Source organism: Streptomyces sp. NPDC021225, assembly GCF_044332865.1.
Taxonomy (GTDB): Bacteria; Actinomycetota; Actinomycetes; order Streptomycetales; family Streptomycetaceae; genus Streptomyces.
In genome coordinates, this window is record NZ_JBIRPV010000009.1 from 57,672 (window position 1) to 173,014 (window position 115,343).

A 115,343-nucleotide genomic window follows, 5' to 3' on the forward strand; every position below is an offset into this window, starting at 1 on the left:
CAAGTGGCGACAGATGGCGCAGGGGTGAAGAGTCAACCAATGTGGAGTGCGGGGGAGTTGGGGTCGATCAGACGGCGGACCAGCCGTTGTCGACGGGCAGGACCACGCCGTTGACGTTGGCCGCGGCGTCGGAGGCGAGGAAGACGATGGCGGCGGCCTGCTCCTCGGCGGTGGCAATCCTGCCGATGTTGCCGGCGTAGGCGCCGATCACGGCCGGGCCGTGAGCCCCGGGCCGGGCGTCCACCCGGATGGCGGTCGCGGTGCCGCCCGGGGCGATGGCGTTGGTGCGGATCCCCTGGTCGCGGTACATCACGGCGAGCGACTTCACCAGGCCCACGACCCCGTGCTTGGAGACGGTGTACGCGGCACCGGCCGCACTGCCGCGCAGGCCCGCCTCGGAGGCGGTGAAGACGATCGAGCCACGGCCCGCGGACACCATGTGCGGCAGCGCGGCCCGGGTCAGCAGGAACGGCGCCGTCAGGTTCACCCGCATGACGCGGTCCCACTCGGCGTCGTCGGTGTCCGCGACGGCCGAGAGACGGTCCATGATGCCCGCGTTGTTGACCAGGACGTCCAGGCCGCCGAACGCCTCCACGGCCGTGCTTACGACCCGGTCCACCACCTGCTGGTCGGCGAGGTCGCCGACCACCGCGCGGGCGGTTCCCCCCTCGGCCGCGATCGTCTCGACGACCCCCTCGGCCCCTTCCTGGTCGAGGTCGGCGACCAGTACCTTCGCCCCCTCCCGGGCGAAGGCGAGCGCCGTGGCCCGGCCGATCCCCGATCCCGCTCCGGTGACGACGACGCTGCGCCTTTGAAGGCCGATGCTGCTCACAGGGGGCTCCCTTCCCTCGCCTACGGCTCCTCCGCATGCGGCACGGACGGGACGGGCTCTCCGTGGTGCGCCCGTCCCGCGGGTCACCCTAGAGGTTTTTGACACTGACTGCCATAGTGGCAGCAGGGGGCGAAAAGGTGCGTTGCCCGGAGGCCGGCGCCGACCGCCGCGGGGTCCGAAACCGCTGGTTAGACCGTCCGGCAGTAGGGAGCGCGGGTGAAGGAGCGGGTCGAGGGGCAAGCATGGGCGTGCCCTGTGAGGAGAGCGCGCGGCTCCCCCAGCTACCGCTGGGCGGTACCCCCTGCGTGCGACGAGCGGGGTGCGGCTGGGGGCACCTCCCAGCGTTAGCTGGGGGAGCCGCCCATCGGCACGCGACGCCGCGGGCCCTACTGTCGGACGGTCTTAGGGTGGGAACCCACCGGGCATCGCCCACGAACAGCGGAACGGGGAACCACTGTGAAACAGCCTGGAGCGCGGGCCGCCGCGGCGACCGGCACCCCCCGGCCGACCGGCCGTCCGCCGCTGACCGAGCGGCGCAAGGAGGCCACCCGTCTGGAGATCGCGCATGAGGCGGTGCGGCTGTTCGGCGAGCGCGGGGTGGCGGCGACCTCGGGCGAGGAGATCGCCCGCGCCGCCGGTATCTCCCCCCGCACGCTGTGGCGCTACTTCCCCTCCAAGGAAGAGTGTGTACGTCCGCTGCTGGCCGCCGGTCTCGAGGCCGTGGCCCGACGGCTGCGCGACTGGCCCGCGGACCGCCCCCTCTGCGACGGGATCCAGTGGGATCTGCCCTCGGCCGCCGAGCCGTCGGAGGTGCCCTCCGCGATGCGCCGGCTGATCGGGTTGCTTCCCGGGGAGCCGGGGCTGCGCGCCGTCTGGCTCCAGGTCCACCACGACGCCGAACCCGTCTTCACCGAGATCATCGCCGCCCGCACCGGAGCGGACCCCGCGGATCTGCTGCCCAGGCTCAAGGCGGTGATGCTCAACGGGGCCCTGCGGGTGGCCGCGGAGGAGTGGGCCGGGCGCTCCGCGGAGGCGGACGGGGCCGCCGACGCCGAGGTGTTCCGGCGGGCGGTGCTCAAGGCCACCGAGGGTCTGGCCATCTGAGGCCCTGCCCGGCGGGGTGCCTGCCCGGCAGGGCCCGCCGCGGGTCAGGAGCGGCCGGTGACCGGGGCCAGCCACAGGCCGACGATCGCGTCGATCAGGCCGGTGGCGGCGTCGTGCCAGGTGGCGCGGGGCGTGGGGGAGTTCTCGGCGAGCGCGCGTTCACGCTCGGCGCTGATGTGCAGGATGAGCTCGCGCGCCATGATGCCGCGCTCGGCGCTGACCTCCGCCGGCAGATCGGGCAGGCACCGGTTCAGCCCTTCGATGACCTGCGGCAGCGACGCGGAGGACAGCGACTCCTCGACGATGATCTCGTGCAGCGCCGGGTCGGTCATCACCTGGGCGCAGAACCGCGCGTACCACGTCGGGCTGCCCAGGTCCGCCAGATGCTCGGGGACCGGGCGCACCAGGCAGGCCACCCAGTCGCGTATGTCGTCGGAGTCGCCGATCTCGGCCAGCAGCCGGCCTCGGATCCGCTCGATCTCCCCGGCGTGTTTGCGCGCGATCGCGCGCACCAAGTCGGCCTTGGTGCCGAAGTGGTAGCCGACCGCGGCGTTGTTCCCCTGCCCCGCGGCCTCACTGACCTGGCGGTTGGACACCGCGTACACCCCGCGCTCGGCGAACAGCCGCTCCGCCGCGGTCAGGATGAGCTCCCGCGTCGCGCTGACCTGTTCCGCCCGTACCGTCCTGCCCGCCATGATCACCACCGCACCGGGACTTCGCGCCGCCCCGCGACGGCCAGTCCCTCGAGCCGCCGCGGGTCCTCCACCGCAACAGCGGGTTCCAGGGAGGAAAGCCTACGCAACCCCACCCACCCATTTTAGTCAAGCAGCTGACTTAAATTCCTGTGCGTTCCCCAGGTCCTCGGATCCTCAGGCCGCGCCGCGCTCCGGACAGGGCGGAACGTCGGCGATATCGGCGATGTCGGCGATCCGGGCGGCAACCAGCTCCCGGAGGGCGGCGGCCGGCGGCCGCTCCTGGCACAGGAAGACATGGCCTCCGGCGAACTCCCGCGGCTGCGGCGGGGACGGCGTGCTCAGCCGCCACCGCTCCGATTCCGCCGCCGACAGACTCCGGTCGCCGCGGCCGGACCACACGTGGTAGTCCGTCCGGCCACCCGGCGGCACGGCCGCCGGTTCGTGGTACGTGTCCATGAGGTGCAGATCCTGGCCGAGCATGGTGACCGCGAGGTCGAGCATGTGCGGATAGTCGAACAGCTCAGGGGGGCAGCCGCCGTGGCGCCGCAGCTCCGCGGTGAGCTCCTCCCGCGTCCTGGTCAGGAACGGGGCGCGCGGATGCGTCGCGACCCGTGCGGTGGTCACCGGGGACCGGGCCCCCGAGAGCACCACGTCCCTGAGGTGGTGGCGCTGCCCGTCGGGCAGCTCCGCGACCAGGGCGTGGGCGAGGAGGGCGCCCACGCCGTGCCCCACCACCACGGCGGGCCGGTCGACCCAGCTGCGGAACGCCGGGAAGAGCCGCTTCACCGCGTCGTCGAAGCCGCGTGCCGGGGGAGTGTCGGCCAACTCCCCCCGGCCGTCCAGCTCGAACGCGACCGCGGCGCACCCCGGCGGCAGTGCCCGGGCGAGCGGGAGCATGGAAAGCGCGGTCGCGCCCGCGTAGTGGAAGAGGAACACTCTCAGTGGCAGCCGGGGGTCACCGATCAGGAGGTGACCGTCGACAATCCTGATGCGCATGCCATTCCCCCTGTTTGTGGATGTATCGCAATTCCATGAATGACCGTGCGGCGGTCGGCGGGTAATACGGGCAAGCCGTACTCGGTATTCATCCGGGCAGCCGGTGAATTCGCTTGGCGCATACCGCGGGAGGTCTTGTCCGGCGTCATGGAAAATCCTTTACCGAAACATCACTCAGCTTGGTCAGGAGTCGTGATGGACTAAGACGATGCGCCGTGGATATCCGAGCGGTTTGGAAACCCCCCGCCCCGTCCCGGATCCGTGCGTCCGCCCTGGACGCACAGTGCCCGACTGTCCGGTGACGCCCCCCTGCCCCCGTCGGCTGGTCGGTTCCGGACCATGCGAGCGAGCCGATCCTGTAATACGCCCGCCGGTACTGTCAACTAAATCAGCAGACCAGGGCCGCATCTTCCCCATATGGGGCCATCCCGGGTCGATCGGTTCCAGTTTTCTGGAACCGGCGCCGATGAAACGGCCCCGGCCGTTGTGCGGTTCGCTTAGGATCCACGGGTATGTCGCCCCCGCAGCAGAACCCCGAAGAACGTTCGCGGATGTCAGGACGTCATGACGCGGCGGAGTGCTTCTCGCGACGCCTTCAGCGCCTCCAAGAGGTCATCTACCCCGCGGACTTGGGCCGGCCGTACACGGAGCGTGAGATCGCCGAAGCCGTCGGGATGTCGGTGAGCCAGATCAGCAACCTGCGCAACGGCCGCTCGGTGCCCCGGGCGGACCGGGCGGTCGCGCTGGCCACCTTGTTCGGGGTGCGCGTGGAGTACTTCTTCCTCCCCGGCGAGGACCGCTACACCCGCGACGTGGAGCGGCACTTGCGCGCCATCGAACAGGAGCGGCGCGGCGAGCCGGTCGGCCACCGCGACCGCGCCGCCGGCGGCTCGGCGGCCGCGGACACCGAGCTGTTCGACGACGACCAGGTCCGTCAGATCGCCGAGGGCGTCGCCGTGCTGCCCCACGACATGCGCGAGACCGTCCACGCCCTGGTGGACCAGCTGCGCCGCGCCGTAGGCCGCCCGCACAAGTCCCGTGAGAGAAAGCCGTGGTGAACCGGCCATCCTCCGAACCCTCCGTGGTGACCTCCTGACAGCGCGGCGAAGGAAAGGACGACAGCGTGGGCATGCGGTCAGAACGGCGCCGCGTCCGGTCCCTGTTGAGGGAGCTCGGACTGCCGCCGCATCCGACCCTCGCCGAACTGCACGCCGCCTACGAGGCCCGTACCCGGCGGACGCTGCGCCTGATCGAACAGGACGTGGCCCCCGGCGAACCGACGGGCAGGTTCGAGCAGTACCTGACGCAGGACCTCATCTACTACCCCAAGCACACCAGCCGAGCCCATCAACTGCTGGTTGTCTGCCATGAACTCGCGCACCTGCTGCTCGGCCACATCCCCCGGCCCGACGCCATCGACCCCGCCGTGGTGCGCCGCGTACTGGGGCGCTCCCACTACGACGACCCCACCGAACACGAGGCCGAGACCATCGGCACGCTGCTCTACCAGCAGCTCAACCTCGCCCCGGTGGACGGTCCGGCCGCGCGGCTCGCGCCGTCCCTGATCCACCGGGAGGGGCGCCATGTCTGACCCCGGCGACATCCACACCCTCGGCTACTTCGCCGTCGGCGCCGTCATTTACGGGCTGGCGGCCTACAAGGCACTGGCCTGGGCGGTCGAACGGATCCCCAGCCTCCTGCTGATGGCCGTGGGCGCTCTGTTCGCCGGCACCGGCTTTCTCGCCGCCGCCCCGACGGTCTACCGGCGGATCGGAGAGGCCAGCGGAGTCCCCCATCTGGCGACCCTCGTCGTCTACACCGGAATCACCGCGTGCTGCGGATGCATCCTCGTACTGGCGCTGTTGTGGTCACCTCGGCGACTCGCCGCCGGGGGAGGCGGCCAACCGCCCACGGGGACCGGCATGCGAGACGCCCTGCGCCGCGTCCTGCCCGGCTATGGCGCCGCCATCGCCGTCATGACGGCGTTGTTCCTCTCCGCCGACCTGCCGCCCGGCGAACGGCCCTTGACCTTCGACACCACCTTCGCGGACCGCCCGCCCGTGCTCGCGTTCCTGCTGGTGTATCAGGCGGCGTTCGGAGTGGCGCTGTGGTCGATGGTGAGCGTGTGCTGCCGACGCCTGAAGGACGTGCACGACCCGATCCTGCGCTCCAGTCTCCGACTCCTGGTGATCGGCTGCGTCTGCGTCGGAAGTTACGGCGTGTGCAAAGTCCTGGCCATTTTCGGCGCGGTGCTCGGATCCGACACGCTGGACACCCTGAGCACCGATGTGGGCCCCGCGCTGGCCTCCCTCGGCGGAGTGATCACGTCCGCGGGATGGACCCGTGCCGCAGTGCGGGCCCGGCGGCGGCGCCGGCGTGACTTCTACGCGCTGGAGACCCTGTGGACCACCGTGACCCAGGCCGACCCCGGTGTCATCCTCCACGGCCCACCCTCCGGATCCGCCTGGGAGTTCCACGCCCTGCGCCGAACCCACGAGATCCGCGACGGACAGCTCGCGCTGCGCCCCTGGACCTCGCAGCACATCGTGAACGCCACGCGGCGCCTCACCGAGAAACACGGCCTGGACGCACGGGACCGTGACGCACTGGCCGCGGCCGCGGGCATCAGGGGAGCGCTGGAGGCGCTGCGTTCCGGGCGGCCCCCGCGGCAGCCGTGCGAACGGCTGCCGGGAACGGACGTACCGCCGCAGGGCGAACGCGGACATCTGGTCGCCGTGGCCCGCCAACTCGACAGCCCCCTCATCGACCGGATTCTGGCCGAGGCGGAGAAGTGAACCAGGCGCCCGGCCCCGTATGGTGGGTCGGTCATACGCCGTTCAGCGTTTGCTCTTCCGACCCGTTCCCAGCGTGAGGTTCCGGTGTACACATGGCTCGCCCTCGGCATGCCCGATCGTGCCTCCTGGCTGATCCTCCTGGGCTTCCTCGCCGCATTCACCGTGCTGGTCTGGCTGAGCGCGCGGTTGATCAGATCCCAGGGCGGTGTACGCGGCGCCTGCCGCCGTATCGTCTGGGAAGTGCGCATGACGCGACGGGCGTTCGCCGAGCCCTTCCGCGTCTTCAGCCGTCACCGCCGCTGGGCCAGGATCCTCTCCGGCTATCTCGCCGACCCTGCCGCGCCCGGCCGGGCGCTGGCCGCCCTCGACCACGCCGACTCCACCGCCGATAACGGCTGTTACGCCCTGGCGGTGCAGCTGAACCCGGCCCGCGACCGGGTCCGGGTCATCCTCGCCGGGCGCGACCCGCTGGCCCCCGCCGGGCCCTGGGAGCGGACCGCCGCCGACCCGGGGGAGTGGACCTGGTCGGCCCAGGCCGCCTCGGTCGAGGCGCCCGAGGGCCCTGAGCGCCTGCTGCTCGCCCTCGGCGTCGACCGACGGCTGCCCGGCGCCGTGCTCGTGGACTGGCTGCGCGGCCCCGCCGCCCTCGCCGTCGAAGGCGATCCCCCCGCCGCGCGCGGGATGGTGCAGGCCCTGGCCGCCCAGATCGACCAGCTGCCGGACGGCCCGCCGGTCCTGGTCGCCCGCGGTGTGCACCCCCGCCACCACGGCTCGGAACTCGACGCCCTCCTCGACGAGTTGGAATCCGACCTGTCCGCCGAGGCCCCGGTGACCCCGGTCGTCGTGTGCTGGTCCCCGACCCCGGAGCAGTCCGCCCGGCTCTCCGAACTCACCGCGGCCGGACGCCTCCGGGCCCTGGTCGGCGGCCGCTTCCCCGGCGCCTGCTGGACGCTCCACCTCGAGCCCGGCGGCCGCCTGCTGGCCCCCGGTCTCCACCTCGACCTGGAGTCCGCCGCCCTGCCCCGGGCCATCGCCCGCTCCATCCGCCGTGGCCGTCGGCGCCCGCCCGCCGGGACCGTCCTGTCGGGCCCTGGCGCGGCGGTGCGGGACGCGGTGCCGGCCGCCGAGCCCCGGACGGATGCCGCGGTCCCGCGGGACGTGCCCGACGAGGGGGCGGCCCGGCCCCACGGGGCCTTGACCGAAGCCGACTTCGCGGCCGACTTCGCCGAGCCCGCCCCGGCTCCGGCGCGTCCGGCGGCGCAACCGGCCCCGGCTCCGACTCCCGTTCCGCGTCCGCGCGTCGAGCCGGACTTTGCCGAACCCGAACCCGAACCCGCCCCCGCCGAGCCGGACGAGCGCCCGGGACCGGCACGGGAACGGCCATCCCCGGCAGCCGACATCACCGAGAAGCCTGAGAGAACCGAGAAGGCCCAGCCTGCCGGGACGGCCGAGCCCGCCCCGGCCCCGGCCGAAGTCCCCGAGGACGACGGCGATCTCGCCGAGCCCGCCCCCGCCGCGCCGCCCACCCGGTCGGTCGGTGGCGTCTCCGCCGCATCAGGCACGACCGACGAACGGACCTCTTCGCAGCCGTGAGACTTTTTGTGAGCGTTGCCGACAGCGACGTCGTGCTCGACACCAGCGGAACCACCACCGCCCGGGCCGTCGCCGTCCGTCTGGCCGAGATGGGTTATGCCACGGGCCCCGAGGGCACCGAACTGTTCCTCGGGGACCGGCAGCTGCCCGCCGAACTGCCGCTGGCGGCGGCCGGCGTACGGGACGGGGCCCGGCTGGGGCTCGGGGCTCCGGCGCCGGGGGACGGGGGCGCGTACGGGCCGGCGCGCGAGGAACTGCCGCCGCCCTCGCGGTCCGCCGACGGTGAGCGGTTGCCGCGCGGCCCCCAGGTCGAGCTTCAGCTCGTGGGCGGGCGGGGCGCGGGGCGCGTATGGCTGCTCCGCCCCGGTACGTACACGGTGGGCCCGGAGCCCGGCAGCGCGGTGCGGCTGGAGGGCCGCGACGTGCCGTCCGCCGGGATCCGGGTGACGGTCCGCCCGGACGGCGGCGTGCTGCTGAACCCCGGTCAGGCGGGCGCCGCCGTGGCGCTGTCGGCGCCCGAGCCGCCGCCCGAGCGGCCGCGCGCCGACGCCGCCCCGCTGCCGCCCGCTCCGCCGCCCCCGCTGCCGGACCCGGACGCCGACCGGCATGAGCCGGTGCCGCGCGGCTGGAGGGAATGGCCGCTGGACAGCGAGCTGGTCTTCGGGGAGTACCTGCTGCGGGTCGCGGAGCCCACCGAGGCCGACGCGGCGGTGACGGCGTCGGCCGACGGCGCGTATCTGGACTTCAACCGGCCGCCGAGGATCATTCCGCCGCTGACGCCCGAGCGGTTCGTCCTCCCGGCACCGCCGACCCCGCCGTCGCGGCGGTCGATCCCGGTGCTGGTGGTGGTGGCGCCGATGTTCCTCGGCATCGCCATGGTGACGTTCCTCGGGTCGTACTTCTATCTGATGTTCGCGATCTTCAGCCCGTTCCTGGCCGTCGCGAACTATGTGACCACCCGCCGCAGTGGCCGGCGCGAGTATCTGGCCGGGGTGGCGAGTTACCGCGCGCGCCGCGCCTCGCTGGAGGCGGACGTCCTGGAGAAGGTCGGGCGCGAGCGGCGGCTGCGGGTCGCCGCCGGGCCCGATCCGGCCACCACCGGGCTGTGGGCCGTCGGGCCCGGCGCCAGGCTGTGGGAGCGGCGGCGCGGCCACCCGGACCACCTGGCGCTGCGGGTGGGGACGGTCGGCCAGTCCTCCCTGCTGACGATCGACGACAGCTCCCGGGAGGACAACCACCGGTCGGTGAACTGGCGGATCCCGGACATGCCGGTCCAGGTCGACCTGTGCGCCGACGGCGTGGTCGGCATCGCGGGGGAGCGGGACGCGGCCCGGGCGCTGGCCCGCTGGGCGGTGGCCCAGGCGGTGGTGTTGCACAGCCCCCGGGACGTACGGGTGACCGTGCTCACGGACATGGCGGGGGCGTCCGCGTGGGAGTGGGTGCGCTGGCTGCCGCACGCGCGCCCCGGGCGCGGCGGGGTGGCGGGGGCGCGCTCCGGCGGCCCGTCGGTGACGGTCGGCAACGACCCCGAGACCGTCGCCAACCGGGTCTCCGAGCTGGTTTCGGCCATCCGGTCGCGGATGCGCGCCCGGGACTCCGCGATGAGCGGAGCCCTGCTGAGCGAGCCGGACCTGGTGGTGGTGCTCGACGGGGCGCGGCGGCTGCGCGATGTGCCCGGCGTGGTCCAGGTGCTCAAGGAGGGCCCGGCGGTACGGGTGTTCCTGATCTGCCTGGACCAGGAGGAGCGGATGCTCCCCGAGGAGTGCGTCACCGTCTGCGCGGTGGGCGCGCGCGAGCTGACGGTGCGCCGCACCGGCAGCGCCGATGTGACCGGCATCCGCCCCGACCAGGTGGACACGGACTGGTGCGAGCGGATCGCCCGCTCACTGGCGCCCGTACGGGACGTCACACCGGACGGCTCGGACGGCCTGCCGGACCAGGTTCGGCTGCTCGGGCTGCTGGACCTGGAGCCGCCCACGGCCCCGGAGCTGGCCCGCCGCTGGGCCAAGCGGCCGGCGTCCACCGGGGCGCTGCTGGGCGTCGGCTACACCGGACCGGTCACCTTCGACCTGATCAAGGACGGCCCGCACGGGCTGATCGCGGGCACCACGGGCGCCGGCAAGTCGGAGCTGCTCCAGACGCTGGTGGCCTCGCTGGCAGCGGTCAACCGGCCGGACGAGATGACGTTCGTCCTGGTCGACTACAAGGGCGGCAGCGCCTTCCAGGACTGCGTACGGCTGCCGCATGTGCTCGGCATGGTCACCGACCTCGACAGCCATCTGGTGGAGCGGGCGCTGGCCTCGCTGACCGCCGAACTGGTCCGGCGCGAGCGGGTGCTGGCGGAGGCGGGGGCGAAGGACCACGGCGAGTACCGGGCCATGCGGCGGCGCGATCCGGCGATGGCCCCGCTGCCCCGGCTGCTGCTGGTCATCGACGAGTTCGCGACGCTCGCGCGCGACGTCCAGGAGTTCGTCCCCGGACTGGTCGGCATCGCCCAGCGCGGCCGCTCCCTCGGGCTGCATCTGCTGCTGGCAACCCAGCGGCCCGCCGGCGTGGTCACCGCCGACATCCGGGCCAACACCAATCTGCGGATCGCGCTGCGCGTCACCGACGCGATGGACAGCCAGGACGTGCTCGAGGTCAACGACGCGGTGACGATCTCCAGCGCCACCCCGGGCCGGGCGCTGGCCCGGATCGGCCACCGCTCGGTGCTGCCGTTCCAGACGGCCTTCGTGGGCGCACCGCGCCAAGACGACAACGCTGACGCCGCCGGGCCCGCCCAGGCCGAGGCGCCCGAGGCCATGGTCTGGGCCGCCGAGCTGACCTGGTCGCTGCTGGGCCGCACGGCGGCCGAGCCGGGCCCCGCGCACGAGGCCGAGGACGACCCGCTGCCGCTGGGCGCCGATGAGGTGCCCACCGATCTGACGGCGCTGGTGGAGGCCGTACGCGAGGCCTCGGCCTCGCTCGCCATCGCGCAGCAGCCCAGCCCGTGGCTGCCCGCGCTGCCGCAGTCGATCACCCTGGAGGAGCTTCCGGTCCGCCCCGACCGGCCGGGCGCCGGGCTCGCGTCGGTGCCGTGGGCGCTGGCCGACCTGCCGGGCGCCCAGCGCCAGGAGCCGCTGGAGCTGGACCTCTCCCGCTTCGGGCACCTCTACATCATCGGCACGCCGCGCTCGGGCCGCTCCCAGGCGCTGCGGACCATCGCGGGCGCCCTGGCCCGCCGTCACTCCTGCGCCGACGTCCACCTCTACGGCATCGACGCGGCGGGCGGCGCGCTGGCGGCGCTGAACGATCTGCCGCACTGCGGCGCGGTGGTGCCCCGGGCCGACCTGGAGCGGCTGAACCGGCTGCTGGCGCGGCTCATCGCCGAGATGGGGCGCCGGCAGGAGTTGCTCACCTCGCACGGCGCGGCGAATCTGGCCGAGCTGCGCTCGCTGCTGCCGCCCGCCGAGCGCCCCGCCCACACGGTGCTGCTCATCGACGGCTGGGACTCGCTGACCGCGCTGCTCGGCGACCATGACGGCGGGCGGCCGGTGCAGGAGCTGACGGCGCTGATCCGCGAGGGCGCCCCGATGGGCCTGCATGTGATCGCCACGTCCGAACGCGCCCTGCTGTCCGGCAAGGTGGCCTCGCTGAACGACGAGCGGCTGCTGCTCCGGCTGACCGACCGCAGCGAGTACATGCTGGCGCAGATCCCGGCCAAGCAGATCCCGGCCGTGGTGCCGCAGGGGCGCGGCTGGCGCGGCGGCAGCGCCACCGAGGTGCAGGTGGCCCTGTTGAGCGCGGCGGGCGCCGGGCGCGACCAGGCGGAGGCGCTGCGGCGGATCGGCGACGAGGCCGCCCGCCGGGACCGCGAGGTGCCCGCCGCGCGGCGCCCGGTGAAGGTGGCGAGCCTGCCGAAGCGGGTGACGTTCACCGACGCCTACGAGAAGGTGCCCACCGGGATGCGCCGCCCGCTGTGGGGGCTGCTCGGGGTGGGCGGCGACGACCTCGGCCCGGTCGGGGTGGACTTCGCGGCGGACGCCCCGTCGTTCATGGTCAGCGGGCCGCCCGGGGCGGGCCGCTCCACGGCGCTGGCGAGCCTCGCGGTGTCGCTGCTGGCGGGCGGGGCGCGGGTCGTGGCGCTCACCCCGCGCGAGTCGCCGCTGCGGGGCCTGGGCAGGCATCCGCGGGCGGTGGTCATCGAGTCGCCCGACCCGGGCGCGGACGAGGTGCGGCAGGCGCTGGAGGCCGAGGCGGGCCCCGTGGTGGTGCTGGTGGACGACGCCGACCTGCTGGCCCAGATGCCGTCCGCCGACTCGGTGCTGCGGGAGATCGCGTCGACCGGCCGGGACCGCGGCCAGGGGCTCGCGGTGGCGGCCACCGCCGAGACCCTCACCTCCGCGGGCATCGGCTGGCTCGGCCAGGTCCGCCGGGTCCGCAAGGGCCTGCTGCTGTCCCCGCAGTCGCCGGGGGAGGGCGATTTGCTGGGCGTACGGGTCCCGTACGACCTGCTGCGCGGGCGGCCGGTGCCGGGGCGCGGGCTGACCGTGGACCCGGTGACTGGGGCGCTGGTGTCGGTGCTGGTCCCGGAGACGGTGCTGCGGTCCGACGGCACCGGCTGACCCGGCCGGGCCGCCCTGGCCGGGACGACCCGGGCTCCCGCTCCTCGGCGAAGCGGGAGCCCGGCGGGCGCCGGGTCAGCCGTTGTTGGTGCTGGCGGCGATGTCCTTGTCCATCTGCTCGACGGACTCCTTGATCTTGGTGAACTGGGTGGCGAAGCTGTTGATGCTCTCCACCGCCTGCTGGAGCGAGGCAGTCAGCTTCTCGTAGGAGGCCTTCATCGCCGGGCTGCTCTGCTGCATGAACAGGCCGTTGTCCAGCAGCCCCTCCACCGAGGTCTTGGTGGACAGCAGATGCGGGTTGATGTCGTTGACGGCCTGGTTCATGACCCCGGAAACGCGCATGATCTCGGCGTAGTCGAGGTTGATGTTGCCTGCGGGCATGGTGTGGTTCCTGCCTTGTCTAGTCGTCTTCTTTCGGGACCCAGCCGGAGTTCTGGTCCGCGTGGTCGCTGGTCCACTCCTCCTTGCGGCCGTCCGTCTCCACCGTGCGGGTGCCGCTGCCGTCCTCGTGGACCTCGATCGTCTCGATCACCTCATGGCCGTTCACATCGAGCGAGGACGTGGTCGTGCCGTGCACGGTCTGTTCCTCGCCGTCGTCGTCGGGCCCCGTGGTGGTGTAGGTCGTGGTGGAGTCCCGGTGGCCGGTGGCGGAGTTGTAGTCCGAGGTCGTGGTCCCGGTGGTGGTGGACTGCTTGCCGTCCGGGGTCTTGGTGGTGCTGCTGAAGGTGTCCGTGGTGTTCTTGTGGTCCCCCGATTCGGTGGTCTGCGAGTTGCCGGTGGTGTTGGTGACGTTGCCGTAGACATCGGTGGCGGTCGAGTCGTACGTGCCGTCGGGGTGGTAGTTGGTGGTGTCGGTGGAGGTGAGCCCGCTGCTGGTGGTGATCGTGGTGGTGATCTTGGTGGGCTTGCCGTCCGGGCCGTACTCGTAGGTCGTGGTGGTGGTGTTGCCATGGCCGTCGGTGGTCGACCACTGGCTCTCGCGCTCGCCCGGCGGCTTCGGCGCGTGCGGGTCGTTCGGGTCGACGTACCCCTTGGCGACCGCCTCCTGCCAGTCGTCCCAGATCTCCTTCTGCGTGCGGTAGAGATCCGCGGCCAGCGACGCCTCCTGCTTGCTGGCCTCCCCGGCCAGCCGGAAGTCCCAGTCGGCCCAGCCCTTCGCGACGCCCTCGTACAGGTTGTGAAGCTTCTCCAGCTTCTCCTCGGAGCGCTTGAACGAGCCCTTCCAGACCTCGTAGTACGCCTGGATGGCGTAGGAGACGCCCCCGCCCACCTGCTCGGTGGTGTAGTTCTGATTGCCCTCCCGGGCCTGCTTGACTTGCTCCTTGAGGCTGTTGGCCTTCTGCGCGACCTGGTTGAGCAGCTCGTAATCGACGACGATGTCAGGCACGGTCCCCCCTGGGTCGGCTCGCTACGGTGCACACATTTCCACCGTGGCCGACGGCCCGAAAGCGTGGTCCCGTTCAGGAATCAACCAGCTCTGACGTACCGTTCATTCCAATGAACCGCTTTCGCCCGTCGGTGCGCTACGCCAGTGTAGGCGCCCACCGATGAGGCGCCGGAACCACAGCTGACCGTCAGGGGGAGGAGCAGCGTGCCGACCCGTCCCGGCGACTGGAGTGCGCTCGGCCTCGGCGGTGACCCGGTCCCGGGTGACCCTGCCATGCTGAACACCATCGCCGACACCATGCGCGACCTGGCGACCTCCGCCGGGGTCATCAACACCGGGCTGCGCGAGCTCCAGACCACCGCGGGCGACGGACAGCGGTTCATCGGCGTCACCGCCGACCGGCTGCGCGAGATGGTGGACAGCCATCTGTACAACTTCGTCGGGCATGTCGAGGAGTCCTTCCGCAAGGCCGAAAACGCCATCCGCGTCTACGCGACCGCCGTCGAGACCGCTCAGGGCGAGGCCGACCAGGCGCTCTCCACCGCCCAGGGGCTGGCCGAGGACGATCCGCAGCGGCAGCCGCTCACCCAGCGCGCCGAGGACGCCCGCACCGACGTGTCCAACGCCGCGGGCGAGCTGCGCCGGCAACTCCATGACGCGGGCGAGCTGATGGTCCAGCCGGTCAGCGACTGCGACCTGTTCTGGGAGGCGTTCCAGTGGCTGACGATCATCATCTCGGTGATCGCGGTCTTCACCGGCGGCATCCTCGGCATCATCGCCTGGGGCATGAACGCCGTCCTGCTCATCAAGACCATCGTGGACTTCAGCCAGGGCAAGGCCAGCGGGCTCGAACTCGGTCTGGCCTTCCTCGGCGTGCTCTTCCCCACCACCAAGGCCATCAACGTCGGCGCCATCATCAAGGGCCTCGGCAACGGCCTCAAGGGCGTGGTCGGCGGCCTGACCGGCGCGGGGCGCGGCCTTTTCGGCCAGATCAGCCACTTCTCCTCGCTCACCGGCCTGCCCAAGATCGTCGTGGCCCCGATGGTGATCGGCGCCCATCTCGCCCCGCTGGTCAAGATCGACGTCATCGCGCTGGGCAAGGGCTTCGGCAACGCCCTGAAGGGCGGCTGGAACAGCGCGCTCGGCGCGATCGGCAGCGACTGGGCGCGCGTCACCGCCTCCTCGATCGGCGCCTGGGCCAAGGCCGGTGCCTACTCGCTGGCCAATCTCCAGCGGCTCGCACGGGTCGGCGCCGCCACCATCCTCCCGCTGAACTTCACCGAGCTCAGCGTCCTCGGCATCGGCGGCGCCGCCCGGCTCGCCTTCGGCGAGCGCGTTCTCGGCATCGCCCAGCCCGAGTTGCACGCCCTGCTCGCCAACGCGGGACGTACGGACGCGGCCCTGCACGGCATTCCCCCGGTGCAGACCGGCCCCGGCGCCCTGGTGCCCACCGGGCTCATCCGGCCGCCCGGCGCGTTTCTGCCGGGGGGCGGCCTCCACCTCGGCGGCCTCGGTACGGGCACCCTGGGGGGCGTACCGCTGACCCCGCTGACCGAGTTGCCCACCGTCAACCTGGGCGCCCTGACGCCCCAGGGGCTCGGCGCGTCCCACGGCCTGACCACCGCGCCGCTGCCCCACGGGATGACCACCAGCCCGGGCGGCCTGGTCGTCCCGGCCGCCCACGCGGCGCCCGGCGGCCACGGCCTCCAGACGCTCCATCAGATGGACTTCGCCGCCGGCCACGTGCGGCTGGACAACAATCTCCTCCTGCCCGGCAACACCGCCATCGACCTGCTGCGCGACGCCCACACCCCGTCCTCGGTGTCCCACACCGGCCAGGAGTCCGTGCCCGGCCTGGTGTCGGCCGGGGGCGTGTCCGACGGGGTCACCATGGCACGCGGCGCCGTCGGCCACGCCGAGGCGCTGAACGATCTGACCTTCCCCGAGCTGAACGCCCTCGCGCATGGGGACGTCGCCGTCACCGCCATCCGGGGCGACGGCATCACCCTGCGGATCGGCGACGCGGCCCCCCGGACGGTGGACGCGCACACGGTCGCGGGCACCGCCCCGGTGCCCACCGGCGCGGCGGCACCCACGGCCCACGCGGGCGCTCTGGCCGCGACCCCGCCGCCGGGGGTCGTCGGGGGCCACGCGCCGGGCGCCGCGCACACGGTCGTGGGCAGTGGCCCGGTGGCCGCCGGGGTCGTCGGTGCGACGCCCCCCGCGGGCGTTGCCGGGAGCCACACGCCCGGCGCCGCGGCGCACATGGCGCCGGTGGGCACCGGGGCGCACGGCCCAGGCGCGGCGGCCCACGCGGACCCGGGCGTCCACGCCGCCCCGGGCACGCCCGCGCCCGCGGGTGTGCACGCGGGCGCGGCGAGTGCGCCGCCGGGCGCCCCCGGGCGCGGCGCGCCGGTCGGCACCGGCGCCGGCGCTGCCGCCGCGCCGCCGGGCGGCGCCATCCGCGTCCCGGAGCCGCTGTCCGCCGCCGCCGCGCACGACCTGGCCATGGACCTGCTGCGCGGCGAGCGCGCCGCGCCACCGCCCCCGGCCGCGTCGTCGTCGGCGGCATCGGCGGCGTCCTCGGCGGGCGGGCTCAGCGCGCGGTCGGCTCCGCCGCCCGGCGGTGTGTCCGCGCGCGGCCCGCTCGACGCCGCCGGGAGCGGCGGCGCCAAGGGGGTGGGGGACGCGCTGGACCTCGTCGCACACCCCGGCCGCCCGCCCGAGACCACCGCACCGCACACCAAGCTCGCCGAGACGGGCGAGACGGCCGTACAGCCGCCCCCGCCGTACCGGGAGGCGACGGCCGATATGCCGCCGCCGTACGGCTCGCCGTCCCCGGACAAGGGCCGGTTCGGCGGGCTGTCCCCCATGGCCGCGATCAACCAGCGCATCCGGGAGACCCACCAGCTCATCATGGGCGGCACCAGCGGCTCCGAGGCCGCCACGCGGCTCAACGCGTGGGCGTCGTACGAGCGCGCCCTGTCCGATCTCGGCAAGGCCGAGCGGCAGGTGGAGCTGACCACGCCCCCGCCGGGGCAGGGCGGCTCCCGGGGGCCGTCCGCCGCACAGCTCAGCGCGCTGGACAAGCTCGGTGCGGTCCGCGTGCGCGTTGACGCGGCGGAGTCCCGGCTGGACCGGCTGGGCATCGATCCGCGCGGCACGCGCCGGCAAATGCAGGCCATCACCGTCCAGATGTTCCACGAGCGGGGCGGACTGCCGGGCGGCACCCGGCACTCGCCCTCCCCGTCCGACATCTCCATGGATGGAACGCCTCCGCCGCCGTCCCCGGAGACCCAGACTGTGGACGATGTCATGGACGACATCACCGACGCGACGGACCCGGGCACGCCGCGCGGCACCTTGCCGGACCAGACCCCCGAGCCGGGCGCGATGGACGTGGACCCGCCCCCGGCCGCGCCCCCGGTCGGCCAGGCCGTCACCGCCCCGACCGGCGGCGCCCACGTCTGGCCCCCGCCTGGCGCCGTGCCGGGCGGCGCCACCCCGGCGCACACCATGGTGAACGACGCCTTCATGCAGCTGACGAACGGCGGCCACGCGGGCATGACGGGCGCGGACTACATGACCTGGGTCCGCGCCATCGAGACCCAGCCGCGCGAGCTCGGCTTCGTGGTCACCGCGATCGTCCGGTTCGACCAGCTCGGCGACGGCCTTCAGGGCTTCCTGAACGCCCTCACCCACCGACTCAACGGCTTCGACGGCCGGATCGGCGTGGTGATCGGGGTCAACGGCTCCCACGCCCAGCTGCCCGCGATCCGCCAGGCCATCGCGGACGCCCTCGGCCAGACCACCTTCGGGCATCCGCTGGCCCTGGTGGCCACGCCGCTCGGCCCGTACCCGGCCGGCCACTTCGTCTACGGCACGGCGCGCAACCTCACGCTCGACAGCCAGGCCACCCATCACATGGTCCGCTCGATGATGGCCGACAATCTGCACCCGTACCACGCGATCATGGACTTCGACAACTACCCCCACCTGGTCCCCGGCGGCCAACACGTCTTCGAGTACTGGGAGGGCGCGCTGAAGGTCGTGGAGGACGGATACGAGGTGGGCAACCCACTGCGGCCGCTGATGATGGCGGGCGGCTACCGGGCGCCCGAGCTCCCGCCCGTCGGCAGTGCCGACCGGCTGATCGACGACACCCGGGCCAGGCTCGAGAACCTGACGCTGAAGGAGCGGAAGAACCCCAGGCCCCCGCTGGAGGACATGCGGCTGGAATTCATCCGCCGGATCGAGCAGGACATGCGGATCCGCGACCGGCTCACCGGCCTCCACCCGCAGCTGGCGTACGGCCCCGAACCCAACCTCTTCGTGGACGCCGCCGCGACCCTGCTCACCGACGATCTGATCCGGGTGCGGTTCGGTCTCGGCGGCGCCGAGTTCGGCGAGCTGAGTGAACGGCTCAACCGGCTGAACGCCTGGGAGCTCGACCAGTCGCTGCGCATCCCGTCGGGGAACATCGGGCAGCGGGCGCTCGATGAGCTGCGCACCCTGCGCGAGATGCATGCCGCGAACAACACTCTGCCGCACCGGGGCGTGCCGTATCTGACCAGGTTCCGGGAGGCGTCCACCGAGACCGACCTGTCCCGGCTGATGAAGACCTGGTACGACGAGGGCAAGCTGCCGCAGGACCACGCCGGTCTCAAGAACCCCCTCGACCGGCTGTTCAGCCGCGACGAGCTCGGCGCGGGCCAGAACAGCCAGGCCGCCCGCGAGGGCATCGAGCTGAAGCCGGTTCGCGACTCCTTCAAACAGACCATCAGGGGCGGCAATTGGAACGACCCCCTGTGGCCGGTCCACCACCCGCCCGGCGAACTGCCCAGCTCCCGGCTCGCCGCCGACCTGTCGGCGGCGCTGGACGACAGCCTGGGGATCGTGGGCAAGAATCGGGTGGGTCTCGCGGTGTCCGCCCGGGTGCCCGGCGACGGGCGGCTGTTCGCGGGCATCGACCCCGAGCAGATGCGGCTTGCCGCGCAGTCCCTCGCGCTCAGCCACGACGAGGGCTATCTCGCCCGTCATCTGGCCTACTTCAACCGTGAACACCTGGTGCGCGGACAGCTCCCCACGGCCCCCGGCACCTTCTTCCACGCCCTTCAGCAGGCGGCCCGGGCCACCGGGGATCTCTCGTTGCACCCGCTCCAGATGATGCGCAATCTGGTCGGGCGCGCCTTCCAGGACCTGCGGCAGGGCGGCGCCAACTCGCTCGGCCGGATGCTGGACCAGATCAACGCCGCCGGCGTCGACGTCGAGAGGTTCTTCCCACGGCTGGTGGACGGCAGGCTGCACCCGCCGACGGCCGACTTCGCGACGTTCCGCGCCGCAGGAGGCGCCCTCGCCCACGACCCGGCCCGGGGCGCCCTGCTGACCCAGTACGCGGCGGCGCTCGGCCGGGACATCCGGGTCACCGCCGGGGACGGGACCACCTTCACGGTCGAGGCCGTCGGGGTCGCGGCCAGAAACCGCCGACCGACCCTCGAGCTCACCTGGAACTCCGGCCCCGACGGCAGCGGCTGGTCGGCGCACGTCCCCGACCAGCCGCTTCCGAGGCGCGGGGGCGGCCGGCGCGGTGCCGGGGGCGGGGGCGGACAGGACGGCGGGAACGCACCCACCCCGAAGGGCAAACGCCCGCGCGGCGCGGACACCTCGGGCTCCGTCGACGCACCCGGGCCGGCCAAGCGCCCCCGCGCCGCCCAGGACGGCTCCACCGGCCCCGCGCCCACGGGCAAGGGGAAGGGTAAGGGCAAGGCGCGGGCCACCCGCGCCCCCGAGCAGCCCGCCCCGCCCGTTCCGCAGCTCCCGCAACTTCCGCAGCTCCCGCCGCCCGTGGCCCCGGCCGCACTGACCGCCGCCTACCAGGCCGTCGCGGGCGCCCAGACGGCTCTGCGCCGGGCGACAGAGTGGCGCCAGACCGTCGAGGCGCTCCCCGGCCGGGCGGCCGGGGGAAGTTCCGGGCCGAGCGAGCTCGAACGCGCCCTGGCCGCGGAGCAAGAGGCATTGGCCATGCTCGACGAGGCCCAGGCGAGACTGGACCGGCTTCAGCCCCCAGGCCCCGGAAACCCCCGGCCGCCCGGCTCGTTCGGAGGTAGCGCATGACGTCCCTCGGCCTCGACGCCCCGGTGCGCCTGGTCTCGGCGCATGGGCACCAGCCCTACGGGACCATCGCCGCGGCGCTGCGGGACGCGGCGGACGGCGACGAGATCCGTATCGCCCCCGGCCGTTACGAGGAGACCGTGCGCATCGCCGGCCAGGTGACCCTCACCGCGGCGGACCCGGACGGCGACGACACGCCCGCGCCCGACGGCCCGCCGCCGGGCGCCGCCGTGACGCTCGCCGCGCCCGCGCCAGGCCGCCCCGCCCTGGAGGTGCTGCCCGGCGCCCGGTTGACGCTGCGCGGGGTGACCGTGCGCGGTGCGGCCGCGGACCAGCCCGCCGCACTGCTCGCGGGCGGCGCCACGGACTGGACGGGAGGCGGGGTGCGGCACGGGCGGCTGGAGGTCCGCGGGGACGCCGCGCTGAGCATGGCCGACGCGGTGCTGTCCGGCGCCGCGCTGGCCGGGGTGCTGCTCCGCACCACCGGCGCCGTCCACCTCACCGGCTGTCTGCTGGCGGACATCGACGGCACGGGTCTTGTGGTCGGCGGCACCACCCGAGTGGAGCTGGTGCGCACCGAGATCCGGGCCGCTGCGGGCTCGGGCATCCGGGCGCGCGAAGACGCCCGCGTGGTGCTGCGCGGCTGCCTGGTCGACCGCCCCGGCCGCAGCGGGCTGCTCACCGAGGACCGGGCCGCGGCCCTGTTGGCGGACTGCCGGGTCCGGGACGCCGGGGGCGAGGCGGTCCGCGCGCTGGGCAGCTCACCGCTGCCGGAAGCCCCCGACGCCGACGACGCCACCGGCGGCGTCGTGCTGCGCGGCTGCGAGCTGACCGGCCCCGCGGCCGACGCCATCGGCGTGACCGGCCCGGCGCAGCTCCAGGTCACCGCGTCCGTGCTGCGCGACTGCGCGGGCTCCGGTGTGGCGGCGGGCGACGGCGCCCTGGTGCGGCTGGCCGCCGTGACGGTCGTACGCACCGGGTCCACGGCGCTCGGCGCCTACGGCTCGGCCCGGCTGACCGGGCGCGAGGTGACCGTACGGGACTCGGCCGCCAACGGGCTGCTGGCCACCGGCACCGCGGCCGTCGACCTTGCCGACAGCGAGCTGACCGGCTGCCGTTACAGCGCGGTCCACCTGGGCGGGCGAACGGCCGCCTCGCTCACCCGGGTGCGGGCGGGGGACACCCCCGAGCACGGGGTGCACGCGGTCGACGAGGCCGCCGTGACGCTCACCGACACCCGCCTCGCCGACTGCGGGATGTCGGGCCTGGACCTGGCGGGCGCGGCCCGCGCCGAGGCGTCCGGGCTCGCCGTGACCCGCTGTCTGGGCGGCGTCACGGCCGGGGCGGACGGCCCGCTGCGGCTCACCGACTGCGAGGTGACCGACGCCGGGCGGGCCGGGATCACCCTCGGCCGCGGCGACGCGGAGGTGTCCGGCGGCCGGATCCTGCGGCCGGGCACCGCGGGCCTGGTGTTCACCACGGGCGCCACCGCGCGCGTCACCGACACCGAGATCCGGGAGGCGACGGGCTCCGGGCTGGTCGTGGCGGGCGAGGCCGCGCCGCGAGTGACCGGCGTACGGATCGTCAGGCCCGGTAAGAACGGCCTGATCGTGGACGAGGGCGGCGTCGGGGTCTTCGAGGACCTGGACATCGTCCGGCCCGGCTTCCCGGCGGTGCACCTGGCCGAGCGGGCCGCGCCCGCGCTGCTCCGGGTCCGGGTCCGGGACGCCGCCGAGGACCTGAGCGCCGAGCCCGGCGCCCGGCCGGAGGTGGTGGACTGCGTCTCGGTCGGGGTGAAGTCCGCGCGGTGGCCCGCGCCGGAGACCGCCGGGGGAGCGCCGGGGCGGAAGCCCGCGGGGCCCGGGGGCGGGCAGGTGTCCGCGGCGACCGAAGCGCCGCAGGACGCCCCCGCGGCCGAGGAGAGCCTGGAGGAACTGCTCGGCGAGCTGGACCGGCTGGTCGGCCTGGCCCGCGTCAAGCAGGATGTGTCGTCCCTGGTCAAGCTGATGCGTACGGTGCAGCGCCGGGAGAGGGCGGGGCTTGCCGCGCCACCGCTGAGCCGCCATCTGGTGTTCGCGGGTAACCCGGGCACCGGCAAGACCACCGTAGCCCGGCTGTACGGCCGGATCCTGGCCGCCGTGGGGCTGCTGGAGCGCGGCCACCTGGTGGAGGCCGACCGCTCCTCGCTGGTGGGCGAGTACGTCGGCCACACCGGCCCCAAGACCCAGCGGGTGTTCCAGGAGGCCATGGGCGGGGTGCTGTTCATCGACGAGGCGTACTCGCTGGCCCCGGCCCAGGGCGGGGGCGGCAACGACTTCGCGCAGGAGGCCATCGCCACCCTGGTCAAGCTGATGGAGGACCACCGGGACTCGGTGGTGGTCATCGTGGCGGGCTATCCGAACGAGATGGAGCGCTTCATCGACTCCAACCCCGGCCTGTCCTCCCGGTTCAACCGCACGCTGATGTTCGAGGACTACGACACCGAGGAACTGCTGCGCATCGTGGAGCGGCACGCCGCCTCGCACCAGTACGATCTGACCGACGCCGCCCGCGCCTCTCTCACCGGCTACTTCGAACTCCTGCCGAGGGACGGCAGGTTCGGCAACGGCCGCTCCGCCCGGCAGGTGTTCCAGGCCATGACGGAGCGGCAGGCGTATCGGGTGTCGGAGATCGAAATCCCCTCGGAGAGCGAGCTGATGACACTCTCCGAACTCGATGTGCCCGAGCTGCCGGAGTCACCGCGATGACCGCAGCACCCCGATCGACGAACGACAGCTCTCAGAAGGAGGCCGCGGTGTCCGAGCCGAGCCGCGACGAACAGGGCAAGACACAGGGCGGGGAGCGCACGGAGCGGCGCGGGTTCGCCGACACCTTCGCCCGGCGGGCCGGGGTGCCGCTGCGCGGCCTGGCACCGGGCCGCAGGGTGTGGACCACGGTGGTCGGGGTGCCGGTGACCGCAGGTCTCGCGGTCGGCGCCGTCGTGCTGGTCTCGGCGGGTGTGTCCCAGCTGAGCTTCGAGGAGGAGAAGGACACCACCAGGACCGTGGCCGCGGGGCACAAGGCCGCGGACCGGGAGGGGACCACCTCCGCCTCCCCGAAGCCCGGCCGGGCGGACGAGCAGGGCGGCGCGGCCCCCCGCACCGGCGACGAGCGCGGTTCGGGCGGCGGCACCTCCGGCGGCGGCTCCGGCGGGGGCACCGGAGGGGACGGCGGCACGACCGGAGGCGGCGGCGACGGCGGCGGCGCCGGGGCGCCGCCCGCGTCCGGGGACGACCGCTCCTCCGGGTCCGGTGGCGGTGGCGGCAACGCCCCGGCCACGAGCGGCGGCGGTGGCGGGGGAGGGGGCGGCGCCCCCAAGTCGACCGGCAGCAAGGTGATCTACACCGACTACGCCGGGCCGAGCTGCCCGACCCCGCCGCGGGGCGGCTACTACGAGCAGAACCGCTACACCGACGGCGACGGCGGCTGGTACTCCCTCGGCGGTGGCGGCTATGTGGGCCACGGCTGCAATGGCGTGTTCGCCTCCGTGCCGATGTCCGGCGACCCGGCCAAGGACGCCAACAGCCGGGTGATGTGGTGGTGGGAGCCGGGCACCTCGGCCAAGAGCTGCCAGCTGTCGGTGTACGTCCCCAAGGGCCCCAACGACCGTGACGTGGCGGGTCACCCCACCACGTACCACGTCCTCACCGACCCCTTCGACCGGACCACGAAGTACGACTCCTTCACCGTCAACCAGGCGGGCCACCGCGCCCAGTGGGTGAACGTGGGCAGCTTCGCGGTGAAGCAGGGCAAGATCGGCATCAAGCTGCTCGACCGCGGTGACGACTGGTCGGCCGGCTGGAACCTGGCCCATCACGCGGCCGCCCAGATGAAGGTCACCTGCCGAACCTGACCCCGCGGCCCATCGCCTCACGCCCCGTCCGCCGCCAGGGCGTTCAGCAGCCCGACCGTGAGCGCGGTGCGGGCGGGGAGGTGGTCGAGCAGCGTGTGCTCATGGCGCGCGTGGGCGCCGGAGCCCACCGCGCCGAGCCCGTCGAGGACCGGTCGGCCGAGGGCGGAGACGAAGTTGCCGTCGCTCGCCCCGCCGACCGCGGTCTCCCGCAGCTCCCAGCCCTGCTCGGCCGCGATCGCGGCGGCCCGCGCGAACAGCGCCGCGGACGCCTCGTGGGCGACCATCGGCGGCCGGTTCCACTCGCCGTCGACGGTCAGCCGCACCCGCGGGTCGGAGGGTGCGAGGGCGTTCAGCGCGGCGTCGATCCGCGCCATCTCGGCCGGCTCGGCGATCCGGATGTCGATCCCGCACCGCGCCCGGGCGGCGACCACGTTACGGCCCGTGCCACCGCTGATCACCCCCACGTTCACGGTGGTCCCGTGTTCGCGGGAGCCGAGCGCGACGATGGCCGGGACGACCTCGGCCAGGGCGTGGATCGCGCTCGCCCCGGCGTACGGGTCGAGGCCCGCGTGCGACTCGACGCCGTGCGCGGTCACCTCGAACAGCCCGACGCCCTTGCGCGCGGTCTTCAGCGCCCCGTCCTGCGCGGCCTCGAAGACCAACGTGGCCGACACGTCCTCGCTCAGCCGCTCGATGTGCGGGCGGGAGGCCGGGCTGCCGATCTCCTCGTCGCCGTTGAGCAGCAGGCGCACGGAGGGGTGCGGCAGTTCCAGCTCGCGCAGCAGGCGCAGCGCCCAGACGGCCTGGACGAGGCCGGTCTTCATGTCGAAGACCCCGGGGCCGGTGGCCCGGCCGTCCTTCACCTCGAACGGCCACTCGGCCAGCGTGCCGGCCGGCCACACCGTGTCGTAGTGGCACAGCAGCAGCACGGTGCCGGGGGCCGTGCCGCGGTAGGTGACGGCCAGTACGTCGCCGTGCTCGCCGCCGTCGTGCCGCTCCGTCTCGTCGGGCTCGCCGAGCCGCTCGACGAGCCAGGTGCCGATCGCGGCCAGCCCGGCGTCCAGCAGCGCCTTGTCGTCGCTCGGCGTCTCCAGCTCCACCACCGTCCGCAGATCGTCGGTCATCTCGGGCAGCACGCGACGGGCGTACGCGGTGAGGTCGGGGAGCGTCATGGAACAGAAATCCTTCCGGAGAGCGGGGGACGGGGCGTGGGGTTCAGCGGACCGGTGCGCCGGGGCCGAGCGGGATGCCCAGCGCCCACCAGGCGTAGAAGAACAGCGTCCAGGCCACCAGCATCGCCACGGAGAGCGGCAGGGTGAGGGAGGCGAGGGTGCCGATGCCCGCGGAGCGCCGGTACCGCTGGAGGAAGCCGAGGGCCATGATGAAGTACGCGCTCATCGGGGTGATGGCATTGGTGCAGGAGTCGGCGATGCGGTAGAGCGCCTGGGTGGCCTCCGGGGGCACGTCCAGCAGCATCAGCATGGGCACGAACACCGGGGCGACCAGCGCCCACATGGCGGATCCGCTGGTCATGACGAGGTTGATCACCGTGCAGACGACCAGGATGCCCAGGAAGGCCACGGGCCCGGTCACCCCCAGGTCCTTGAGCAGATCGGCGCCGCGGATGGCGAGCACCTGGCCGACGCCGGTCCACTTGAAGTAGGCGAGGAACTGGGAGATGGCGAAGAACAGCACCAGGATCGGGGCCATCTCGCGCATCCCCTGGGCCATGAAGTCCGGGATGTCACGGCCGCTGCGCACCGTGCCGGCCGCCCGCCCGTAGACCGCGCCGAGCAGGGCGAACAACACCCCGAGCACCACCGCGATCCCGGTGAGCACGGGCGACTCGACGATTGATCCGCCCTCGCCCCGCAGCGGGGAACCCGAGGGGATCATGGCCGCCACGACCACCCCGAGGAAGACCAGGAGGGTGAACCCCGCGCGGCGCAGCCCGCGGCGCTCCTCGGAGCGCAGCTCCAGCCCGCCGAGACCGGCGTCGTCGTCCTCGGCCTCCTCCGCCTCCGGTGGCAGCGCCGCCACCCGCTTGGCCAGCACCTTCTCGGTGACGAAAGTGATCACGGCGGCCAGCACCACCGAGGAGCCCAGGGAGAAGAAGTAGTTGGACAGCGGGGTGACGGAGTAGCCGGGGTCCACGGTGTGCGCGGCGGCCGTGGTCAGCCCGGCGAGCACCGCGTCCATCGGGGTGATCAGCGGGCTCGCGTCATAGCCGGCCGACACCCCGACGTACGCCACCACGATGCCCAGGACCGGGCTCCGCCCCACCGCCCGGAAGGCCAGCCCGCCCAGCGGCACCAGCACGACATAGGCGGCGTCGGAGGCGACGTGGGACACCATGGCGGTGAAGGCCACGGCGAAGGTCATCCAGCGGGCCGGGACCTTGGCGACCCCGGCCCGCAGCATCGCGGTGAGCAGCCCCGACCGGTCGGCGACGGCGACGCCCAGCATGACGACCAGGATCGTGCCCAGGGGCGGGAAGGTGGCGTAGTTCGTCACCGCATCGGTGATCATCGACCGCACGCCGTCCACCGACACCAGGCTGCGCACCACCACGTCCTCGCCGCCCGCCGGGTCGGTCGCGGACACGTCCGCGGCGGCCAACCCCCAGCTGACCAGGGCGAGCAGGGCGCTGAGGATGCCGAACAGCCAGAAGGGGTGGGGCAGTTTGTTACCCGCCCGCTCGATCGCCCCGAGCAGCCGGAGCAGCCGGGCCAGCGCCGCCGAGGTGTCGTCGGCGGGGTGCGGGGGCGGCTTGCGCGGGCTGTGGCCGGGCGTGGTCGTGGCGTCGTTCGGGCTCACCGAGGCTGGACGACGCCGACCTCGACCTGGTGGCCGCCTTGCAGGTGGCGCCGCGGGCGCCGCTGAGCGCGCTGGCCGAGGTGCTCGGCGCCTCGGCCAGCACCGTCGGACGCCGGTTGACCCGGCTGGAGGACGAGCGCCTGCTGCGGGTGATCGGGCAGGTGGAGTGGCCGATGCTGGCCGAGGGCCATCCCATGCACGTCTGGGTGGCCACCGCCCCGGGGCAGGCCAGAGAGGTCGCCCGCCACCTCTCCGAACTGCCCGAAGTCCCGTTCGTGGCCACCACCACGGGACGCTCCGACGTCTACTGCTCGCTCCACGCGGCCCGGCGGAGCCGGGCCCGCGAACTGCTGATGGCGGACATCCCCTCGGTGCCGGGGGTGCGGTCCGCGCACAGCGAACTGGTGCTGCGGGCCGCGACGAAGTCCGACGCCTGGCGGCTGCACCGGCTCGACGAGGACCAGTTGAGCGCATTGCGGGCGCTGGCCGATCCGCGCGACGAGCCCGCCGGGACGGCCGAGTTCAGCGCCGACGAGCTACGGGCCGTGGAACTGCTCCGCCGCGACGGCCGGGCCAGCGCGGCCGAGGTGGCCCGCGCGGCCGGCATCAGCCAGTCGACCGCGTACCGGCTGATCCAGTCGCTGCTCCGGCGCGGTCTGGTGCGGCCGCGCGTGGAGATCGAACCGGTGTTCCTGGGCTATGCGCTGGAGGTGGTCGTCGCCGTACAGGCCGCGCCCGGCGCCATCCAGGAGGTGGCGGACACGCTCGCCCGGCATCCCTCGGCGCGGTATGTGTCGATGGTGGCGGGCACCTCCGCAGTCATCCACCACGGGGTGTTCCGCGATGAGGAGGGGCTGGCCGGGCTGCTGACCAGCGATCTGGCCAGCCTCCCCGGGATCACCGCCTGCGAGGTGTCGGTGGTGCTCGATGTGCTGCGGCGGTACTGGATCACGCGGGAGGACGGCCGATTGCACACGGGGGGCGGGCGAGTCGTCCGCGACGGTGTGAGCGGGCCGATGTAGGGCATGGCGGGCGCCCGGACCCGGGCGCCCGCCGGGCCGTCACACCAGCGCCGGGCTCAGCCTCTCCACCGCCTCACCGATCTTCCGGTCGGTGCCCGCGGTCATGGCGGGCACCTGCGGATGTCCGGCGCGGCTGAGGTTGGTGAGCACGCGCCCGGGACCGACCTCGACGAACGCCGACACCTCCTCCCGGGCCAGCAGGTCCAGCGTCTCCTGCCAGCGCACCGGGGCGGCGAGCTGACGGCGCAGCAGCCCGCGCGCCTCCTCCCCGGAGAACACATATCCGGCCGTCACATTGGCCACCACCGGCAGCGAGGGGGTGGCGAAGTCCACCGCGTCCAGATGCTCGCCGAACTCCGCCGCGATGTCCGCCATGAGGGAGCAGTGGAACGGCGCCCCGACCCTCAGCTCGGCCACATGGCTCGCGCCTTCCTCGTGGACCCTGCGGGACACCTCGGCGACCCCCTCCACGACGCCGGAGACGACGGTCTGCCGCGACGCGTTGTAGTTGGCGACCTCGACCACCAGCCCCCGCTCCCGCGACACCTCCTCGCACAACTCCCGCACCCGGTCGGAGGGAAGTCCGATGACGGCCGCCATCCGGCCGGGGGTGCGGCGGTTCACCTCCGACATCAGCACCCCGCGCCGGCGCACCAGCTTCAGGGCGTCCACCCAGTCGAGCACCCCCGCGCAGACCAGCGCGGTGTACTCGCCCAGGCTGTGCCCGGCCACCGCGGCCGGGACGACGCCCTTCTCGCGCAGCACGACCGCGGACACCAGGCTCGCCAGATACACCGCGGGCTGGGTGACCGCGGTGTCCCGCAGCTCCTCGGGGTCGCCTTCGAAGCACAGCCGGCTCAGCGGTATGCCCAGCACCTCGTCCGCGGTGTCGAAGTACGGGCGCACCAGGTCCGGATGCCGCGCCAGGAGATCCCCTCCCATTCCGGGTACCTGAGACCCCTGTCCCGGGAAGAGGAACGCAATTCTGTTCACATCAGCCTCCGTTGCCGAGGGAAAGCAATGCGCACACCGCAAAGATACGACCAGGGCGGACATCGGGGGGCCGTACGGCGAGGACACACACCGCCCGGCCCGGCCGGTACGGCCCCGCCCACGTCAGGGGCGGGGCCGTCGCCGGTCTACCGGGACGCCGGCGCGGGGGCCGGGGCGTGGCCCGCGGGCCGGGTGGTGAACGTTCCCCGGCCCTGGGTCCGGCCGCGCAGCCTGGTCGCATAGCCGAACAACTCGGCCAGCGGCACGGTCGCGGTGATGACCGCCGTGCCGGCCCGCGCGGCGGTGCCCGAGACCCGGCCGCGCCGCGCCGCCAGATCACCGAGCACCCCGCCCACGGCGTCGTCCGGCACCGTGGCCGTGACGTCGACCACCGGTTCCAGCAGCACCATCGCGCAGGCGCGCAGCGCCTCCCGCAGCGCGAGCCGCCCGGCCGTACGGAACGCCATCTCCGAGGAGTCCTTCGAATGGGTGGCGCCGTCGGTCAGGGTGACCCGTACCCCGGTCACCGGGTGACCGCCGAGCGGACCCTCGGCCAAAGCGTCCCGGCAACCGGCCTCCACCGCCCGGACGTACTCCTGCGGCACCCGCCCGCCGACGACGGTCGACCGGAAACCGAAGTCCACCGCGCCGCCACCCGTATCGACAGCGCCCAGCGGCTCGACGTCGAGGACGACATGGGCGAACTGGCCGGCGCCACCGTCCTGCTTGACATGGCGGTACAGCAGCCCGGACACCCCGCGGGCGACCGTCTCCCGATAGGCCACCCTCGGCCGTCCCACGGCGACGTCCAGCCCATGGGCGCGGCGCAGCTTCTCCACCGCCACCTCCAGATGGAGCTCGCCCATCCCGGACACCACGGTCTGACCGGTCTCGGGGTCGGTTCTGACCGCGAGCGAGGGATCCTCCTCGACCAGCCGCGCCAACGCCGTGGCCAGCCGGCCGGCGTCGGTGCGCCCGCGCGCCTCGACCGCCACGGAGACGACCGGGTCGGCCACCGTGGGCGGTTCGAGGAGCAGCGGAGCCGACGGCGCGCACAGCGTGGCCCCGGCGCGGGCCGCCTTCGGCCCGATCACCGCCACGATGTCCCCGGCCACGGCCCGGTCCACCTCCGCGTGGCGGTCGGCCCGGACCCGCAGAATGCGGCCGATCCGCTCGGTGCGCCGCGCGCCCACGTCCCACGCCACCTCTCCCTTGCCGATCGTTCCCGAGTACACCCGCAGATAGGTCAGCCGCCCGGTGGCGGTCGACGTCACCTTGAACACCAGCGCCGCGAACGGCCCGCCGGGGTCGGCGGCCCGCTCCTCCACCGCGTCGCCCCGGATGCCGCGCACGGGCGGCACATCCACCGGCGAGGGCAGATAGGCCACCGCGGCGTCCAGCAGCGGTTCGACGCCGCGGTTGCGGTAGGCCGAGCCGCACAGCACCACCACGCCCTCGCCACCGAGGGTCAGCTCGCGCAGCGCGGTGGCCAGGGTCGCCGTGGAGACCGCCGACTCGGCGCAGAACTCCTCCAGCGCTCCCGGGTGGAGCTCCGCCACCGCCTCCTCCAGCAGCCGGCGGCGCCGCCGCGCCTCCTCCCGCAGGGCGTCCGGCACCGGGCCCTCCTCGCAGGTGCCGTGGCCGTCCGGCCACACCAGCGCGCGCATCCTGAGCAGATCCACCACCCCGGTGAACCCGTCCTCCGCGCCGATCGGCAACTGGACGACCAGCGGGGCCGGGTGCAGCCGCTCCCGGATCGACTCGACCGCCGCGTCCAGGTCGGCCCCGGCGCGGTCCATCTTGTTGACGAAGGCGATCCGCGGCACACCGTGCCGGTCGCACTGGCGCCACACCGACTCGCTCTGCGGCTCGACCCCGGCGACGGCGTCGAACACCGCGATCGCCCCGTCGAGCACCCGCAGCGAGCGCTCCACCTCGTCGGAGAAGTCGACGTGGCCGGGGGTGTCGATCAGATTGATCCGGTGGCCGTCCCAGGCGCAGCTCACCGCCGCCGCGAAGATGGTGATGCCACGGTCGCGCTCCTGGGAGTCGAAGTCGGTGACGGTCGTGCCGTCGTGGACCTCGCCACGCTTGTGGATGGTCCCGGTGAGGTACAGGATCCGCTCGGTGACGGTGGTCTTGCCCGCGTCGACATGGGCGAGGATGCCCAGGTTGCGGACGCCGGTCATCGGATTCGCGGGCGAACTGGTGGGATTGCGACGGAGGTTGAGGTCGGTACGCACGGCCGAGGCCTTTCGGAGTGATCCAGAAAAGGGCGGCGCGATAGTTCCCGGACGAAGCGGCCTGTGGTCAGGCCGGGCGGAACTCCCAGGGGGCTCCCGGGGAGGCTCCCAGGGAAAGGTCAGGCGTTCGTCACGGGCATCCGGAGCCGGCCGCGCAGCCGGCACCGGGCGCCCGAAGACACCAGGATCACCTCGTACTGTGACGGAGGAACGACGACAGCGGCGCGGTCACGCACGGCCGACTCCCCTCATTCGTCACGGCGCGCGCCGCGATGTGGTGGATGGCGCGCGGTTCGTGGCGAGTGTAGGGAAGCCGGCGCGGGCGGGGCACCCGGTTTTCCGACGGGCTGGAACGTGGGTCAGCCCGTGGGGCGGACGAGTGGCTCGTACCGGAGCGCGGGGAAGTAGTCCTCGCGCGTGCCCTCGCGGCGTACGTCCCAGGTCGCGCAGTGGAGGGAGCCCCCGTACTCGAACACATGGCGGAACGGCACGGTCAACACCTCGAAGTCGAGCTTGGCCAGCAGGTCCTGGAGCGGCTTCTCCCGCTCCTCGCAGACGACCTTGGTCGGGGACAGGCTGAGCACGTTCATCGAGAGCCACTTGGAGGACTGGCAGTAGCGCGGCATCTCGTCATTGCCCAGGACCGGCTGCGGGGCGTCGACCAGCTCCCAGTCGTTGGCGAGGAACATCTTCTCCTCGCCCTCGCGCAGGGGCCGTTCGGGGTTGGTGAGGACCAGGCCCGGGCGCAGTGGCACAAAGGTGCAGTCGATGTGCGAGGGGAAGAAGTCCAGCGGGAAGTGGACCGGGTGGACCCGGAAGCCGCGTGGCTCCAGATGCCGCTTCAGCCACCGGATGCCCGCCCGGTTGGTGGTCATCGACTCCTGGACCAGGATGTCCCGCCCCAGCCGGCTCATGTCCGCGGCGTCGAAGATCACCTCGTCCTGGCCGACACAGAACTCGAAGGAATGCATCCGCTCGTGCCGCTTCTCCAGCGGCCAGTCCCAGAATTCCTCGCGGTACATCCCGTCGCCCATCGACGGCTTGGGCGCGGTGGTCCACTCGACGCGCGGGTCGGCGTTCCAGTACTCGTACACCAGCGTGCGGTAGGGCTGGTACTCGAAGTACCGGGCCCGGCGCGACATGGTGGCTTCGATGATCTCGTTGCCCATGGTGATCATGACATCGCGCGGGCAGACCGCGCAGTACTGGTTGCTGACCTCGAAGTCCGGGGTGCGGACCGGGGTGGAGAAGTCATGCGGCTGGGGGCGGCGCACCACGATCCCCTGGGACTCCAGCAGGGCCACCAGACCGTCCAGTTCCTCGTTGGCCTGCCCGATGTCCTCCTCGGACTTCGGGCCGGTGGGGAACGGCAGGCCGGGGGTGTCGCGCAGCGCGGGCCGGCTGCCCGGCTCCGTCGGCTCGAAACAGGCGCGGTCGGCGGAGCCGACCACGATCTCCTGGAGCGGATCCCACTCGTTCCATGAATTGACGACCGACGAATTCATGACTGCCGGGTATCGCATGTGCGCGTCCACCTGCCTGTTTCGTAAGACGGGGTCAGAGTGCGTCGTCGAGGGCCCGCGCGGTGCGGCAGCGGAAGACGGTGGCGACCTCGACGCTCCGCTCCAGCTCCAGCTCCGCCTCGATCCGGCCGGCCAGGCGCAGCGCCGTCAGCGAGTCGCAGCCGAGGGCGAACACATCGTCGTCCGCCCCGACGGACTCGCGTCCCAGCACCTCGGCGATCAGCTCGCACAGCCGCCGCACGGCGGGTTCGACGGCCGGCGTGGAGACGTCGTCGAGGAAGCGCCCGGTCGGGTCCGCCAGCGCCGTCGGCAGCCCGGCCAGCAGCTCCCGCAACCGGGCGACCATCCGCCGCGCGTCCTCGGCGTCGATCAGGTCGGGGCGGTGGCCGAGTTCGAGGCGCAGTTGCCGTCCGGGCGCGACCATCAGCTTGAGGGGGTAGTGGTAGGCGTCGTGGCCGGCCACGTCCGTCAGCCGCAGCCCGTCCTCCGGGCTGGGCAGGGCCTCGGCCGTGGGGAAGTTCTCGAAGACGACGCAGGTGTCGAACAGCGTGCCGAGCCCCGCCGCCCGCTGGATGTCCGTCAGCGCCAGGTGGTGGTACGGGAGGAGTTCGGCGTGCTCCTCCTGAAGCCGCGCCAGCAGCGCGGCCAGCGGCTCGGCCGGATCCAGGCGCACCCGCACCGGCACGGTGTTGATGAACAGCCCCACCATCTCCTCGACCCCGGGCAGCTCGGCCTCCCTCCCCGAGACCGTGGCCCCGAAGACGAGGTCCCGCAGCCCGGTGTGCCGGTGCAGGCACAGCGCCCACGCGGCCCGCAGCAGCGTGTTCAGCGTGACACCGGCCCGGCGCGACGCCTCCAGCAGCGCGGAGGTGTCCGGCTCGGACAGCTCGACCACGAGGCGCTCCGGCAGGGCGCGGATCCGCGCGGTGTCCTGGTCCGGGCAGACCAGGGTGGGCTCCGTCAGGCCGGCCAGCGCGCCGCTCCAGGCGGTGCGCGCCTCGTCGCGGTCCTGCGCGGCCAGCCACCGCAGATGGTCGGGGTAGTGGCCGGGGGCCGGCAGCCCGCCGTCGTCGCCGTGGTCGAAGAGCGCGAGCAGATCGCGCAGCAGCAGCGAGGTGGTCCAGCCGTCCACGAGCAGATGGTGGATGCTCAGGGCCAGCGTCCGCCGCTCCTCGGCCAGCGCGATCAGGGTGCAGCGGGCCAGCGGCGGCCGGGCCACATCGAAGCGTTGCCGCCGGTCGGCCTCCAGCAGCTCCGCCAGCCGCGCCTCCCGCTCCGGCGCGTCCAGGCCGGTCAGATCGTGGGTGTGCCAGCGCATCCGGACCGACTCCGGGACGACCTGCACCGGCTCCCCCGACCGCCGCTGGAGAAAGCCCGCGCGCAGCATCGGGTGGCGGCGCAGCAGGGCGTCACAGGCGGCCCGGAACCGCTCGGCGTCGAGCGCGCCCCGCACCTCCAGGGTGATCTGCACGTTGTAGACGTCCAGATCGCCGCTGTCGTACCGGGCGTGGAAGAGCAGCCCCTCCTGCGTCGGGGTGAGCGGCAGCAGTTCGGCGACGGGCATGCCGATCCGGGTGGCGAGCCGGGACACCTCCGCCTCGTCCCGCTCCGCGGAGCCCGCCGAGAGCGCGTCCGCCGGGAGTACCGGCGCCGGGAGCGCCTCCGCGCTCGTCCCGTACGCCACCAGCGCGCGCAGCGCCGCGAACCAGAGCCGGGCCAGGTCGCCGACCTCGGCCTCGGTCAGCAGGCGGCGGGCCCACAGCCAGTGGGCGGTCAGCCGCGGGCCCGCCGGGCCGTCCTCGACCGCCGCGTTCACCTCGACGACATGCGTCATCGGCATCCGCGGATCGGCCCCGGTGGGCAGCGCGTCGGACTCGGGGGCCACGCTCCAGTCCGCGTCCGTGGCGGCGTCCTGCCTGCCCAGGTAGTTGAAGCCGAGCTGCGGGGCCGGGCAGTCCGACAGCTCGCCGGCCGTGTCCCGGTTCAGATGGCGCAGCAGGCCGAAGCCGATCCCGCGCCGGGGGACCTCCCCGGCCTGGGCCGTGACCCGGCGCACGGCCTCGCCGAGGCGGGCGAGCGGCGGATCGCCGTCCGGGTCCCAGTCGCCGATCCCGGCGTCGAGCCGCACCGGATACAGCGAGGTGAGCCAGCCGACGGTGCCCGACAGATCGATGTCCTCGCCGAGTGTCTCGCGGCCGTGCCCCTCGACGTCGACCAGCACCGCTGTGCCGCCGCCCGCCGCGGGGCGCCGCCAGGCGGCGACGGCGAGTGCCAGGCCGGTGAGCAGCACCTCCCTGGTGTGGGTGGCGAGGGCGGCGGGCACCGCAGCGAGCAGCGGCGCGGTCAGCTCCTCGGGGAGTGTGAGGGTCAGTTCACCGGCCGTCGCGTGGATGTCCCGGGAGGGCGAGAGCCGCGCGCCGGTGAGCGGGATCCCGCCCGCGCGCAGGGTCCGCCGCCAGTACGGGAGCTCGTCCAGCAGGGCGGGCGCCGTCGCCTCGGCCCGCAGCCGGTGGCTCCACTCCCGCAGCGGTACGGGCACCGGGGCGGCGGGCTCCGTGGCGCGGCTCTGCCAGGCGGAGTACAGATCGGTCAGCAGGATGTGCCACGAGACCGCGTCGACGGCCAGGTGGTGGACGGTGACGAGCAACCGCCCCGGCCGGTCCTCGCCGCCGTCGAACCAGGTGGCCCGCAGCATGACGCCGTCGCGCGGGGCGAGGGCGTCGGCGTCCTCCCCGGCGCAGGCGGAGATCCGGCGGCGCAGCGCCTCGGGGGACAGGCCGCGCACATCGACCCGCCGTACCGCCCCCCACGGCCCGCCCGGGGCCACCGGGTCCACGGCGAGCGACCCGTCGTCCCGCAGCCGGGCGCGCAGCGCTTGGTGCCGCTCCACCACGGCCCGCACCGCGGCGGCCAGCCGGTCGGTGCCGAGCCCGGGCGCCACCCGGAGCAGCGTGGACTGGTGGAAGGCGTCGATGGCGCCGCCGTGGTCCAGGAGCCGGCGGGTGATCGACATGGCGGGGACGGTGGCGGACTCCTCGTCAGCCGCGGGGGAGCCGGCCGCCGGTGCCGAGGCCGGGGCCGGGCCCGCCTGCTGCCGCAGGAAGGCGCCCAGGGCGTCGGCCGTGCGATGGGCGAAGACCTGTTTGGGGGTGAGGCGCAGACCCGCCTCGCGCGCCCGCGCCACCAGTTGGATCACGGTGATGGAGTCGCCGCCGAGCGTGAAGAAGTCGTCCCCGGCCCCGACCGCGTCAGCGCCGAGCACCTGCGCGAAGAGCCCGACCAGCGTGGCCGCCGTGTCCTCCTCCGCCGCCGCGGCCTTCTCCGCTCCCGCGTCCGACCGGGTCTCCTGACTGTTTCCTGTCTCCTGGGGCCGGGGCGCCGCCGTGCCCTGCGCGGGATCCGGCGCGGGCAGCGCCGCCCGGTCGACCTTGCCGTTGGGGCTCAGCGGCAGCGCGGGCAGGGTGACGAAGGCCGACGGCAGCAGATACGCGGGCAGCCGCTCCGCCATCCGCTCCGCCAGCGCGGCCGGTTCGGCGTCCCGTCCGGGCGCCGCCACCACGTACGCCACCAGGCGCGGCGCACCCGGGCGGTCCTCCCGTACGGCCGCGGCCACCTGGGCGACGGCGGGGTCGCTCCCCACCACGGCCTCGATCTCGCCCAGCTCGATCCGGTAGCCGCGGACCTTGACCTGGTCGTCGGCCCGGCCGCCGTAGACCGCGGTGCCGTCGGGCCGCCACCAGGCGATGTCGCCGGTCCGGTACATCCGGGCACCCGGATCGCCGAACGGGTCGGCGACGAAGCGGGCCGCGGTGAGCCCCGGCCGCCCGACGTAGCCGCGGGCGAGCACCTCCCCGCCGATGTACAGCTCGCCGGGGACGCCCGCCGGGACCGGGCGCAGAGACGGGTCCAGGACATAGATCCGGGCACCGGGGACGGGCCGGCCGATCGGCACCGCGCCTTGCGGCAGCGGATCCCCGGGCTCCAGGCGGTGTTCCACACAGCCCACGGTCGCCTCGGTGGGGCCGTACTCGTTCACGACCGTCACTCCGGGGTGGCGGGCCCGCCACGCGGCCAGCGCCTCCCCGGTCAACTGCTCGCCACCCAGGACGAGTTCGCCCGTCGGCGAGTACTGCCCGTCGGAGGCGACCAGCAGCGGCAGATGGCTGGGCGTGGCCTTGACGAACGCGGGCGCCACGCCCGCGGGCCCCGGTGGCGCGTCGAAGTCGTCCAGGTCGACGACGCGCACCAGTCCGCCCGAGGTCAGCGGGCCGAAGATGCCGGTGACGGTGAGGTCGAAGGAGGGCGGCGAGTGCACCAGCGCCTGCTCGGCCAGGCCCGGGTAGGCCGCGCGGGCGAACGCCAGGTAGTTGTCGACCGTGCGGTGTTCCACCGCCACGCCCTTGGGGCGGCCGGTCGACCCCGAGGTGTAGATGACATAGGCGCGGTCGGCGGGGCGGATCGGGGCGCCGCGCTCGGCGTCGTCCACCCCGTGCCTGGGGAGCGCCGCCAGCTCCGCCCGCACCGCGGGGTCGCCGAGCGGCACCGCCGACGGGTGTGCGGCGAGAGCGGGGTGGCCGGTGTCCGCGCAGACGACGGCGGACGGGGCGGCGTCGGCGAGCAGATACGTGACGCGCTCCGGCGGATATCCGGGGTCGACCGGCACATACCCGGCCCCCGCCTTCAGCGCGCCCAACAGCGCCACGATCAGATCGGTGCCGCGCGGCAGCGCCACCGCGACCAGGTCTCCCGGCCGCACGCCCCGCTTCAGCAGCAGCCGGGCCATCCGGTTGGCGGCCTCGTCGAGCCGGCGGTAGGTGAGCGTCCCCGCCGCGTCGGCCACGGCCGGGGCCTCGGGGGTGCGGCGCGCCTGGGCCTCGAAGCGCTGGGGGAGCGTCGCCCGGGTGCGCTCGTACGCCTCGGCCGGGCGCGCCCCGGGGCGGTGGGCCCACTCGCCCAGCACCCGCGCGCGCTCCTCGCCGGTGAGCCAGGGGAGGCGCGCGACGGGGGTGGCGGGGGAGTGGACGAAGGTGTCGAGCAGCAGCCGCAGCCGGGTGCGGATCAGCTCCAGACGGGTGGCGTCGAACAGGCCCCGGCGGTAGCTGATGTGCAGGCTCAGCTGAGCGCCGGGCACGGCGACCACGCTGAGCGGGTAGTGGGTGGCGCCGGTGATCTCCTGCTGACCGTTCGCCTGCCCGTCCGCGCCGTCCGCGCCGTCCGCGCCGTCCGCGCCGTCCGCATCGTCCGCGGTGTCTTCGGCGAGTGGGGTGATCCGCAGGCCCGGCACGCTGTCCCGCACCGAGGCCCAGTCGAAGGGCACGTCGCCGAAGCCGGTCGAGGTGTCGTAGAGCGTGTCAAGACCGGACAGCCGCCGCACCTCGGTCAGTCCGAGGTGGTGGTGCGGGGCCAGCGCGAGCTGCTCGTCCTGGATCCGCGCGAACAGGGCGGCCATCGGCTCCGCGGGGTCGATCCGCACCCGGACCGGGACGGCGTTCATGAGCAGGCCCACCACCGAGTCGACGCCCGGCAACTGCGGCGGCCGGCCGTGCACGGTCTGGCCGAACACCACGTCGTCACGCCCGGTCAGCAACGACAGCAGCAGCGACCAGACGCCCTGCACCACCGTGTTGAGGGTCAGCCCGTGGCCGCGTGCGGTCGCCGACAGCGCCTCGGTGGCGTCCCGGGGAAGCGTGATGTGCAGCAGCCCCGGCATCTCCCCGTCACCCGCCGCCGGGGCCCCGGCGGCGACGAGCGTCGGCTCGGAGAGGCCCTCGAGGGCCGACCGCCACGCCTCCTGGGCGGCGGCGCGGTCCTGCCGGGACAGCCACCGCAGGAAGTCGGAGAACGGCGTCACCGGGGGCAGCCCGCCGTCGCCCGCACCGGGGCCGTCCCCCTCGGCCTTCTGGTGGTAGAGCGTGAACAGGTCCGCCAGCACCTGCGGCAGGGACCAGCCGTCGAGCAGGATGTGGTGGTACGTCATGACGAACGCGTACTGGCGCTCGGCGAGGCGGACCAGCGCGAACCGCATCAGCGGCGGAGCCGTCATGTCGAAGCGGCGCGACCGCTCCTCCTCGAGGAAGGACAGCAGCTTCTTCCGGCGTACGGACTCGGGATCCGCGGAGAGGTCGAGCTCGGTCCACGGCGTCCGCACGGTCCGCCGGATCAGCTGCACCGCCTGCCCGTTGCCCCGCTGGCGGAAGCCGGCCCGCAGCACGGTGTGGCGGGCGAGCGTGGCGGCGCAGGCCGCGCGCAGCGCTTTCGGCGAGACGTCTCCGAGCAGCTCGAACGGGGCCTGGATGGTGTAGACGTCCGCAGCCTCGGAGTCGTACAGAGCGTGGAAGAGCATGCCCTCCTGGAGCGGCGTGAGGGGCAGCACGGACTCGATCGGCGACTGGGACACTTCGTTCACTGTCGGTTCCCCGGAAGCGGTCGGCGGCGCGCGCCGAAGCGAGCGGCAGGTCATAGGAAGGGGCAAGAGGTAAGCCGGGCAAGGGCTAGTGACCGATTTCGGCCATCTGCCACGATGATTTCGCGCGGCCGTGGCGCGGGCCAGGCAGCCGACCGGCAGCTTCCCTGCCCGCCGACGTCCCTGCGGGCGGGCGGCGTTGCCGGTGCGCGCGGTCCAACACCGTGTTCAACCGTGCAGGTTCAGCCGCGCAGGGCGGGCTCCGGCCGGTCGGCCCTCGTGATCAGGTCCGACATGGAGACCAGCACCCGGCGCTCCCCGGTGAACGCCTCCCGGCCGTGCGACCAGCGCATGTTGTCGATCACCAGCAGGTCGTGGCGCCGCCAGCCGAAGCGCCGCGCACGGCGCTCGAAGGCCGCGCGGACCGCGGCGACCATCTCGTCCGGGATCCGGCCCCCGTCGCCGAACAGCACGTCATTGGGCAGCCCGTCCTCCCCGAACAGCGCCACCAGGTCGGCCCGCAACCCCTCCGGCAGCGAGGACTGATGGAACAGCACCAGGTGGTTGAACCACACCCGGTGCCCGGTGCGGGGGTGTACGAGGGTCGCCGGGGCCCGGCGCACCGTGCGCAACCGGTCCTCCTCCGGCCACTCCCACTCCAGCCCGCCCGCCGAGCAGAACCGGGCCACCTCGTCGCGGCTGTCGGTCTGGAACGCCTCGCGCCAGTCGAGGCCCACGCCGCTGCCGTAGTTCCGGACATAGCGCAGCCCCCGCGCCTCCAGGGTGCGCAGCGCCTCGGCGGGGATGTCCTCCAGCACCCGCGCGACATCCGTGATCGGGGTGGCGCCGCCGGTGGCCGCCGGGGTGGCGCAGTAGAAGGCCAGTCGGCCCGGCCAGGCACCGGCGTACGACGACTCGCAGTGCTGCGGGATCACCTCGCGCGCCGGGTACTCGGTGGAGGTGAACACCCCGTCGCCCACCTCGCTGCGCGGCGTGGAGCGCTCCGTGTACTCCAGCGGCCGGAACCCGAGCCCGTTCAGGGCCTGCTGGAAGTCCCCGACGCCCTCGGCGTCCGCCCCTCGGATCAGCGCCACGCCGGTCTCGGCGACGGCCCGGTCGATCGCCGGGAGATGCCGGCGCACAAAGGGCCCCAGCCGCTCGCCGTCGGCCCGCAACACGGTGATGCCGGTCAGCTCGTCCACTCGTCACAACTCCCTGGAGAAGGGGCCCGGTGCCGGTGCCCCGGAATCGGTGAGAACGCCACCGGTCAGCCGAGCACCGCGGCGACGGCGCCGAGCACGGCCGGAGCGTCGGTGAAGAGGTAGTCGTGCCCGCCGGGCAGCAGTTGGAGCGTGAACCCGCCCGAGGCACACGCGCGCCAGCGCTCCAACTGGGCCCGGCCCACCAACGGGTCCTCGGCACCGCCGAGGACATGCAGCGGACAGCCCACCGGCACCGGCCCGACGCTCCGGTACGCCTCGGTGAGGGCCAGGTCGCGGCGGACCGTACGCAGCGCGTAGCTCAGATACGACGGGTACTCCCGAAGGCCGGGAGGGAAGCCGCCGAACCCCTCCAGCCAGGCCAGCAGCCCCTGGTCGTCCCGGTCCGAGATCCGCTTGGGCACCGCGGCGTGCGGCGCCCGGCACGCGGAGACCAGCAGCGCGCGGGGCGCGCGCAGGCCGCGCCGGGCGGCACGGACGGTGAGTTCGTAGCCGAGGAGCGCGCCGAAGCTGTGGCCGAAGAGCGCGTACGGCAGGTCGAGCTCGTCCGAGATGCCGTCGAGCACGGCGTCGGCCAGCTCCTCCAGGGTGCCCGGCACCGGCTCCGCGCTGCGCACCCCGCGGCCGGGCAGCTCCACCGTCGCCAGCTCGATGCCGTCGGGCGGGGTGAGCCGCCAGGGGGCGAACGACCCGGCGCTGCCGCCCGCCTGGGGCAGACAGAACAGCCGCAGCCGGGGACTGGGCGCGGTCACCCGGCCGACGATCCACGGAGTGTCCGCCCCGTGCGCCGGTGTGCTCGCGGGGTGGGAGGCTCGTTCGGCGGCATGGGTTCGCATCCCGCTCCTTTCGTCGCCCGGCACTCACTCGGGGCGGTGGCCCCGGCGGGCCATCCTGGGGCGCCGGGGGCGGCCTGGCCAGGCACGGGGACCGGCAACCGGTCTGCCGCCCAATTGCCCCGAGCCTGCCTGGCCGGTGGGCCTCCCGCGCGATGAGGATCGTGCCGACCATCCCGCCCTTGTGCCCGAGGGGATCGCACTTCCATGACCGCTGTTCCTGACGAGGCAGCCGACTCGCCGCTCTTTGTCCTGGACGCCGTGAAGGCGGACCTGATGAAGGTCGAGTCCCTCACCCAGGCGTGTCTGAACTGGGACTACGGGAAGCGTGACAGCCGTGTCTGGAGCCTCTACGAGAAGAACAAGGCCGCTCAGTGGAACGCCTCGACCGACATCGACTGGGACTACGACGTCCAGTTCGGTGCCGAGCTGACGGAGGAGAACGGCGCCCGGCTGGCCGGCTTCGTCGTCGGCGAGGGCAGCCCGGTGCCGCGCGAGCTGCTCACCCGGTTCCGCTGGGAGTACCAGGCGTGGATGTGCAGCCAGTTCCTCCACGGCGAGCAGGGCGCGCTGGTGACCACCGCCCGGCTGGTGGAGACCGTGCCCGACATGGACGCCAAGACCTACGCCGCCTCCCAGGTCGCCGACGAGGCGCGCCACGTCGAGGCCTTCGCGCGCTACATGGACGAGAAGCTGGGCACCGTCTACCCGGTCAACCCCGGGCTCGGGACGCTGCTCCACGATGTGCTGTCGGAGTCCCGGTGGGACATCGTCTACCTCGGCATGCAGGTGGTCATGGAGGGCCTGGCGATCACCGGGCTCAGGCTCGCCAGCAGCGGCTTCGGCGATCCGCTGATCCGGCAGATCACCAAGATGGTCGCGAGCGACGAGGCCCGGCACATCGCCTTCGGCGTCACCTCGCTCACCGGCATGTACGAGCAGGCGACCACGGCGGAGATCCGTGAGCGCGAGGACTTCCTGCTGGAGTCCATCCGGCTGATGTCCCGCCGCTTCATGCTCCGTGAGGTGTGGGAGCGCATGGACCTCGACGTGGACAAGGGGCTGCGCTTCGCACGGACCAACCCGATGATGGCCACCTATCGGCAGCTGCTGTTCCAGCAGGTGATCCATGTGCTCCGGCAGCTGGGCCTGCTGTCGGAGCGGGTGAAGGAACTGCTGCTCGCGGAGAATCTGGTCCGCCCCGAGGTGATGACGAGCCGCTGACCCGGGCCGTCGACAACGCCCCGCTGCCCGGCGCACACCGTGCGCCGGGCAGCGGGGCGTTCGCGCGGGGTCAGTCCGCGGTCAGCGGCCGGGTCTGCGCGCCGTGCGCGCCGGCGCACAGCGCCTGCCAGATGACGCGGCGCCGCGGCTTTCCGCTGGAGGTGACCGCGATGCCGCCCTGGGGCACCTCGACGGACAGCAGCTCCGCGTCGCCGAGCCACGCGGACAGCACCTCGTGGGCGATCCGCCGCCACTCGGGCCGGACCCCCGCGAACACGGCCGCCCCCGTGGGCGTGCCGTCGCGGACCCCGAGAAGGACGGCGACCCGGCGCTCGGGCACACCCCGCTGGTGCAGCAGGGTCTCCAGGCTCTCCGCGAAGACCATCTTCCCGCTGACCTTGAGCCCGTCGCCCAGCCGGCCGATCACGAACAGCTGTCCGTCGCGCAGGAACCCCGCATCGCCGGTCCGCAGCCCCTGGCCGCCGAGGCTGGTGCCGGAGGCGGAACCGGCGTCGCCGAGATAGCCGTCGGCGATCGACACCCCGCTGACGACGATCTCGCCGACCTGCCCGTCCGGGAGTTCGGCGCCGTCCTCGGACACGATGGTCACCGTCCTGTCCGGCAGCGGACGCCCGCAGCCGACCACCGCCGTCCCGGCCAGGGACGCGGCGTCGCCGTCGTCAGCGCTGCCGGGGTGTCCCGTCGTCCAGCCCTCGCCCGGGGGCAGACCGGTCACCGCCAGGGTCGCCTCCGCGCTCCCGTACGCGGGGACCAGCGCCCCGCGGTCGAGGCCGTACGGCCCCAGCAGCGCGTGGAAGTCGCCCAGCACCCGCGGGTCGACCCGCTCCGCGCCGATGATCACGGCCCGCAGGGCGTCGAACCGCAGCCCCTCCAGATCGGCGGGGCGCACCCGGCGCAGGATGTACGACAGGCCGAAGTTGGGCATGGCCGTCAGGACGATGCGCCGGTCGCTGAGGCAGCGCAGATACCGCAGCGGCGAGCGGATGAAGTCGTCCGGCTGGAGCATCCACCCGTCGAAGCCGGTGACGACGACGTTCAGCAGAAAGCCGACGAGGCCCATGTCGTGGTGGACCGGCAGCCAGCTGGCCGCGGGGTACTGCGGGGCGCAGCCCAGCCAGACGCCCATCCCGCCGATGTTGGTCCGCAGGGCCTCGGCGGAGATCCGCACCCCGCGCGAGAAGCCGCTCGACCCCGAGGTGAACTGGAGCAGAGCCGTCTTCGGGAGCGGCAGCGGCCGCTCCAGCGGCTCGGCGTCCGTGACGAGCCGGTCGAAGACCACCGGCTCGCCGAGGCCCACTTCGGCGGCGACCTTGCGGATGCGCTCCAGCGACTCGTCGTCGCAGACGACGGCGGCGGGCCGCACGGTCTCCAGCAGCTGGGCGGCGTGCCTCTCGTACTCGTCGGCCCGCTGATAGGCGAACGGCGGGGCGAGGGAGCACGGTGTCGCGCCGGCGGCCAGGGCGCCGAAGAACGTGGCGACGAAGCCCGGGCTGGAGCGCTGCACCAGCGCCACCACATCGCCCGGCCGGACGCCGTCCGCCCGCAGCGCGGCGGCCGTGGTGAGCACCAGCCGGCCCAGGTCGCGATAGGACCAGAAGTCCCAGCCGTCCTCGTGGTTCGCGTAGTACAGGCCACGCTCGGCGGACGCCTCGTCCAGCCAGTCGAGCAGGCCTCGGTCCGGGTTTCCCAACGTCCCCGTCCTTTCCAAGTGGCCACGCCGGGTGCGTCCCGGGGCCGCTTGGACCCCGTGCCCGGCTGCCGCACAGCTTCGCCACGGGGCCCCGCGGTCACCAGGCAAGGGGCCGGTAACTCGCCCGCGGCCGGGCGGCATTTCGACCAGCAACCGCGATTGCCGGTCGATTGCCTGGTGAGTGGCCGCGCGGCCGGTGCAGCATTCGACCGAGATTCGAGCCCTTGGTCCGTCGGAGCGGTCCGTCGGAGCGCAGGAGAGAGCGGTTACGAACCTGATGACTTCACGCGACACCGAGCCCGGCCTGCTTCCGCTCACGGCCGCCCAGCGGGGCGTGTTCCACGCGCAGCGCCTCCAGCCCGACAACCCGGCCTACAACACGGTCGCCGTCATGGAGCTTCGGGGACCGGTGGACGGGGAGCTCCTGCGACGGGCGATCCGCCGCGCGGAGGGGGAGAGCGGCAGCTGGGACGTCGAGCTGGTGGAGCGGCCGGACGGCCTGTACCAGCGGCCGACCGCGCCCGGCCGCTCGACATGGCGGGAGCTCGACCTCGGCGGGGAGCCGGATCCCCTCGCGACGGCCCGGGCGCTGGTCGACCGCGACCGCGCCACCCCGCGCGACCTGTTCGAGGACGCGCTGTCCGGGCATGTGCTCATGCGGATCGGCGCCGACCACCATCTGTGGTACCAGCGCAGCCACCACATCCTGTCCGACGCCTTCGGCTCGGTGCTGCACTCGCGCAGGATCGCCGCCGTCTACGAGGCCCTGGCCGCCGGGACGGAGCCGGCCGGCGAGCCGCTGGGCCGGCTGCGGGACCTCCTGGCCGAGGAGGCGGAGTACGGCGCGTCCCAGGACCACGCCACGGATCGGGAGTACTGGACGGGGACCTTCGCCGACCGGCCCGAGACCGTCTCGCTCGCCCCGGGGGTGCCGACGGGCGCCGCCGGGCGCGCGCTCTCGGCGACCACGACCCTGTCCCCGGACGAGCTGCGGGCACTGCGGGACGCCGGGCGGGACGCCCGCGCCCCGTGGACGGTGCCGATGCTGGCGGCGGTCGCCGGCTATCTCCAGGGCATGACGGGGGCCGAGGACCTCACCATCGGCGTCCCGGTCACCGCGCGCGCCGGCGCCCGGTCGCGGAACGTGCCCGGCATGCTGTCCAACACCCTTCCGCTGCGGCTCGCCGTCAGCCCGGCGGAGGGCCGGGCGGCGCTGGTCCGGCAGGTCGCGCGGCGGCTCGGCGACCTCCTCACGCACCAGCGCTACCCGTACGACGAACTCCGCCGCGACCTGCGCCTCCTCGGTACCGACGAGCAGCTCTTCGGCGTGCTGGTGAACATCGTTCCGGCGGGCTCCGAGACCGCGTTCACCGGACTGGAGGCGCGCCTGACCGCGCTGTCCGGTGGCCCGGTCACCGATCTCAACATCACCTGCCACCCCGGACCCGACGGCCAGGGCGCGCGCGTGGAGTTCGAGGCGAACCCCGACCGCTACACCGCCGCCGAACTGACCGCGCACCAGGCCAGGTTCGGCGAGTTCCTGCCCCGGTTCCTGGCCGCCCCGCCGGACCTCCCGCTCGCCCGGGTGGACGTCCTGACGGCGGCCGAACGCGGCCGGGCGCTCGCCGTCGGCCGACCCCCGGGGCCGGCGCTCCACATCGCGCCGCGGACCTTCCCGGACCTGTTCGAAGAGCAGGTCCGCCGCACCCCGCACGCCCCCGCGGTCATCTCCGCCGCGGGTTCGCTCGACTACGCCGGCCTGAACTCCCGCGCCAACCGTGTCGCCAAGGCCCTGGTCGAGCGGGGCGCCGGACCCGAGCGCCTGGTGGCCGTCGCCCTGCCGCGCGGGATCGCCGCGCTGACGGCCGTGATCGCCGTCATGAAGGCGGGCGCCGCGTATCTCCCGGTCGACCTCGACTATCCGCGGGCGCGGGTGGCCGCCATGCTCGACGACACCGAGCCGCTGCTCCTGCTGACCACCCGCGCGGCCGACGACGGTACGCGGGCCCCGGGCGTGCCCCGGCTGTATCTGGATCCGGATCCGGACGACGCCGACGCGCCCACCGACACCGTCGCCGACGCCGACCTCGGTGACCGCGACCGCCGGGCGCCGCTGCGGCCGGAACACCCGGCGTATGTCATCTACACCTCCGGCTCGACCGGCCGCCCCAAGGGCGTCGTCGTCACCCACACGGGCCTGGCCGCCCTGCTGCGACACCAGAAGGACCTGCTCCGGCTGACCCCGGACACCCGGGTGCTCCAGTTCGCGTCGCCGAGCTTCGACGCCTCGGTGTGGGAGCTGTGCGTGGCGCTGCTCACCGGCGCCGCCGCGGTGGTCGCCCCGTCCGAACGGCTGGTGCCCGGGCCACCGCTGGCCGGCCTCGTGGCCGAACTGGGGGTCGACTGCCTGCTGCTCGCCCCCTCCGCGCTCTCCGCCATGCCACCCGACAGCCTGCCCCAGGGCGTCAATCTGGTCGTCGGCGCCGAGGCGTGCCCGCCCGAACTCGTCGCCCGCTGGTCCCCGGGGCGGCACATGGTCAACGCCTACGGCCCCACCGAGGCCACGGTCATCGCCACCCAGACCGGGCCGCTGTCCGGCCGGACCGTCCCGCCCATGGGCCACTCGGTCCCCGGCGGCCGGCTCCGGGTGCTCGACTCCGCGCTGCGGCCGGTGCCGCCCGGGGTGGCGGGCGAGGTGTATCTGAGCGGCGACGGGCTCGCCCGCGGCTACCTCGGCCGCCCCCGGGTCACCGCGGAGCGGTTCGTCGCCGACCCGTTCGGCGCGCCCGGCGCCCGGATGTACCGGACGGGCGACCTGGCCCGGTGGACGGCGGACGGCGGGCTGACGTATCTGGGCCGCGCCGACGGCCAGGTCAAACTGCGCGGCCACCGCATCGAACTGGGCGAGGTCGAGGCCGTCCTCGGCCAGGCGCCCGGTGTCGGCGGGGCCGTCGCGGCCGTCCGCGAGGACCGGCCGGGGATCAGACACCTGGTCGGCTACGCGGTCGCCGCGGCGGACACCGACCCGGCCGCGCCCACCCGGCTCGACGCGGCCGCGCTGCGCGAGTTCATGGCGGGGCGGCTGCCCGCGTACATGGTCCCGGCGGTGGTCGTGGTGGTGGACGCGGTGCCGCTCACACCGAGCGGCAAGGTGGACCGGGCGGCGCTGCCCGCGCCGAGTTTCGAGGCCGCGAACGAGTACCGGGCGCCCTCCTCCGGGCGGGAGCGGGTCCTCCAGGAGGTGTTCTGCGAGGTGCTCGGCCGTCCCCGGATCGGCGTGGACGACAGCTTCTTCGACCTCGGCGGCGACTCGGTCGTCGCCATGCGGCTCGCGGCCCGCGCCCACGCGGCGGGCCTCGCCGTCACCAGCAACGACATCTTCCGCCACAAGACCATCGCCCAGCTCGCCGAAGTGGCCCAGGACACCTGGCCGGAGGCCGCGACACCCGGGAACGCCGAGAGTTTGGTGCGCATCGACGCCGAGGAACTCGACGCGGAGGAACTCGACGAGCTCGAAGCCCAGTGGGAGACAACACGGTGAAACAGACATCCCTGGAAACGGTGCTGCCGCTCTCGCCGTTGCAGCAGGGCATCCTCTTCCACGCCCTCTTCGACGAGGGGGAAACCGAAGGCGGCGGCCCCAGCGGTCCCGGCGGCCCTGTCGATTTCTACACCGTGCAGACCCCCCTGGAGCTGACCGGCCCGCTCGACACCGAGGTGCTGCGCCGCTCCTGCCTCACCCTGCCGGCCCGCCACGCGAGCCTGCGCGCCGGGTTTCTGCGGCGCCGCTCGGGCGAGGCCGTCCAGGCCGTCGCCCGCGCGGTCGAGCCGCCGTGGGAGGAGGCCGACCTCTCCGGCTGCGACCCCGACGAGGTCCGGGCGCGGCTCGCCCGGCTGCTGGCCGAAGACCGCTCCCGGCGCTTCGAGATGACCAGGCCGCCACTGCTGCGGTTCACCCTGGTGCGGCTGGCGCCCGAGCGGCACGTCCTCGTGCTCACCAACCACCACATCCTGCTGGACGGCTGGTCGCTGCCCCTGGTCCTCGCCGACCTGTTCCGCATCTACCGGGACGGCGGCACCGCCGAACGGCTGGAGCCCGCCCCCTCGTTCGGCGAATACCTCGGCTGGCTCTCCGCACAGGACCACGCCGAGGCCGAGCGCGCCTGGCGGAGCGCGCTGGCCGGGCTCGACGGCGCGACGCTGGTGGCGGGCGGGTCGGGCACCGGCACCTCCGACCGCGGCCAGCAGCGCGTCGTCGCCGAGCTGACCGAGGCCGAGACGGCACGGCTCACCGCCGCCGCCCGGTCGCGGGAGCTCACCACCAACACCGTGGTCCAGGGCGCCTGGGCGCTGCTGCTGACGCTGCTCACCGGACGGCGGGACGTCGTCTACGGCAACACCGTCGCCGGGCGCCCGCCCCAGCTCCCGGGCAGCGAGCGCATGGTGGGGCTGATGATGAACACGGTGCCCGCCCGGGTCCGGGTGGACCCGGCCGAGCCCGTGGCGGACCTGCTGGCCCGCATCCAGCGCGAGCAGGCGGCCCTGACCGCGCACGAGTATCTGGGCCTCGCCGACATTCACCGAGCCGTCGGCGCCACCGAACTCTTCGACACCACCGTCGCCTTCGAGAACGTCCCCGTCGAACAGGCCGTCCAGGGCTCCTCGGTCGAGGGGCTCGCGGTGACCCTGCTGCGCGACGCCGTCGAGGACGCGTTCGAGGGCACCCACTACCCGCTGAGCCTGGCCGTCCACCCCGGCGCCCGGCTCCGCTTCGAACTCAACTACCGCGACGACGTCTGCACCGGCGAGGCGGCGGCCGAGGTGCTGCGCCGACTGTGCGCCCTGATGCGGGACATCGCCGACCGGCCCGAGCTGCCCGCCGGGCGGCTGCCGCTGTGCTCCGACGCCGAGCGGTGGACCGTCCTGCGGGCGTCGAGCGGCCGGAGCGTGGCGCACCCGGACCGGACCCTGCCCGAGCTGTTCGAGGAGCAGGCGCGCGCGACACCCGACGCGGTGGCCGTCACCGACGGCGCCACCACCCTGACCTTCGAGCGGCTCAACGCCGACGCCGACCGGCTGGCCCGGCTGCTGGTCGCCCACGGCGCGGGCCCGGACCGGCTCGTCGGCGTCGCCCTGCCCCGTACCGCGGCCGCGGTGACGGCGATCTGGGCGGTCTGGAAGTCGGGCGCCGGCTATCTGCCCCTCGACACCGAGCACCCGCTGGAGCGGATCGCGGCCATCTGCGCGGAGGCCGCACCGGCCCTCGTCCTGGCCACCGCCGCCACCGCGCACACGGTGCCCGAAGGGGTGCCCGTGCTCCGGGTCGACGAGGCGGAACCGCTCGACGAGGCCACGGACCCGGGCGCCGGAGAACGCCCCGACGCGCCGCTGCCCGGCCACCTGGCGTATGTGATCTACACCTCCGGCTCCACCGGCCGCCCCAAGGGGGTCGCGGTCGAGCACCGCAACCTGGCCAACATGTTCCACAGCCACCGGGCGAACTTCTTCGCACCGGAGCGCGCCCGGGCGGGCGGCCGGCCGCTGCGGGCGGCGCTCACCAACTCGCTGGGTTTCGACGCCTCGTTCAGCCAGTTGCTGTGGATGGTCGCCGGGAACGCGCTGCACATCGTCGACGACACCGTGCGCAGGGACGCCCTGGCCCTGGTCGACCACGCGATGGCGGCGGCGGTCGACGTGCTCGACACCACGCCGTCCGTCGCCCGCCAGATGCTGGCCGCGGGCATGTTCGAGGCGTCGGGGGAGCGGCATCGGATCGGTGTGCTGGCGCTCGGCGGCGAGGAGGTCGGCGACGACCTGTGGACCGAACTGCGGGGCGTGCCCGGCCTGTCGGTGTACAACCTCTACGGCCCCGCCGAGTGCACGGTCGACGCGATGCTGTGGCACGGCGACGGCGACGGCGATTGCGGGCCCGCCATCGGCCGGCCCGCCGACAACGCCCGGGTCTATGTGCTGGACGGGTTTCTGCGGCCGGTGCCGGACGGGGTGGTCGGCGAGCTGTACATCGCGGGCGACGGGGTCGCCCGCGGCTACCTGGGCCGCCCGGACCTGACGGCCGAGCGTTTCGTGGCCGATGTGTTCGGCCCGGCGGGCGCCCGCATGTATCGCACCGGAGACCTCGGACGCCGCCGTCCGGACGGGGTCGTGGAGTACCGCGGGCGCGCGGACTCCCAGGTCAAGATACGCGGCCACCGCATCGAACCGGGCGAGATCGAGGCCGCGCTGGCGGCGGCGCCCTCGGTGGCGCAGGCGGTGGCGGCGGTGTCCGCCGACCCGTCGGGCGCGCGGCGCGTCGTGGGGTACGTACGCCCCGCGCCCGGCGCCCGCCCCGACCCGGCCGCGCTGCGCGAGTTCACGGCGCGCCGACTGCCCGCGTACATGGTCCCGGCGGTCGTCATGGTCGTCGACGCGGTGCCGCTCACACCGAACGGCAAGGTGGACCGGGCGGCGCTGCCCACCCCCGGTTTCGAGGCCGCGAACGAGTACCGGGCGCCCTCCTCCGAGCGGGAGCGGGTGCTGCACGAGGTGTTCTGCGAGGTGCTCGGCCGTCCCCAAATCGGGGTGGACGACAGCTTCTTCGACCTCGGCGGCGACTCGATCGTCGCCATGCAGCTCGCGGCCCGCGCCCACCGGGCCCAACTGGCCGTCAGCACCAAGGACATCTTCCTCCACCCGACCATCGCCGGGCTCGCCGAGGTGGCCCGGGACACCGGCCCGCGCGGCGAGGCGCGGGGCCGGGACACCGCACCCGCGGCGCCGCTGGTCCCGCTCAGCGACGCCGAGCGGGCGGAGCTGGCCGAGGACGGCCGGCGGATCGCCGATGTGCTGCCGCTGACCCCCCTCCAGCAGGGCATGCACTTCCACGCCCTGCTGGCCGCCGACGGCGTCGACGTCTACACCGCCCAGGCGCCCGTACGGCTCGAGGGCCCGCTCTCGCCCGCCGCGCTGCGCGAGGCCGTCGGGGCGCTGGCCGCCCGCCACGGCGCCCTGCGGGTCTCCTTCACCCTCCTGAGCTCGGGCCGTCTGGTCCAGGCGGTGCACGAGGAGGTGAGCGTGGGGTGGCGGGAGGCCGACCTCTCGGACCTCGGCGAGGACGAGCGCCACCGCCGCCTCGCCGAGCTGATCGACGAGGACCGGCTCCGGCGCTTCGACCTCGCGAAGCCGCCGCTGCTGCGGGTCACCCTGGTCCGGCTCGCCGCCGACGACCATCTGCTGCTGGTGTCCTACCACCACGGGCTGCTGGACGGCTGGTCGCTGCCGCTGTTCTTCCGCGACCTGTTCGCCCTCTACGCGAGCGGTGGCGAGGCCGGTGGCCCGGTGCCGGTGCAGTTCGCCGACTATCTGCGCTGGCTCGACGGCCAGGACGGGGAACGGGCGGCGCGGGCCTGGACCGAGGCGCTGGCCGGACTGGACGAGCCCACGCTCGTCGCTCCCGACGCCGAGGCCGCCGCCGCGACCGTGCCCCACCTGGCGACCGAACTCCTCGACCCCGAGCGGACCACCGCGCTGACCACCGCGGCACGCGCCGCCGGCCTGACTCTCAACACCGTGATCCAGGGCGCCTGGGCGGTGGCGCTGGGCCAGCTGCTGGGCCGCGACGACATCGTGTTCGGCGCCACCTGCGCCGGACGCCCGCCGGAGCTGCCGGGCTCCGAGGACATCGTCGGCCTGCTGATGAACACCGTGGCGGTGCGGGTGCGGCTCGACCCGGCGCGCCCGCTCGTCCGGATCCTGGCCGACCTCCAGCGCCAACAGGCCGAGCTGGGCCCGTACCAGCACCTGGGCCTCGCCGACCTCCAGCGGGCCCTGGGCCTCGGCGAACTCTTCGACACCGTCGTCGGGTTCGAGAACACCCCCGTTGATGGTGAAGCTGTGCAGAAGCACGTCCCCGGCCTGCGGATCTCCGTGGACGACCGGCCCGTGCCCGGCGCCACCCACTATCCGCTCAGCCTGGTCGTGGTGCCGGGCGAGCGGCTGAGTCTCGAACTCAGCTACCGCGCCGACCTCTTCACCGCCGAGGCGAGCCAGGCCCTCCTCACCCGGGTGAGCAAGGTCCTCGACGGCTTCGTCGCCGACCCGGCCGCGCCGCTGGGCCGGATCGACCTGCTCACGGCGCAGGAGCACAAGCTGTTCCGCGCCACGGCCGACGGCCCCTCGCACACCGCCGCCCCGGCCACCTTCCCCGAGCTCTTCGAGGAGCGGGTACGGGCGCTGCCCGAGGCCGTCGCGGTGTACGACGGGCCGCTGGCCATCGGCTACGCCGACCTCAACGCGCGGGCCAACCGGCTGGCCCGGGCGCTGGTGGCCCGCGGTGTCGGCCCCGAGGACGTCGTGGCGGTCGCGATCCCCAAGTCGGCCCGCTCGCTCCTCGCCGTCCTGGCCGTCCTCAAGGCCGGCGCCGCCTATCTGCCGCTGGACCTCGGATACCCGCTGGAGCGGCTGCGCCAGGTCGTCGAAGACGCCGCGCCCGCCCTCGTGCTGACCACCGCCGACGCGGTCGGCCTGGTGGCCGAGGCGGGCGCCGGCCGGACCCTGTGCCTGGACGGGCCCGACGATCCGGCCGACCCGCGGGCCGTCGAGCGGGCCGACGCGCTGACCGACGGCTTGTCGGAGGCGAACCTGACCGACGCCGACCGGGTGGCGCCGCTGCGGCCCGACAACACCGCGTACCTCATCTACACCTCCGGGTCCACCGGCCGCCCCAAGGGCGTGCTGGTGCCCCACCGCGGCATCGCCGCCCTGGTCGCCCAGCAGCGCACGGGCCTGGCGCTGCGCACGGACGAGCGGGTGCTGCTGTTCGCCTCGCCGAGCTTCGACGCCTCCGTATGGGAGCTCGCCACCGCCCTGCTGACCGGGGCGAGCGCGGTCGTCGCGCCCGCCGACGCACTGCTGCCGGGGCAGGCCCTGGCGGCCACCGTGGCCCGGCACGGCGTGACCGCGCTGCTGCTGCCGCCGTCCTCGCTGGCCGTGCTGCCCGAGGGCGCCCTGCCGCCCGGGGTCACCCTGGTCGTGGGCGGTGAGGCGTGCCCGCCCGAGCTGGTCGAACGCTGGTCGTCCGGCCGCCGCATGGTCAACGCCTACGGCCCGACCGAGGCAACCGTCATGGCGACGATGAGCCGCCCTCTGACGGGCCGGACCAGACCGCCGCTCGGCGACCCGGTCACGGGCGCGCGCGTCCATCTGCTGGACGGCGCGCTGCGGCCGGTGCCAGTGGGCGCGCCCGGTGAGCTGTATCTGGCGGGCGAGGGGCTGGCGCGCGGCTATCTGCGCCGGGCCCCGCTCACCGCGGAGCGCTTCGTGGCCGATCCGTTCGGCCCCGCCGGGTCGCGGATGTACCGCACCGGCGACCTGGCGCGCCGCACGCCGGACGGCGCGCTGGAGTATCTGGGCCGGGCGGACCAGCAGGTCAAGGTGCGCGGCTTCAGGATCGAGCCCGGCGAGATCGAGACGGTGCTGGCCGACGACCCGTCGGTCGCCCAGGCGGCCGTGGTCGTCCACGAGGACCCCGCCGGCCGGCGCCTGGTGGCGTACGCCGCCCCGGCTGCCGGCGCCCGGCCGGACCCCGCGGCCCTGCGTCGGCGGGTCGCGGCCGCCCTGCCCGACCACATGGTGCCCGCGGCCGTGGTCGTCCTCGACCGGCTGCCGGTCACGCCCAGCGGCAAGCTCGACCGGGGCGCCCTGCCCGCCCCCGACTTCTCCGGCACCCCCGCCGGCCGGGCCCCCCGCACCGCCCGTGAGGAGCGGCTGTGCGCGCTGTTCGCACAGGCCCTCCGGGTGGAGCGGGTCGGCATCGACGACAGCTTCTTCGACCTCGGCGGCGACTCGATCAGCTCCGTCAAGCTCGTCACCCTGGCCCACGCCGACGGCCTGGACATGGCGCCGCGCGATGTGTTCACCCACAAGACCGTGGCGGCGCTCGCCGAGGCGGTGAAGGAACTCGCCCCGGAAGCGGACATGGCCACGGACGCGGCCGACCCGGACGAGCCGCTGGTCACCCTGGACCAGCACGAACTCGACGCCTTCGCCGAGGACTGGCAGGAGCCCGTCTGAGCCACCGGCCACCGCCGGGGGAGCCCCCTTTCGGCGGTGGCCGGACACCACGATCGCACGACCACTGGGCCAACACGGCCGGGACCCTGCTCGGTCGGCCCCGTGAGGCACCACCACGCGGCCCGGCAGCGGTGCGCGGGCCGCACAGGACCGAACGACGGACGACCCGAGCGGTCACGACCCGGTGGAGGACCATCGACATGACAAGCACCTATTCAGCCGTTGCCGCCCTCCGCCAGGCGGCGGCCGACCCGGTCCCCGACAGCCCGGACACCCCGCTCGAATATCACCTCGACGCCGAGGAAGCGGCCCAGCTGCGGGCCGCCGCGGCTCGGCTCGCGGACACCCACGGGGCGCCGGACCGGCCGGAGTTCTACGACGGCGGCCACGCGGCCGAGGAGCTGCTGCCCGCGGGGCTGCGCGGCTTCCTGCTCTCCTACCGCCGCACCGAGAGCACGGCCGCGTGCCTGGTGCACGGCTTCCCGGTGGACGACGCCCGCATCGGCCCCACCCCCGGCCACTGGGGCGAGGCCATCGAAGGCGAGGCGGCCAGGGAGCAGGAGCTGTGGCTGGCGATGTGCGGGCTGGCGCTGGGCGACCCGTTCGGCTGGGCGACCCTCCAGGAGGGCCGCATCATCCAGAACATCCTGCCCATCCGCGGCGACGAGCGGCGCCAGAGCGGCTACGGCAGCGAGAGCCTGCTGGAGTTCCACACCGAGGACGGCTTCCACCCCAACCGCTGCGACTATCTGCTGCTGCTGGGCCTGCGCAACCCGGACCTGGTGCCGACCGTCGTGGCGTCCGTCCGCGATGTCCGGCTGAGCGAACACGACCGCACGGTGCTCGCCGAGGAGCGCTTCCACATCCTGCCGGACACCGAACACATCCGGCAGCTGGAGGACTCCGCGCCCCGCCACCCCGCGCTGGCCAGGCTGCGTGAGATGACGGACCGGCCCGTGCCCACCGCCGTGCTGTTCGGTGACCGGCTCGACCCGTATCTGCGCATCGACCGGCCCTTCATGCGCGTGGCCTCCGAGGACTCCGAGGCCGCGGCCGCCCTCGACCGGCTCATGGACGAACTGCGGCGGGTGCAGCGGGAGATCGCGGTGGGCCCCGGCTCGCTGCTGGTCGTGGACAACTACCGCGCCGTGCACGGCCGCCGCCCCTTCACTCCGCGGTACGACGGGACCGACCGCTGGCTCAAGAAGCTCACCGTCAGCCGCAATCTGCGGCGCAACCTCAGCGGATACGCCCTGGAACACCCCCGTGTCATCGTCTGAAACCGGTCCCGGCACCGCCCCGCGGCCCCCACGGAAAGGCAGCCACACCCCATGCGCACCGTCATCGTGTCCGGCGCGTCCAGCGGCATCGGCCACGCCACCGCCGAGCGGTTCGCCCGCTCCGGCGACTATGTGGTCAACCTCGACCTCCAGCCGCCCGCCCCGGGCACGGCGGACGGCCCCCGCGACGGCGGCGGCCAAGTCCGCTGGATCGAGCTGGACGTCGCCGACTGGTCGGGCGTCCGCGCCGCCGTCGACCAGGTGCACGCCGAGCGCGGCGCCGTCGACGTCGTCATCGCCAACGCGGGCATCAGTGTCCGGCACGGCATCCTCGACCTCACCGAGGACGACGCCCGGCGCACCCTGGACGTCAACCTGATGGGCGTCCTCGCCCTGTGGCGCCACGCCGTCCCGCACATGCTGCGCCGCGGCGAGGGCGTGCTGCTCGCGACGGCTTCGGTCAACGGCTCCCGCGGCTATCCGCTCTACGCGGACTACAACGCCAGCAAGGCGGGGGTGGCCTCGCTGTGCCAGACCTTCGCCGTCGAGCTGGCCCCGCTGATCAGGACCGCCTGTGTGGCGCCCGGCGCGGTGCTGACACCCATGCAGCGCGCCGAGTACACCGACGCCATGCTCGACGAGGTCAACGAGCGCATCCCGGCCCGCCGCCACGCCCTCCCCGAGGAGATCGCGGACGTGTTCCACTTCCTGGCCTCCCCGCAGGCGTCGTTCGTCTCGGGTCAGCAGTTCGTGGTGGACGGTGCCGAGACCGCCGGGGCGACCACCGCGTTCTTCCCCGGCCCGACCAAGCCGCTGGGCTGAGCGCGCCCCCACCCCGTACCCCCGCGCCCCGCCGCCCCAGCCTTCCGCCTCCCGCCGCCGAGCCGAGGACATCGCCATGGACACCCGCCGGGCTCCCGCCCCACAACCGCCCGACCAGCTGGATCTCGCCGACCCCCTGCTGCACGCCCACCACGACCTGGGGCCGCTGTGGCGCCGGCTGCGTACCGAGGCCCCCGTCCACTGGCAGCCCGAGACCGCGCGCGGCCCGGGGTTCTGGGTGGTGAGCCGCTACGCCGATGTCGTCTCGGTGCTCAACGACAGCGAGACCTTCACCTCCGAGCGCGGCAATGTGCTCGACACCCTGCTGGCGGGCGGCGACTCGGCGGCCGGGAAGATGCTCGCCGTCACCGACGGCAGGCCGCACCAGGCGCTCCGCAGCGCCCTGCTGAAGCCGTTCTCGCCGCGCTCCCTGGAGGTGGTGGTCGACAGCGTCCGGCGTGGCACCCACGCGCTGGTCGAGGAGGCGGTGGAGCGGGGCGAGGTGGACTTCGCCGCCGAGGTGGCCGCGCACATCCCGCTCGCCGCCATCTGCGACCTGCTCGGCGTCCCGGCCTCCGAACGGCGGCACATCATCGACCTCACCTCCGGCGCGCTGTCGTCCGCGGACGGCGCGCCCACCGAGGAGGCGACCTGGGCGTCCCGGAACGGCCTGCTGCTCTACTTCTCGGAACTGGCCGCGCAGCGCCGCGCCAAACCGTACGACGACGTGGTCAGCCTCCTGGTGACCCGGGAGATCGACGGCAGGCCGCTGACGCACGAGGAGATCGTCTTCAACTGCTACAGCATCATCATGGGCGGACACGAGACGACCCGCTTCGCGATGGTCGGCGGGCTGCACGCGCTGATGGAGCGCGAGGACCAGTGGCGGGCGCTGTCCGACGGCCGGGCCGAGATCGCCCCGGCCGTCGAGGAGGTGCTGCGCTGGACCACCCCGGCGCTGCACAGCGGCCGGACCGCGACCCGGGACGTCCTCCTGGACGACCGGTTCGTCGAGGAGGGCGACATCGTGGTCACCTGGTTGGCCTCCGCCAACCGCGACGAGCGGGTCTTCGACCGGCCGGACGACTTCGACCTGTCCCGCACCCCCAACAAACACCTGTCGTTCGCCCATGGCTCGCACTTCTGCCTCGGCGCGTTCCTGGCCCGCGCCGAGCTGACGGCCCTGCTGGAGAGTCTGCGGCAACTCGTCGCCAAGGCCGAGCCGGCGGGCCCGCCCCGGTATGTGTACTCCAACTTCCTGAGCGGCATGTCGGCTCTGCCGGTCGCCCTCACGCCGAGTTGCCGAGTGCTTGCCGGGCCCGTTGCCTGGGAGGCGTCCTCGGCCGCGCTTACCGTCGGAAACATGACTCACACTCCTGCCGCCGTCGGCGCCGAAGCGGTCTCCCCCGTGGTGTGCGGCATGGTCCGCCTGGTCGCCCCGCGCAAGCTCGACCAGGTCGAGCTCGACCACCGGCTCGTCGGCGACCTCGGTTTCCACTCCCTCGTGCTCGCGGAACTCGGCTACAACCTGGAGGACCTGTACGGCCTCCGGACGCTGACCCCCGAGGAGACCATGAAACTGGAGCGCGTCCGGGACGTGATCGAGTTCGTCTCCACCGAGGTGGCCGGCGGCCGGGCCCAACTGCCCCCCGACGACGAGGTCGCCGCCCTCTTCGCCCGCTACGGCGCCGACGCCCCCGCGGCCCCCACGGCATGACCGGCGAGGCGTCCGACCGCCCCTCCTACGCGCTGGCCGCGGACTTCGAGCGGGTGCTCGGCGACCCGGCGGCGCCCGGCGGTCCGTTCAGCCACGCGGAGACGGTGGCGCACGAGGAGCTGGGCGAGCTGCCCCCGGGGGCGGTGGAGCTGGTCCGGTCCTGGGGGTTCAGCGGCTTTCTGGTGCCCGAGGAGTTCGGCGGCCGGCTGCGCAACCTGGAACAGCTGGTCCTGCTGACCCGTTCGCTCGCCCGCCGCAATCTGACGGTCTCGGTGATGTTCGGCTCGGCGCTCCTGGGCGTCAACCCGGTGTGGCTGTGGGGCGAGGAGGAGCAACGGGCCCGGGTGGCGCGGGGCCTCCTCGACGGGGACCTCGCCTGTTTCGCGGTGTCCGAGCCGGACCACGGCAGCGACCTGGGCACCAATGAGACCACGGCGGCGCCGGACGGCGACGGGTATGTCCTCACCGGGGAGAAGTGGCCCGTCGGCAACGCCACCCGGGGCCGTTTCCTCACCGTCTACGCGGCCGTCGAAGGCGTCGGCCCGTCCCTGCTGCTGGTCGACAAGAGGCGGCTGGCGGCCGGGAGCTGGGACAACCACCCCTTCGTACGGACCGTGGGCCTGCGCGGCCACGACCTCAGCGGGATCACCTTCCGCCGGACCGCGGTGCCCGCCGGCGCGTTGCTCGGCCGCCCCGGCGGGGGCCTGGCCCAGATCCTTCAGGTGCTCCAGATCACCCGCACGGCGATCGGTGCGCTGTCGCTCGGCACCATGGACTCGGTGCTGCGGATCGCGCTGCGCCACGCGCGGGAGCGGGTGCTGTACGGGCGGGAGATCTACGGCATCCCCGTCATCCGGCGGCACCTGGTGCGCTCACACCTCGATCTGCTGATCGCCGAGTGCGTGACGCTGCCGGTGGCCCGCTCGCTGTCGGTCGCCCCGTCCCGGCTCAGCCTGTGGTCCTCCGTGGTCAAGTACCTGGTGCCCACGCTGGGCGAGGAGGTCCTGCAGGAGGCCGCCCGGGTCCTGGGGGCACGCGGCTATCTGCGCGAAGGGGTCGCCTCGGGCGCCTTCCAGAAGCTCCAGCGCGACCACGCGATCGCGAGCGTCTTCGAGGGCACCACACACGTCAACCTCCATGGCATCGCCTCGCAGCTGCCCGCCGTGGCCCGGGTGGCCGACCGTCCCGCCCCCGGCCAGGAGGCCGTGCTGCGCCCGCTCTTCGACTGGTCCGAGGAGGCCCCGGTGTGGCACCCCTCGGGCCGGGCGCTGCGGCTGACCAACGCCACCGAGGACGAGATCACCCGGGGGTGGGGCCCGGCAGCGGCCGAGGCCCGGCTGATCGCGGAGCGCGAGCTCTCGCCGCCCGAGGCCGACGCGCTCGTCAAGGTTCTTGACGCGCTGTCGGCGCGCCGCGCGGCCTTCTACACGCGGATCGCCGCAGAGTCGCTCGACGCGACGACGACGGACGGTCAGGACCGGGCCGCCGAGCACTGCGTCCACCACGCGGCCGCCTCGTGCCTGTACACCTGGCTCTACTCCTTCGCGGAGGAGCGGACCCGGGCCGGGGGCACCGGATGGCTGGTCCTCGTACTGCAACGGCTGCTGTGGCGGCTCGACCCCACGGCCGAGCCGGACGAGGCGCTGCTGCCGTGGCTGGAGGAGCTGATGTTCGCTTGCCTCGACGGCCCGGAGTACTTCTCCCTCCGGGCCGTCAAGGCGGCCGCCGGAACGGCGGCAGGCTGAGCGGGATGGCCGGCCCCCGGTCAGGCGGCGGGCCGGCCGGCGCGGCCCAGGGGCAGCGGCTCGGCCGACCGGGCGGTGCCGGAGTCGGCGGACGCGGCGGTGTTCTGGGGGTGTTGCCGTTCCAGCTGTGTCACCACATGCCGCACCAGCGCGTGCACGCGGTAGGTGTACTGCCGCTCCCGGTGGGTCTGCACCAGCGAGGCGTCGACGAGCTCGGCCAGCAGATGCGCCACCCGCACCAGGTCCGGGCGGCGGCTCGGCTGCGCGGTCAGCACATCGTCCAGCGTGAAGCCGTCCGGCAGGGCCACCAGGTCGCGCAGCAGTTGCCGGTGCGGGGCGGGGAGCAGGTCGTAGCTCCACCGCACACTGTCGGACAGCGTGCGATGGGCGCTCAGGCCCCCCGTGTCGGCCTGGCCGAGCAGATGGAAGAGCGTGTCCTCCTGGAGGAGCGAGGTCAGCGGCAGCGATCTGAGCCGCTGGGCGGCGATCTCGATGGCCAGCGGCACGCCGTCGAGGAGCCGGCACAACCTGGTGACCATCGGGAGGTGATGGGCGAGATCCAGGGTCGGCAGCCCGGCCTGCACCCGGCGCAGAAGAAGCTCCACCGCGCTCGGCACCGGCATGTCGCGGCCCTTGGGCCCGTCCACGCGCAGCGGCTCGACCTCCCAGGTCTCGGCCGCGCCGGCGGCCGGCGCGCGGCGCGAGGTGACCAGCAGATGGAGCCCGGGATGTTCGTCGAGCAACTGCCGTGCGAGACGGGCGGTCTGCTGCGCGACGTGTTCGGCGCCGTCCAGGATGAGCAGTCTTCGCCCGCTGTGCACCCTTCGGGCCAAGTACCCCGATTCGCTGGTGAATTCCCGTGTGATGCGCGTCAACTCGGCTCCTGCGTAAGCGGGGTCGAGGTGTTCGGGCGGGCAGTCGCGCAACTCGACCACCGCGACCCCGTCGCGGAACAGCGGGCGCAGCCGGGACGCCGCCGCGAGGGCCAGCCGCGTCTTGCCCACACCGCCGGGCCCGGTGACCACGACCAGTCGGCTGCGCTGCGCGGAAGCCAGGATATGGCGCATATCGGTCTGTCTGCCCACTAACGGATCGCCCAGGGGCCGGGGGCCGTGCCACGGCGAGAGCTCGGCCGTGCGGTGCGACTGCGCGTCCTGGTGCTGGTCGGGCACCACCGTCATGTCGTCACCGCCCCAGGAAGCCGCCTCAGGGAGCGGGGCGGGCCCCGCGCCCAGGGCGCTGAGCAGCAGTGCGACCGACGTTCTGCGCGGGTTGGTATTGGAGCCCGTCTCCAGATTGCGGATCGTCCGCACGCTGACACCGGAGCGCTCGGAGAGCTCCTCCTGCGTCCAGCCGGAGATCCTGCGCTGACTGAGGAGAAAGTCCCGCAGCTGATGAATGTCGGTCCTGTCGAACGACATGAAGTCATTCGGAATTACCATTGAGTTAATCCCCCTTAGCGATGACACATGCGCTGCCCTTGCGCATCTCGTACCGTGCGCCGCCTGATGAGCCGGGGCCCGGGGGCCGGGCCCCGGCGGAATCGACCCTCATCAAATCCCCGTGACATCGAATCGTCCCAATTGGCGCGACTTCCAGGGTGTTCCGGTGTGGCAAGAAAGGGACCCTACTCGACAACTCGCCCGAGTGGGAGTGGTAGCCTTGACAGGAAGGCGCCACTTGTCCACTAGTTGACAAATCTGCCGATGCGGCTGTATCGAGACATCCCGCCGCCCCGACATCTCGGCATTCCGGCATTCCGCGCTCCCAAAACATTCGTTCGCCATCGCAGAGTCGCATTCCCCGGCGCTCCCTTCGTTGCCCCCTCGACGAGCGGCAATTTCCCCCGTGAGTTGCCGGTGTACTGCCTGGCCCGCGTCGTGACGCATCGACCAGCATGCTGCGCGAGATCCACTGCGCAGGCCCGGACGGGCGACACGGTGAACGGACAGGGGGGCGGAGACGATGGCGCGGTCACGTCCCGAGGGGCCCGAGAAGGCCGAGGAGACACAGAGCGCTCAGGGGAGCCCGCCGTCGCTGTGGCGCGACCGCGACTATCTGTACTGGTGGTCCGGGAACGGCCTGTCCACGCTGGGCACCAGCGTCTCCACGCTCGCCTTCCCCCTGCTCATGCTCTACACCACCGGGTCGGCGACGCAGGCGGGCACCATCACCGTCCTGCACATGCTCGGCAAACTCGCCACCCTGGCGGTGGGCGGGGCGCTGGCGGACCGGGTGTCGCGCCGCGCCATCCTGTGTCTGGTCCCCCTGGCCGAGGCGGCCTCGATGGCCGCCGTCGCCCTGCTGGTGTACCGGGGCGATCCATCGGTCCTGGCGCTCGACGCGCTGGCGCTGGTCGGCGGGTTGGCCGCCGGGCTGAAGATCGGCGTCTCGACGCCGGTGCTGCGCCGGATCGTTCCCAAGGAGCAGATCGCCGACGCGACCGCGCAGAGCATGGGCCGCGACATGGTGGTCCAGCTCGTGGGCGCCCCCCTCGGCGGGCTGCTGTACTCCATGGCCCGCTGGATCCCGTTCCTCTTCGACGCCGTCTCCTTCGTGTTCATCACTCTGAGCTCGCTCCTCATCCGCCGCCCCCTCGGCCCGGACCGGCGTGCCGACGGCGAGCGGCGGACCGGTCTGGCCGCGGACATGAGGGACGGCCTGCGCCTGATCAGACGCAGCGACTACCTGGTGTTCACCCTCGCGTGGGGGGCTCTGCTCAACACCGTGGCGCAGGGGCTCACCCTCCTGTTCATCGTGCTGGTGCGGCACCGCGGCGGCGGGCCGACGGCGGTCGGTGTCGCGACCTCGCTGGCGGTCGCCGGCGGTGTCATCGGGGCCGTCGCGGGACCGTGGCTGATGCGGAGGCTGGGCGCGCGGCGGGTTCTGCTGCTGTCCGCCTGGGTCTTCGTGGCGTCCTTCGCCGTCGTGGCGCTGGTGCCCCAGCCATGGCAGATCGGCCTGGTGCTGATGTTCGGCATGACCAGCATGGTGCCGATGAACGTCGTGATCGAGTCGTACGAGGTGCGGCTGGTCCCGGACGCGTATCTGGGCCGGGTCGCCGCGACCGGCCAGTTCTTCTTCCAGGCGATGCAGTGGATCGGCCCGCTGGCGGCCGGGGTCCTCGCCGACGCCCTGGGGGTGGAGGCGGCCGTGCTGATCCTGGCCGTGGCCATGGCCCTGCTGGCGATCGCGCTGCACACCGCCCGGCGCCAACTGAGCGTCCTGGACATCCCGCTGGCCGAGGTGGCCGAACTTCCGGCCCCGCCCCCGGCGGCCGGCCGTCCGTCCGAACCCGAACCCGATCACCCGCACGCCGGGGGCTCGACCCTGAAGCGGTGAACACCCACCTGTGGGAGCGAAGGGACAACACGTGGCCACTTCAGTGGAGATGGGCATCGTCGCGACGGGCACGGCCTTCGGCGAACGCCGTGGGGTGGCCGGGACGGCGGCCGAGTACGTACCCGATCCCGAGGTCGTCGGCACCCTCGGGTACGAGACCTACCACCGGGTGGCCGGCGGTGTCACCGCGACCGACCTCGCCGCCGAGGCCGCCAGGTCGGCCCTGGCCGAGGCGGAACTCGACATCGTCGACATCGACCTGATCGTCGTCGGCCACTCCGACATCCCCGAGTACCTGGGCTGGGACTCCTCGGCGGCCGTGGCCAGGGCGCTGGGCGCCTACGGCACCCCCACCGTGCTGCTGACCCAGGTGTGCGCCGCCTGGTCGGTGGCGCTCGACCACGCGGCGGGCGCGATGGCCCTCTCGGCCGACACCGACACCGTGCTGGTGGCCCTGGTCAATGTGGCCAGCGAGGCGCACACCAACCGGATGGACTTCAACGGCGCGATCGCCAGCGACGGCGCCGTGGCGGCCGTGCTGCGGCGTGGCCATCCACGCCTGCGGCGGCTCTCCTCGGCCCACTTCACCAATCCCGAGTACGCGGACTTCTTCCGCGTCGAGTTCGGCGGCTCCGCCGCTCCGCTGCCGCCCGCGGGCCGGGCCGATCTGCACGCGGACCCGATGGCCGGGATCTTCCGCCACTTCGGCCGCGACCCCGAGCGCTTCCAGGTGTTCATGAAGGAGATCAGCGGGCGGATCGCGGACGTGGTCGACCAGGCCCTCACCCGCGCGGGAAAGGGCCGCACTCAGCTCTCCCGCCTCATCTACCTCAACGACAACCAGCAGACGATCCGCGAGGCCGCCGAGGCGGTCGGCCTCCCCATCGAGCGCACCAACGCCGCACTCGCCCGCGAACTGGGCCACATGGGCGCCGCCGACCAGCTGATCTGTCTGCGGCGGCATCTCGAGGCCGGAGAGGTGTCGCCGGGGGATCTGGTGGCCCTCGTGGGTGTGGCAGCGCCGGGCATGCACTGGTTCTGCACGCTCATCGAGGCGTGAGGGAAGTCAGCGACCAGTGGAGGGAAACCCCATGCCCGCACAGCCCCACGCCGCCGCTCCGGCGACCGCGCCCGCCGTCTCCGAGGACGACATCGCCGCCTTCGTCGTCGAGCGGTTTCTGCCCGGCGTCGACCCGGCCGAGCTCGACGCGGACTACGACCTGCTGGCCACCGCCGTGATCGACAGCCTCGGTGTGCTGCGGATCGCCGAATGGCTGGCCGACCGCCATGGCGTCGCCGTCCCCGACGAGGCGCTGACCACCCGGGGCTTCCGCTCGGTGCGCGCCATCCGCATCACGGCCGAGCGCGCGGCGGCCGGGGAGGGGAGGGCATGACCCGCACATTCGTGACGGAGTTCGCGCGCCACGCGGCCGCCAGGCCCACCGCCCCCGCGCTCATCTGGGAGGGCCGCGCGGTCGGTTACGGCGAGCTGTACGCCATGGCCTGCCGGGCGCGTACGCAGGTGGTGACCGCCGCCCCGGACGCCGCCCGGCCGGTGGGTCTGCGGATGCGCAAGTCCCCCGGGGCGGTGGCCCTGGTGCTGGGCGCTCTGATGGCCGGCCGCCGCCTTCTGCTGCCGTCCCACGAACTGCCCGAGACACCGGCCAAGGAGCTGTACCAGCAGGCGGGCTGCCAGGCCGTGCTCGGCCTGGCCGAAGGCCCGCTGATCGACGGGGTGGTGGACCCGGACGCGGTGTCCGGGGGCGCCGGGGAACACCTGCCGCCCGCTCCGGTCGACGACGACGCCATCGGCTTCATGCTCACCACCTCCGGCTCGACCGGCCTCCCTAAGATCGTGCCCCTGTCGTTCGGCGCGGTCACCCGGTTCACCGCGTGGGGGGCCGAGACCTTCGGGATCGCCGAGGGCACCACCGTCCTCAACTACGCGCCACTCAACTTCGACCTGTGCCTGCTGGATGTGTGGACCACCCTGACGTACGGCGGCACCGTCGTGCTGGCCGACCCCGACCGGGGCGCCTCGGCCGGGTATCTGCGCGATCTGGTGGCGGACCACCGCGTCTCGCTGATCCAGGGCGTGCCGTTGCTCTTCCAACTGCTCATGGAGGCGTCGGCCGGTGAGGAGCCGCTGGAGGTGGCCCGGCATCTCGTCTTCGCCGGTGACAGCATGCCCGCGCGGGTGCTGTCCGGGCTCTCCGCGGTCTTCCCGTACGCCCGCTGGTACAACAACTACGGCTGCACCGAGACCAACAACAGCTTCCTCCACGAGGTGGACCGCGACCGGGCCGTCCGCGTCCCGCTGCCGATCGGCCGCCCGCTGCCCGGTGTGAGCTGGCTGATCGTCGGCGCGGACGGGCGCGCCCTGACCGGCCCCGGACAGGGCGAGCTGTTCGTCAACACCCCGTTCCAGACCGCGGGTTATGCGAATGTGCCGAACGACGCGAAGTTCGGCCCGCACCCGGACGGCGTCCCCGGCCTCGTCTACTACCGCAGCGGCGACATCGCCACCCGGCACGAGGACGGTTCCCTCAGCGTGCTCGGACGCACCGATTTCATGGTGAAGGTACGGGGGTTCCAGGTGAGCACCCAGCAGGTCGAGTCCATCCTGCTGGAGCACCCGGCGGTGGCCGAGGCCGCCGTCGTCGCGCTCCCCGACCCGGTGGCCGGACACCGTCTGCACGCGCGGCTGCGCCTCGCCGAGCCGGGCTCCGTGGGGGTGCTGGCCCTGCGGCAGTACTGCGCGGAGCGCACGGTTCGGGCGGCGATCCCGGGCGTGATCGAGACGGTGACCGACCCGCTGCCCAGGACCTCCACCGGCAAGGTCGACCGGAACCGGATCAGGGAGTCCCTGCTCGCCGCCGAAGCTTAACTGAACGTCACCGCGCCGCGCGGAAGCTCTTGAACACTCCGCTCACGCCCACGGCGAGCACGATCAGCGCCGTCCCGGCATAGGCCTGGTCCGAGGACGACCACAGGGTCTCGGCGTCCTTGAGGAAGTCCGGGTTGAAGAAGTCCCGCTGGTAGAGGACCCAGGCCAGGGGCAGCGTGAACAGCGCCTGGGCCACGGCGTTTCCGGTGGCCAGCGGGATCGTCCAGCCGCGCGCCGCCACCCGGGCCAGCTGGACCACGGCGAGCCCGGCGAGCCCGGCGAGCATCGGCCAGATCCAGCCCGACCACAGCCCCGGGGCGAGCACCTCGATGTGCTTGCCGTCCCCGCCCGCGCCGTCCATCCGGTAGGGCTCGGCGGTGTGCTGCCAGATGATCAGCCCGAACAGCAGCGTCACCCACACCGCCGCGGCGCAGGCCGCGACGCCGCCCTTGTCCGGCTCCCGCACCTCGGGCAGATCGTCGGGTGTCCAGGTGGCGGCGTCGACCACGCCCTTGCGGTGACGGACCCGCTCCAGCACGCCGAACACCACGGTGAGCACGGCGATGATCTGACAGCCGAGCGTGAACAACGTGCTGATGCCGCCGCCTATCGCCGCGCCCAGGTCGTCGTCGTCCAGCACATCCAGCACGACGACCCCGAACGTGATCGCCGGCAGGACGGTGCACAACAGCGTGACCAGCAGCCGGATATAGGTGGAGTAGAGGTCGGGCCCGATCAGGGCGAGCGGGCGCTCCGAGTAACGGGCGGCGTACCGCACCGGGTCGCCGAGCTCTCTGAGCACCTCGCGCTCCGCCACGCGCGGGTCGGCCGGACCGCGCCCCTCGACGGTGTCGGCGATGGTGGTGCGCAACTCCTCGGCGATGTCCTCCCGCTGGTCGGCCGGGAGCCGCCGGACGACCTCGTGCACATAGCGTTCGGTGAGCACACTCGTACTCATCCACTCTCCTCCGTAAGTCGTGAAATCGAGGCGACGAGGTCCTGCCACTCGCGCACCAGGCCGCTGCGGACCCGGGACCCATCGGGGCTGACCTGGTAGAACTTCCGCGGCCTTGACTCGTCGGTGTTCCATTCGCTGGTGAGCAGGCCCTGCTTCTCCAGTCGGCGCAGCAAGGGGTACAAGGTGTTGCCGTCGACGGTAACCCCCGCGTCGTTGAGCGTTTCCAGGAGCGCGTAGCCGTAACTCGGCTTCCGGAGCAGCGCCAGGCAGGCCAGCACGACCGTCCCGCGGCGAAGCTCCTGAGCCTGGGCAAGGGTCAGATCTTCTACGGACACACGTCACACGATACTGTGCGGCACACACTAATGTCACCCCTGCGGGCCGGGGCGTGGCGCCGAGGTCGGGAGGGTGATCGTCACCGAGGGGGCGCCGTCGGCGGTGTGCTCCACGGTGCCGCCCATGGCCTCGACGAGATCCCGGGACAGCCGCAGCGCGGAGCCCTCACCCTCGCGCCCCGCCGGCGCGCCGGCCATGTCGTCGGCGGTCGGCCTCGAGATCCGGACCGTCACCCGGTCCGGTTCCACCTCGGCGGTGAGGGCCGGCGGGGCGTCGGGCGGACTGTTGCGCAGGGCGTCGGCCACCAGCGTGGCCAGCACCCGGGCGAGGAGGGCGGCGTCGGCGATGACGTCGGGCAGCTGTTCCGGCAGCCGCAGCAGGATGGAGTGGCCGCCGGGGCCGAGGTCGTCGAGGGCCGCGGTCAGCACCTCGTCCAGGTCGACCGGGCGCAGATAGAGGGCTCCGGCGCGCGGCCGACCCGGCTCCTCGGGCTCCGCCCCCGCGGCGCCCCGGGCGAGCCCGCCCCGGGTGTGCGCGATGCCGAGTTGCGTGGCACACGCGGCGAGGATGCGGCGGTCGTCGCCGCTGAGGCCGGGGCCGCGGGCGGCCAGGGTGAGCCGGTCGTCGACGCGCGCCTCCACATCCGCGTCGTACGGGCGCTCCGGCGGCCGTGCCCCGGCGCTGGCGACGACGTACCAGCGGGGCTCGGGGCCGTGCTCCGGATCGCGTTCGAGCAGGCTGACCGCGGCGAGGGAGAAGTTCTCCCGCACCTGCTCCAGCAGCGTCGGCAGGGCTTCCCCGCGCATCATGGCCGCCGCCATCCGGCTCAGCGCCCGCGCCTCCGACGTCGCGCGCATGGCCTGGTGCGTACGGCGGGCGGCCACCCCCGCCGCGGTGCCCACCAGCCACGCGGCGGCGAAGAACACCACCAGCGCGACGATGTCCACGGCGCGCTCGACCTTCAGGGAGTGCAGTGGCGGGGTGAAGTAGTAGTCGGTGAGCAGGGCCGCCGCGAGCGCGGTGAGCAGCGCGGGCAGGCGCCCGCCGACCAGAGCGGTCAGCACGACGGCGAGCATGTAGAGCACCAGGGCACCGGGCAGCCCGAGGGTGCCGCGCAGCGCGGTGAGGACGAGGGTCAGCAGCGGCAGCAGCAGCGCGGCCCCGGCGATCGCGGACCAGTACCGCACCGGTCCGGTGCCCCGGATCGGCCGGGGCGGCCGGGGCACGGAGGCGCCCGCCGCCGCCTCGTGGGTGACGATGTGGACATCGATGGGGCCCGAGCGGTGGATGGTGCGCTGCCCCACGCCGGCCCGCAGCAGCAGCGAGAACCTGCCGCGCCGGCTGGCGCCGAGCACGATCTGGGTGATGTTCTCGGCCTTCGCGAACTGGAGCAGCGCCTCGGGGATGTCCTCGCCGGTGGTCTGGTGATAGCCGCCGCCCAGCGACTCCACGAGGGTGCGCTGATGGGACAGCGCGGCCGGGTCGCTCCGCACGAGCCCGTCGCCCGGCACGACATGGAGGGCCAGCAGCTCGCTGCCGGGGGTGCGCGCGGTGATCCGGGCGGCGCGGCGGATCAGGGTCTCGCCCTCCGGGCCGCCGGTCAGGCCGACCAGAATGCGCTCCCGGGTCTCCCACGGGGCGGTGATGCCGTGTTCGGCACGATAGCGCTGGAGGCCCTCCTCCACCCGGTCGGCCAGCCACAGCAGGGCCAGCTCGCGCAGCGCGGTCAGGTTGCCCACCCGGAAGTAGTGGGTGAGGGCCGTCTCGATCCGGTCCGGGGGATAGACATCGCCGTGCACCAGACGCCGGCGCAGCGTCTCGGGCAGCAGATCGACGAGCTCGATCTGGTCGGCGCGGCGCGCCACCTCGTCGGGCAGCGTCTCGTGCTGGGTGACCCCGGTGATCTGCCGCACGACGTCGTTCAGCGACTCCAGGTGCTGGACATTGAGCGTGGTGACGACATCGATGCCCGCGTCGAGGAGCTCCTCGACGTCCTGCCACCGCTTGGCGTTGCGCGACCCCGGCACATCGGTGTGGGCCAGCTCGTCGACCAGGGCGACCTGGGGGCGCCTGGCCAGGACCGCGTCGAGGTCCATCTCGGTCAGGGACACCCCGCGATGGACCACGGTGCGCCGGGGCACTGTCTCCAGCCCCTCGGCCAGCGCCGCCGTCGGACGCCGCCCGTGCGGCTCGACCAGTCCGACGACCACGTCGGTCCCCAGGGACCGCAGCCGCTGGCCCTCGTGGAGCATGGTGTACGTCTTGCCGACCCCGGGGGCCGCCCCGAGATAGATCCGCAACCGTCCACGGGCCATCGGCGGACTCCTGTCGGCTCTGCTCTCGGCTCTGCGACATGGCGCGATCACGCGCCCCGCACCTCCATGGTGCGCTCGCGGCGACACCCTGGCGTCCGAGGGGCGCGGCGCGCTCACTCCATCGGCCGGATTTACGGCGAGGCACCGTCGAGGTCCTGGGGCCGGGCGTCGGGGGCGCGCTAACAAGGGGCGTCGGCTCACGACTGGTCGGAGTGGTGCCCCTATGCCGGACCTGCTGTTCATCGCGGTCACCGTCGCGGTGTTCGCCGTCATCGGACTGGTGGCGAGGGGGGTCGAGCGGCTGTGAGCGTCGAGAACGTCATCGGGCTCGTCGTGGCCGTGGCCCTCCTCGTCTACCTCGTGGTGGCGCTGCTCTTCCCGGAGAAGTTCTCGTGAACGGCACCCTCGCGGGGTGGCTTCAGATCCTTGCGCTGGTGGCCGCGCTGGCCCTGTCGTACCGGCCGCTGGGCGACTACCTCGCCCATGTCCTGACCGCCCCCGGGCATCTGCGTGCCGAGCGGCTGGTCTACCGGCTCGGCGGCGTGGACGGCGACGCCGACCAGCGGTGGCCGGCCTATCTGCGCGGCGTGCTCGCGTTCTCCGCGGTGTCCGTCCTCTTTCTGTACGCGTTCCTGCGGCTCCAGAACCATCTGCTGCTGTCACTGGGCAGAGAGCCGATGCCCGCGGCCCAGGCCTTCAACACCGCGGCGTCCTTCGTCACCAACACCAACTGGCAGTCGTACTCGGGCGAGGTGGCGCTCGGCCATCTGGTGCAGATGGCCGGGCTCGCGGTGCAGAACTTCGCCTCCGCGGCCGTCGGCATCGCCGTCGTCGCCGCCCTGATCCGCGGCTTCACCCGCGAGAAGACCGACCGGGTCGGCAACTTCTGGGTGGACCTGACCCGGATCGTGCTGCGGGTGCTGCTGCCCCTCGCGTTCGTCTTCGCGATCGTGCTGGTCGCGGGCGGGACGATCCAGAACCTCCACGGCGTCGAGTCGATCCCGACCCTCGCCGGGGACCACCAGAGCCTCACCGGCGGCCCGGTCGCCTCACAGGAGGTCATCAAGGAGCTGGGCACCAACGGCGGAGGCTTCTACAACGCCAACTCCGCCCACCCCTTCGAGAACCCCAACCCCTTCATCAACTGGCTGGAGATCTACCTGCTGCTGGTGATCTCGTTCTCCCTGCCGCGCACCTTCGGCCGGATGGTCGGGGACGACCGCCAGGGATACGTGATCGTCGCGGTCATGGCCCTGATCTGGGCGGCCTCGGTCGCGATCGTGACCGTCAATGAGCTGCACAGCGTCAGCAGCCAGGCGGGCCACGCGGCGGGCGGCATGACGGAGGGCAAGGAGCAGCGCATCGGCGTCTGGGCCTCGGCCCTTTTCGCCGCGTCCACCACGCTCACCTCCTGCGGAGCCGTCAATTCCTTCCACGACTCCTACTCGCCGTTCGGCGGCGGTATGACGATCTTCAACATGATGCTGGGCGAGATCGCGCCCGGCGGCACCGGCTCCGGCCTCTACGGCATCCTCGTCCTGGCGGTCGTCGCGGTCTTCGTGGCCGGGCTGATGGTGGGCCGCACCCCCGAGTACCTGGGCAAGAAGCTCGGCGGCCGGGAGATGAAGTTCGCGTCCCTGTACATCCTGACCACCCCGGCGGTGGTGCTGGTGGGCGCCGGGGTGGCCATGGCGCTGCCCGGCGAGCGGGCCGCCATGCGGGGCCACGGGCCGCACGGCTTCTCCGAGGTGCTGTACGGCTTCACCTCGGTCGCCAACAACAACGGCTCCGCCTTCGCCGGGCTCGGCGCGAACACCCAGTGGTACAACACCGTGCTCGGCCTGGCCATGCTCCTCGGCCGCTTTCTGCCCATGGTGTTCGTCCTGGCGCTGGCCGGGTCGCTGGCACGGCAGCAGCCGGTGCCGGTCACCGCGGGCACCCTGCCCACCCACCGGCCGCAGTTCGTGGGGCTGCTGACCGGCGTGGTCCTCATTGTTGTCGGCCTCACCTACTTTCCCGCGCTCTCCCTGGGGCCGCTCGCGGAAGGGCTGCACTGATGTCCCCGACCACTGCCGGACCCCCGGTGCAGACACAGCGCGTCACGGGCGGTCTGCTCGATCCCCGGCAGCTGCTCACCTCCCTTCCCGACGCGGTCCGCAAGCTCCACCCCGGGGCCATGGTCAAGAACCCGGTCATGTTCGTGGTGGAGGTCGGGGCGCTCCTCACCACCCTCTCGGCCGTCAAGACCCCCAGTGTCTTCGCCTGGGTCATCACCGTCTGGCTCTGGCTCACCGCGGTCTTCGCCAACCTGTCCGAGGCCGTCGCCGAGGGCCGCGGAAAGGCCCAGGCGGAGACACTGCGCCGGACCAAGACCGCCACGGTCGCCCGTCGGCTCGTCGACTGGCGGCCGGGCGCCGGGACCACAGCCGAGGAGGAGGTGGCGGCCGCTCAGCTCCGGCTGGGCGACCATGTGGTCGTCGAGGCGGGGCAGATCATCCCGGGCGACGGTGATGTCGTCGAGGGCGTGGCGTCGGTCGACGAGTCCGCGATCACCGGAGAGTCGGCCCCGGTCATCCGGGAGTCGGGGGGCGACCGGTCCGCGGTGACCGGCGGCACCAAGGTGCTGTCCGACCGGATCGTCGTGAAGATCACCTCCAGGCCGGGGGAGACCTTCATCGACCGGATGATCGCCCTGGTGGAAGGGGCCGCCCGGCAGAAGACGCCGAACGAGATCGCGCTGAACATCCTGCTCGCCTCGCTCACCATCATCTTTCTGCTCGCGGTCGTCACCCTCCAGCCGTTCGCCATCTACGCACACGCCGAGCAGACCATCGTCGTCCTGATCGCCCTCGTGGTCGCGCTCATCCCGACGACCATCGGCGCGCTGCTGTCCGCGATCGGCATCGCCGGCATGGACCGGCTCGTCCAGCGCAATGTGCTCGCCATGTCCGGCCGCGCCGTCGAGGCCGCGGGCGACGTCAACACCCTGCTGCTGGACAAGACCGGCACCATCACCTTCGGCAACCGCCAGGCCGCCGAGTTCCTGCCGGTCGGCGGGGTGGACGTGGACGAGCTCGCGGACGCCGCCCAGCTCTCCTCGCTCGCCGACGAGACTCCTGAAGGCCGCTCGGTGGTCGTCCTCGCGAAGGAGCGGCACGGACTGCGCGCCCGGGACGAGGGCGAGCTGGGCCGCGCCGAGTTCGTGCCCTTCACCGCCCAGACCCGGATGAGCGGCGTGAACATCCAGCGCCGACAGGTCCGCAAGGGCGCCGCCGCGGCAGTCACCGCCTGGGTGACCACACAGGGCGGACACCCCGGCGACGAGGTCCAGGGCGTCGTGGAACGGGTCTCCGGGGCGGGCGGCACCCCGCTCGTCGTCGCCGAGCGCACTGACGGCGCCGCCCGGGTGCTGGGCGTCATCCACCTCAAGGACGTCGTCAAGCACGGCATGCGCGAGCGGTTCGAGGAGCTGCGCCGCATGGGCATCCGCACCGTCATGATCACCGGCGACAATCCGCTGACCGCCCGGGCGATCGCCGACGAGGCGGGGGTGGACGACTTCCTGGCCGAGGCCGCGCCCGAGGACAAGATGGCGCTCATCCGGCGCGAGCAGGCGGGCGGCAAGCTGGTCGCGATGACCGGCGACGGGACCAACGACGCCCCCGCGCTCGCCCAGGCGGACGTCGGGGTGGCCATGAACACCGGCACCTCGGCCGCCAAGGAGGCCGGGAACATGGTGGACCTGGACTCCAACCCGACCAAGCTGATCGAGATCGTCGAGATCGGCAAACAGCTGCTGATCACGCGTGGCGCGCTGACCACCTTCTCGATCGCCAACGACGTCGCCAAGTACTTCGCGATCATCCCGGCGATGTTCGCGGCGGTCTACCCGGGTCTTGACCGGCTCAACGTCATGCGGCTGCACAGCCCGACCTCGGCCATCGCCTCGGCGATCATCTTCAACGCGCTGATCATCGTCGCGCTGATCCCGCTCGCGCTGCGCGGGGTGCGCTACCGGCCGTCCTCGGCGGCCGCCCTGCTCAGCCGCAACATCCGGGTCTACGGCCTGGGCGGGCTCGTCCTGCCCTTCCTCGGCATCAAACTCATCGACCTGATCGTCCAGTTCATCCCCGGACTCCGCTGACGACACGGAACGACGGACGACACGGAACACGACAGAGGAAGGCGATCCCATGCCCGGCCCCCTCCCACTCGCGGTCCGCCACCACCTGTCCGCCCTGCGGATGCTGCTCGTGTTCACCGTGGTGACCGGCGTCCTCTACCCCCTCGCCGTCACCGGCCTGGCCCAGGCGGCGTTCCCGGGCCAGGCGAACGGCTCGCGCATCGAACGCCACGGCAGGACCGTCGGCTCCAGCCTGCTCGGCCAGAACTTCGGCATCCCCGGGAAGCGCCCCGACCCACGGTGGTTCCAGCCCCGCCCCTCCGCGGGCGGGTACGACCCGCTGGCCTCCGGCGCCTCCAACCTGGGGCCGAACAACCCGGACCTGGTCAAGGCGGTCGAGCGGCGGCGCGCCGCGATCGCCGCGTTCGACGGGGTCGCCCCCGAGGACGTACCGCCCGACGCCCTCACCGCCTCCGGCTCCGGCCTCGACCCGCATATCTCGAAGGCCTACGCCTACCAGCAGGCCGCCCGCGTCGCCAAGGCCCGCGGGCTGCGGCCGGCGGAGGTGCGGAAGCTCGTCTCCGGCCATGTCCAGGGACGGGTCCTGGGCTTTCTGGGCGAGGAGCGGGTGAACGTCGTCGAACTCAACGCCGCGCTGGCCGACGTCGGATGAGCGCCGGCTCAGCCGACGTGCACATGGGGACGGCGGGCCCGGTCGGGTTCGGCCGCGCGGAGCACCTCACGGGTGACCGGGGCGACCTCGCCCTGGCCGAACAGGAAGAACCGCAGGAACTGGGCGAAGGGGCTGCCCTCCGTCCACTCGAAGTAGATGTGCGGCTGTCGCCCGGTCAGGTCCCGGGCGTGCAGCAGCAGCGCGGCCAGCGAGTTGGGGATGCTGGAGCCGTCGAGGGTGAGCACGCGGTAGCGGCCGTGCAGCACCTCGCCGTGGACGCGCAGCGCGGACTCGAAGTCGGAGGGGTCGCGCACGGTGACCTCGACGAAGACGAAGTCCTCCTCGGCGGGGATGTCGTTGTCCGCCCGGATCTGGTGGATCTTGTCGCGGTACTCGGCCGCGTCGCGGCTGTCGGGTTCATTGGCGATGAACCGGATGCGGCGGGTGGCGGCGTCGCGGACGAACCGCTCGGCCATGGCGTCCAGCTCCACGTCGGTGACGCGCAGCTCGAAGGCGCGGGCCAGCCGGGACAGCAGCGAGACGGCGATGATGCCCGCGATGAAGCAGGCGCCGATCTTCACACCGTCGGGCCGCTCCACGACGTTGACCGTGGTGGTGTACCCGAAGACGGCGGAGATGACGGCGAAGGCGATGGTCCAGCCGCGCTGCCCGGCGCGCCGGGCAGCGATGGTGACGGCGATCGCCGCGGAGGTCATCAGGACCAGCACGCCGGTGGCGTAGGCGCCGCCCTGGGCGTCGACGTCGGCGTCGAAGATCCAGGTGACCAGGAAGGCGATGAGGATGAAGACGATGACCATGGGGCGCACGGCGCGGGCCCAGTGGGGCGCCATGCCGTACCGGGGCAGATAGCGCGGCATCAGGTTGAGCAGCCCGGCCATGGCCGAGGCTCCGGCGAACCACAGGATGCCGACCGTCGCGGCGTCGTAGACGCTCCCGAACACGGACCCCAGGTATTCGTGCGCCAGGTAGGCCAGCGCCCGGCCGTTGGCCCGGCCGCCGGCCTCGAACTCGTCCTGGGGGATGAGCAGGGTGGTGATGAAGCTGCTGGCGATCAGGAAGACACTCATGATCACCGCGGCGGTGGTGAGCAGCTTCTTGGTGTCCCGGATCCGCCCGGCGAGCCGCTCCTCGGTGTCGCCGGGGCCGCCGTCGACATGCGGCATGACGGCCACGCCGGTCTCGAACCCGGACAGGCCGAGCGCCAGCTTGGGGAACATCACCAGGGCCAGTCCGATCATGACCAGCGGGTTGCCGTGCTCGGCGGTGAGCGCCCGGGACCAGTCGGTGACCACGTGGGGAGCGGTGAGCACATGCCACAGCCCGACCAGCACGACGACCGCGTTGAGCGCCAGATAGCCGCCGACCAGCACCACCGCCACCCCGATGGCCTCGGTGAAGCCCTTGAGGAAGACGCCGCCGAGCAGCGCGACCAGGCCGAGGGTGATGACCACCTCGTGGCCGTGTAGAACGCTCGTGAAGTGCGGGTTCTCCACGAGGTGGGTGGAGGCGTCGGCCGCGGAGAGGGTGATGGTGATCAGAAAGTCGGTGGCGGCGAACCCGAGCAGCGTCAGGACGAACAGCTTCCCCTTCCAGAAGGTCAGCAGCCGCTCCAGCATGGCGATGGACCCCTCGCCGTGCGGGCTCTCCTGGGCGACGCGCCGGTAGACCGGCAGCGCGCCGGCCAGGGTGACGGCCACCAGCACCAGGGTGGCGAGGGGGGACAGCAGCCCGGCGGCGAGGGCGGCGATGCCCGGCTGATAGCCGAGGGTGGAGAAGTAGTCGACGCCGGTCAGGCACATCACCCGCCACCAGCGCTGCCCCCGGTGGCCCTCGGCGGCCTCGGCGTTCGGCCCCGGCCGCTGCTTGGCCGTCTCGGGAAGACCCTGGAGCAGCCAGGCGCGGAAACGATTCTCCCCCGGCCCCTCCGGAGGGGATTCCACATCCGTGGAGGTGGCCATCGTCGTACTCCTGTCGCTTCCCGAACCGAACACACCGCCGCGACGGCGGCCAGAACAGGGTAGACATGCCCCATTCCGGCGCCTCACGGCGGTGTGGCCGGGCCCGGCGCGCCGCCCCCGGCGTGCCGCGGACGGTACGCCGGGAGCGGCCCCCTCACTCGGTGTCGGGCAGCAGGTACCAGAACTCGATCTCGGCGAGGTTGCAGCGCCCGTTGTGGCCGTCGTAGACGCGGATCAGCGGGTAGGAGGCGCGCTCGGCGAGCTTCACCTCGTACTGCTGGGCGGCGGAGATCCCGCTGAGGGTGTGCAGATCGGTCCAGGTCTGCCCGCCGTCGGCCGAGCCTCGGAAGACGGTTCCGTTCGAGCGGAGGATCTTGTCCGCGGCGTCCGAGCGCGGGCGCACCCGGATCCGGTCGACGGTGATCGGCCCCTTGTCACCGGCGTCGATGTCGATCCAGCTCTCGGCGGCCAGGGTGTCGGTGTACGTGGCCGGGTCGCCGTCGAACGCCCTCCAGCCGTTGGACGCCTTGGTGCCCTTCCCCGGCCACTCGATGGTGGACGCCTGGACCATGCCCTCGGTGATCTCGAACTCGCGGAGCAGCGTGTCCACGGACACCAGCAGCTCATACGCCGCGTACGCGTCGTCGATCAGGGCGTCCTGGTCGGCCCCGGACTGGTCGGCCGCCTTCTCGATCCGGTCGAGCTCGGTGGTGAACGCGGCGTAGCTCTTCTTCGTCCAGTCCGCCGGAGCGGTCTTCCGGGCGCGGGCCAGCACCTGGGCGAGGGTCTCGGCGACGGCCACGGCGGGGTCGGCCGTGGTCCGGGTGCCACCCTCGACGAGGGCGGCCGTCACCTTGTAGTAGCGCTTGCCGTGGCGGAAGTCGTCCTCCTTGTGGGCCAGGGCACGGGTGTCCTCGACCACGTTCTCCCAGGTCTCGCCGTTCGTGGAGCGGGCCAGGGTGAAGCCGATGGCGTCGTCGGGCTTGTTCCAGCGGACGGTGACGGTGGCAGTGTCCCCTGCGTCCTGCTCCACCGAGACCAGCTGTGCCTGCGCCGCCAGGTTCTTGTGCGCCACCCGGGTGAAGGTGGCGTCCCCGGTGGCCGTCAGGCCCGCGTGGACGGCGTACGGCAGCGGTGTGAACAGCGTGCCGACCGTCAGCCATGTCTCGCCGTCGGCGGAGGTCTGGGCCTGCACCCGGTGGGTCGCGAAGTCCCGGACGAGCCGCAGATACGGGGTGGCGGCCAGGGTGTGGCCGTCGAGCCGGTCGACGATCGGCGAGCGCTTGTCGTCCTGCCAGTCGTGGCGGCTGTCGCGGGTGCGGTTGCGCAGCACGAGGTTGCCGTCCCGGTCGGCGCCGAAGAACAGATAGCGGGTGTTGGCGGCGAGCTTGTCGCGCAGCATCAGACCGGTGAGCGAGGAGCGCGCCGCCTCCACACGGGCGGTCAGCGTCCAGCTGCCGGCCGCGGGGCGGCTGGCGTAGTGCAGCGCGTCCTCGATGTCCCGCTTCAGCACGTCGTAGTCGTCGCCCTCGCCCAGCCCGTCGCCGTGCGCGCCCAGGATGCGCACCGTGGCGCCGCGCACGGTGGTGCTGCCGGGGTGCGCGCCGCCGAGCGCGTCGTCGCGCCACCCGGTCCGCAGCAGCGCGGGCGAGGCGGGGGCCGGCAGCTCGGCGCGTATGGTGTGCGACGGCAGGCCGGAGCCCTGTGCGTTCACGCCGGTGACGGTGTAGTGGTAGGTGACGCCCGGCCTGGCGGTGCGGTCCAGGTGGTAGCGGCCGGTGACCTTCGGCGCGAGCAGCGTGTACGGCCCGCTCTCGCGGGTCGCCCGGCGCACCTCGTAGTGGGTGGCGCCCGCGGTGGTCTGCCAGGTGACCGCGATGGCGCCGTCGCCCGGCAGGGTGTGCACGAAGTCCACATGGGCGGGCGGCGCGGCCGCCGCGGTGTCGGAGGACAGCCTCAGCACCAGACCGCTCTTCGGACCGATCCGCACCGCGCCCTTGACGATGGGCAGCTCCCGGCCGGAGACCAGGTCGGTCACGGTGGAGCCGGTGTGGTCGGCGGGCAGGTCGACGGTGAAGGAGCGCTCGTTGCCGTACACCCCGCGCGTGGTGTTGAAGACGAAGAAGTAGCGGCCGTAGCGCGCGGTGAGCAGATCGGGGTAGCCGGAGTAGGCGTGGTCGGCCTCGAAGTTCTCGCGGTGGACCGTGCCGACGCCCGGCTGGTAGGTGACCGGGGCGATCTCGCCCGCGAGGGCCTGCGGCGCGGCCGAGTCGCCGGTCTGCTGGTCCTCCATGAAGTCGACGTCGATGTTGTCCATCCGGGCCCAGTAGTCCCGGTACCGGAACACCGCGTCGGTGTTGAGCTGCACCAGCCGGTCGTGGTCGGGGCGGCGCACATGCAGCCTACCGTTGCGGGCGAAGCCGCGCTGACGCTCGTTGAGCTGGCCGAACAGATGGGTGTCGCCGTCCCGCAGGGTCACGAACATGCAGTCCACGTCCACCCACGCGAAGCGCTCGTAGTCGCCGCGGCGCACCGCGAGCGCGGACAGCTCGGCGGAGGTGTAGGAGGCGAAGTCGGTGTGCGGGTGGACGATGCCGGTGGGCTTCTGGTCCTTCAGATAGCCGTAGGTCTCGCCGAGCCGCAGATCGTACTTGTTCTGGCCGGTGACCGACGAGAAGGTGTTGAAGTACTGGTGGTCGGCCAGCTGCTGCTGCGCGAAGCCGACCGCCTCGCGGGCGTATTTCCGGGTGTCCGCCCAGGCGGAGCCCGCGTACCGCTCGGGGTGCTCCTCGATGTGGTGGGCGAGCGACACATAGAGCATGATCTTGCCCTCGGACTGGCGCAGCACATAGCCGGGGAAGCCCGGGTAGTTGGCGTTGCGCTCGTCGATGACCATCTCCATGCGCATGAACCGCTTGAGGTCGTTGTCCAGATCGGTGTGGCGGGCATAGGAGCGCGCGTGCAGATTGCGCAGCGACAGCTCCAGGATCCGGTCGTTCAGCTCCTCGTCGCCCTTGTGGCCCCAGGTGCGATGGAACCACTGCGGGAGATAGTTGGTCGCCTCGCCGTAGTTGGCGACATAGCCGTTCTCGCGGGTGTGGCCGCGCTCGGTCATGGTGGTGTAGTGCCTGCCCAGCGGCAGCCGGCGCACCACGTTTCCGTCCTTGTCGAGCTTCGACGTGGCCAGGCCCTTGATGACGTAGCGGATGTAGTCCTCGGTCCAGCGGGCCGTGGTGTCGTGGTAGAAGAGCGAGTGGAACAGATCCAGGTCCTGTCCGTCCGGCCCGACCAGGACCTCCTCGCCGAGGAAGGGGTCGAAGCCGAGGCACTCGCCGGCGATGCGGTGGCTGCGCGCCCTGCCCTCGTAGAACTTCGAGCCGATGACCCGCAGCCCCTCGTGGGCCTCCCAGGCGCCCTCGTAGCAGTACAACACCTGGTTGTAGATGTACGACAGACGGGAGCGGGCGTAGTCGAAGTTGGCCTTGAGGACCCGGCCCCAGGCGGCCCGCCGGGTGAGCCTGCCGCCGTCGAAGTCCACGTCCTTCAGGGAGGTCTCGCCCTCCCGGGTGCCGGTGGTGAACTCCTCGTCGAGGAAGGCCGCGAAGGCGTCCCGGCCGTAGACATCGTTGTCGTCGATCAGATTCTCGACGATGTACAGGGCCTGGCCGAGCGCCCCGTAGTAGCCGCCCCAGTCGCCCTGGTGGCCGCCGCGCGCCAGCAGCTTGGTGTTGCCGTAGTAGTCCTTGGTGTGGTTGTCGACGCACTTGAAGATCCGCAGCAGCGCGGCCTTCTTCTCGGCGGCCGACTTCGCGGGACACCAGGCGGCGGTGGCCAGCGCGCCGCTGTAGAAGAGGAGTTCGTCCTCGTAGCGGACGATGGACAGCCTGCCGTCGGCGGAGGCGTCGACCTTCGCGGAGTGGCCGTCGAACAGCTTCACCTGACCCGCGACATAGCCGTCGATCAGCGCCTGCTTCTCGCTCTCGGCGAGGTCGGCCACGGTGTCGGTGGGCGGGGTGAACTCGGGCCGCGGGTCGTCGTCGAGGGCCAACCGCGCGCCGGTGTGGGTGTAGGCGCGGTAGTAGCCGCGCGAGTCCGCGGTGACCTTGGCGCTGAAGGCGCCGTCGTAGGTGCGCAGGGTGATCTCGGCCTTGTCGCGGCCGTGGGTGTGCTCGAGCGGCAGCATGACGGTGGCGTAGAAGAACCGGCCGGGCAGGGGGCGCACGGTGCCGATGTTCAGCGCCTCGTAGTCACCGGAGCGGCGGTAGCCGATCTGCTCGCCGTTGATGTACGCGATGGTCTTGTACGGCGAGGTGTCGCCGCCCCAGAACTTCACGGTGAGGTAGTTCTGCCGCACCGGGTCCACCGCCATGGTGAACCGCAGCTCACCGCCCTTGATGTCCGGCGGGTCCAGCGGCCCCGCGACCCGGGCCCGATCCCCGGCGTGGCCGCCCGCGACCGAGGTGTCCGCCGCGGCGAGGCCGTGTGCCTGCTCGGAGTCCGTGTCGCCGAAGTCGAGCAGATCGAGGCGGCGGTCGCCCGCGGCCCCGGCCGACCCCTCGGCGGCCTCGGCGGCGGGCGCGGCGGTCCAGAGAAGGGCGCCGGCGGTCGCGGCCGAGGTGCCGGCGGCCGCGGTGCGCAGCACGGTTCTTCTGCTGATGGGCATGGCGCAGTCGTCTCCTTGCGAATCCTTGCGAAGGGCGAAGTGAAGAGGGTGTTCGGGGTGGGGGGTTCAGCGTGGCGAGCGGGCGCGGGGCGTCACTTGAGGCTGCCGAGGGTGATGCCGGAGCGCCAGAAGCGCTGCAAGGAGATCATCAGGACCACCATCGGCAACAGCGAGACGATCGAGCCGACGACGACCATGCCCGTCAGATCGGTGGAGGTGTCCATCTTGACCTTGAGCCAGGAGTACAGGCCCAGCATCACGGTCCACTTCTCCTGGCTGCGCAGGAAGATCAGCGGCCCGAAGAAGTTGTTCCAGCTGGCGACGAAGCCGAGCAGGAAGATGGTGGCGGCCCCGGTCGACATCAGCCGGACACCGATCTGGAAGAAGATGCGGTACTCGCCCGCCCCGTCGATCCGGGCGGCCTCCAGCAACTCGGGCGGGATGGCCCCCTCCGCGTACACCTTCGCCAGGTAGACGGAGAAGGCGTTGAAGAAGCCGGGCAGGATGATCGCGTAGGGCGTGTCGACCAGCTGGAGGTCGCTGTAGAGGAGGAACGAGGGGATGGTGAGCAGGGCGCTGGGCACCAGGAACGAGCCGATGATGCAGCCCATCAGCACGCCCCGGCCGCGGAACTCGTACATGGCGAGCCCATAGCCGCAGGCCACGCAGATCAGCGTCATGCCGGCGGTGCCCACGACCCCGTAGTAGACGGTGTTCCACATCCACCGGAGGAAGATGCCGTCCTGATAGGTGAACAGCTGCCGCAGGTTCTCGCCCAGGTGGATGCGGGAGAACCACAGGCCGTCGGAGGTGTACAGATCGTTCTGGCTCTTGGTGGCGGCCACCAGCAGCCACCACACCGGGGCCAGGGAGTAGATGACGAAGAACGCCAGACCGGTGATGACCAGGACCTTGGTGCGCTTGCCGTGCCGGACCGCGCCGGGCGCGGTGCGGCGTCGTACGGCGCGCGGCTTGGCGGGCGCGGGTGCGGGCTGGAGTGTCGCTGTCATACGGGGGCCTTGTTGGTGAGCTTGTAGAAGACGGCGGACGCGGCACCGACCACCAGGGCGAGGATGATGGACAGGGCAGCGGCGTAGTTGAACTCGCCCTGCTGGAACGCCCAGTCGTAGATCGCCATGATCGGGGTGAAGTCGCGGGTCACGGTCTCCGGGGTCATGGTCCTGAACAGCATCGGATCGCTGAAGATCTGAAGGGTGCCGATGATGCTGAGCACGGTGATCAGCACCAGGGACCGGCGCACCAGCGGCACCTTGATCGACCAGGCGATGCGCCACTCGGAGGCGCCGTCCACGCGGGCGCTGTCGAAGATCTCGCGCGGCACGGCCTGAAGCGCCGAGTAGACGATGAGCATGTTGAAGCCGACGCCGCTCCAGGCCAGCAGATTGCCGATGGAGATCCAGATCATCTCGCCGCTGTAGAAGTTCGCGTCGATCCCGAAGAGCCCGAGGAACGGCGTCAGCGGGCCCACGACCGGGCTGTAGATATAGATCCAGATCAGGATGGCGACGATGCCCGGGATCATGTACGGGATCAGCAGCGGCACCCGGAAGCGGGCGGCCAGACGGTGGGTCAGCGCGTCGAGCAGCAGCGCCATCATCAGGCTGAGCAGCATGATGGTGGGGATGGCGACCGCGGCGAAGAGCGCCACCCGCAGCATCGCGGCCCAGAAGTGGGCGTCCTCCAGGCCCCGCGCGAAGTTGTCGAAGCCGGTGAACTCGACGGTCTTCTCACCGAAGCCGAGCCCGGAGCTCTGCTTGGAGTAGAGGCTCTCGCGCAGCGCGAGCGCCACGGGGGCCAGGGTGAACACGGCGAACCCGATGAAGAAGGGGGCGGTGAAGGACGCCCCCTTCAGCGCCATGGCCCGCCGCCACGGCAGCCGCGGCGGGCCCGGCGGCGCCGCGCCCGGCCCGGACCGGGCACTCCTGGCCGTGGTCTCGGCCCTCAGGGTCTCAGCCATCGACGTTGATGTTCTTCCGCTTGAGGTCGGCGACCGTCCAGGTCTGCATGTGCTCCAGCGCCGCCTTCATGGTGGTCTTCTTCGCGGTGACCTTCGCCCACTGGTCCTGGAGCTCGGCGAACATGCCCGTGTAGTTGGGGCCCGCCACCCAGTTGTCCCGGCCCGCCTTGACGGACTTGAGGATCACGTCCCGCGCCTTGGACTTGCGGGGCCCGAACAGCTTCTCCGGCACCGCCGAGTCGACCCAGGGGGAGGGGTCGGTGACCGCGCCCGGCCAGGTGTACTGCCCGGTGTCCTTCTGGTACGAGGCGTCGGTCGACTCCTTCGAGGTGTTCAGCCACACCGCGGCCTCGACCGCCTCCTTCGCGTGGTCACAGCCCTTGGGCACGATCAGACCGCTGGTCGGCGAGTGCATCGGGGTGACGAACTCGGTGGCGTCCGCGTACTGCGGCCGGTCCACCGGCTCCCAGTCACCGAGGGACTTCTTGTACTCGCGCTCGTAGTTCTGCAACTGCCAGGTGGAGGTGGGCAGGGACACCATCTTCCCGGAGTCGAAGTAGTTGATGAGCGCGGGCCGGTCCGTGTACGTCTGATGGGCCACGAGGTCGTTGTCGACCAGCTGCTGGATGACATGGGCGGCCTTGAGCGACTCGGGGGACAGGAAGTCAATCTTCCACTTGTCCCCGTCGATCTTGTACCAGGAGCCCCCGGCCTGCTGCACCAGCTCGATGAGGGTGCTCGGGTCTTCGCCGGCGAGATTCATGACGAAGATGCCGTGCTTCTTGAACTCCTTGCCCGCGGCGATCACATCGTCCCAGGTCTTGGGCGCCTTGACGCCGTACTTGTCGTACACCTTGCGGTTGATCATCATGAACGGGGGCGTGGCGCCGCCCGGGACCGCGTAGTACTTGTCCACCGCCCGCGCGGAGGGTAGCGCCGACTCGGCGAACAGGCCCTTCTTCAGATACGGCGTCAGGTCCTCCGTCACGTCCTGGGCCAGCCCTTCGGAGGCCAGGGAGGGGGCCTCGCCGAAGTTCTGGACCAGGCACGGGACATGCTTCTGGGCGGCGACCGCGTTGCGCAGGTTCTGCTGGGTGCCGGGGTTGTCGGCCTGCTTCACGAACTTGAGCTTGATGTCCTTGTGCGTCGCGTTGAACTTGGCGACCACCGGATCGATGTTCTTGGCCTCCTGCCAGTTCCAGTACTCGATGGTGACCGGGCCCTCGGCCTTGTCCGCCGTTCCGTCGCCGTCACCGCCGCCGCAGCCGGTCAGGACGACGGAGAGCACCACCGCTGCGCAGGCGGCCACTCTGACCCGCTTGCTGTTCATGGGAATCCTCCTGGGAGATCTGGAGCTCGCGACCATAGAAATCGGTCTCTGTGGAAGCTAGAGGTGGGCCTACCGTTGGACAAGATGTCGTGCGTGGAAATCTTTGATTACGGGCGACTTCGCTGGTCGTGATCGACATTACGAACCGGTAGCGCGTGCTTTGCGGTGCTGGAGGTATAGACAACGTTTGCCGGATGAGCGCGATGGCAGGCCCGTTTCACGGCTTACGCCGCATGCTCGAGACCCGCGGGATCCACCTGGTGGGACAGCGGCACCCCGGCCAGCAGCCGCTCCAGCTCGCCCACGGCCGACAGCCCGAGCCGACGCACCTCGTTGCCCTGAGACCCCGCCAGATGCGGGGTGATGAAGGCGCCCGACAGCTCGAAGAGCGGGGAGTCGGCGGGCAGCGGCTCCGGCTCCGTCACATCGAGGACGGCGCTGACGCGGGCCCCGCGCACCTCCTCGACCAGCGCGTCATGGTCGACGAGGCTGCCGCGCGCGGTGTTGATCAGCACCGCCCCGTCCGGCATCAGCGCGAGCTCACGGCGGCCGATCATATGGTGGGTCTCGGCGGTCGCGGGGGCGTGGATCGAGACGATGTCGCTGCGCCGGAGCAGCGCGTCCAGCGGCAGCAGACGGACGCCGAGCGCGGCCGCCTCGTCCTCGCCGACGTACGGATCGGCGAGGAACACCTCGAAGTCCAGGGGGCGCAGCAGCTCGATGACGCGCCGCCCGATCCTGGACGCGCCGACGATGCCGACGCGGCGCCCGAAGTTGCCGATACCGGGGAGGATCTCGGCGAGCGGGAAGGTGCGCAGCGAGCGGTAGCGCTCACGGGCGGCGAAGAGGTCCTTGCCGGCCAGGATGATCATGCCGAGGGTGTACTCGGCGACCGGCAGCGCGTTGGCGTCCGCTGCGGACGAGACGACCAGTCCGCGCTCCCACCAGCCGGGGGCCATGATGCCCTTCACCGAGCCCGCGGCGTGCAGCACGGCGCGCAGCCTGGGCGCGGCGTCGAGCACCGCCGCGTCGACCGGCGGGCAGCCCCAGCCGGTCAGCAGGATCTCGGCCCGGCCGAGGACGCTCCGCACCCGGGGATCCCGGAAGTCCTCGGCGATCAGGGAAGGGTCGACCTCCACGGAGGTCTGGAGCCGGTCCAGCACGTCGGGGGGATAGACGCTGGGCAGGGTCTTCGTACTCATGGCGAACAACGCCAGCGGGCGCTCGGGCAAGGCAGTGGCCTCCGGATCGGGGGACGTCAGCGGGATGGCGACCGGTAGCAACCGGTCTCATAGCAACCGGTCTCTAAGCTATGGCCGCACTGTCCAGAGGGTCAATGGAGCGTACGGAAGGATCGCGGAGGGCGACCGGTTGCCATGCGATGCCGGCAGACGCGTCCCGGGACATGGAAAAGGGCCCGGTGTCGGCGGTGTGCCGACACCGGGCCCCTGCGAGGGACTCCTGGGTGTTGTCAGCCGTCGGCCGGCGCGGTCCGCTCCGCGCGGATGTCATGGCCGTCCGCGGTCAGACAGCGGCCGGTGGTCAGGTTGTAGCGCCAGCCGTGCAGGGTGCAGGTGAGCTGATCGCCGTCGATCTGTCCGAACCGGCCGAGGTCCGCGCGTAGATGGGGACAGCGCCGCTGGACACGCCAGCCGTCGAGCTCGATGTGCTGGCCGTCGTCGTGGCCGGAGTCGTAGTAGTTCTCCACGTACTCGATGCGCTCAGTGGACAGGCACTTGAAGAACACGTACAGGAATTCGTTGTACGGGCCGATCCGGCTGGCGCTGAACCGCAGCGAGAGCAGCAGGCTGTTGGACCAGTCGACCTCGCGCCGCGCGATGTTGGTGGCCACCAGGTCGCCCGTGGTGGACAGCGTGTAGCGGCAGCGCTCACCGTCCCAGCGGCGGACCTCACGGGCCGGGAAGTCGATCACGATCGGGGTGTCGCCCACATTCAGCCGGGCCGGCCCGCCGACTCCGTCGCAGATCCGGTCCGCGCGCGCCAGCAGCGGTTCCCACCACTGCTTCAGCTCGGCCAGCAGACGGTCGGGCGGCAGCGCCGGGGCGCGGGAGGCGCGCTCGGCGGCCAGCGCGGGCTGCTGTCTGCGGGCGAACTCACGCAGGTAGTCCCGCTTGTGCTCGAAGATGTGGTCGATCTCCTTCGCGGTGTGGCGATGGGTGAGCTTGCAGGCGGTGTTCTGCGGTTCCGCGACGGTGCCCGGCAGCAGCAGATGCGCCGAGACGTCCGGCCGGGCCTCGGCCAGCTCCGCCAGAAACTCCCGCTGGTCGACGAAGATGCTCGTCCCGTCGCGGCCGGTGCCGTTGAACTCGAACAGGTCCTCGTCGAGGAAGCAGGGCGGGCCCGCGTTGGGGAACACATGCGTGGCCTCGACGGCGTCGATGTAGCGCATCGCCCGCTCGGACTGGCCCTCGCGCTTGCGGGCGGCGAACTCCCGCTTCGCGCTGTCCGGCAGTTGGTAGACCATCGGCCACCAAATCGCCCCGGAGAACTGGAGGAAGTGGACATCGACCTCACCGAACGCCCGGATCGAGGGGATGTCCAGCGGATGCGCGTCGTTCTGGTTGAGCAACACCGTCTCGCCGTCGTCCAGCGACAGCGCGGAGTCGCCGATGGGGCCGTCGCCGGGGCCGGTCAGGGCGGTGATCATGATGCGCAGGCCGTCGCGTTCGACCGGGACACCGCTGCTGGTGCGCAGGAATTCGGAGAACCCCAGCGCACGCAGCTCGCACTCCAACTCATCGGTGGCGAAGGCGGGGAGCAGCACGGTGATGTCCTTGCGCACATTGCGGCGCAGGTTCTCCGCGTCGAAGTGGTCACGGTGCAGATGCGATATGTACAGGTAGTCCGAGGCCCGTCCGTAGTGGGCCCAGTCCAGGTCCGTGTTGTCGGGGAACGGGAACCACGAGCCGAAGAAGGCCGGGTTGACCCAGGGATCGCAGAGCACCGATCCGGCGGCGGTCTCGATGAACAGTCCAGCATGCCCAAGTCCGGTCACACGCATACCACAGCACCTCAGCCCGGCTCCGTAGGTCACCCGCCCCGACCGTCAGGGAAGGGGCTGGTGCGTCACGGTTTTCACTGTGTGCGGATTTGCGTGCGTGTGCACCCGCAGCGCGGGTGTCCCCGGACACCGGGAAACGCGGATGGGCAGGCCAGAGCCGGTGGCCGGGGTCTTGTTTCGCCCGGTCGACCGTCGCCCGGTTGCCGTAGCCGGGCGTGTCAGGCAGCGGATTCGGCGGCCCGCTGTTCGCGCCAGCGCCGCACCCACTCCTCCATGATCTCGACCGCCTTGCCGGTGCCGTCCTCGGCGCGCACGCTCTCCCCGACACTCGCCGCCTTGGCGCGGAGCTTCTCGTCGTCCAGGGCCGTGCCCAGTGCCGTGTCCAGGGCCTCGGCGGTGAACTTCGCGTACGGAACGGGCTTGGGCGCCACCCCCAGGGCGTGCACCTGGGCCGCCCAGAACGGGGCGTCGCCGAAGGTCGGCACCACGACCTGGGCCGTGCCGGAGCGCAGCGCCTCACCCGTGGTGTTGCAGCCGCCGTGGTGGATGACCACCGAGGAGCGCGGAAACAGCCACGGGTAGTGCACATCGTCGACGCGGAACACATCGTCCGGCACGGTGTCCGGGCCACCGCCCACCAGAACGAGCCGGCGGTCGTGGGAGCGGACCACGTCCAGCACCTTCTCCAGGGTCTTGGCCGGCGGATGCACCGGCCAGATGGAGCCGAAGGACAGGGTCACCGGGGGAGTGCCGTCCGCCATGAACTTCTCCAGCTCGGGGGACGGGCTCCACTCGCGGTCCCAGAACCAGTAGCCGGTGATGTGCGACAGCTCCGGCCAGTCGGAGGGCTCGGTGAACAGCGCCCGGCTCACCGGGCAGATCAGCGGGACCTCCCGGCCCAGGTTGCCGTACGGCTTGCCGAACGGGAGCTTGGACAGCCCCGCGTCCTTGCGGTAGCCGCCCATGGTGACCGAGTCCAGCATCCCCGCCAGGCGGTGGGTCAGCCGGTTGTACGCCCCTCCGAGCTTGGCCCGGGGCGCCATCATCGCGGGCCACTCGGCGGTCGGGTTCAGCGGCCACCAGCTCAGCGAACACCACGGGGCGGTGCCGTCGTCCTCGAACATGATCCGGCTCAGGATGCTGTTCACGACCAGATCGGCGCCCGAGCACACCTCCGCGATCCTGGCGGCGAGCCGGCGGTTGTGCTCGGGGCTCTGCCGCGGGACCTTGCGGGCGGCGCGGAACAGCGAGGCCCCCTGCTGAAGGGCCTCCGCGAGGGCCGGGTGGGCCAGGAAGTCGCGCGGGCTGCCCGGCAGGGCCGCGAAGTCAAGACCGGCCTCCCCGACGAGCCCCTCGAAGTCCTCGTGGGTGGCCAGGGTCACCGTGTGCCCCCGGGCCTCGAGGGCTCTGCCCAGCGCGATGAACGGCTGGACGTCTCCGCGTGACCCCGTGACGACGAGCGAGACCTGCATGAATCCTCCGTACGAGTGTGACTGGTGGGACGGCTCGGGCCGGGCGGCTCAGTAGTACGCGACGTACCGGTCGAGGACCCGGTCGAGATAGCCGGGCTCGGTGACCGACCGCATGGGTGGCAGCAGCTTGCACAGCTTGTCGACGGAGACCCTGGTCAGCGTGGGTGCCACATCGACCACGTCGTACCTCGGGCGGGCCGCCATACGGCGCTCGATGCCGCGCACGATCGACTCGACCGGCCAGGGAACCCCCGAAGCGACGTTCACCACCTCGTCCTGAACCCCCTGGGCGAGCAGCCCGTCGATCGCCCGGACCACGTCGCTCACATCCACCACATCGCGGTGTGCGTTGCGGTACAGGGTCACGCTGCCGCCGCGGATCTGGCCGACGAACGACGGCAGCAGCTGGTGGGACCGCTGCCATCGGCCGATCGCATGGCTCAGGCGCAGCGTCAGCCACCCCGGCCCGGCCTCGGCGACGGCGCCCTCCAGCATGAGCTTCTGTCTGCCGTACGGCGACGGAGGGTCCACGGGCGCGTCCTCGGCCACCGCGATCTCGGTGGATCCGTACATGGCGTGCGAGGCGCTGGACAGATAGACGAGGACGCGGCCCTCGCGCCGGCAGCGCCGGGCGACGTCGCGCACCAGCTCCGCCTCGCGGGCGAAGTCGCCCGGGGTGCCCGCGCTGGTGCTGGACACCCCCGCCGCCATGACGGTGGCGTGCGGGTGCCGGTCCGCGACGGCGGCCAGATTGCGTGCGATGAAGCCGTTGCCGATGATTTCCATCAGGGCCGCTTCCCGGAGGTGACACGGGTGGCGGACCCGGCGATCCGGTCCAGCAGCTCGGCGGTGCGCAGCGTGGTGGCGGCCCAGGCGGCGTGGCCGGGGTCGGCCCCGGTGTCCTGGGCCCGGCGCACCGCCTCGGCGAAGGAGGCCACCGAGCTCGCGAACTGGTGCTCGGCGGGGAGCACGATTTCCTCCGCGTGATCCTGCTCGTCGATGCGTAACAGCGGGGACAGGGTGGCGGGCGGGGTGAACGCCCGGTCCACGGTGAGCCGCCCGGTGCTGCCCCACAGGGTGTACCTCGCCCCGTAGCCGTGTTCGAAGCCGAAGGTCAGCGTCACGGTTTCGCCGGCCGCCGCCACCAGCAGGGCGCTGCCCGCCACATCCACCCCCGTCTCGGGGTCGTCGCGGAGCACCGCGCCGGCCACGGAGAGGTCGTCGCCGAGGAAGTACTGGGCCAGCCGTACGGGGTAGATCCCCGCGTCGAGCAGGGCGCCGCCGCCGAGTTCGGGCCGGTAGCGCACATCGGAGGCGGGCAGCGGCGGGAAGCAGAACGAGGCGTCGATGTGCCGGAGCCGGCCGATGCGGCCGGCCGCCAGCAGCTCGGCCACCCGACGGTGCATCCCATGGTGGACGAACGTGATGTTCTCGCGCAGCACCAGCCCGCGCTCCGCCGCGAGGCGCGCCAGCTCCGCGGTGTCCGCCGCCCTGGTGGTCAGCGGTTTCTCGGCCAGCACGTGTGTGCCGCACTCGAGGAAGCGGCGCGCCCACAGATGGTGCAGGGCGTTGGGGACCGAGACATAGACGGCGTCGATGTCGTCCCGGTCCAGCAGTCGCTCGTAGCCGTGGACGGGGGCGCAGTCGAAGTCGTCGGCAAACTGTTCCGCCTTCTGCGGATCGCGGCTGGCGATGGCGACGATGGTGACCTCGGGGAGGTCCCGCATCGCGGGGAGCGTCCGCCGCCGGGCTATCGAGGACGCGCCGAGGACGCCGACGCGCACGGGAGTGGGCTCGGAGGGGTTGTCCATCACTCAGTCACTCAGTTCCGTTTCGGACATCAGGCTGTGCAGACAGGCGATGAGGCTTCTGGCCTGGACGTTCACATAGTGGCTATGGCGCAGGAAGCGGGCCAGTTGGCGCATGGTCACCCAGCGGAAGTCGTCGGGGACCGCCAGATCGCGGTCCGCGTCGACCTCGACGACGAGATAGCGGCTGCGGGTGTGGAAGAACCGGCCGCCCTCCTCGGAGAGCGTGGTGTCGAAGCGGATGGTGTCCACGGGGGCGCCCAGCACCTCGTCCAGGAACGGGGGGTACGCCTCGGCCGGCAGGACCTTGTAGTTCTGCGGGGTGCACTGCACCGTCGGGGCCAGCTCGACCACATCCACGAAGCCCGGCTCCGCCTTGAGATGGACCAGGGCGTGCAGTTCCCCTGTCGCCGCGTCGTGCTTGACCAGGAAGGCCACGATCCCGGTGTCCCGGCACTCGATCATCGGCTGCGCCCAGCCGCCGACCTCACGGCTGCCGGTGCGCACATCCACCGCCATGACGTCGAAGAAGAGGCCGGATTCATGCGCTATCCGGTCCGCGGACCGGTGCCAGCCCTGGACCTCGCCGAGGCCGGTGAGAGTGGCGTCGAGGTCCGAGCGGACCCGCGCGTCGTTGATCCAGCTGCGGAGGTGACCGGTGGTGTGTGGCGCTTTCCTGTCGCCGTTCTCGTCGTCCCCGCCCGGGTCGCCCGCGAACGGGAGGCAGGACAGCACGGTGCGCGAGTCCATGTTCACCAGGTCGTCCTCGGCCAGCAGGGCGTGCAACTGGCCGATGGTGAGCCAGTGGAAGCCGTCCAGCGGCTCCACGTCCTCGGTTACCTCGACAATCATGTTTCGATTGCGTTTCCGGTGGAACCAGGAACCCTGTTCCGAATGCAGGACGTCGGCCAGTACCTGTCTGGACGACGGATCCCGGAAGTACTCCAGATAAGGTACGGGACGTCCGCCGTGCACCCCGGTGTAGTTGCTCCTGGTCGCCTGCACGGTGGGGGAGAGCTGTATACCGTTGCGGTTTCCGGGTTCCATCTTGGCCTGCATCAGACAATGCAGTACGCCATTGAACTCCTTGACCAGGATTCCTAATATGCCGACTTCTCGCTGGACGATGATCGGCTGCGCCCAATCACGAACGGGCCCCTGGTCGTTCCTTATCCGCAAACCTTGTATGGAAAAGAATCGGCCGGTCTCATGGACGAGATTCCCCGTCCTATCCTCGAATCGCCAGCCTGTCAAATCGTCCCACGGGATGCGGCGCACCCGCGACGAATCGCTCGCACTGTACTCCCCGAACCACTGGTGAAATTCCCAGAGGTTGCGGCCCGCGCCGTCGACGGCCTGCGCGGACCGCGCGATCCGCGCGGGTAAGCAGGCGTCCGGCCCGCCTGACGACGTGGGACGGCCTGGAGAGTTGCAGGTCACCGGTCCACTCCTCGTTCCCCTGCTACCGCGCAGAGCTGTGTGGTCGCTTGTGGGTTGGCTTGAATTCGACCGCCACCTGCGGGCGGTGTGACAACCGGAATCCGGCAATCCGATCCGGTGCCGACCGACGTCGCTGTCGTGTCGCACGGAGTCTGTTGACCGGATGGTTTCCGGCCAGATTGATGGGGGTCGCCGTGTTGTCCGGTGATGCCTTGTGTGATCACAGCCAAACGCGATGCGCCCCGGGCTGTCAAGCGGCCACCGCGTTCATGTTCCGGCCGTGTGTCGCGGGAGGTTGTGAGGTCGTCGGGCGGTTCCACAAGTCTGTAACATGTGATCAGCGTCACTTTTGACTTGTGGTCCGAACAGGCAGCTATAGAGTGATTGCGGAGATCACGTTGACGCCGGAGTTCATCCCGACGGTTGTCTGAAGTTGCAACAGATGTTCGGAAGAATTTATTCGAACGGTTGTCAGGTCGTCGGCCGCTGGCCTTTAAGTGATCATCTCTAATATGCTGAGCATGGGAACCGAAGCGCGACGGGGGATGTAATTGTCCATGTCAGTGGATTCGTTACGGCATGCTCACGTCGACAGGGCGATCGCAGTAGTCGGGATATCCGCCCGCTTACCCGAAGCGAATTCACCGGCTGACTTCTGGCGCCTGCTCCACGACGGCGCCGACGCGGTGACCCCGGTGCCGCCCGGCCGGTGGGCCCGCCACCCCGACGAGGCGGCACAGGCTCCGGGACACGGCGCCTTCCTCGATCAAGTGGACTGCTTCGACGCCGACTTCTTCGGCATCTCGCCGCGCGAGGCGGCGGCCATGGACCCCCAGCAGCGACTCGCCCTCGAACTCGGCTGGGAGGCCCTCGAGGACGCGGGGCTCGCCCCGGACCGGGTCTCGGGGCGCAGGGCGGGTGTCTTCATCGGAGCCATCAGCGACGACTACGCCACGCTGACCCGGCGGCGGGACACCACGGCGGTCACCCATCACACGCTGCCCGGCCTGCACCGCAGCATGATCGCCAATCGGCTCTCCTATCTGCTCGGCATCCGCGGACCGAGCCTGGTCGTCGACTCCGGCCAGTCCTCCTCCCTCGTCGCCGTGCACATGGCCTGCCAGAGCCTGCGCAGCGGAGAGTGTGAACTCGCCCTCGCCGGCGGGGTCAACCTCAACCTCACCTTCGACGGCACCCTCAGCGTCTCCCGGTTCGGCGGACTCTCACCGGACGGCCGCTGCTTCACCTTCGACGCCCGCGCCAACGGCTATGTCCGGGGCGAGGGCGGTGGTTTCGTCCTCCTCAAGCCCCTCGCGCGGGCGCTCGCCGACGGCGATCGGATCCACGGTGTGCTGCGCGGCAGCGCGGTCAACAACGACGGAGGCGGCGACAGCCTCACCACCCCCAGCCAGACCGCCCAGGAGGACGTGCTGCGCCGGGCCTGCGCCGACGCCGGGATCGGCCCCGACGAGGTGCAGTACGTGGAACTGCACGGCACCGGCACCGCGGTCGGCGACCCCATCGAGGCGGCCGCCCTGGCGTCCGTGTTCGGCGCGTCGCGGCAGCCGCACTCCCCGCTGCTGGTCGGCTCGGCCAAGACCAACGTGGGACACCTGGAGGGCGCCGCCGGCATCACCGGCCTGATCAAGGTGCTGCTCGCCCTGAAGGCCGGCCGGCTCCCCGCCAGCCTCAACTTCGAGACGCCCAACCCCCGTATCCCGCTGGCCGAGTGGAACCTGCGGGTGCAGACCGGGCTGACCCCGTGGCCGCGGCCCGACGCACCGCTGCTGGCCGGCGTGTCCGCGTTCGGGATGGGCGGCACCAACGCGCATGTGGTGGTCGAGCGGGCGCCCGCCGTCGACGAGCCGGCCCCCGCGGACCCGGCGATCCCGGTCCTGGACCTCGGCCCCGTGCTGCCCTGGCCGGTGTCCGGCCGCAGCGCGCGCGGACTGCGTGGACAGGCGGCACGGCTCCGGGAGTTCGCCGCCGACCAGACTGCCGACGCAACCGCTGCCGCGACCGGCGCCGCAACCGCCGACCCGGCGGACATCGCATGGTCGCTGGCGTCGTCGCGGGCCGCGCTGGAACACCGCGCCGTGGTGCTGACCGGAAACCGCGAGGAGTTCCTCGGCGGGCTGGCCGCGATCGCCTCCGCCGACCCCGCGGAACACGTCGTAGAAGGCACCGCCACGGGCGAGGCCGCCGACGTGGTGTTCGTCTTCCCGGGACAGGGGTCGCAGTGGGTCGGCATGGCGACCGAACTCCTCGACTCCTCACCGGTGTTCGCCGACTCCGTCGAGAAGTGCGCGGCGGCGCTGGCGCCGCACATCCAATGGAACCTGCTGGACGTCCTGCGGAACACCTCGGGCGACAACCCGCTCGAGCGCGTGGACGTGGTACAGCCGGTGCTGTGGGCCGTGATGGTCTCGCTCGCCCAGGTGTGGCGCGCGGCGGGCATCTCCCCGACCGCGGTGGTCGGACACTCCCAGGGTGAGATCGCGGCCGCCTGTGTGTCCGGCGCCCTGTCGCTGGACGACGGCGCCCGGCTGGTGGCGCTGCGCAGCCGCGCCATCGCCGAGGAGCTGGCGGGCCTCGGCGGCATGGTCTCGATCGCGGCCCCCGTCGCATGGGTGCGGGAGCTGCTGGCGGACCGGGACGGCGTCTGGGTGGCGGTCGTCAACGGCCCCGCCGCCACGGTCGTCGCGGGCGGCCCCGAAGCCCTCGCCGAGACCGTCGCCGCCTGTGAGCGGGTCGGTGTGCGGACCCGGACCATCGCGGTGGACTACGCCTCGCACACGCCGCACGTCGAGCGGGTGCGCGAGCGGCTGCTGGAACTGGCCGCCCCCATCGCCCCGCGCACCGGCGAGGTGCCGCTGTACTCGACCGTCACCGGCGCGCCCGTCGACGGCGCGGAGCTGGACGCCGGGTACTGGTACCGGAATCTGCGGGAGCCGGTGCTCTTCCAGGACACCCTCGGTGCCCTGCTGGAGTCGGGGAAGACGGTGTTCCTCGAAGTCAGCCCGCATCCGGTGCTCACCACCGCGGTGGCCGAGGCCGGTCAGGCGGCCGGCGCCGACGTATTCGCCGGCGGGACGCTGCGCCGCGACCAGGGCGGCGCCAGGCGGTTCCTGACCTCCATAGCCGAGCTGTGGGCCCACGGCGCCGCTCCCGACTGGGCCCGGCTGTTCGCGGGCACCGGCGCCCGCCGTACCGACCTGCCCACCTACGCCTTCCAGCGCGACCGCCACTGGCTCGACGCCTCCGGAGCCGACGCGCCCGCCGTCGACACCCCCGCCGACACGCCGTCCGCCGCCGTCGCGGAGCCGGAGCCCCCGGCCACGGACGGGCCGGACGACGTGATGCGCGTGGTGCGGGGCAACACCGCCGCCGTGCTGGGGCAGCCGTCGTCGGCGGAGCTCGACGTACGACGGACGTTCAAGGACCTCGGGTTCGACTCCGTCATGCTCGGCGAACTCTGCGGCCGGGTGAACACCGCCCTCGGCGTACGGCTGACCACCGCCACCCTCTTCGACCACCCCACCCCGGCCGGGCTGGCCGGCCACCTCGAGACCGCGCGGACCGGCCACCGGCCCGCGGCGGCCGCCGCGCCGTCCGCCCGCGCCGCCACCCCGGCCGACCCCGACGAGCCCATCGCCATCATCGGGATGAGCTGCCGCTTCCCCGGCGGGGTGGCCTCCCCCGAGGATCTGTGGCGGCTGGTCGCCACCGACGGGGACGCGATCTCGGGGTTCCCCGAGGACCGCGGCTGGGATCTGGAGCGGCTGCGCCAGGCCGACGCCACCGGCGGCAGCTTCGCCGAGGGAGGCGGATTCCTCGACCGGGTCACCGACTTCGACGCGCGCTTCTTCGGGATATCGCCGCGCGAGGCGCTGGCGATGGACCCGCAGCAGCGGCTGCTGCTGGAGACCTCCTGGGAGCTGCTGGAGCGGGCGGGCATCGCCCCGGACACCCTGCGGGACAGCAGGACCGGTGTCTTCGTCGGCACCATGGACCAGGAGTACGGGCCGCGGCTGCACGACGCCCCCGAGGCCCTCGACGGCTATCTGCTCACCGGCAAGACCACCAGCATCGCCTCCGGCCGCATCGCCTATCTGCTCGGGCTGACCGGCCCCGCCATCACCGTCGACACGGCCTGCTCATCGTCGCTGGTGGCCCTGCATCTGGCGGTGCGGTCCCTGCGCCAGCGGGAGTCCTCGCTGGCGCTGGTCGGCGGGGTGACGGTGCTGTCCACCCCGGGCATCTTCACCGAGTTCAGCCGCCAGCAGGGCCTCGCGCGGGACGGCCGCTGCAAGGCGTTCGCGGCCGCGGCCGACGGCACCGGCTTCGCCGAGGGCGCCGGGATGCTGCTGGTCGAGCGGCTGTCGGACGCGCGGCGCAACGGACACCGGGTGCTGGCCGTGGTGCGCGGCTCGGCGGTCAACCAGGACGGCGCGTCCAACGGTCTGACGGCGCCCAGCGGGCTGTCCCAGCAGCGGGTCATCCGCGACGCCTGGGCCGACGCGGGCCTGGCCTCCTCCGACGTGGACGTGGTGGAGGCCCACGGCACCGGAACCGCGCTGGGCGACCCGATCGAGGCCCAGGCGCTGCTGGCCACCTACGGCCAGGAGCGCCCCGGCGACCATCCCCTGCTGCTGGGTTCGGTGAAGTCCAACATCGGTCACACCCAGGCGGCCGCGGGCATCGCCGGAGTCATCAAGACCGTGATGGCCATCCGGCACGGGTTGGTCCCCGCCACCTTGCACGTGGACGCGCCGACGTCACAGGTCGACTGGGCCACCGGCGCGGTCGCGCTGGTGACCCGGGGCATGCCCTGGCCCGAGCGCGACCGGGCCCGGCGCGCGGCCGTGTCGTCCTTCGGGATCAGCGGGACCAACGCGCATGTGATCATCGAGCAGGAGCCCCTCGCAGCCGAGCCCGCACCAGCCGGCGAGTCCGCGCCCGTGCCCGCGATGCGCGGCCGTGGCGCGCTGCCCTGGGTGGTGTCGGCCCGTACCGCCGGCGGCCTGCGGGCCCAGGCCGAGCGGCTGCACGCGTTCGCCGCCGCCGGTGACGCCACGCCCGAGGACCTGGGCCGGTCGCTCGCGACGACGCGCGGCGCGCTGGAACACCGCGCCGTGGTGGTCGCCGAGGACCGGGACGCCTTCCTGGCCGGTCTCGGCGCCCTCGCGGCCGGGGAGCCGGCCGCGGGCGTGGTGAGCGGGACCGCCCCGGCCCAGCCGGGCGGAGTGGTGTTCGTCTTCCCCGGCCAGGGCGGCCAGTGGGCCGGCATGGCCACCGAACTGCTGGCGTCCTCCCCGGCGTTCGCCGCCTCGATGGACGCGTGCGCCCAGGCGCTGGCGGCCGAGGTCGACTGGGATCTGTTCGCGGCCGTACGCGACGCGGACGCACTGCGGCGCGTGGAGATCGTGCAGCCGGTGCTGTGGGCCGTGATGGTGTCCCTGGCACAGATGTGGCAAGCGGCGGGCATATCCCCGGCCGCTGTGATCGGACACTCCCAGGGAGAGCTCGCGGCCGCCTGTGTGTCCGGCGCGCTGTCGCTCGCCGACGGGGCGCGGCTGGTGGTCCTCCGCAGCCGCCTGGCCGCGGCCGAACTGGCCGGCGGCGGCCGGATGCTGTCGATCGCCGCCTCGGCCGACCGCGTCACGGAGCTGCTCGCGGACCGCGCCGACGTCTGGATCTCGGTGGTCAACGGCCCGTCCGCCACGGTGGTCGGCGGCACGCCCGAGGCCGTCGCCGAGGTGATGGCCGAGGCCGAGAGCGCCGGGCTGCGGCCGAAGATGATCGCGGTCGACTACGCCTCGCACACCCCCCATGTCGAGCGCATCCGGGAGCCGTTGCTGGCCGGTGCCGCCTCGGTGGCGCCGCGGCCCGGAGCCGTCCCGATGTATTCGACCGTCACCGGCGCACCGGTCGAGGGCCGGGCGCTCGACGCCGAGTACTGGTACCGCAATCTGCGGGAGCCGGTGCGGTTCCAGGACACCGTGCGGGCCGTGCGCGACGCAGGACACACGGTCTTCGTCGAGGTCAGCCCGCACCCGGTGCTCACCGCGGTGCTCCAGACCGAAGGCGGCGGCGAGGCCGAGGGCCCCGATGTCCTCGCGGTCGGCACCCTGCGGCGCGACCAGGGCGGGATCGACCAGGTCCTCACCTCCCTGGCCGCGCTCTGGATCCGTGGCCCGGCCCCCGACTGGTCGCGGGTGTTCACCCCCGGCGGCGACCCTGTCGAGCTGCCCACCTACGCCTTCCAGCGCGACCGCTACTGGCTCGCCCCCACGTCCTCCGGCGCCGAGGCCCGCGTCGACCTGCCGTCCTCGCCCGTGCCCGAGGCGCTCGAGGGCTTCCCCCGGAGGGTGGCCGAGGCGACCTCCGCCGCGCACCGGACGCGCGTGGTGCTGGACGAGGTATGCGCCCACGCGGCCGCCGTGCTGGGCTGGTCCGCACCCGGCGACGTCGAGGTCGGGCGGGCGTTCCGCGAGGCGGGCTTCGACTCGCTGACGGCCGTGGAGCTGCGGAACCGGCTCGCGGCCGCGACCGGGGTGAACCTCTCGCCCACCGTCGTGTTCGACTACCCCACGCCGCTCGCGCTCGCCGAGCACCTGCGGGACCGGCTCCTCGGCGAGGACGGCACGGTGACGGCGGACGACGCCCCCGTGGCCGCCGACGACCCCATCGCGATCGTGTCGACCGGCTGCCGCTTCCCCGGCGATGTGCGCTCCCCGGAGGACCTGTGGCAGCTTCTGCTGTCCGACCGGGATGTGATCTCGGGCTTCCCGGTCGACCGCGGCTGGCCCCTGGAGGACCTGTCCCACCCGGACCCCGGCCGGCCCGGCACCAGCTCCGTCCAGCAGGGCGGTTTCCTTCACGACGCTGCCGAGTTCGACGCGGAGTTCTTCGGGATATCGCCGCGCGAGGCGCTGGCGATGGACCCGCAGCAGCGGCTGCTGCTGGAGACCTCCTGGGAGGCCCTGGAGCGGGCCGGTCTCGACCCGGCGGCGCTGCGTGGCAGCCGGACCGGCGTGTTCGTCGGCGCCGTCCCGCACGGCTACGGCAGCGGCTCCGTCGATCCGCAGGGCACCGAGGGCTATCTGTTCACCGGCGCCGCGGGCAGTGTGGCCTCGGGCCGCGTCGCGTACACCTTCGGCCTGGAGGGCCCGGCCATCACGGTGGACACCGCGTGCTCCTCGTCGCTGGTGGCCTTCCACCTGGCGGTGCAGTCGCTGCGGCAGGGCGAGTGCTCCCTGGCGCTGGTCGGCGGGGTGACGGTCATGTCGACTCCGACGGTCTTCACCGAGTTCAGCCACCAGCGCGCGCTCGCCGCCGACGGCCGGTGCAAGCCCTTCGCCGCCGGCGCGGACGGCACCGCGTGGGGCGAGGGCGTCGGGGTGGTGCTCCTGGAGCGGCTGTCGGACGCGGTGCGCAACGGCCACCAGGTGCTGGCCGTGGTGCGGGGCAGCGCGGTCAACCAGGATGGCGCGTCCAACGGGCTCACCGCACCGAACGGGCCCTCGCAGCAGCGGGTGGTCCGCCAGGCCCTGGCCAACGCCCGGCTGTCGGCCGCGGATGTGGACGTGGTCGAGGCCCATGGCACGGGTACGTCGCTGGGCGACCCGATCGAGGCGCAGGCGCTGCTGGCCACCTACGGCCAGGACCGGCCCGCCGACCGCCCGCTGCTGCTCGGCTCGCTCAAGTCCAACATCGGCCACACCTCCGCGGCCGCCGGCGTGGCCGGGGTCATCAAGATGGTGATGGCGCTGCGCCACGGGATCGTGCCCGCGACGCTGCACGTGGACGCGGTGTCCCCGCATGTGGACTGGGAGTCCGGTGCGGTCGAGCTGGTGACGGAGAATCTGGCCTGGCCCGAACTCGACCGGGTGCGGCGGGCTGCCGTCTCCTCGTTCGGGGTGAGCGGCACCAACGCGCATGTGATCCTCGAACAGGCCCCGGCCGCCGCAGACCTCTCCGCCGACGAGCGGCCGGCGCACACGGGGGCGCTGCCCTGGGTGGTGTCGAGCCGCTCGGCGGACGGTCTGCGCCGCCAGGCGGCCCGGCTGCGGGAGTTCGCCGCCGCCTCGGAGGCCGACACCGCCGACATCGGCTGGTCGCTGGCGTCGACCCGGGCGGGGCTCGAGCACCGCGCGGTGGTCGTGGCGGACGACCGGGAGGGCTTTCTGCGGGCGCTCGACGCCCTCGGGGCCGGGGAGCCCGCCGCCCATGTGGTGAGCGGCGAGGTGTCCGGCGGGTCCCGGGGCGCGGTGTTCGTCTTCCCCGGGCAGGGGTCGCAGTGGGTCGGCATGGCGACCGAACTCCTCGAAGCGTCCACGGCGTTCGCCGACTCCATCGAGCGGTGTGCGGGGGCGTTGGCGCCGCATATCGAGTGGGATCTGTTGGAGGTGTTGCGCGAGGAGGGTCCGCTGGAGCGGGTGGATGTGGTGCAGCCGGTGTTGTGGGCGGTGATGGTGTCGCTGGCTCAGGTGTGGCGTTCGGTGGGTGTGGAGCCGTCGGCGGTGATCGGCCATTCGCAGGGTGAGATCGCGGCGGCGTGTGTGTCGGGGGCGTTGTCGTTGGAGGACGGTGCGCGGCTGGTGGCGCTGCGCAGCCGCGCCATCGCCGAGGACCTGGCCGGCCTCGGTGGAATGGTGTCCGTGGCCGCTTCCGTCGAGCGCGTCGAGGAGCTCCTCGAAGGACGCGACGGAGTGTGGGTGGCCACGGTGAACGGCCCGGACAGCGTCGTCGTCGCGGGCGATCTGGCCTCCCTCGACGAGACGGTGGCGGCGGCTGAGGCGGTGGGGGTGCGGGCGCGTCGGGTGGCGGTGGATTACGCGTCGCATACGCCGCATGTGGAGCGGATCCGGGGGCGGTTGCTGGAGTTGGCGGCGCCGATTGTGCCGCGTGTGGGTGATGTGCCGATGTATTCGACGGTGACCGGGGCGCCGGTGACGGGTGTGGAGCTGGACGCGGAGTACTGGTATCGCAATCTGCGGGAGCGGGTGGCGTTCCATGACACCGTGCGGGTTCTGCTCGACCAGGGTGACCGGGTGTTCCTGGAGGTCAGCCCGCACCCCGTGCTGGCGGGCGCCATCCAGGAGGCCGGCCGCGTCCGGTCGGTGGACACCGCGGTGACCGGCACCCTCAGGCGCGGCGAAGGAGGCTCCCGGCGGTTCCTGGCCTCGCTCGCCGAGCTGTGGGTACGGGGCACGGGCCCCGACTGGGCCCGGGTGTTCGCGGGCACCGGAGGCCGCCGCGTCGACCTGCCCACGTACGCGTTCCAGCCCAAGCGCTACTGGCTCGACTCCGCCGCCTCGCGCCCCTCGGCGGCCGCCGACGAGAACGCCGCTTTCTGGGAGGTCGTGGAGCGCGAGGACCTGGAAGGACTCGCGCGAACCCTGCGGCTGGACGACGCGGGCCCCGAGCTGACGGCCGTGCTGCCCGCCCTGACGGCGTGGCACCGGCGCCACAAGGCGGCCTCCGCGATGGAGTCCTGGCGGTACCGGGCCGACTGGAAGCCGCTGACCGGCCACGCGTCGGCCACCCTCTCCGGCACCTGGCTGGTGGCCGGCACCCGCGAGCAGCTCGACGGCGAGCTGTACGAGGCGGTCGCCGGGGCCCTGCGCGAACACGGAGCGGCCGTCCAACCGCTGGCGGCCCCCGAGGACGGGCAGCGGTGGGCCGATGTGCTCGCCGCGCACACCGAGGCGGCCGGAGTGCTGTCCCTGCTCGCCGACGACGAGTCGCCCCTCGACGGCACGCCCGCCGTGCCGGCCGGCTTCGGCCGGACGCTGCTGCTCATCCAGGGGCTGGAGAAGTCGGGCGCGGCCGCCCCGCTGTGGTGCCTCACCCGGGGCGCGGTGTCCGTCGGCGGCCAGGACCCGCTCACCGGACCGGCCCAGGCGCTGGTCTGGGGGCTGGGCCGGGTCGTGGCGCAGGAGCTGCCCGCACGCTGGGGCGGCCTGGTGGATCTGCCCCTCGCCCCGGACGCCAAGGACCTCGGCCGGCTGTGCGCGGTGCTGGCCGACCGGAGTGGCGAGGACCAGGTCGCGGTCCGTCCGTTCGGAACGTTCGGCCGCCGGATCGTCCGGGCGCCGCTCGGCGACGCGGCGGGCGACGGCTGGACCCCGGGCGAGGGAACGGTGCTCATCACCGGCGGCACAGGGGCCCTCGGCGGGCAGGTCGCCCGCAGGCTGGCCGCCCAGGGCGCCCGGCACCTGCTGCTCGTCAGCCGCCAGGGGCAGGCCGCCCCCGGCGCGGCCGACCTGGTGGCCGAGCTGGCCGCCGCGGGCGCCGAGGTGACGGTGGCCGCCTGTGACATCGCGGACACCGGCGCGCTGCGCGACCTGCTGGCCTCGATCCCCGACGCGTACCCGCTGACCGCGGTGTTCCACACCGCCGCCGTACTGGACGACGGGGCCGTGACCGCCCTGACGCTCGACCAGGTCGACAGCGTGCTGCGGGTCAAGGCCGACGCGGCCTGGCGGCTGCACGAGCTGACCGCGCGACTGGGCTCGGACCTGTCCGCGTTCGTGCTGTTCTCCTCGCTGGCGGGCACCGTCGGCATGGCGGGCCAGGGCAACTACGCCCCCGGCAACGCCTACCTGGACGCGCTGGCCGCCTACCGGCGCTCGCGCGGGCTGGTGGCCACCTCGGTGGCCTGGGGATCCTGGGCGCAGGGCGGCATGGCCGAACGGGACGCGGTGACCGATGTCCGGGTCCGGCACGGCGTACCGCTGCTGCCCCCGGAGTCCGCCGTCCTGGCGCTGGAGGCCGCGCTCGCCCACGGCGACACGGCCGTCGTCATCGCCGACATCGACTGGGACCGGTTCGCCCACGCCTACACCGCGACACGCCCCAGCCGTCTGCTCGACGAGCTGCCCGAGACCCGGCAGGCCCTGGGCACGGGCGAGGCCACCGGCACGGACACCACCCACGCGCTGCACGACCGGCTCGCCGGCCTCGGCGCGCAGGAGCGCGAGCGGCAGCTGTTCGACGCTGTACGAACCCAGGCGGCGGCCGTGCTCGGCCACGACTCCGCCGATGCGGTGGACCCCCGGCGGCAGTTCCTCGAACTGGGCCTGGACTCGGTCACCGCGGTGGAGCTGCGCAACCGGCTGGGCCTCGCGACCGGTCTGCGGCTGCCCGCCACCGTGGTCTTCGACCGTCCGACCGTGGCCGACCTCGCCCGCTATCTCGACGCCGAGATGTTCGGCGGGTCCCAGGAGCCCGAGAACGCCGGCGCCGCGGAACTCGACCGGCTCGAGGTCCTGCTGAAGGAGCTGCCGGACGGGGATCCGGCGAGAGCGGCCATCGCCGGGCGGCTGCGGCATCTGCTGTGGTCGTCCACCGGCGACGGGCCGGCCGAGGACACCGTGGACTCCGCGGAGCTCGAGGACGCGTCGAATGACGAGATCTTCGACTTCATCGAGAAGGAATTCGGGATCTCCTGACCCGTCGCGCGCCATCGGCAACGACATCACGCACGCACGCCCACAACTGACCCACGATCGAGGGCAAGAACATGGATGACGTCAAGAAGCTTCGCCACTTCCTGACCCGGGTCACCGCGGAACTTCAGGAGACGCGGTCGCGGCTGCGGGCCGTGGAGACTGCGGACAGCGAGCCGGTGGCGATCGTCGGGATGAGCTGCCGCTATCCCGGCGCGGTCGCGTCGCCCGAGGACCTGTGGCGGCTGGTGTCCGGCGGCGGGGACGCCATAACCGGCTTCCCGGCCGACCGCGGCTGGGACCTGGCCGGCCTGGTCGACCCCGCGGGCGACCGGCCGGGCACCTCGTATGTGGACCGGGGCGGATTCCTGCACGACGCGGGCGAGTTCGACGCCTCCTTCTTCGGCATATCACCGCGCGAGGCGCTGGCGATGGACCCGCAGCAGCGGCTGCTGCTGGAGACCTCCTGGGAGCTGTTCGAGCGCTCAGGTCTCGACCCGGCGGCGCTGCGCGGCAGCCGGACGGGCGTGTTCATCGGCTCCAGCTTCCGCGACTACGGCAGCAGGCTGCCCGCGGTCCCCGAAGAGGTCGAGGGCCACGCCATGACGGGCGTGGCGGGCAGCGTGGCGTCGGGCCGGATCGCGTACACCTTCGGCCTGGAGGGCCCGGCCCTCACCGTGGACACGGCCTGCTCGTCGTCGCTGGTGGCGCTGCACCTGGCGGTCCGTTCGCTGCGGCAGGGCGAGTGCTCCCTGGCGCTGGCCGGCGGTGTCGCCGTGATGTCGACCCCGGACCTGTTCACCGAGTTCAGCAAGCAGCAGGGCCTGTCGCGGGACGGCCGGTGCAAGGCGTTCGCGGCCACCGCGGACGGCATGGGGGCGGCCGAGGGCGTCGGCCTGCTGCTGGTGGAGCGGCTGTCGGACGCGGTGCGCAACGGCCACCAGGTGCTGGCCGTGGTGCGGGGCAGCGCGGTGAACCAGGACGGCGCGTCGAGCGGCCTGACGGCGCCGAACGGTCCTGCGCAGCAGCGGGTGATCCGTCAGGCGCTGGCCGACGCCGGGGTGTCCGCCGCCGCCGTGGACGCCGTGGAGGCTCATGGCACGGGTACGTCGCTGGGCGACCCGATCGAGGCGCAGGCGCTGCTGGCGACGTACGGCCAGGACCGGCCAGGGGACCGGCCGCTGCTGCTCGGCTCGGTCAAGTCGAATATCGGCCACACCCAGGCCGCGGCGGGCGTGGCCGGTGTCATCAAGATGGTGATGGCGCTGCGCCACGGCGTCGTACCGCGCACCCTGCACGTGGACGAACCGACCCCGCATGTGGACTGGGAGTCCGGCGCGGTCGAGCTGGCCACGGACAATCTGGCCTGGCCCGAGAGCGACCGGATGCGGCGGGCCGCGGTGTCCTCGTTCGGAGTGAGCGGAACGAACGCGCATGTGATCCTCGAACAGGCCCCGGCGGACGAGCGCGAGCCCGCCGACGCCCCCGCCCCGGCCGCGCTCACCGGCGCCCTCCCGTGGCCGGTGTCGGCCCGGTCCGCCGCCGCCCTGAAGGCCCAGGCAGGACGGGTGCGCTCCGTCGCCGCCGAACACGGGGACCCGGCCGGCATCGGCTGGTCGCTGGCGTCGACCCGGTCGGGCCTTGAGCACCGTGCCGTGGTCGTGGGCGACGCCCCGGACACCTTCCTGAGCGGCCTCGACGCCCTCGCGGCCGGGGAGCCTGCGGCCCACGTGGTGAGCGGCGAGACCACCGGCGCGCCCACGGGCGTGGTGTTCGTCTTCCCGGGCCAGGGGTCGCAGTGGGTCGGTATGGCCTCCGGACTCCTCGGCACCTCCCCGGCGTTCGCCGACTCGATCAAGAAGTGTGCGGGGGCGTTGGCGCCGCATATCGAGTGGGATCTGTTGGAGGTGTTGCGCGAGGAGGGTCCGCTGGAGCGGGTGGATGTGGTGCAGCCGGTGTTGTGGGCGGTGATGGTGTCGCTGGCTCAGGTGTGGCGTTCGGCGGGTGTGGAGCCGTCGGCGGTGATCGGCCATTCGCAGGGTGAGATCGCGGCGGCGTGTGTGTCGGGGGCGTTGTCGTTGGAGGACGGTGCGCGGCTGGTGGCGCTGCGCAGCCGTGCCATCGCGGGAGAGCTGGCGGGCCTCGGCGGGATGGTGTCCGTCGCGGCCTCCGTCGAGCGCGTCGAGGAGCTCCTCGAAGGACATGACGGCGTGTGGATCGCGACCGTCAACGGCCCGGCCGCCACCGTCGTGGCCGGATCCCCGGAGGCGCTGGACGCGGTGCTGGCGGCGGCTGAGGCGGTGGGGGTGCGGGCGCGTCGGGTGGCGGTGGATTACGCGTCGCATACGCCGCATGTGGAGCGGATCCGGGGGCGGTTGCTGGAGTTGGCGGGGCCGATTGTGCCGCGTGTGGGTGATGTGCCGATGTATTCGACGGTGACCGGGGCGCCGGTGACGGGTGTGGAGCTGGACGCGGAGTACTGGTATCGCAATCTGCGGGAGCGGGTGGCGTTCCATGACACCGTGCGGGTTCTGCTCGACCAGGGTGACCGGGTGTTCCTGGAGGTCAGCCCGCACCCCGTGCTGGCGGGCGCCATCCAGGAGGCCGGGCACGCCGTCGACACCGACGTCCTCGCCGTGGGCACCCTGCGGCACGACGAGGGCGGCCCGCGCCGCGTGCTGACCTCGCTGGCCGAGCTGTGGGTGCGGGGAGTCGAGCCCGACTGGAAGGCGGTCTTCGGCGGCGCCGCCGCGCCCGTGGACCTGCCCACCTACGCGTTCCAGCGCGACCACTACTGGCTGCGCGGCACCGCCGGCGTCGGCGATGTCGCCGGGGCCGGGCTGTCCGTCGTGGGCCATCCGCTGCTGGCGGCCGCCGTCACGCTGGCGGACGGCGACGGCTGCGTCTTCACCGGCCGTCTGTCCACGGCCGCCCAGCCGTGGCTCGCCGACCACGCCGTGCTGAACCGGGTCCTGCTGCCGGGCGCGGCCGTCATGGAACTCGCGCTGCGCGCGGGCGAGTCGGTCGGCAGCGACCACTTGGACGAGCTCGTGCTGCACGCGCCCCTGGTCCTGCCCGCCGACGGCACCCCCCTCGACATCCAGGTCGGCGTCGACGCCGCCGACGAACTGGGCCGCCGCGCCGTCCGGGTGCACTCCCGGCCGCACCGCCCGGGCCGGACCGATGACGAGGAGGAGTGGACCGGCCACGCCACCGGAACGCTCATCACCGCGCCCGCCGGCGAGCCCGCGGCCGAGGACACCGCCTGGCCGCCCGCCGACGCGGTCGCCGTGGACATCGACGGCTTCTACGAGCGCCTCGCGGAGGCCGGTTACGCCTACGGACCGGTGTTCCGGGGCGTGCGCGCGGTATGGCGGCGCGGCGCCGAGATGTTCGCCGAGGTCGCGCTGGACGAGGCCGCCGCGGGCGAGGCGGAGCGGTTCGGCGTACACCCCGCGCTGGTCGACGCGGCGCTTCAGACACGGCTGGTGACGGTGGCGGAGGGCGAGGCGGAGCGGATGATGCCGTTCTCCTTCTCCGGCGCCCGGATCCACGCCATGGGCGCCACCTCGGCGCGGGTCCGGATGGCCCCGGCCGGATCCGACGCGATCTCGGTGCGGATGACCGACCAGGCCGGGCTGCCGATCCTCACGGTCGACCAGATCGTCTCGCGCCCGCTGTCCGCCGACGCGATGTCCGGCACAGCGGTCAACTCGATGTACGAGGTGACCTGGGCGTCTCTGGCCACGGCCGACGCGCCGGAGCAGGGGCTCGCGATCCTCGGCGACGCCCTGCCCGGCCTCGACGCGCCGCGCTACCCGGACGCCGCCGCCGTGGCCGAGGCCGTCCGCGCGGGCGAGCCGGTGCCCCCGGTGGTGCTGCTTCCCTGCCCGCGCGGGGATGGCGGCGACATGCCCGCCGCGAGCCGGGAGGTGCTGGCCGCGGTGCTCGGCCCGGTGCGCGAGTGGCTCGCGCACGACGAGCTGGAGGCCGTACGGCTGGTTCCGGTGACCCGGGGCGCGATCGCCGTGGCCCCGGGCGACCGGATCGACATGGCGCAGGCCGCCGTGCGCGGACTGCTGCGCTCGGCCGCGTCGGAGCACCCGCACCGGATTCTCCAGGTGGACATCGACGGTGCCACCGACCCGGAGACCGACCCGGGGGTGATGGCGGCGCTGTCCGCGGTGGCGGCCGCCGCGGTGGCCGCGGGCGAGTCGGAAGCCGTCGTCCGCTCCGGCGCGGCGTCCGTACCGCGGCTGGCCCGCGTGCCCTCGGCGGACCCGGGAACGCTGCCGCTGCCCGGCACGGCCGGAGCCTGGGGGCTCGACCTGGACACCGCGGGCACCCTGGAGGGGCTGGCCCTGACCGCGTCCCCGAGGGCCGAGGCGCCCCTGGCGGCGGGCCAGGTGCGGGTCGCGGTGCGCGCGACCGGCGTCAACTTCCGGGATGTCCTGGTCGCGCTGGGCGTGGTTCCCAACACCGAATCGCTCTTCGGGTGCGAGGGCGCCGGTGTGGTGGTCGAGGTCGGCCGGGAGGTCACCGGTCTCGCGGTGGGCGATCGGGTGATGGGGCTGCTGTCGGGCGCGTACGCGGGTCCGCTGGCGGTGGCGGACGCGCGGATGGTCGTGCGTGTGCCGGGTGGCTGGTCGTTCGCCGAGGCGGCTTCGGTGCCCGCCGTGTTCCTGACCGCCTACTACGCGCTGGTGGACCTCGCCGATCTGCGGGCCGGCGAGTCGCTGGCGGTGCACGCCGCCGCGGGTGGGGTGGGCATGGCGGCCGTCCAGTTGGCCCGCTACCTGGGCGCCGAGGTGTACGCGACGGCGAGCGAGCCGAAGTGGCCGGTGGTGCGCGGCATGGGTGTTCCGGCCGAGCGGCTGGCGTCCTCGCGCACCCTGGAGTTCGCCGACCGGTTCCTCGAGGCGACCGGCGGCCGGGGTGTCGATGTCGTACTGAACTGCCTGGCCAGGGAGTTCGTGGACGCCTCGCTCGGGCTGCTGCCGAGCGGCGGGCGGTTCGTCGAGATGGGCAAGACCGACATCCGTGACGCCGACGAGGTCGCCGCGGCCCGGCCCGGGGTGCGCTACCGCGCGTTCGACCTCGGCGAGGCCGGTGCCGACCGGCTCGGGGAGATGCTCACCCACCTCGCGGACCTCTTCGGGCAGGGGGTGCTCAGCGCGCTGCCGGTGACCGCCTGGGACACCAGGCAGGCCCCGCAGGCCTTCCGCCACCTCAGCCAGGCCCGTCACACCGGCAAGGTGGTGCTGACCACCCCGCCGTCCGGCCCGCTCGACGGGACCGTGCTGATCACGGGGGGTACGGGGGTCATCGGTTCGGCCCTGGCCCGTCATCTGGCTACCGAACATCGCGTCACCGACCTGGTGTTGACCAGCCGTCGTGGCATGGAGGCGCCGGGTGCGGCGGAGCTTGTCGCGGACCTCGCGGAGCTGGGGGCCACGGCGCGGGTGGTGGCGTGTGATGTGGCGGATCGTGGGGCGTTGGCGGGGCTGTTGGGTGAGTTGCCCGGGCTGCGCGGTGTGGTGCATGCGGCGGGTGCGCTGGATGACGGGGTGGTGTCGGCGCTGACGCCGGAGCGTCTCGACACGGTGTTGCGGCCGAAGGTGGACGCGGCGTGGCATCTGCATGAGCTGACCCGGGACCGCGATCTGTCGCTGTTCGCGCTGTTCTCCTCCGCCGCAGGCGTCCTGGGCGCCGCCGGACAAGGCAGCTACGCGGCCGCCAACGCCTTCCTGGACGCCCTCGCCTGGCACCGCCGCGCCCAGGGGCTGCCCGCGCACTCCCTGGCCTGGGGCCTGTGGGCCGACCGCAGCTCCATGACCGGCGCGCTCGGCGCCGCCGACCTGGAGCGGATGCGCCGCAGCGGGGTCCAGGCGCTCACCACCGACGAGGGCCTCGCGCTGTTCGACGCCGCCGTCCGGATGCCGCGTCCGCACACGGTCCCGGTCAGGCTCGACGTGTCCGCGGTGGGCAGGCACAAGGACCCCGCCCCGCTCTTCCGCGCCCTGGTGCGCACCCCGGCCAAGCGGGTGGCGGCGAACGCGCCCGCCGATGGCGGCGGTCTGCGCGAGCGTCTCGCCACGCTCTCGCCGGCCGAGCGGGATCGGGTGTTGACGGAGTTGGTGCGGGCGCAGGCGGCGGTGGTGTTGGGGCATGGTGGTGCCGAGGCGGTGGGTGCGGATCGGGCGTTCAAGGATGTGGGGTTCGACTCGCTGACGGCGGTGGAGCTGCGGAACCGGCTGGGTGCGGCGACGGGGTTGCGGCTTCCGGTGACGGCGGTGTTCGACCATCCGACGCCGGTGGCGCTGGCGGCGGAGCTGGCGTTGCGGCTGGGGGCGGATGGCGAGGGCGTGTCCGTGCCTGCGGTTCCGGTTGCTGCGGCGGTGGCTGTGGTGGCGGATGAGCCGATCGCGATCGTGGGCATGAGCTGCCGGTTCCCCGGCGGGGTGGGCTCACCGGAGGACCTGTGGCAGCTGCTCATCGACGAGCGGGACGCCACCGGCGCCTACCCCACCGACCGCGGCTGGCAGGTCGACGACCTGGGCGACCCCCACTTCCCGGACGACTCCTACGCGCGGGTCGGCGGATTCCTGCACGACATGGCCGACTTCGACCCCGAGTTCTTCGGCATCTCGCCCCGCGAGGCCCTGGCCACCGACCCGCAGCAGCGGCTGCTGCTGGAGACCACCTGGGAGGCGTTCGAGCGCGCGGGCATCGACCCCACCACGCTCCGCGCCACCTCGACCGGCGTCTTCACCGGACTGATCTACAACGACTACGCCTCGCGGTTCCCCAGGCTGCTCAGCGGCTTCGAGGGATACCTGGGCAACGGCAGCGCCAACAGCGTGGCCTCCGGCCGGATCGCCTACACCCTGGGCCTGGAGGGCCCGGCGATCACGGTGGACACCGCCTGCTCGTCGTCCATGGTGGCCCTGCACCTGGCCGCCCAGTCGCTCCGGCAGGGCGAGTGCACCCTGGCCGTCGCGGGCGGGGTGACCGTCATGTCCACCCCGCGGCCGCTGATCGAGTTCAGCCGGATCGGCGGGCTCGCGCTCGACGGCCGCTGCAAGGCGTTCGGCGCCGACGCCGACGGCATGGGATTCGCCGAGGGCATCGGCATGCTGGTCGTCGAGCGGCTCTCCGACGCCCGGCGCAACGGACACCGGGTGCTGGCGGTGCTCCGCGGCTCCGCGCTCAACCAGGACGGCGCGTCCAACGGCCTGACCGCGCCCAGCGGCCCCGCCCAGCAGCGGGTGATCCGCCAGGCTCTGGCCAACGCGGGTCTGAGCGCCGCCGATGTGGACGTCGTGGAGGCACACGGCACCGGCACCTCCCTCGGCGACCCGATCGAGGCGCAGGCCCTCCAGGCCACGTACGGCCAGGACCGGGCCGAGGACCGGCCGCTGCTGCTCGGCTCGGTGAAGTCCAACCTCGGCCACACGCAGGCCGCGGCGGGTGTCGCCGGTGTCATCAAGACCGTGCTGGCCCTGCGCCACGGCGTCGTCCCGCGCACCCTCCACGTCGAGCGGCCCACCTCGCACGTCGACTGGGCGGCCGGGGGGCTGCGGCTCGCCGACGGAAGTGTGCCGTGGCCCGAGACCGGGCGGGCGCGGCGGGCCGCCGTGTCGTCCTTCGGCATCAGCGGCACCAACGCGCATGTGATCCTGGAGCACATCCCCGAGCAGGTGCCCGAGCCCGAGGCGCCCGCGGCCCCGGTCGCCGACGCGCCGGTCCCGTGGGTCGTCTCGGCCAAGAGCGCCGAGAGCCTCCGCGACCAGGCCCGCCGGCTGCACGAGCGGGTGACCGCCGCCCCGGACCTGGCCCCCGCCGACATCGCCCGGTCCCTGCTGACCACCCGGGCCGTCTTCGACCACCGCGCGGTGGTCGTCGGCCGGGACCGGGAGGAGCTGCTGCACCGCCTCGCCGCGCTGGCCGGCGGCGAACCGGCCGCCGGTGTGGTCCAAGGTGTCGCGGCCGCGCGCGCGAAGACCGTGTTCGTCTTCCCCGGACAGGGCTCGCAGTGGGCCGGCATGGCCACGGAACTCCTCGACATCTCCCCGGCCTTCGCCGAACGCCTCGAAAGCTGTGCCGCGGCTCTCGCGCCGCATATCGACTGGTCCCCGCTCGACGTGCTGCGCGGCCGCCCCGGCGCGCCGTCGCTTGACCGGGTCGACGTGGTGCAGCCGGTGCTGTGGGCGGTGATGGTGTCCCTCGCCCAGGTGTGGCGGACCCACGGGGTCGAGCCGTCCGCCGTGGTGGGCCACTCCCAGGGGGAGCTGGCGGCGGCGGCCGTGTCGGGTGTGCTGTCGCTCGACGACGCCGCCCGGATCGTGGCCCTGCGCAGCAGGCTCATCGCGCGGGAGCTGGCGGGGCAGGGCGGCATGGTCTCGCTCGCCAGGCCCATGGGCGCGGCCCTGGAGCTGCTGAAGCCGTGGGGCGAGCGCATCAGCGTCGCCACCGTGAACGGGCCCGGCTCCACCGTCGTCGCCGGTGAACCGGAGGCGCTGGAGGAGCTGATGGCCGCCTGTGAGCGCGAGGGGGTGCGGGCACGCCGTATCCCGGTGGACTACGCCTCCCACTCCCCGCAGGTGGCGCGGTTGCGCGAGGCGCTGCTGGACCTGGCCGCGCCGGTCGTGTCCCGGACGCCGGAGCTGCCCATGTACTCCGCCGTCACCGGCGAACTCCTCGCCACGGGCGCGGCGGACGCCGAGTACTGGTACCGCAACCTGCGCCAGACCGTGCTCTTCGAGCAGGCCACGCGCGCCCTGGCGGGTGCGGGACACGATGTGTTCGTCGAGGTCAGCCCGCACCCGGTGCTGACCACCGGCATGGCGGAGACGCTCGAGGACCACCCCGGCGACATCGCGATCGGCGGCACCCTGCGGCGCGACGAGGGCGGCCGGGACCGGCTGCTGACCGCGCTGGCCGAGGTGTTCGTGACCGGGGTGGCCGTGGACTGGGCGACCACCTTCGAGGGCGGGCGGACCGTGGAGCTGCCCACCTACGCCTTCCACCGGCAGCGCTACTGGCTGGACGCGCCGTCGGAGCCCGAGGCGGCCCGGGGCAACACCGCAGTGGACGAGGCATTCTGGGCCGCGGTGGACCAGCTCGACCCGGACGGGCTGGCGTCGACCCTCGGCGTCGAGGACGTGTCCGTACGGTCCTCGCTGAACGCGGTGCTGCCCGCGCTCTCGGACTGGCACCGGCAGCGGAGCGAGCGCGCCACCGTGGACACCTGGCGCTACGGCATCGCCTGGGCGCAGGTCCCCGAGACCGCGCCGGCCCCCCTGTCCGGCACCTGGCTGCTGGCCGTCTCCGCCGGATTCGAGGCGGACCCCCGGGTGGCCGCGCTGGTGGCGGGCATCGAGCGCCGCGGCGCCAGGGCCCTGCCGGTGGTGATCTCCTCCGACCGCCCCGCCGACATCGCCGCGCAGCTGCGGACGGCCTGCGAGCCGACCGAGCCGGGCGAGTCGGCTCAGCCGGCCGGAGTGCTGTCGGTGAGCGCCTGGGACGAGCGGCCGCACCCCTCCTACCCGGCGGTGCCGGGCGGCTTCGCCCATGTCCTGGCGCTGTGCCAGGCGCTGGAGGCCGCCGGTGTCACGGCGCCCCTGTGGTGTGTGACCAGCGGCGCGGTGACCAACGGAGCCGACGACGCCCCCGTCAGCCCGGCGCAGGCGCTGGTGTGGGGGCTGGGCCGGGTGGCCGCCCAGGAACACCCCGGCCGCTGGGGCGGGCTGATCGACCTTCCGGCCGAGCCGGACGAGCAGGACGTGAACCGGCTGTGCGGGCTGCTGTCCGGCGGATCCGGGGAGGACCAGCTCGCCGTACGGACCGGCGGTATCCTCGCCCGCAGGCTGGCCCGCACCCCGGCGCCCGCCGCCCCCGCCCGCGAGTGGACCCCCACCGGAACCGTACTGATCACCGGGGGCACCGGCGCCATCGGCGGCCATGTCGCCCGCTGGCTGGCCGCCCGCGGCGCCGAACACCTGCTGCTGCTCAGCCGGAGCGGACCGGACGCCGCGGGGGCCGCGGAGCTGCGGGCCGGCCTGGAGGCGGACGGCGCCCGGGTGACCCTCCTCGCCTGCGACGCCGGAGACCGTGAGGCGCTGGCGGCCGTGCTCGCCGACATCCCGGACGAGCTGCCGCTCACCGCCGTCTTCCACACCGCCGCGGTGCTGGACGACGGCCCGCTGGACGCGCTGACCGCCGACCGGGCGGACGCCGTGCTGCGGGCGAAGACCGGCGCCGCCCGGAACCTGCACGAGCTGACCGCGGATCTGGACCTGTCGGCGTTCGTCCTGTTCTCCTCCACCGCCGGCACCTTCGGCGCCGCCGGACAGGCCAACTACGCGCCCGGCAACGCCTACCTCGACGCGCTGGCGTGGCACCGACGCGCCCACGGCCAGGTGGCCACCTCCATCGGCTGGGGTGCCTGGGCCCAGGGCGGGATGGCCGAGAAGGAGGCCGTCGCCGATCTGCGGCGCCGGCACGGCGTCCCGGTGATGTCCCCCGAGCGGGCGGTCCTGGCGCTGCGCCAGGCGCTCGACGGCGACGACACCTTCCTGGTCGTCGCGGACATCGACTGGGACCGGTTCTACCTCGCGTACACCGCCGCCCGGCCCAGCCCGCTGCTGCACGATCTGGAAGAGGTGCGCCGCATCCGGGAGTCGGCCACCGGCGGGGCCGCCCCCGATCAGACGGGGCCGTCGCTCGAGGAGCGGCTGGCCGGCCTCGGCCGGACCGAGCAGGAGCGGGTGCTGCGCGACCTGGTGCGTACCCACGCCGCGGCCGTCCTCGGCCACGACGGGCCCGAGTCGGTGCCCACCGGCCGCCCGTTCTGGGAGCTCGGCCTGGACTCGGTCACCGCCGTCGAGATGCGCAACCGGCTGGGCGGCGCCGTCCAGCGCAAGCTCCCCGCCGGGCTCATCTTCGACTACCCGACCGTCACCGGCCTGGTCGGCTACCTCCGGGACGAGCTGTGCCGGGACGAGACCGAAGTCAGCCCGGTGATGTCCGACCTGGACCGGCTGGACATCGCGCTGGCCACCATGCCCGACGACGACCCGGCCCGGAACGAGGTGGCCGAGCGGCTGGAGAAGCTGCTGCGCCGGGTGAGCCCGGCCTCGGTCGTGACGCGGGCACCCGCGACGGACTGGGGCCTGGACTCGGCTTCCCAGGACGAGGTGTTCGCGCTCATCGACGAAGAACTGGGAGAGCTGTGACCCGGCTCCCGGCACACGCCTTCCCGACCGCTAGGGATCACAAGGATGGACCAGTCACCCATGGCGAATGAAGAAAAGCTCTTCGAGTACCTCAAGCGTGTCACCGCGGAGCTGAAGGAGACGCGGGCACGGTTGCGGGACGCGGAGGCGGCGGTTGGTGAGCCGGTGGCGATCGTCGGCATGAGCTGCCGCTACCCCGGCGGGGTGACCTCGCCCGAGGAGCTGTGGCGCCTGGTGGCCGACGGCACGGACGCCATCTCCGAGGTGCCGGCGGACCGCGGCTGGGACCTGGCGGGGCTGTTCGACGTGGCCGGGGAACGGCCCGGGACCTCGTATGTGAACCGGGGCGGTTTCCTGTACGACGCCGCCGACTTCGACGCGGGTTTCTTCGGCATCTCGCCGCGTGAGGCGCTGGGCATGGACCCGCAGCAGCGGCTCCTGCTGGAGACGTCCTGGGAGCTGTTCGAGCGGGCCGGCATCGACCCGGCGTCGCTGGGCGGCAGCCGCACCGGCGTGTTCATGGGGTCCAGCTTCCACGGCTACGGCGGCGAGCTGACCGACGCCCCCGAGGAGGTCCAGGGCTATCTGCTCACCGGCCGCGCGGACAGCGTGATCTCGGGCCGGATCGCCTACACCCTGGGTCTTGAGGGCCCGGCGATCACGGTGGACACCGCCTGCTCGTCGTCGCTGGTGG

Annotated in this window: 57 protein-coding genes (1 of these 57 only partly in view); 28 read left to right on the forward strand and 29 right to left on the reverse strand. The window is 73.0% G+C overall.

Going from position 1 to position 115,343, the window contains the following annotated elements; genetic code table 11:
• Positions 1–67 precede the first annotated feature (67 nt).
• The gene (locus ACH4S9_RS33215; protein ID WP_311723217.1) at positions 68–832 is read right to left on the reverse strand and encodes an SDR family NAD(P)-dependent oxidoreductase; all 765 of its coding nucleotides are present in this window, start codon (positions 830–832) and stop codon (positions 68–70) included.
• A 456-nt stretch (positions 833–1,288) separates the two neighbouring features.
• On the opposite strand from ACH4S9_RS33215, the gene ACH4S9_RS33220 reads away from it, so the two are divergent.
• Positions 1,289–1,936, forward strand: a complete 648-nt coding sequence (locus ACH4S9_RS33220) for a TetR family transcriptional regulator (protein WP_311723216.1) — start codon at positions 1,289–1,291, stop codon at positions 1,934–1,936.
• 44 nt (positions 1,937–1,980) lie between these two features.
• Here ACH4S9_RS33220 and ACH4S9_RS33225 read toward each other — a convergent pair whose 3' ends face one another.
• Complete coding sequence (locus tag ACH4S9_RS33225) at positions 1,981–2,631, reverse strand: helix-turn-helix domain-containing protein (protein ID WP_358845015.1); 651 nt, start codon at positions 2,629–2,631, stop codon at positions 1,981–1,983.
• A 174-nt stretch (positions 2,632–2,805) separates the two neighbouring features.
• Complete coding sequence (locus tag ACH4S9_RS33230; RefSeq protein WP_385350785.1) at positions 2,806–3,627, reverse strand: thioesterase II family protein; 822 nt, start codon at positions 3,625–3,627, stop codon at positions 2,806–2,808.
• Positions 3,628–4,178: 551 nt separating this feature from the next.
• On the opposite strand from ACH4S9_RS33230, the gene ACH4S9_RS33235 reads away from it, so the two are divergent.
• The 5 genes from ACH4S9_RS33235 to ACH4S9_RS33255 all read left to right on the forward strand — a co-directional run bounded on the left by ACH4S9_RS33235 (position 4,179) and on the right by ACH4S9_RS33255 (position 12,619).
• Positions 4,179–4,685 (forward strand): helix-turn-helix transcriptional regulator, encoded by a 507-nt coding sequence (locus tag ACH4S9_RS33235; RefSeq protein WP_311723213.1) that lies wholly within the window; start codon positions 4,179–4,181, stop codon positions 4,683–4,685.
• Positions 4,686–4,756: 71 nt separating this feature from the next.
• A complete protein-coding gene (locus tag ACH4S9_RS33240; RefSeq protein ID WP_311723212.1) occupies positions 4,757–5,218 on the forward strand; it encodes a hypothetical protein in 462 nt (153 codons plus the stop codon).
• Complete coding sequence (locus ACH4S9_RS33245) at positions 5,211–6,422, forward strand: MAB_1171c family putative transporter (protein ID WP_398375275.1); 1,212 nt, start codon at positions 5,211–5,213, stop codon at positions 6,420–6,422. Before ACH4S9_RS33240 ends, ACH4S9_RS33245 begins: the two co-directional genes overlap by 8 nt.
• An 84-nt stretch (positions 6,423–6,506) precedes the next feature.
• Positions 6,507–8,015: a hypothetical protein gene (locus tag ACH4S9_RS33250; RefSeq protein ID WP_398375277.1), complete on the forward strand. Its 1,509-nt coding sequence runs from the start codon at positions 6,507–6,509 to the stop codon at positions 8,013–8,015.
• Between the two features lie 8 nt (positions 8,016–8,023).
• Positions 8,024–12,619: an FtsK/SpoIIIE domain-containing protein gene (locus ACH4S9_RS33255; RefSeq protein WP_398375278.1), complete on the forward strand. Its 4,596-nt coding sequence runs from the start codon at positions 8,024–8,026 to the stop codon at positions 12,617–12,619.
• 75 nt (positions 12,620–12,694) lie between these two features.
• On the opposite strand, the gene ACH4S9_RS33260 is transcribed toward ACH4S9_RS33255, so the two are convergent.
• Together ACH4S9_RS33260 and ACH4S9_RS33265 are read right to left on the reverse strand one after the other, a co-directional pair.
• Positions 12,695–13,000 (reverse strand): hypothetical protein, encoded by a 306-nt coding sequence (locus ACH4S9_RS33260; RefSeq protein ID WP_311723208.1) that lies wholly within the window; start codon positions 12,998–13,000, stop codon positions 12,695–12,697.
• Between the two features lie 19 nt (positions 13,001–13,019).
• Positions 13,020–14,006, reverse strand: coding sequence for a hypothetical protein (locus ACH4S9_RS33265; RefSeq protein ID WP_311723207.1), 987 nt, complete (start codon positions 14,004–14,006; stop codon positions 13,020–13,022).
• A gap of 204 nt (positions 14,007–14,210) precedes the next feature.
• On the opposite strand from ACH4S9_RS33265, the gene ACH4S9_RS33270 reads away from it, so the two are divergent.
• The 3 genes from ACH4S9_RS33270 to ACH4S9_RS33280 are packed head-to-tail and all read left to right on the forward strand — an operon-like array spanning position 14,211 to position 24,009.
• The gene (locus ACH4S9_RS33270) at positions 14,211–20,120 is read left to right on the forward strand and encodes a putative T7SS-secreted protein (RefSeq protein WP_398375281.1); all 5,910 of its coding nucleotides are present in this window, start codon (positions 14,211–14,213) and stop codon (positions 20,118–20,120) included.
• On the forward strand, positions 20,117–22,864 hold the full coding sequence (locus tag ACH4S9_RS33275; RefSeq protein ID WP_398375283.1) for a right-handed parallel beta-helix repeat-containing protein: 2,748 nt from the start codon (positions 20,117–20,119) through the stop codon (positions 22,862–22,864). The genes ACH4S9_RS33270 and ACH4S9_RS33275 overlap by 4 nt, the downstream gene beginning before the upstream one ends.
• 47 nt (positions 22,865–22,911) lie before the next feature.
• Entirely contained in the window at positions 22,912–24,009 is a 1,098-nt protein-coding gene (locus ACH4S9_RS33280; RefSeq protein WP_385350758.1) for a hypothetical protein, read from the forward strand.
• 17 nt (positions 24,010–24,026) lie between these two features.
• Here ACH4S9_RS33280 and ACH4S9_RS33285 read toward each other — a convergent pair whose 3' ends face one another.
• Together ACH4S9_RS33285 and ACH4S9_RS33290 are read right to left on the reverse strand one after the other, a co-directional pair.
• On the reverse strand, positions 24,027–25,181 hold the full coding sequence (locus tag ACH4S9_RS33285) for a M20 family metallopeptidase (protein WP_385350755.1): 1,155 nt from the start codon (positions 25,179–25,181) through the stop codon (positions 24,027–24,029).
• A gap of 43 nt (positions 25,182–25,224) precedes the next feature.
• Positions 25,225–26,826 carry an AbgT family transporter gene (locus ACH4S9_RS33290; protein ID WP_398375285.1) on the reverse strand — a complete coding sequence of 534 codons (1,602 nt, stop codon included), beginning with the start codon at positions 26,824–26,826 and terminating at the stop codon, positions 25,225–25,227.
• A 29-nt stretch (positions 26,827–26,855) separates the two neighbouring features.
• Between ACH4S9_RS33290 and ACH4S9_RS33295 the strand changes: the two genes are divergently transcribed.
• Positions 26,856–27,848 (forward strand): Lrp/AsnC family transcriptional regulator, encoded by a 993-nt coding sequence (locus tag ACH4S9_RS33295; protein ID WP_398375287.1) that lies wholly within the window; start codon positions 26,856–26,858, stop codon positions 27,846–27,848.
• Positions 27,849–27,887: 39 nt separating this feature from the next.
• Here the strand turns inward: ACH4S9_RS33295 and fabD are convergent, their stop codons facing one another.
• The 6 genes from fabD to ACH4S9_RS33325 form a co-directional block, all read right to left on the reverse strand.
• Positions 27,888–28,841 (reverse strand): ACP S-malonyltransferase, encoded by a 954-nt coding sequence (gene fabD / locus ACH4S9_RS33300; RefSeq protein WP_398375288.1) that lies wholly within the window; start codon positions 28,839–28,841, stop codon positions 27,888–27,890.
• Positions 28,842–28,987: 146 nt separating this feature from the next.
• A complete protein-coding gene (gene fusA / locus ACH4S9_RS33305) occupies positions 28,988–31,030 on the reverse strand; it encodes an elongation factor G (RefSeq protein ID WP_398375421.1) in 2,043 nt (680 codons plus the stop codon).
• Positions 31,031–31,443: 413 nt separating this feature from the next.
• Entirely contained in the window at positions 31,444–32,589 is a 1,146-nt protein-coding gene (locus tag ACH4S9_RS33310; protein ID WP_398375290.1) for a glycine amidinotransferase, read from the reverse strand.
• 52 nt (positions 32,590–32,641) lie between these two features.
• Complete coding sequence (locus tag ACH4S9_RS33315) at positions 32,642–39,004, reverse strand: amino acid adenylation domain-containing protein (RefSeq protein WP_398375291.1); 6,363 nt, start codon at positions 39,002–39,004, stop codon at positions 32,642–32,644.
• A 248-nt stretch (positions 39,005–39,252) separates the two neighbouring features.
• Positions 39,253–40,212: a TauD/TfdA family dioxygenase gene (locus ACH4S9_RS33320; RefSeq protein ID WP_398375292.1), complete on the reverse strand. Its 960-nt coding sequence runs from the start codon at positions 40,210–40,212 to the stop codon at positions 39,253–39,255.
• Positions 40,213–40,277: 65 nt separating this feature from the next.
• Positions 40,278–41,066, reverse strand: coding sequence for a thioesterase II family protein (locus ACH4S9_RS33325; protein WP_398375294.1), 789 nt, complete (start codon positions 41,064–41,066; stop codon positions 40,278–40,280).
• Between the two features lie 204 nt (positions 41,067–41,270).
• On the opposite strand from ACH4S9_RS33325, the gene ACH4S9_RS33330 reads away from it, so the two are divergent.
• Positions 41,271–42,287, forward strand: a complete 1,017-nt coding sequence (locus tag ACH4S9_RS33330; protein WP_311723192.1) for a ferritin-like domain-containing protein — start codon at positions 41,271–41,273, stop codon at positions 42,285–42,287.
• A gap of 70 nt (positions 42,288–42,357) precedes the next feature.
• Here the strand turns inward: ACH4S9_RS33330 and ACH4S9_RS33335 are convergent, their stop codons facing one another.
• Positions 42,358–43,998 carry an AMP-binding protein gene (locus ACH4S9_RS33335; RefSeq protein ID WP_398375295.1) on the reverse strand — a complete coding sequence of 547 codons (1,641 nt, stop codon included), beginning with the start codon at positions 43,996–43,998 and terminating at the stop codon, positions 42,358–42,360.
• 277 nt (positions 43,999–44,275) lie between these two features.
• On the opposite strand from ACH4S9_RS33335, the gene ACH4S9_RS33340 reads away from it, so the two are divergent.
• The 6 genes from ACH4S9_RS33340 to ACH4S9_RS33365 all read left to right on the forward strand — a co-directional run bounded on the left by ACH4S9_RS33340 (position 44,276) and on the right by ACH4S9_RS33365 (position 59,630).
• Positions 44,276–47,539, forward strand: coding sequence for an amino acid adenylation domain-containing protein (locus ACH4S9_RS33340; RefSeq protein WP_398375297.1), 3,264 nt, complete (start codon positions 44,276–44,278; stop codon positions 47,537–47,539).
• A complete protein-coding gene (locus ACH4S9_RS33345) occupies positions 47,536–54,066 on the forward strand; it encodes an amino acid adenylation domain-containing protein (RefSeq protein WP_398375298.1) in 6,531 nt (2,176 codons plus the stop codon). Before ACH4S9_RS33340 ends, ACH4S9_RS33345 begins: the two co-directional genes overlap by 4 nt.
• A gap of 200 nt (positions 54,067–54,266) precedes the next feature.
• The gene (gntD, locus tag ACH4S9_RS33350) at positions 54,267–55,346 is read left to right on the forward strand and encodes a guanitoxin biosynthesis L-enduracididine beta-hydroxylase GntD (RefSeq protein WP_385345020.1); all 1,080 of its coding nucleotides are present in this window, start codon (positions 54,267–54,269) and stop codon (positions 55,344–55,346) included.
• Positions 55,347–55,397: 51 nt separating this feature from the next.
• Positions 55,398–56,168 (forward strand): SDR family NAD(P)-dependent oxidoreductase, encoded by a 771-nt coding sequence (locus ACH4S9_RS33355; protein ID WP_385345023.1) that lies wholly within the window; start codon positions 55,398–55,400, stop codon positions 56,166–56,168.
• A 76-nt stretch (positions 56,169–56,244) separates the two neighbouring features.
• Positions 56,245–57,885, forward strand: coding sequence for a cytochrome P450 (locus ACH4S9_RS33360; RefSeq protein WP_398375301.1), 1,641 nt, complete (start codon positions 56,245–56,247; stop codon positions 57,883–57,885).
• A complete protein-coding gene (locus ACH4S9_RS33365) occupies positions 57,882–59,630 on the forward strand; it encodes an acyl-CoA dehydrogenase family protein (protein WP_398375302.1) in 1,749 nt (582 codons plus the stop codon). Before ACH4S9_RS33360 ends, ACH4S9_RS33365 begins: the two co-directional genes overlap by 4 nt.
• A 20-nt stretch (positions 59,631–59,650) precedes the next feature.
• Here ACH4S9_RS33365 and ACH4S9_RS33370 read toward each other — a convergent pair whose 3' ends face one another.
• On the reverse strand, positions 59,651–61,051 hold the full coding sequence (locus ACH4S9_RS33370) for a helix-turn-helix domain-containing protein (RefSeq protein ID WP_398375304.1): 1,401 nt from the start codon (positions 61,049–61,051) through the stop codon (positions 59,651–59,653).
• A 544-nt stretch (positions 61,052–61,595) separates the two neighbouring features.
• Between ACH4S9_RS33370 and ACH4S9_RS33375 the strand changes: the two genes are divergently transcribed.
• Genes ACH4S9_RS33375 through ACH4S9_RS33390 form a run of 4 tightly spaced genes read left to right on the forward strand, consistent with a single transcriptional unit; the run spans position 61,596 to position 65,859 of the window.
• A complete protein-coding gene (locus ACH4S9_RS33375) occupies positions 61,596–62,972 on the forward strand; it encodes an MFS transporter (protein ID WP_311723182.1) in 1,377 nt (458 codons plus the stop codon).
• Positions 62,973–63,003: 31 nt separating this feature from the next.
• Positions 63,004–64,032: a 3-oxoacyl-ACP synthase III family protein gene (locus ACH4S9_RS33380; protein ID WP_398375305.1), complete on the forward strand. Its 1,029-nt coding sequence runs from the start codon at positions 63,004–63,006 to the stop codon at positions 64,030–64,032.
• A gap of 31 nt (positions 64,033–64,063) precedes the next feature.
• Complete coding sequence (locus ACH4S9_RS33385) at positions 64,064–64,366, forward strand: phosphopantetheine-binding protein (RefSeq protein ID WP_311723180.1); 303 nt, start codon at positions 64,064–64,066, stop codon at positions 64,364–64,366.
• Entirely contained in the window at positions 64,363–65,859 is a 1,497-nt protein-coding gene (locus tag ACH4S9_RS33390; protein ID WP_385345037.1) for an AMP-binding protein, read from the forward strand. The genes ACH4S9_RS33385 and ACH4S9_RS33390 overlap by 4 nt, the downstream gene beginning before the upstream one ends.
• A gap of 7 nt (positions 65,860–65,866) precedes the next feature.
• On the opposite strand, the gene ACH4S9_RS33395 is transcribed toward ACH4S9_RS33390, so the two are convergent.
• The 3 genes from ACH4S9_RS33395 to ACH4S9_RS33405 are packed head-to-tail and all read right to left on the reverse strand — an operon-like array spanning position 65,867 to position 69,468.
• Positions 65,867–66,817 (reverse strand): HAAS signaling domain-containing protein, encoded by a 951-nt coding sequence (locus ACH4S9_RS33395; protein ID WP_398375307.1) that lies wholly within the window; start codon positions 66,815–66,817, stop codon positions 65,867–65,869.
• On the reverse strand, positions 66,814–67,152 hold the full coding sequence (locus ACH4S9_RS33400) for a PadR family transcriptional regulator (protein WP_311723177.1): 339 nt from the start codon (positions 67,150–67,152) through the stop codon (positions 66,814–66,816). The genes ACH4S9_RS33395 and ACH4S9_RS33400 overlap by 4 nt, the downstream gene beginning before the upstream one ends.
• A gap of 33 nt (positions 67,153–67,185) precedes the next feature.
• Entirely contained in the window at positions 67,186–69,468 is a 2,283-nt protein-coding gene (locus ACH4S9_RS33405; RefSeq protein WP_398375310.1) for a DUF4118 domain-containing protein, read from the reverse strand.
• Between the two features lie 303 nt (positions 69,469–69,771).
• Here ACH4S9_RS33405 and kdpF point away from each other — a divergent pair, with 303 nt between their 5' ends.
• The 4 genes from kdpF to kdpC are packed head-to-tail and all read left to right on the forward strand — an operon-like array spanning position 69,772 to position 74,264.
• Positions 69,772–69,864 carry a K(+)-transporting ATPase subunit F gene (kdpF, locus tag ACH4S9_RS33410; protein ID WP_398375313.1) on the forward strand — a complete coding sequence of 31 codons (93 nt, stop codon included), beginning with the start codon at positions 69,772–69,774 and terminating at the stop codon, positions 69,862–69,864.
• Complete coding sequence (gene kdpA, locus ACH4S9_RS33415) at positions 69,861–71,525, forward strand: potassium-transporting ATPase subunit KdpA (protein WP_398375314.1); 1,665 nt, start codon at positions 69,861–69,863, stop codon at positions 71,523–71,525. The genes kdpF and kdpA overlap by 4 nt, the downstream gene beginning before the upstream one ends.
• A complete protein-coding gene (gene kdpB, locus ACH4S9_RS33420; protein WP_311723173.1) occupies positions 71,525–73,612 on the forward strand; it encodes a potassium-transporting ATPase subunit KdpB in 2,088 nt (695 codons plus the stop codon). The genes kdpA and kdpB overlap by 1 nt, the downstream gene beginning before the upstream one ends.
• Before the next feature lie 49 nt (positions 73,613–73,661).
• Positions 73,662–74,264 carry a potassium-transporting ATPase subunit KdpC gene (kdpC, locus tag ACH4S9_RS33425; protein ID WP_358844986.1) on the forward strand — a complete coding sequence of 201 codons (603 nt, stop codon included), beginning with the start codon at positions 73,662–73,664 and terminating at the stop codon, positions 74,262–74,264.
• Positions 74,265–74,272: 8 nt separating this feature from the next.
• Here kdpC and ACH4S9_RS33430 read toward each other — a convergent pair whose 3' ends face one another.
• The 11 genes from ACH4S9_RS33430 to ACH4S9_RS33480 all read right to left on the reverse strand — a co-directional run bounded on the left by ACH4S9_RS33430 (position 74,273) and on the right by ACH4S9_RS33480 (position 92,103).
• Positions 74,273–76,243: an amino acid transporter gene (locus ACH4S9_RS33430; protein WP_398375316.1), complete on the reverse strand. Its 1,971-nt coding sequence runs from the start codon at positions 76,241–76,243 to the stop codon at positions 74,273–74,275.
• A gap of 154 nt (positions 76,244–76,397) precedes the next feature.
• On the reverse strand, positions 76,398–80,906 hold the full coding sequence (locus ACH4S9_RS33435) for a Tat pathway signal protein (RefSeq protein WP_398375318.1): 4,509 nt from the start codon (positions 80,904–80,906) through the stop codon (positions 76,398–76,400).
• 92 nt (positions 80,907–80,998) lie between these two features.
• Positions 80,999–81,916, reverse strand: a complete 918-nt coding sequence (locus ACH4S9_RS33440; RefSeq protein ID WP_311723169.1) for a carbohydrate ABC transporter permease — start codon at positions 81,914–81,916, stop codon at positions 80,999–81,001.
• Positions 81,913–82,884: a carbohydrate ABC transporter permease gene (locus ACH4S9_RS33445; RefSeq protein WP_311723168.1), complete on the reverse strand. Its 972-nt coding sequence runs from the start codon at positions 82,882–82,884 to the stop codon at positions 81,913–81,915. The genes ACH4S9_RS33440 and ACH4S9_RS33445 overlap by 4 nt, the downstream gene beginning before the upstream one ends.
• Positions 82,877–84,214 (reverse strand): ABC transporter substrate-binding protein, encoded by a 1,338-nt coding sequence (locus ACH4S9_RS33450; RefSeq protein ID WP_311723167.1) that lies wholly within the window; start codon positions 84,212–84,214, stop codon positions 82,877–82,879. Before ACH4S9_RS33450 ends, ACH4S9_RS33445 begins: the two co-directional genes overlap by 8 nt.
• A 224-nt stretch (positions 84,215–84,438) precedes the next feature.
• Entirely contained in the window at positions 84,439–85,446 is a 1,008-nt protein-coding gene (locus tag ACH4S9_RS33455; RefSeq protein ID WP_398375320.1) for a hydroxyacid dehydrogenase, read from the reverse strand.
• 239 nt (positions 85,447–85,685) lie between these two features.
• Positions 85,686–87,236, reverse strand: coding sequence for a Rieske 2Fe-2S domain-containing protein (locus tag ACH4S9_RS33460; RefSeq protein ID WP_361190911.1), 1,551 nt, complete (start codon positions 87,234–87,236; stop codon positions 85,686–85,688).
• 218 nt (positions 87,237–87,454) lie between these two features.
• Positions 87,455–88,708, reverse strand: a complete 1,254-nt coding sequence (locus ACH4S9_RS33465; RefSeq protein WP_385345066.1) for a glycosyltransferase — start codon at positions 88,706–88,708, stop codon at positions 87,455–87,457.
• A 48-nt stretch (positions 88,709–88,756) separates the two neighbouring features.
• Entirely contained in the window at positions 88,757–89,494 is a 738-nt protein-coding gene (locus ACH4S9_RS33470; protein ID WP_398375323.1) for an NAD-dependent epimerase/dehydratase family protein, read from the reverse strand.
• Positions 89,494–90,519 carry a Gfo/Idh/MocA family oxidoreductase gene (locus tag ACH4S9_RS33475; protein ID WP_358844978.1) on the reverse strand — a complete coding sequence of 342 codons (1,026 nt, stop codon included), beginning with the start codon at positions 90,517–90,519 and terminating at the stop codon, positions 89,494–89,496. Before ACH4S9_RS33475 ends, ACH4S9_RS33470 begins: the two co-directional genes overlap by 1 nt.
• Before the next feature lie 3 nt (positions 90,520–90,522).
• Positions 90,523–92,103 (reverse strand): NDP-hexose 2,3-dehydratase family protein, encoded by a 1,581-nt coding sequence (locus ACH4S9_RS33480; RefSeq protein WP_398375326.1) that lies wholly within the window; start codon positions 92,101–92,103, stop codon positions 90,523–90,525.
• Between the two features lie 410 nt (positions 92,104–92,513).
• Between ACH4S9_RS33480 and ACH4S9_RS33485 the strand changes: the two genes are divergently transcribed.
• The 3 genes from ACH4S9_RS33485 to ACH4S9_RS33495 form a co-directional block, all read left to right on the forward strand.
• Positions 92,514–103,415 carry a type I polyketide synthase gene (locus tag ACH4S9_RS33485; RefSeq protein ID WP_398375328.1) on the forward strand — a complete coding sequence of 3,634 codons (10,902 nt, stop codon included), beginning with the start codon at positions 92,514–92,516 and terminating at the stop codon, positions 103,413–103,415.
• 71 nt (positions 103,416–103,486) lie between these two features.
• On the forward strand, positions 103,487–114,649 hold the full coding sequence (locus ACH4S9_RS33490) for a type I polyketide synthase (protein ID WP_398375330.1): 11,163 nt from the start codon (positions 103,487–103,489) through the stop codon (positions 114,647–114,649).
• A 60-nt stretch (positions 114,650–114,709) separates the two neighbouring features.
• Positions 114,710–115,343 carry the 5' end (the start) of a type I polyketide synthase gene (locus tag ACH4S9_RS33495; RefSeq protein WP_398375332.1) on the forward strand. The gene runs 15,782 nt beyond the window's last position, so 634 of the gene's 16,416 nt are visible here — the first part of the coding sequence; its start codon is at positions 114,710–114,712; its stop codon lies off the right edge, out of view.

Excerpts from the sequence above, each read along its gene's own strand:
- ACH4S9_RS33225 (WP_358845015.1), bottom strand. The coding sequence starts at position 2,631 with ATGGCGGGCAGGACGGTACGGGCGGAACAGGTCAGCGCGACGCGGGAG.
- ACH4S9_RS33230 (WP_385350785.1), bottom strand. The coding sequence starts at position 3,627 with ATGCGCATCAGGATTGTCGACGGTCACCTCCTGATCGGTGACCCCCGG.
- ACH4S9_RS33235 (WP_311723213.1), top strand. The coding sequence starts at position 4,179 with ATGTCAGGACGTCATGACGCGGCGGAGTGCTTCTCGCGACGCCTTCAG.
- ACH4S9_RS33240 (WP_311723212.1), top strand. The coding sequence starts at position 4,757 with ATGCGGTCAGAACGGCGCCGCGTCCGGTCCCTGTTGAGGGAGCTCGGA.
- ACH4S9_RS33245 (WP_398375275.1), top strand. The coding sequence starts at position 5,211 with ATGTCTGACCCCGGCGACATCCACACCCTCGGCTACTTCGCCGTCGGC.
- ACH4S9_RS33260 (WP_311723208.1), bottom strand. The coding sequence starts at position 13,000 with ATGCCCGCAGGCAACATCAACCTCGACTACGCCGAGATCATGCGCGTT.
- ACH4S9_RS33275 (WP_398375283.1), top strand. The coding sequence starts at position 20,117 with ATGACGTCCCTCGGCCTCGACGCCCCGGTGCGCCTGGTCTCGGCGCAT.
- ACH4S9_RS33285 (WP_385350755.1), bottom strand. The coding sequence starts at position 25,181 with ATGACGCTCCCCGACCTCACCGCGTACGCCCGTCGCGTGCTGCCCGAG.
- fusA (WP_398375421.1), bottom strand. The coding sequence starts at position 31,030 with ATGACCGGCGTCCGCAACCTGGGCATCCTCGCCCATGTCGACGCGGGC.
- ACH4S9_RS33310 (WP_398375290.1), bottom strand. The coding sequence starts at position 32,589 with ATGAATTCGTCGGTCGTCAATTCATGGAACGAGTGGGATCCGCTCCAG.
- ACH4S9_RS33325 (WP_398375294.1), bottom strand. The coding sequence starts at position 41,066 with ATGCGAACCCATGCCGCCGAACGAGCCTCCCACCCCGCGAGCACACCG.
- ACH4S9_RS33330 (WP_311723192.1), top strand. The coding sequence starts at position 41,271 with ATGACCGCTGTTCCTGACGAGGCAGCCGACTCGCCGCTCTTTGTCCTG.
- ACH4S9_RS33340 (WP_398375297.1), top strand. The coding sequence starts at position 44,276 with ATGACTTCACGCGACACCGAGCCCGGCCTGCTTCCGCTCACGGCCGCC.
- gntD (WP_385345020.1), top strand. The coding sequence starts at position 54,267 with ATGACAAGCACCTATTCAGCCGTTGCCGCCCTCCGCCAGGCGGCGGCC.
- ACH4S9_RS33355 (WP_385345023.1), top strand. The coding sequence starts at position 55,398 with ATGCGCACCGTCATCGTGTCCGGCGCGTCCAGCGGCATCGGCCACGCC.
- ACH4S9_RS33360 (WP_398375301.1), top strand. The coding sequence starts at position 56,245 with ATGGACACCCGCCGGGCTCCCGCCCCACAACCGCCCGACCAGCTGGAT.
- ACH4S9_RS33365 (WP_398375302.1), top strand. The coding sequence starts at position 57,882 with ATGACCGGCGAGGCGTCCGACCGCCCCTCCTACGCGCTGGCCGCGGAC.
- ACH4S9_RS33370 (WP_398375304.1), bottom strand. The coding sequence starts at position 61,051 with ATGTCGTTCGACAGGACCGACATTCATCAGCTGCGGGACTTTCTCCTC.
- ACH4S9_RS33375 (WP_311723182.1), top strand. The coding sequence starts at position 61,596 with ATGGCGCGGTCACGTCCCGAGGGGCCCGAGAAGGCCGAGGAGACACAG.
- ACH4S9_RS33385 (WP_311723180.1), top strand. The coding sequence starts at position 64,064 with ATGCCCGCACAGCCCCACGCCGCCGCTCCGGCGACCGCGCCCGCCGTC.
- ACH4S9_RS33390 (WP_385345037.1), top strand. The coding sequence starts at position 64,363 with ATGACCCGCACATTCGTGACGGAGTTCGCGCGCCACGCGGCCGCCAGG.
- ACH4S9_RS33395 (WP_398375307.1), bottom strand. The coding sequence starts at position 66,817 with ATGAGTACGAGTGTGCTCACCGAACGCTATGTGCACGAGGTCGTCCGG.
- ACH4S9_RS33405 (WP_398375310.1), bottom strand. The coding sequence starts at position 69,468 with ATGGCCCGTGGACGGTTGCGGATCTATCTCGGGGCGGCCCCCGGGGTC.
- kdpB (WP_311723173.1), top strand. The coding sequence starts at position 71,525 with ATGTCCCCGACCACTGCCGGACCCCCGGTGCAGACACAGCGCGTCACG.
- kdpC (WP_358844986.1), top strand. The coding sequence starts at position 73,662 with ATGCCCGGCCCCCTCCCACTCGCGGTCCGCCACCACCTGTCCGCCCTG.
- ACH4S9_RS33430 (WP_398375316.1), bottom strand. The coding sequence starts at position 76,243 with ATGGCCACCTCCACGGATGTGGAATCCCCTCCGGAGGGGCCGGGGGAG.
- ACH4S9_RS33435 (WP_398375318.1), bottom strand. The coding sequence starts at position 80,906 with ATGCCCATCAGCAGAAGAACCGTGCTGCGCACCGCGGCCGCCGGCACC.
- ACH4S9_RS33440 (WP_311723169.1), bottom strand. The coding sequence starts at position 81,916 with ATGACAGCGACACTCCAGCCCGCACCCGCGCCCGCCAAGCCGCGCGCC.
- ACH4S9_RS33445 (WP_311723168.1), bottom strand. The coding sequence starts at position 82,884 with ATGGCTGAGACCCTGAGGGCCGAGACCACGGCCAGGAGTGCCCGGTCC.
- ACH4S9_RS33450 (WP_311723167.1), bottom strand. The coding sequence starts at position 84,214 with ATGAACAGCAAGCGGGTCAGAGTGGCCGCCTGCGCAGCGGTGGTGCTC.
- ACH4S9_RS33460 (WP_361190911.1), bottom strand. The coding sequence starts at position 87,236 with ATGCGTGTGACCGGACTTGGGCATGCTGGACTGTTCATCGAGACCGCC.
- ACH4S9_RS33465 (WP_385345066.1), bottom strand. The coding sequence starts at position 88,708 with ATGCAGGTCTCGCTCGTCGTCACGGGGTCACGCGGAGACGTCCAGCCG.
- ACH4S9_RS33470 (WP_398375323.1), bottom strand. The coding sequence starts at position 89,494 with ATGGAAATCATCGGCAACGGCTTCATCGCACGCAATCTGGCCGCCGTC.
- ACH4S9_RS33475 (WP_358844978.1), bottom strand. The coding sequence starts at position 90,519 with ATGGACAACCCCTCCGAGCCCACTCCCGTGCGCGTCGGCGTCCTCGGC.
- ACH4S9_RS33485 (WP_398375328.1), top strand. The coding sequence starts at position 92,514 with ATGTCAGTGGATTCGTTACGGCATGCTCACGTCGACAGGGCGATCGCA.
- ACH4S9_RS33490 (WP_398375330.1), top strand. The coding sequence starts at position 103,487 with ATGGATGACGTCAAGAAGCTTCGCCACTTCCTGACCCGGGTCACCGCG.